This window comes from Hymenobacter sp. DG25B (assembly GCF_000801315.1).
Taxonomy (GTDB): domain Bacteria; phylum Bacteroidota; class Bacteroidia; order Cytophagales; family Hymenobacteraceae; genus Hymenobacter.
Genome location: NZ_CP010054.1, coordinates 1,091,470 through 1,205,269, shown reverse-complemented (window position 1 = coordinate 1,205,269; position 113,800 = coordinate 1,091,470). Strand labels below are relative to the sequence as shown.

Sequence of the window (113,800 nt, the reverse complement as noted above, 5' to 3'; positions counted from 1 at the left end):
AAGGAGAATCCTGACGAGTTAAGAAGTCTGGAGAAGGAAGCGTAGTGAGCCTCCGCACGGGCAGTGAAAAGACCTCCGGCTATTAGTGCCTCGTTGCGCTAATAGCCGGAGGCGCATTGCCAGGCTTAGGATAACCAGGATAACACTGCGGCATTTACCATACCATAAAGGCCGTGCCTCTTAAAAGAAGCACGGCCTTTATGGTAATGATGTATTTCTGAGTCCGGTTATGCCTCTAAGCGGCTTAAACACACTTTCAGGCTGTCGCGCCAGTGCGGGATGGCTACCTGCAGCTGGGTTTTGGCTTTGGTCTTATCCATGACGGAGTAAGCCGGGCGCGTGGCTTTAGTGGGGTACTCGGCGGTGCGGATGGGCAGTGTGCGCACCGGCGTGTTGCTGAGCTCGAAAATGGCTTTCGCAAAATCATACCACGAGGTCAGGCCCTCGTTGCTGTAGTGGTAGATGCCGTATTGCTGGTTATGGGTTTCGATGATAGTGAGGATGCAGCCGGCCAGGTCAATGGCATAAGTAGGCGTGCCTACCTGGTCCCAGATAACCTTTAGCTCTTCCCGCTCACGGCCCAGCTTCAGCATGGTTTTCACGAAGTTGCCGGCATACTCTGAGTACAGCCAGCTGGTGCGCAGAATAAAGTAACGGCCGGTTTCAGCAGCTACCCCCTGCTCGCCTTCCAGCTTAGTAAGGCCGTAAATGCTGATGGGCTCTGCTTTATCCGTTTCTACCAAGGGCTGATTACCGGTACCCGCAAACACAAAATCAGTAGAAATGTGAATAAGCGTGGCGCCAGACTGCTCGCACAGCCGGGCCAGATTAACGGCGCCATCTTTATTGACTTTGCGGGCCAGTTCTACCTCGTCTTCGGCTTTATCCACGGCCGTGTAGGCAGCGCAATTGATGCAGTAAGTGGGTTGATATTTGGCAAAAACGGCTGCCAGCGTCGCTTCATCCAGAATATTCGCTTCGGCTTCGGCCAGGAAAACCAGGTTGCTCAGGTTTCTTTCTTTTGCTACGTGCTGCAGGCATTGCCCTAACTGGCCGGCGGCCCCAAAAACGAGGATATTGCTCATAAACGATGCTGGTTTGCGCTGCAAATTAGCGCTTTTCAGCCCAGCACCAGTAGTTTTAGCCGATGGGCCGCTTATTCTTAATGGGCTCGAAACGCTGTTCCCGGGGTTGTTTTTCGCTCAGATAGCGCCAGTAGCGCAGGGGCATGTGCCGGCGGTGCAGCTTCATATTTTTACGCTCCGGGATGTTCACGTGGTCGAAGTAGGACTGCCAGAGCAGCTTGAACAGGGGCTCCCGCTCGTCCAGCACCGTGGCCGAAATATCGGTACGCCGCTGTGGGTTGGGGGCCTCAAACTCCACGACATCGGTGCGGTGCAAATCGTAATACAGGCCGTAGCGGCGGCGCTTATCAAAGATGAGCCAGCGCTGGTCGGCGTAGCGTTTGGTAAAGTGCGGGGCTATGAGCGGCAGCACGTCAAAATCGGGGTCGATGGTGGCGTGAAACAGTTCGTCGCTGGTTTTCTCGAAGCGTACGAAGGCTTCCATGCGGTGTTTTTCGCGGTACATCTGCTGGGCAATGCCGGCTATGCGGCGCACGGTATCATCGGCGTAGTTGTCGGAGATGTCGCGGCCGGCGCGCATGGCGGTGTCGGCGTAGCGGAATAGCAGCAGCTCCCGGTCGGGCTGTTCGCTCAGAAACGTATGAAAGAGCCGGGTGCGCGCCTCGGCGTCCATATACCGCAACAAGCCTTCCCACACGCGGGCCGCCTGCACTTCATCAGTAACAATAGCTATGGGCTGCGCAAAAAGCCCGCCCTGCATAGCCCCTTCTGGCTGTATGCTGTTGGGCGCCGCCTTTTGCCCGTAAATCGTGAATAGCACCGTCAGCAGCCCTTCAAAAGAGCCGTCGTAGGAATAGTCGAGTGGTGGGTTGGTGAGCAGCGGCGCCGACCGCTGCTGCTTCACCCCGCTGGCCGGGTTGGTTGGCTTCGCTGGTTTGCGCGGGTGCAGGGGCGTCAGGGAACGGCTCATGGGTATATTATCAGACAGCAGAAGCCGGTTTATCGGCCTGCATAAATTCCAACAGCAGCATATTTACCGCTGCTGGCTCCTCCTGATGCAGCCAGTGGGTAGCATCCCCGAAATAGAGTAGCTCGCCCTGCTCACAGAGCGGCAAACTCAGCTGCGCTAACTCCGGCTCCAGAAAAGCATCCTGCTTTCCCCAGAGAATGCGCACTGGGATAGATATATTTTTCATAGCCTGTTTTCCTAGTCTATGCCTTCGAAACGCGGCCCGGTACCAGTTCAGCATGCCGGTGAGGGTACCCGGCTGGGCCCAGGCCTCCGTGTAGCGGTGCAAATCCTCGGAAGTAAAAGTTCCGGGGCGGCTGGTGCCGCGCAAAGCGCCCCGGCCAAACCGGAACTGACGCCGCCGAAACAGTTTCTCGGGCAGCCAGGGCAGCTGAAAGAAGAAGATATACCAGCTTTTAAGCAGCTGTCGCGGCATCTGGCGCAGCGCCTGTCTAAGCACCGCCGGGTGCGGTACATTCAGAATGGCTACCCGCCGCAACCGCTCCGGATGATGCGCGGCCAGCCACCACGCCACGGCCGCCCCCCAGTCGTGACCAATGACCGTGGCTTTCTCACGGCCGGCAGCCTCCAGTAACCCCAGAATATCAGCTCCCAAGGTGTCAATGGTATAATCGGCTACGCGTGGGGGCTTGCTGCTGAGGTTGTAGCCGCGCTGGTCGGGGGCCCACACCCGGAAACCAGCCGCAGCCAGCGCCGGTATCTGATGGCGCCAGCCGTACCAGAACTCCGGAAAGCCGTGCAGCAGTACCACCAGCGGCCCGGCCGGAAGGCCGCACTGCACTACGTGCAGCATGATGCCGTTGGTGGGCACTTGGTGATGTTCCAGGTCGAAAGCCATAGGCCTCCTACCCTTTAGCTAGGCCGAAAGTTGCTGCGCTGCAACCGGATTATGCCGCTTCGGAGCGCCCGGCCGTTTGTGCCGCGTTACTGCGGGCGGCTTCCTGGTGCATTTGGCGCACCAGCGGCAGCAGGTCGGCTAGCTTGCAGCAGCAGGCCATACGGGCAACTTTATCGGTTTTGGCGGAGGTGGCGGCCGACGCGTCGGCGGCGCGATGAGAAACAGTCATGGCTGTAAGTTGAGAGAAGGTTTCTGGTAAGGGAGAAAGGGCACTTTAGAAAATCAGAGGAAGAAAACCGGGCTTAGGAAGCCTGGGCAAACAAATCGAGCTGCTGGGTGACGAGGGCGGAACGGACCGAGCCCGCGCCGAATAGAATCTGGCGGCGGATGGTCTGCTCATCAAACTCCCGCTTTTCCAGGGCCTGGCCGCGGCAGGTAAGAAAGAACTTGGCGCGCTTCAGCACCACCCCAAACTTGTGCAGGTGGTCCAGGGTGATGGGCGCAAACCGCCGGGCCGCCACAATGCGCTTCGCGGAGCGCGCGCCCACACCGGGAATGCGCAGAATCATTTCAAAATCAGCAGTATTCACATCTACCGGGAAAACGTGGCGGTTGCGCAGGGCCCAGGCCAGCTTGGGGTCGATTTCCAGGTCCAGGAAAGGGTGGGCGGGGTCCAGGATTTCATCGACCTGAAAGCCGTAGAAGCGCATCAGCCAATCCGTCTGGTACAGGCGGTGCTCCCGGATGAGTGGGGGCTGCGTTACCTGCGGCAGGCGGGCGTCGTCGGTCACGGGAATGTAGCCGGAGTAGTACACGCGCTTCAGCCCGTAGCCTTTGTAGAGCGAGTCGGTAAGCTGAATAATCTGATGGTCGTTTTCAGCGGAGGCGCCCACAATCAGCTGGGTGCTTTGGCCGGCCGTGGCAAACTGCGGCACTTTCTTGAACAGCGACTTTTCTTCTTTATTCAGAATGATGCCGTCCCGGATTTGCGCCATGGGCGTCAGAATTTCCTGGTAGTTCTTCTCGGGTGCCAGCTTGGTCAGGCTCATTTCCGAGGGCAGCTCAATATTCACGCTCAGGCGGTCGGCGTACAGGCCGGCTTCCTGGATCAGCTCCTCGGAAGCGCCCGGAATGGCTTTCACGTGAATGTAGCCGTTGAACTTGTGCTCGGTGCGCAGCTTTTTGATGATGCGCACCAGCCGCTCCATGGTATAGTCGGGGGAGGAAAAAATGCCGCTGCTTAAAAACAGACCTTCGATGTAGTTGCGGCGGTAGAAGTTCATGGTCAGGTCCACTACTTCATCTACGGTAAAGGCGGCGCGCTTCACGTCATTGCTGCGGCGCGATACGCAGTAGGCGCAGTCGAAAATGCAGTGGTTGGTGAGCAAAATTTTCAGCAAACTCACGCAGCGGCCATCCTCAGTATAGCTGTGGCAGATGCCCATGCCCTCGGCATTGCCCAGGCCACGGTTCTCATTTTTTCGCTTGCCGCCGCTGCTGGAGCAGGACACATCGTACTTGGCGGCATCTGCCAAAATACTTAGCTTTTCCTGAATTCGCTCGTTCATCAAATAGGCTGTTTCCGGGGTTAAAACTATTCTATTCCACTCAATACTACACTATACTACTAAGCTAATTTTTTTAGAAATAGTTCGCCGGCCAACTCTGAAAAAGCAGGCTTCGTTTACAGCCTGCTTACCTTTTGGGTCTGGGCTTTAGCGGGCAGTATTTTTCGGCATGAGGCGCTTCTTTCCCCTGGTTATTCCGGCACCTCCTCCGGAACCCGTATCTTGCCTGAGCTCGTCGCCCAACCCGACGGCTCGCTTTCGGGTGCTTTCTCCGCTATCTACCTTACGCCGGCCCGGTGCGGCCTGCTGGCTGCTGCTGGCCGGGCTGTTGCTGCTGTGCCTGCCGGCCTGGGCCCAGCAGCCCGAGCGCCCCATAACGCCCCCCGACTCTATTGGCGCAACCCGCCCCGACTCCCTGCGCCGCCGCCTGGACCAGGAACGCATTCTGAATAGCCTGAAAGCCTATACCAAGCGCAAAACCATTGCCGGAAAAGCTGCGGCCGCCCTGTTCAACTTTACCGGGCGCCGCGAGGAGCGTGCCGGCCTGGACGCCGAGCTGCTGGATCGGCAGTATGACCGGCACAGCTACAAAGTGGTGCGGCGCATCAACATCAGCACACTGGATGCCTTTGGCTACCGCCTGAACGACCCCAACCGCAAGCCACGCAACATTCTGGAGAAATCAGCCAATACGCTCCATATCAAAACCTCCCGGGCGCGGGTGCGGCAGGTGCTGCAGTTTCGGGTGGGCGAAGAGCTGGAGCCGCAGGATCTGGCCGAGTCAGAGCGTTTGCTGCGCCAGACCGCGGAAATTGCCGATGCCCGCGTGTTCGTAAATGAGCAAACCACCTCCCAGGACAGCGTGGATATTGAAGTCATCACGCGGGACGTGTTCAGCATCAGCGGCTCGGTGCAGGTGCGGGATGTGGGCGCGGGCGTTATTGGGCTGCGCGATGTAAACTTCCTGGGCCAGGGCCACCAGTTCCGTAACCGCTACGAGTATGGGCGCATCAAGCCCCAAACCTGGAGCTACGAGGGTAGCTACCAGGTGCCGTTCCGCAACTTCATAACCGGGCAGGTGCACTACCTCAACCGCTACGAAAACAAGGAAATGAACGTGGTGGCCTCGCGCGGTTTCTACTCCATCAATACCCGCTACGCCGGCGCCGTGGCCCTGAATGTGTTTGACCGGCCCATTATCCTGAATCACCGGGATGGCAGCCCCGACAGCCTGGTACCCCTGCGGTTTAACACCCAGGATGTATGGTTTGGCCGCTCCCTGCGCCTGCACAGCTACGACCTGGGCTACGAAAACCCGGGCCGCATTATCGTGTCGGGCCGCTTTATCCGCACCAACTATTTCCGCCGCCCCGATAAAACGGAGTTTCAAAACGCGGGGCTGGTGCTGGGCACGGTGGGCTACAGCGTGCGCTACTATTATAAAGACACCTACCTGTTCGGCTTTGGCCGTACCGAGGATATTCCAACCGGCACGCTCATCAGCCTTACCAGCGGGTATGAGTTCAATGAGGCCACCAACCGCCGCTACTTTGGCGTGCACGCCGCGGCTGCTTCCTATAATCCGCGCCGGGGCTATTTATATGTGAGCGGCGACTTTGGCTCCTTTGTGCGGGGGCGCAGCAACGACTGGCAGCAGGGCGTGGCCGGCGGCGAAATCCTGTTTTTTACGCGCCTTTACCACACGGGCAACTACCAGTGGCGGCACTTTTTCTGGAACCGCACCGCCATTGGCTTAAACCGCCTGCCCACCGAGCGGGTGCTCAGTATTGATGGCGACCGGGGCCTGCGGGGCTTCCGCACCGATGGCAACCTGCGCGGTACCAGCCGCTTTGTGGTCAATTACGAGGCCACCGTGTACACGCCGGTTTCCTTTCTCGGCTTTCGCATGGCCGCCGTGGGCTTTGCCGATGCGGCCTGGCTGAACACCACCAAGCTGCAAACCCTGCCTTTCAAGGAAACCCCTTTCACCGGGTTTGGGCTGGGCCTGCGCTTTCGCAATGAGTACACCGCTATCCGCACTTTCCAGATTCTGTTTGGCTTTTATCCCCGCGGGCAGTTTGACCGCAATGGCATCCGGGTATTCGAAAATGCCCGCCCGTTCTATGATTTCAGCGACTTCAGCTTTGGCCAGCCCAGCCTGGTGCGCTACGAGTAAGTATCTGGCAGGCGGCAGTAATCCCGCCGCTTCTTCGGACCTTTGCCGCTGGCTTTCGTACCATTTCTGATTTTATAGCAGATGAAATAAGCCGACAGCGGTTTTTGCTGCTGCTTACTTACTCCTGCTTTCTTACTAACTGAATACCCCATGCAGCTCGGTGATTATAACGACCTGGAAGTAGCGCGCGAAGTAGATTTTGGCGTGTACCTGTCTTCTGATGATGGCGACCTGCTGATGCCCGGCAAATACGTACCGGCCGGCACGCAGGTAGGCGACGTGCTGCGCGTATTCGTGTACCGCGACTCCGAAGACCGCCTCATTGCCACCACCCTGGACCCACTGGTGCGCGTGGGGCAGTTTGCTGCCCTCAGCGTGCGCGACGTAACCCCGCTGGGCGCGTTTCTGGACTGGGGCCTGGAAAAAGACCTGTTTCTGCCTTACCGCAACCAGCGCCGCAACCTGCGCCCCGGCGAGCGGGCCACCGTGTATGTGTTTCTGGATGAAACCTCGGACCGAATTGTGGCCTCCGCGCGCTGGGAGGGTTTCCTAAGCCACGAGCCCTTCCCTGGCCAGCCCGGCGACGCCGTGCAGCTGATGGTAGCCGAAGAAACTGACCTGGGCTATAAAGTGCTGGTGAATGGCCAGTATCAGGGCCTGCTCTACCACAACGAAGTTTTCCGCCCCCTGCGCCTGGGCGATACGCCTACCGGCTACGTGCGCCTGGTGCGGCCCGATGGCAAGCTGGACATCAGCCTGCAGAAGATTGGCTACGACGAAGCGCGGGATGCCGTGGAAACGGTCCTGAAGGCCCTGCACGCGGCCGGCGGCACGCTGCCCCTCTCGGATAAGAGCGAACCGGATGATATTTACCGCCGCCTGGGCATCAGCAAGAAAGTGTTTAAAAAAGCCCTGGGCTACCTGTATAAAAACGGGCAGGTGCAGCTGGCGCCCGACCACACGCGGCTCATTCCGGAGTCGTAGTAGGGCAGTTTCCGGCGTGGGCCGTACCATGTCGGGCTTTTTTGCGTAAGGACGCCCGAAGCGCTTTCGCACCTGCTTCCGCCCTCGCCGTTCTGCCGCATGAAACTTCAGAAAACCGCCCTTATTGCCGGTGCCAGTGGTCTGGTGGGCCAGCACCTGCTGCCCCTGCTCCTGGCCAGCGACCGGTACGCCAAAGTTATTTCCATTGGTCGCCGGGTGCTGCCGCTGGTGCACCCCAAGCTGGAGCAGCGCGTGGTAGACTTCCAGCACCTGGAAGACCAGCGCCTGGCCCTGATAGCCGATGACGTGTACTGCTGCCTGGGCACTACTATGAAGCAGGCTGGCTCTAAGGAGGCCTTTTATAAAGTAGATTACCTGTACGTAGTAAAGCTGGCGGCCCTGGCGGCTGGCAACTTCGCGGCGCAGTTTATGGTGGTTTCGGCCATGGGCGCCGATGCCGGCTCGGCCATTTACTACAACCACGTGAAGGGCGAGATGGAAGCCGCCGTGCGGCAGACGCCTTTCCGCGCCATTCATATTTTCCGGCCCTCTTTGCTGCTAGGTCAGCGGCAGGAAAAGCGCCTGGGCGAGCAGATTGGGGCCGTGCTCATGCGGCTGGTTTCACCCCTGCTGGTGGGGCCGCTGCGCAAGTACCGGCCGGTGGCGGCGGAGGCGGTAGCGCAGGCCATGCTGGGGGCCGCCGGGCAGGATGGCGGCGGCATTCGGGTGCACTTATCCGATGAAATTGCCCGGGGCGTGCGCGCCGATGGTTAGGACTTTTTCAACAACTTATTAGTTGTTTGCCTTTCGCCTTTAGAATGAAGAAAACCTCTAAAACCAGCTCCTTATATTTGCTGGTCAAGTTTTCTTTTTTCTACTTTTTGTTATGAAACAAACTGCATTTTTCACTTTTATTCTCCTGATGCTGGGCAGCACGCTTTCCTTTGCCCAGAAAAAAAGCAGCGGTAGCGGCGGAGCCGGCTACCAGACGGCCGCCGGTTTGCGGGCGGGCGGCTACTCCTCCGGCGTTACGGTTAAACACTTCCTCAGCGGCAAGAATAATGTGGCTTTCGAGGGTTTGGTAACCACGGAATACCGGGCGCGTGGGGCGCGGGTTACCCTGCTGCTGGAAAAGCATCACCCTATTAAGGAAGTAAAGGGCCTGCAGTTTTACTACGGCGCGGGCGCCCACCTGGGCTTCTATCGCGGCCGCTACTACTTCGACGACGTTCGGTACTATAAAGGACGCAAGTACGAGGTATATCGGGCTTACTATTACGATGACCATATGTACATCACGCCCGGTGCTGACCTGATTCTGGGCCTGGAGTACAAGATGGAAGACCTGCCCTTCGTGCTGGGCGTTGACTACAAGCCTTTCTTTGAGGTGTTCGATGGCTACGCTGGCTTGTACAACGATGCGGCCGTGAGCCTGCGCTTTGCGTTCTAACCAGCACTAACGGGCTTCGGGCCCATTATTTCTTAACCGGCTGCGGAGTTTCCGCAGCCGGTTTTTTTATGCCCCGGGCTGAAAGGATGAGACTAATCATTGCAATTATATTGCATAAATTTTATATTTAATTTAATAATAATTAGCACATCCTTTACTGCTTTCCGTGAAGGTGCCCGCTCCTACCAGCCCATTTCCTAACCAACCCCGCTATGAAAACGATTCTACGCTTCATTTTTCTGATTGCCTTCAGTCTTGGTAGCTTAGCCGGACAGGCGCAATCATCGGCAACGGGTATATGGCAGCGGCTGCCAGTAGAGTTTCAACAGCTGGTAAAAGGCAACAGCTCACCCAAATTAATGGGGCTGCAAAAAGCCCGCCCCAGGAAACCATTTATCTGCCCGGCCAATCAGTGGACTATGACTGGGATGGTGCCAAATGGGCTGATGCGGTTACCAACGTGTATACCTACAACGCACAGGGTATGCCCCTTCAGGTGGTATCTTCTGATTCGGTAACGCAGGTGCCGAAGGAACGCGCCACCTTTACCTATGATGCGCAGGGCCGCCCCACCCAGATACAGGGGGAAACCTGGTCGGGCACGGCCTGGGTAAATGCTTTGCAGCTCCGGCTTACCTACGATGCGCAGAACGACCTGACCTCCATCCTCATGTATATGTGGATGAATAATGCGTGGGTGCTGGCTTCCGGCAACCGCTTCACCATTACCCGCAATGGGGCGGGGGTGTGGCAGGAAATGATTACGGAAACCCTGCAGCCCAATGGCAGCTACATAAATACCAGCCGGCAGCAGTATACCATTGTTAATAACCGCCACACGGAAATCGTCAATCAAATCTGGCAGAACAACGCGTGGGTGAATACTACCCGGGAAATAAATATTGAGTGGGCCGATTTCAATGCGCAACAGTACACCTCCTATGTCATGCAGACCTGGGTGAACAACGCCTGGCAGAATACGTCCCGCTATAGCTTTACTTACCCCGGCAATGGCAGCAGCGTGGCCGTAATGGAGAATTGGTCGGGCACCGCTTGGGTAAATGCTACCCGCTCTTCCCAGCTATATGATGCTCAGCGAAGCCTTACCAACGACCGGGAAGAAACCTGGCAGGGCGCAGCCTGGGTCATCACCTCTGAGACTAAGTACCTCATCAAATATGGCGACAATAACCGGGTACTGCGCACCGTGGAACAGGAGCTGACGCCGGGCACCACTACTTTCGTAAACGTCAGCCGCACGAATAACAGCAACTTCCAGGCTTTCTCCGTAACGGCTAACCGCCTGGCTTTGCGCGCAAACCAGGGTAGCCTCTACCCCAACCCCGCCGCCGATGCGGCCACGCTGGAGCTGAGCGGCCTGCGGGAAACCACGCCCCTGCAGGCTGAAATCGTCAACAGCCTGGGGCAAGTGGTGCGCACGCAGCCGCTGCAGCCCCGGCAAGGCACCATTCGCGCCACGCTGAACCTGCAGAGCTTAGCCGGGGGCGTATATTTCATCCGGCTGCGCACCAGCGAAGGCACCGTAATGCGCCACCTGCTACACCGCTAATTAACCGGGCGCAGGCGGGTTATTGAATGGGAATAATCACTCTGGTATCCGTAGCACCCCCAAACAGGCCGTAGCCGTTGCGGATGTTGCCGGCCAGCGGCGCGGGCTCGGCAAAGGGGTTGCCCTGGCTATCCTGGTAGCGCTGCACCGACTGGTAGAAGTCGTACGCCTCGCGCGTAAGCGTACTGATGGTCACCTCAATGAAGGCGGGCTCCCGGTAGTTTTGCGGGTCGCCGGGGTTGTAATTGCTGGAGAAATAAGCCTGCACGTTTTGCGCCAGCGTGAGCGTGCGCCCGTTGGCGTTCAGGTCGGCATACACCTGGGGGCGGGGGCTGTACCCGTCGGAGAGCCGGAACCGGTCTACGGACACGTCGCTGCCGGGGTCCTCGTTCTGAAAGTCGTTCGTCATCATTCCCCAGAAGCGGCCCTGGGTGTCCAGCACCCGGGCCGTAGCCACGTAGTAATCGGTAGAGGCCACGGCATCGGGCACGCTCAAGGAGAGGCGTCCGGCCACAAAGTACTGGCTTTCATTGGGGTTGCTTTGCCGCCGTATAAAAGTAGCCGTGCCTATGGTAGCCGGCGCCGGCAGCTCCAGGGTACTTTCGGCCGTTTCCAGGCCGGGCAGCGCGGCCCGCAGGGTATAGCGCTGGCCCGGCTGCCCCGCAAACCCATACTGGGGCTCATAGAAGGCACCGGTGCTATCCTGCGTGTAAGGGTTGTAGTAGCGGTAGCGCCCCCGGAAGCGCTCCACCACCTGCCCGCTGGCGTCCAGCAGCTCTACGGTGGCATTAATGGGCTGGCGCACCTCCGCATTATTGAACACGCTCTGGCTCACGCTCACTGTCAGCAGGCGGTGCGGGTAGCTCTGCCAGTACAGCGAGTCGGGCGCCTGGTTGCTGAGCACGTAGTTCAGGGCCAGGCGGGGCGTGTGCTTGGGGGCCGGCACATCCACCACGGTTTCGCAGCTGCTCAGGCCCAGAAGCAGGCAAGAAGCCAGGATCGGGAATAGGGCTTTCATATTAGAATACACCTTAAAAACGGAAGCTTTTGCTGAAGGACGGGATGATGGGGAACAGGGAAATCTGCCGGTAGGAAGACTTTTCCACTTCGTTGCCATTCTCATCGGTGCGGCCCTGGCGCAGGTAGAGGTAATAGGGGTTTTTGCGGCTGTAGGCGTTGTAGAGCGAGAAACTGTTCACTACCTCGCCCCAGCGCTTTTTCCTGGTCTGACTCAAATCCAGATCCAGGCGGTGGTAGGCGCGCATGCGGTAGGCGTTGCGCGGGCCATAGTCGTCGTACTGGTCATACACGCCCAGGCGGTAGCGGCCTTCCGAGAGGGTTACGCCGTTGCCGGTGCCATACACCCAGGTGCCGGACAGCATCAGGTTTTCCTTCAGCTTATGAATGATAACCAGCGAGGCATCGTGGCGCCGGTCGTACTTAAAGGGAAACAGGCGGCCCTGGTTCAGCTCCGGAAATTTCCGCTCGCTCCAGGCCAATGTGTAGCCAATCCAGCCGGTGGTGCGGCCGCTTTTCTTCTGCAGAAATACCTCGCCGCCGTAGGCCCAGCCCCGGCCGCTGGTTACTTTGCTTTCCCAGTTATTGTCGGTGGTGCCCAAGAAGCTGGCGCCCTCGCGGTACTCAATGAGGTTGCGCATGGGCTTGTAGTAGCCTTCCAGGCTCAGCTCGTAATCTTCGTCGTGGTAGCGCAGGGTGCGGGCCGCGCCCACGCTGATTTGCTGGGCGCGCTGGGGCCGGATGGTTTTGGTGGCGGGCACCCACAAATCGGTGGGCAGGCCAATGCCGCTGTTGGTGAGCAGATGAATAAACTGCGTGGTGCGGGCGTAGGAGGCTTTCAGGGCCCATTCCGGCGTGAGCAGAAAGCGGGCGGCCAGGCGCGGCTCCAGCGAAGGATACAGCTTGCTTTTCACGGCAAAGGCATTCAGGCGCAGGCCGCCGTTCACCTTCAGCCGCTCGCTCACGCGGTAGTCGTCCTCAGCGTAAAGCGAGGCCTCGTGCGCCCCAACTTTAGATACGGAGTTCAGCTCGCTCAGTTCCTGCGAGCCTTTGGCCTGCAACGCGCCCGGCTTAAACGAGTGCAGAATGTACTGCCCGCCGGCCCGGATGTAGTGGTCGGGCGAGGGCAGGTAGTCCAGGTCCGATTTCAGGCTCAGGTCGCGGATGTTGGAGAAGTAGCGCAGGTTAAACTTGTCGGTCTGGCCGTTGTAGCGGCTTTCTTCCTCGGCCCCGATGTTGAACTGGTATTTGCTGTAGGTGAGGTGCGTATTCAGGAACAGCTGGTTGTTGAGCACCCGGTTCCAGCGCAGGGCCGCCGTGAGGTTGCCCCAGCCCAGTGCCGATTTAGTGCTGCTGTAATCCTCGTCCTCGTACTTATCCCGAATGCGGGCGTAGAACTTGTCGTAGCCGGTGTAGGCGCTCAGGTACACCCGGTCGCGGGGGCTGATTTTCCAGTTCAGCTTGCCGTTGAAATCGTGAAAGAAATAGCCCACAGAGCCGCTGCTGTTCTCGCTGGCCAGGCTGGCTTTGATGAGCGGTTGGGCCAGCACATCCAGGTAAGTGCGGCGCGCCGAGAAGATAAACGAGGCCGTATCCTTCTTGATGGGGCCTTCCAGCGTGAGCTTGGAGGCAATAATGCCCACCGCGCCCTCGCCGTGAAACTTCTCCATGTTGCCTTCCTTCATCGAAATATCCAGCACCGACGACAGCCGCCCGCCGTACCGCGCCGGAAAACCGCCTTTTATCAGCTCCACGTTGTTCAGCGCATCGGCATTAAACACGGAAAAGAAGCCGAACAGGTGCGAGGCGTTGTACACGGGCGTGCCATCCAGCAGAATCAGGTTCTGATCCGGGGAGCCGCCGCGCACGTACAGGCCGCTGGTGCCCTCGCCCCCGCTCTGCACGCCGGGCAGCAGCTGTAGCACCTTCAGCACGTCGGTTTCGCCCAGCAGGGCGGGCAGCATTTTTATCTGGGTGATGGGCACGTTGATGGTGCCCATGCGCGTGCTCTGCGCAATTTTTTCCTCGCGGCTGCCCACTACCTCTACCCCCGTCAGCTCGGCAGTCAGCGGTTTCAGGCGGAAATCGTGGGTATGGCTGCGACCGGCCGGCACCGTCCAACGGGCTTTTTCGTAACCCAGATAAGAAACGATGAGCCGCACGGAATCAGCCGCCGCCGGCAAAGTCAGGGAATAAAAGCCGTAGGTATTGGTAGCCGTGCCCTGACCGCCGGCCGGATGCACCACGGCCACGCCGATGAGGTTTTCGCCGGTAGCCGCGTCGCGCACGTAGCCGCTGATGGTGATTTTGGCGGGCTGCTGGGCCTGCGCCGCAACCAGCGGCAGCAGCAGGCAGAACAGCAGGGCTAGGTGCCGGAGTAGAGGTATTTGCATAAAGTAGGCTAAGAAAGCTTTTCGGGCTGACTGCAAGAGCATCGTAAAGCCGGATTGGTTGCCAGCAGGGCATAAAAAACGCCTGCTTTTCCAGGAGAAAGGCAGGCGTTTTTCTAAGCGGCCCGGGCCGCCATACTTACTTCTTTTTAGCCGTGTATTCCTTGTTCAGGTAGGCTGTTACTTCTTTGGTGATGTCCAGATCCTTGCGGCCGTAGGCAATAGTGCCGCTGGGCGCTGAAATGAGGATGAGGCGGTAGCCGTTTTCCTTGCCGTAGCGCTCCACCTGCTTGTCTACGCGGTCCAGCACCTGCTTGGTCATACGGGCTTCTTCTTCGGCAGCTTTCTGCTGCAGTTGCTGCTGCAGCTGCCCGCCTTTCTGGCGTTGCGCTTCCAGCTGCTGCTCAGTAGCGGCGCGCTGCTCCGGCGTGAGGGAAGCGGCCTGCTGCTGGTATTTCTGAATGGCACTTTGGAACTGGCGGCCAATGGCATCGTTCTGGTTGCTCCAGCCTTTTACTTTGCCCTCAAAGCTCTTGCGGGCATCTTTCATGGCCTGGTAGTCGTTCAGCAGCTGCTCAGAAACCACGAAAGCAATTTTATCGGTGTCGGCTACGGCCTCCAGCTCGGGGGTGGCGGTGCCGGTAGAGTCCGTGCGCACTACGGTGCGCACGCGGGCCGGCGCGGCGGCGGGCTTGTTGGCAAAGTGGAGGTAAAACAGCACAGCCACGGCAATAACCAGGACCGCGTCAATAATTAAGCGCAGAGGGTTGTTCATCAGTAAGAAATAGAAAAAAAGAGGGAGGCCGAACAATGGCCGGGCAAAGAAACATAAAATGCGGCAAGCCACCCGCATTCCTGCCCCGAGAATAAACAAGGAAACTTTACCTGCCCCGGGCTATTCCAGAACCGTGGTGGTTTCGTCCTCCTCCGGGTCGGTTTCGTCCGGGCCCCGACCGGGCTTTTCCTCGAAAGGTGCCATCAGGTCGGCACGGCTCGGGGCCGTATCGGTGCGGCCAATGTGCAGCAGGGCATCACCCTGGTTTACCACGGGCATATTGTTGATTCCCACCACGTAGCCATTTACCAACGACTCCAGCCGCACAGCCATTTCGCCGTAGGGGTCGGTAACGGTGCCGTATACCTGCCCTTTTTCCAGGTAGTCGCCCAGCTGCATGTTGCTGCGAAACAACCCGGCATACTTGGCCCGCAGCCAGGTATGCCGGGGGCAGATGATACCGGGCTGGGCGGGCGGCGGCACCTCCGGCGCCATGCCCAGGTGGTGCAGCACCCGGAAGGTGCCCGCAATGCCAATATCAATACCGGGCTCATCAAAGCGCAAAGACTCCCCCGTTTCGTACACAATAATGCGCCGCCCCTGCTGCATAGCAGCCTCCCGCAGGGAGCCGGCACGCAGACCCGAGTGAATGGTAAATGGGGCGCCAAAGGCAGCCGCCAGGGCATCCGTTTCGTCGTCTTCGCCCAGCAGGCAGCGCACTTGGGGGCTATTGCTGCGGGCCGCGCCACCGGTATGGAAATCAATACCGTAGTCTACCAGGGGCATGATTTCGCGCATGAAGCGGTGGGCCACACGGCTGGCCAAAGAGCCGCGCGGGTGCCCCGGAAAGCTCCGGTTCACGTCTTTGCCATCGGGCACCTCCCGAGAGAAGTTCAGAAACCCGTAGATGTTGAGCAGCGGAATGGCAATAATGCTGCCCCGCAGCGGCTGCAGCATGTTGCGCCGAATCAGCCGCCGAATGGTTTCAATGCCGTTTACCTCGTCGCCGTGCATGCCCGCCATCAACAGCACCGTGGGGCCAGGCACGGTGGAGCGGAACACATTCACCGGCACATCAATCACCGTTCCGGAAGGCAGCCGGGAAATAACCAGGCGCGTGGTTACCCGCTCGCCCGGCCGGATGGTAAGGCCGTTGAGGCAAAAATCCTGGGGCGCGGTACCGGAGTGACTGGGCAAAGGCAGATAGACTAGAGTAAGAAATGCAAGCAGCCGATCTAAGCAGCAGGCGCTAAACCTGACGACAGATGTCCGGAACCCCGGCGCCGGAGTTCCGAAAAACCTGCGGCACTACAGACAATAGTACAGAAAGATATAAAATGGGGCCAATACTCGCGCTTTTGCAGCGAACAAAATACGCTGCTCCAGGCGCTTAATTCTCCTGCACTTATCGGCTTTGCTGCGCTACTGCTGCGGCTCGTCCGATTGGCTATCGGGGGCGGAAGCCGCTGTAGACTTGCGCTTGGTGCCCTTGCTTTTGTGCTTCCGGCTCAGCTCCTCAGTATACTCAATGATTTTGCCGGCAATATCCAGGCCGGTGGCTTTTTCAATGCCTTCCAGGCCCGGCGACGAATTCACCTCCAGCACCAGCGGGCCCCGTTTGCTTTGCAGCATATCTACTCCGGCAATGCCCAAACCAAGCGACTTGGCGGCCAGCAGCGCGGCGGCTTTTTCGGCCCGGGTCAGCTTTACCAGCTTGCCGCTGCCGCCCCGGTGCAGGTTGCTGCGAAACTCGCCGGCCGCGCCCTGGCGCTTCATGGCCCCTACTACCTCGCCGTTTACCACAAAGGCGCGCAAGTCGGCACCTTTGCTTTCGGCAATGAACTCCTGCACAATAATGCGGGCCTTCAGGTTGTGAAAAGCTTCAATAACGGACTGCGCGGCTTTGGCCGATTCGGCCAGTACCACGCCCAGGCCCTGGGTGCCCTCCAGCAGCTTAATGATAACGGGGGCACCGCCTACCTGCTCAATCATCTTCGGCACTTCGTCAGAATAGTTGGTGAAGGCAGTTTTGGGCATACCTACACCGGCGCGGGACAGAATCTGCATGGAGCGCAGCTTGTCGCGGCTGCGCACAATGGCTTGACTTTCTACAGCCGTACGCACCTTCATCATCTCAAACTGACGCACCACGGCGCAGCCATAAAACGTAACGGAAGCCCCAATACGGGGAATAATGGCATCGAAATCTTCTAAACGACGGCCTTGGTAAATAATACCGGGCATGCCTTTTTCAAGTACCAGGTTGCAGTGCAGATGGTCTATTACCTCCACTTGGTGGCCCCGCAGTTGGGCGGCCTCTACCAGGCGGGCGGTGGAATAGAGTTTCGGCTCACGCGACAGAATCGCCAGTTTCATCAGAGAAGGTGCTTGAAAAGAAAGGGAAAGAGGAGGCCGAATGGGGGCACAAAGATGACGAAAACGCCGTTAGCCGGCGCGGCGTTCCGCCGCTTGCCGGGCTTTGTACGACACGTTCAGCCGGCTGACATCGACCACAAAACGGGCCTGACGAAGCAATAAACGGCCTATCAGCACCGGATACTTCATATCGGAACGGTCAGATAATGAGAACTCCGTGACAAAATCTTGTCCGAACAGCCGCAGCGAAGCCCGGATGACGTAGCGCTCCTGCACCTCGCCATTAGAGCTGCGAATATCGCGCAGAGAAAAATCCGAAAATTCCATGGGCGTGCCGTCGAAGTTGGGGTGCGAGGGGTCCAGCAGCAGCACGCGCAGCCGCTCGCGCCCATCCGGGAGCCGCTCTACGTGAATATCGGAACAATGGATGGCGCTGGTATAGGCGCCAGTGTCCACTTTGGCTTCTACTCCCCAGAGCTGAAACGCCGGAAAATCTACCAGCTCACGCCGCCCCACAACCTGCTTTGGTACCCGCGGTTTTTTCATGGTCGGCAAGATAGCAAGCAGGAGTTAGGAGATGAGGATAGGGAGACAGGAGTTGGTAGACGAAGAGCCAGGAGTTAAGAAATTAAGAAATAGAGCTAAAAGCCAGTTCCCCTCCTCAGATGAGGAGGGGTTAGGGGTGGTTGAAAAACTAGAGCTAAAACTAAACCTAGCCTATCGTTCAACGACGGTCAACCACCCCTAGCCCCTCCTCATCTGAGGAGAGGAACTGGCTTTTAGCTCTATTTCTTAACTCCGGCTTTATAGCTGATGCGATACACGGCATCGTTCTGGTCGTCGGAGACCAGCATGGAGCCATCGGGCAGCACCAGCAGGCACACGGGGCGGCCCCAGGCCTTCTGGCCCTGCAGCCAGCCGGTGGCAAAGTTCTCGTAGCTGGTGGCTTGTTTGCCCGTGGCATCCAGCTTGACCAGCGTAATGCGGTAGCCCAGCTTCTGGCTGCGGTTCCAGGAGCCGTGCTCGGGAATGAAAATCTGGTTACGGTAGGCGGCCGGAAACTGCCGGCCCGTGTAGAACTTCATACCCAGCGCAGCCACGTGCGGCCCCAGCTTGCGGGCGGGCTTCACATACGTACCCGCCGATTTTCCCTCCCCAAATTGCGGGTCCTTCACGTCGCCGGCAAAGAAATAGGGAAAGCCGAAGTGCAGACCGGGCGTGGCGGCGCGGTTCAGCTCATCGGCCGGCAGGTTGTCGCCCAGCAGGTCGCGGCCGTTGTCGGTAAACCAGAGGGATTTATCTACCGGGCTCCAGTCGAAGCCCACGGTGTTGCGCACGCCGTAGGCAAAGGTTTCCAGGCCGGTACCGTCGGGGTTCAGGCGGTTGATGGTGGCAAAGATAGGCTCCTCGGGCTCACAGGAGTTGCAGGGCGCGCCCACAGGCACGTACAGCTTACCATCGGGCCCGAAGGCAATGTATTTCCAGCCGTGCCATTCTTTATTGGGCAGCTTATCATAAACCACCACGGGCTTGGGGCGCTGCTTCAGGCGCGTGGCAATATTGTCGTAGCGCACAATGCGGTGGATTTCGCCTACATACAACGCGCCATTGCGCACGGCCACGCCGTTGGGCTGGTTCAGGCCCGAGGCTATGGTTATCACTTCATCGGCGCGGCCGTCGTGGTTGCGGTCGGGCAGGGCAAATACTTTGTCGGCGCGGGTGCCTACGTACACAGTGCCATCCGAGCCCACCGCCAACGACCGGGCCCCACTCACGTTGCGGGCAAAGTAGCTGATGGTGAAGCCCGGCGGCAGCTTAATTTTGGTCAGGTTATCGGGGGCGGCCGGGGCAGAAGTGCCCGGCGCGGCGCCGCACAAAGGCACCAGTAGTAACAGCGGAAGCAGACGGCGTATCATCATGCCTTGGCAAACTGCTACCGGTGCCCCAGGGTTTCACTGGCAAGGCAATTCGCAGTACGTATCAGCGCTGTTCGCGCTGGCGCACCAGCCGCTCATACTCCCGCTCCGACCGCTGATTTTTCCCATAGCCGCCATACGTGGCAAAGCCCTGAAAAACCAGGGATAAGCCCCAGAATACAGTGGCCCACACCGGCCACGGAATACCATGCGAGTGGCGGTCCGTCAGAAACCAGATAGTCCACAACAGCACGTTTACCCAGGCATACGTAAACAAATGGGCCTTAAAACGGGCACGGCCCTGGGCCATGCGCCAAAGTTGGGGGTCACGGTCTACAGGTTCCATGGCAAAAGAGGGGATTAGGTGAGATTGATAGACGAAACCTATTCATTTCAAATAATATACACAATTCGTAATTTACTTAAGTGAGCTATTCAGCCGCTGACCTGTAGAAAAAGAGCGACGAAAGCCAAGCCCGGGGCGTGCGGCCTACGTATGCGCCTCATCCGAATCAACTACTCCTATGGCCTCTTCCGACCCTACTGCCTCTCCCTGGCGCGCCGCCCAGTCCTTTGGGCGCATTCTGCTTTACCTGGGCGACATTACGGAGCTTGACACCGATGCCATTGTGAATGCCGCCAACTCCTCGCTACTGGGCGGGGGCGGCGTAGATGGCGCCATTCACCGGGCTGGCGGGCCGGCCATTCTGGAAGCCTGCCGGCAGGTGCGCGCCACCCAATATCCCGATGGAATGCCCACTGGCGAGGCTGTAATTACCACCGGCGGCCAGCTACCGGCCTCGTTTGTAATTCATACCGTGGGGCCAGTGTGGCAGGGCGGCCACAAGCGCGAGCCGGAGCTGCTGGCCAGCTGCTACCGCAACGCGCTGCAGCTGGCCACCGAACATCAGCTGAGCTCCATTGCTTTTCCGGGTATCAGCACGGGTATTTATAGCTACCCCAAAGAAGAAGCCGCCGAGCTGGCTGTGCGGGAAGTACGCAAGTACCTGGCACAGCATGAGTTTCCGCAAACCGTGGTTTTCGTGGCCTTTAATGAAGATAACCGCTGGCTTTACGAGCAGGAGCTGCTGAAGTAGCGGCCGGCTACCAAGTGGCTTCCGCCGGGTGCCGCCGCAGCCAGCTCGTCACGTCATACAGCAAGCCGGCATGCCCGGCATTCAGTACCACCGTGTGCGCGTGCGGCAGGCCGTTTATAAAGGGCTGCAGACCGGCGTAGGGAATTACCTGGTCGTGCTGGCCCAGGAAAAAGGTGATGGGTATCTGGTGTTCATTGAGCAGGCGCCGCAGCTGGGTCAAGTCAAAGGTCAGGTTTCGGAAGCCCGTCCAGCTACGGTACACGCGCAGGCGCTTTTCGCGGCTATCCAACTGCCACTGCGCAAAGCGTACCAGCCCCGTGCTGACCAGCCGGCGTTGCGCCAGCGTATCCAGCCAACCCAGCAGGCGCTGGGGCCGCAGCACGGCGCGGCCCAGCATACCGCGCATCACGGCCGGCGAGGTGGCCAGCTTATACCAGAACTGCCGCTGCAGGCCATCAGGCGCAATCAGCCAGATTTTCTCTACCTGCTCCGGGTGGTCTTCTAATAGCGTGAGGGCAAATTTGGCACCCATGCTGAAGGCCAGCAGCCCATAGCGGGTTAGCCCACGCTCGCGCAAAAAATCATCCAGCACCTCTCCCAGCCGCTTTTTAGTGAGCGGGGCATCGGGGCGGGCCAGGTGGCTGCGCCCGTGGTAAAACAGGTCGAAGGCATACACCGTTACGCCGGGGCCCAGCGCGGCAATCAGGTTGCGCCAGTGCCCCTGGCCCTGCCCATAGCCATGAAAGGCCAGAATAACCCGGGGCCCGGTGCCATAGCGCTGGTAGTGCAGTTGCGTTTTCAAAGGAAGCTGGTGCGGGAAAAGGCTGTCATCCTGAGCCCTGCGAAGGACCTTATCACATGTGTACGAGTCGTGGTTACGATGGTCGTTCCAGCGTGACAAGGTTCTTCATAGGGCTCAGGGTGACAGCTGTTATCTTACCCCTCCACCACCTCACCATTTCACTATCTCACCATTTATAACTTAGACACGCCCCCGGAAACAATAAACTTCATTACCTCGCTGCTGGGCAAATCCAGGTACGTCACGGATTCTTTGGGCACCAGCTGCAACTCACCGGAGAAGTTGTAGGAGTGCGGATAGTACACGGCCAGCAGATCGGGGCGGTGCATCACGCTGAGGTCGTCCTGGGTGGCAAAGCCCATGCGGTAGGACTTGGTTTCCTCGTTCACGCACACCAGCACGGGCCGGTTGAATTTCTGATTGTCGCCCACAAAGGCATCAAACAGGTCTTTCAGGCTGGAATAAATAATGCTGACCAGCGGTGTACGGTGCAGCACCCGCTCGGTGAGCACCAGAAACGGACGCACGGCAAACGAGCGGGCTATAAACCCAACCAGCGTAATGAGCACCAGCATAGTAAGCAGCCCCAGACCAGGGTAGCCGTTCAGATTGAACAGGCCATCCAGCCACATAAAAATGCCCACCAGAATATAAATTGTGATGGTGATGGGGGCTAAAATCAGCAGCCCATTCAGAAAGTAAGTACCGAGTTTGCTCATGAAGGGCGGAAAACTACACAGGAAAGCCCGGCCGCTGACGACCGGGCTTCAAAAATCAGAAAATCAACTGCAGGATGACCGGGAGCCTAGGCAGCAGCCACCGGCTCAATGCGCTCGGCCACGCGGCTCATCAGCCACATGGGCGTGCTGGTGGCCCCACAAATACCTACCGACTGTGCCCCCTGAAACCAGGCGTCGTCTATTTCCTGCTCGTTTTCCACGAAATAGCTGCGCGGGTTGGTTTGGTTCACCACCGAGAACAGGGCCTTGCCATTGGAGCTTTTGCGGCCACTCACAAAGATGACCACGTCGTGCTCCACGGCAAAGCGGCGCAGGGCGGGCTCCCGGTTGCTTACCTGCCGGCAGATGCTGTCGTTGGCATCAAAGGACTGCAGGGAGCCGCCCGCGGCCTGAATGCGCTGCTCCATCAGCTCCTTCATGTGGTAGAAGCCGGCGGTGCTTTTGGTAGTCTGGCTGAACAGGGTAACGGGGCGGCTGAAATCTATCTGGTCCAGGTCGGCCTCATGCATCACAATCAGGGCCCGGTTGCCGGTCTGGCCATTCAGGCCCGTCACTTCGGCGTGGCCGGGCTGCCCGTAGATGACAATCTGACCATCCTGCCGGGTAGTGGCATCGAAGGCGTGCTTCACGCGGTTCTGCAGCTTCAGCACCACGGGGCAGGAGGCATCAATCAGCTCCAGATTGTTCTGCAGAGCCAGTTGATAGGTTTCCGGTGGCTCGCCGTGGGCCCGGATCAGCACTTTGCAGTCGTGCAGGGTACCCAGTTGCTCCCGGTCAATGATGCGCAGGCCCAGGGCATGCAGGCGCTCCACTTCCATGCGGTTGTGCACAATGTCGCCGAGGCAATAAAGCGTGGGTTCATGTGCCAGCTCGTCTTCAGCCATCTGAATGGCGAATTCAACCCCAAAGCAATACCCGGAATTCTTATCTATCGTAACATTCATGGGTTCTGAGAACAAATAGCAGAAGGCCCGAAAGCAACTTTCGGGCCTACCTGTTTATACCACGGCCTCACTGCCATTTCGCTCATTATGAGCGGCAGCCGCCTGCGCTAATAATACGGCAGAAACCCGCTCGAGGACGAAATCCACCTGCTCATCAATGGTGATGTGCGAGGTATCGAGCAGCACGGCATCGGCGGCGCGGCGCAGGGGGCTTTCCGTGCGGGTAGAGTCTATATGGTCGCGCTTCACCAGGTTATCAATGATGCTTTCCAGCGCCACCTCTTCCCCCTTGGCCAGAAGTTCATCCTGGCGGCGCACGGCGCGGGTGCGGGTATCGGCCGTCATAAATATTTTCACTTCCGCGTCCGGAAACACGGTAGTGCCAATATCGCGCCCGTCCATTACCACGCCGCGCTTGCGGCCCATGCGCTGCTGCTGGCGCACCATGGCGTGGCGCACGGCCGGAATCACAGATACCTCGCTCACGGAGTTGGAAATGCGCATCTGGCGGATTTCGTCTTCCCTGATTTCGCCATCAATGCACACCTCGTTGCGCCCCGTGCGGCGGTTACGCTTGAAGGTGATGTGCATTTCATGCAAGGCCTGCTCAATACGGGGCAGGTCTTCCAGACTGATATTATGTTCCAGTAAGTACAACGTCACTGCCCGGTACATGGCTCCCGTATCGATGTAGGCATAGCCTAATTCGGCGGCTACGGCCTTAGCCGTGGTGCTTTTGCCGCACGAGGAGTAGCCATCGATGGCAATGACGAGTAGTTTCATGTGGAGAGGGTTCGACGCGGGGGCAAAGGTAGTGGTATCCACGTTCTCCGCCGCGCTGAATCCGGCACTACTGCCGCTTCCCGAAATACGGATACCACGGCATCCACTACCCCGTGCAGCAGGTGGCGCTCTATCGAAACAAACGGATTAATGAGGTCCCGGCCCTGCAGCCGCACGCCCACCAAGCCGTTCATTTCCCGGTGCCAGTAGCCGCCAAAGCTCCGAATAATGCACTCCCCCAGGAAGCAGCCCAGGGCATTGATCACGCCGGGTTGCTCGGCTTCGGGCATGGTAGAGCGCTGCTCCTCAATAAATTTGGCCAGCTCACGCACAGCCGGTTCGTCGAACGACGAAAAATTCAAATTCTGCCGCACAGCTTCGGCGGCCGTTCTCAGTTCTTCCACAGCACGTAAAGGACCAGTCCTGGCTTCTGGGCTGGTTAATGGACAATAGGTGTGTTGCCAGGTCGTACAGTAAGTATATCGAACTGGCGCGGAATAATGAAATTTTTATTTGAAAATTGATATTAAATCCAGCTTTTGCGCTGTACTTTCTCTTCCATCCGGTTGGGCACGCTGGCAAAGAAGGCCGCTACCGACTCCTGCAAACCGTGAGTGAGCTGTTGATCAATACGATAGAAGGGATTAAAGAAGTGCTGCCCTCCTATTCCTACCCCCGTGCTGCCATCGGGGCCAGCGGCCCATTGGCCGCCAAACGTCTGCACCATACACTCGCCCAGGAAGCAGCCCAGGGCCGTAATAACGCCCTGCCGGTCATCCGGCTTCAGGGTGGGGCGCTGGGCCTCAATAAAGTCGGCCAGGTGCTGCACGGCGGCGGCATCGAAGGCATTTACCTGCAGCTGCTGGCGGACGGCTTCGGCGGCCTGGTGCAGGGCGGCGAGGGGGTTGTTTTCGGTGGTGGACATAGAGTTGGGGCTGGTTGTAAGCCTTTACGGCAAATCAATTCAATACGGCATTAAAGCGAAAACTGTCATGCGGAGCTTGTTAAAGCATCTTTACCACTTCGTTGGGTTTACCACACGAGCGAGTTGTCTCGGTCCCTGGCTTGATGCGCCACATGCTCGACAGGACGTTCAGAAAAAGCGGGAAAGCTATTTCAGGTCCCTGGCTTGCTGCACCACATGCGCAGCATCATGTTCTGCTACGCTCAGCATGCTAGTTCTCTTATTGCTTATTAATGACTGTCGCAGGGGCAGGGCACGTGGCCGCCTTTGGCTTTCCGTTTAAAGGAAGCCGTTTTCTTCTGCTGCGGGGTGCGGGTAGCACAGGAAGTAGTGAGGCCGCCGGCCGTGGCCAGCACCCAGAAGGCCAAAAACGTGGTGATGCTCTTTCTCACGGTAACGGAGATACTGATTTTCAGGTAAAGTTAAGGTTCTTTACAGCGCAACGCCGCACGTCGGCCCTTAGTGTATCCGCTTATGCCCTCCGAATTCCAGCTGACGGCCAACGTCGTCGACCTTTTCGCTAACACCATTCTGCCCGGCACCATTTCTGTGGTGGATGGGCGCATTCAGTCCATCACGCCCACCGGTGCTACTGCACCCGATGCCACCCTACCTTATGCCCTGCCCGGCTTTGTAGATGCGCACGTGCACGTGGAAAGCTCCCTGCTGGTGCCCGCCGAGTTTGCCCGCCTGGCCGTGGTGCACGGCACCGTAGCTACCGTCTCCGATCCGCACGAAATAGGCAACGTGCTGGGCGTGGCGGGCGTGGACTATATGCTGGCCAGCGCGGGGCACGTGCCCTTTAAGTTCTGCTTTGGGGCTCCCTCCTGCGTGCCGGCCACCGTGTTTGAAACCGCCGGCGCCACCATTACCCCCCAGGATATTGAGCAGCTGTTTCAGAACCCTAAAATCGGGTACCTGGCGGAAATGATGAATTGGCCGGGCGTGCTGCACCGCGACGCGGAGGTAATGGAGAAGATCCGGCTGGCGCAGGCTTATGGCCGCCCCGTAGACGGGCACGCCCCCGGGCTGCGCGGCGAGGACGCCCGCCAATATGCGGCCGCCGGCATCAGCACCGACCATGAATGCTTTACGGCCGAAGAAGCCCTGGACAAGCTGGCCGTGGGCATGAAAATTCTGGTGCGGGAAGGCTCGGCGGCCCGCAACTTTGAGGCGCTCATTGATTTGCTGCCGGAACACCATGAGCACATGATGTTCTGCTCCGACGACAAGCACCCCGATACGCTGGTGCTGGGCCATATTAACCAGCTGGTGCAGCGGGCCGTGGCCCGCGGCCAGGACGTGCGGCAGGTACTGCGCGTGGCCTGCCGCAACCCGGTGGAGCATTATAACCTACCAGTGGGCCTGCTGCGAGTGGGGGATGCCGCCGATTTTATTGTGGTGCAAAACCTGCAGGACTTCCGGGTGCAGCAAACGTACCTGGATGGGGTGCTGGTGGCCGAAAACGGCCAGACACGCATTGCGCCGGCGCCCTGCCCCGTAGTCAATCAGTTTTATTCCCAACACCTCACGGCGGCTGATTTTGCGGTGCCTACCCCCGGCGACGTGGCCACCGTGCGCGTGATGGAGTGCTTCGACGGGCAGCTTATTACCGCCCGCCATGATATGGCCGCCACCGTGCAGGATGGCTATGTGGTAGCTGATGTGCCGCAGGATGTTCTCAAGCTCACCGTGGTAAACCGCTACCACGCCGCCCCGCCCGCGGTATCCTTCATCCAGGGTTTCGGCCTGAAACAGGGGGCACTGGCCAGCAGCGTAGGCCACGACTCGCACAACATCACGGCCGTAGGCTGCGACAATGAGAGCCTGGCCCGCGCCGTAAACCTGGTGATGGAAGCCAAAGGCGGCCTGGCGGCTGTAGGGCCCGATGGGCAGGAGATGCTCCTGCCCCTGCCCGTAGCCGGGCTGATGTCGGATAAAGACGGCTACCACGTGGCGGAGGCCTATGCCGCCGTAGATGCCCTGGCCAAGCAGCTGGGCTCCCCGCTGCAGGCTCCGTTCATGACGCTGTCTTTTATGGCTTTGCTGGTGATTCCCAGCCTTAAGCTCAGCGACAAAGGCCTGTTTGATGGCGAAGCCTTCCGGTTTGTAGACGCCGTAGTGTAGCAAGGCCGGGCACTATCAAAAACAAAAAAGCCTTCTGCTGATCAGCAGAAGGCTTTTTTTGTTTAACTCAAATAGCAACGTCTTACTTGTCCTGAAACCGCTTTGCCATGAGCTTATTCATTTTCTCTTCCGTGAGCGGCTTGGCCAGGTACTCCACATCCTTGTACTGCGCCACCCGAGCGGTGTCGGCGGAATGCATAGAGGTGGTGAGTACGGTCATGACCGTATTTTCCTTGGCCTGCTCGGGTAGAGCATCATATAGCTTCAGGAACTCGAAGCCATCCATACCGGGCATTTTCAGATCCAGAAAAATCAGGCTGGCTGCTTTTTCCGAGCTGGTGCCGGTACCGGCAGAACCATCGCCCCACAGAAAAGCATAGGCTTCTTCGGCGCGGGAAAAGGACTGCACGCTTTCAGCTACGTCCAAACGGCTAAGCAAACGGTTATTCAGAAAGCTGGTGGTTTCATTGTCATCCACCAGCACAACATTGCGCAGTTTCTTAGGCATGGCTATGGGCATTGGTACGCGTGGGCCCTGCCATCCGCAAAAACAGGGGAAGTGAAACTCTACAACCAGCCTTGCTCGCGCATCCAGTCGTCGTTGTAGATTTTTCCGAGGTAGCGGGTGCCATGGTCTGGCAGAATGATAACCATGGTGTCTGCCTCTTGTAAGTGCTCTTTGGCATACTCTAATGCCCCATGCACTGCCGAGCCACAGGACCAGCCTACAAAGAGGCCTTCTTCTTTGGCCAAGCGACGCGTCATGAGGGCGGCATCCTGGTCGGTTACTTTGATAAACTGGTCTATCAGGTCAAAGTCAACGTTCTTGGGGAGAATATCCTCCCCTATACCTTCCGTTTTGTAGGGATAAATTTCGTTCTCATCAAAGATACCGGTTTCCTTGTACTTTTTGAAAACGGAGCCATAAGTATCGAGACCAATGGAGACCACCCCGGGGTTACGCTCCTTCAGAAACTTGGCCGTGCCGCAGATGGTGCCGCCCGTACCTACGCCCGCCGCCAAATGAGTAATCTGGCCCTCGGTGCTATTCCAGATTTCGGGGCCCGTGGTTTCGTAGTGCGACGCCGCGTTGGAGAGGTTATCGTATTGGTTGGGATAGAACGAATTGGGGGTTTCCTGGCTCAGTCGACGGGCAACGGAGTAATAGGAGCGCGGGTCTTCCGGGGCCACGTCTACCGGGCAAACCACCACTTCGGCCCCTACGGCCCGCAGAATATCCTGCTTTTCTTTGCTTTGCTTGTCGCTCATTACAAAGATGCACTTGTAGCCCTTAGAAATGGCCACCAGCGCCAGGCCCATGCCGGTATTGCCGCTAGTGCCCTCAATGATGGTACCGCCGGGCTTCAGCAGGCCTGCCTTCTCGGCATCTTCCACCATCTTAATGGCCATCCGGTCTTTCACCGAGTTGCCAGGGTTAAAATATTCCACTTTGGCCAGGATGGTGCCTTTAATGCCATCAGTGACTTTATTGAGTTTCACCAGCGGAGTATTACCAACGGCCTCAATGATATGGTTCAGGTACATGGAAATGGGTGGGCAGTTTTGTGAGATGTAGCCCGCAAAGGTACGGATTTCAGATGGGAGCCAGGAAGTGCGGCGCAGTATCCCTTCTATACACGGTGGAAATGCCGTTTCGCGCTACACCTAAAAAAGCATACTTTTGCGGACCGGTAACCCACCTGGGCCGCCGGGCATTCCCACCCTCAACCCGCATTTCCGCTAACCCCACTTCTATGAGTGTTCTGGTCAACAAGGATTCTAAAGTGATTGTGCAGGGCTTTACCGGCTCCGAAGGCTCGTTCCACGCCCAGCAGATGATTGAGTACGGCACCAACGTGGTGGGCGGCGTAACGCCCGGCAAAGGTGGTACCCAGCACCTGGAGCGCCCCGTGTTCAACACCGTGGCCGAGGCCGTAGAGAAAACCGGCGCCGATACCAGCATCATTTTCGTGCCCCCGGCTTTTGCCGCTGATGCCATTATGGAAGCAGCTGATGCCGGCATTAAAGTTATCGTAACCATCACCGAAGGCATTCCAACCAAGGACATGATTGCGGTAAAGGAATACCTGAAAGGCCGCGACGGCCTGCGCATGATTGGCCCAAACTGCCCCGGCGTGATGACAGCCGGCGAGTGCAAAGTGGGTATCATGCCCGGCTTCATTTTCCAGAAAGGCCGCGTAGGCATCGTGTCCAAGTCGGGCACCCTGACCTACGAAGCCGTAGACCAGCTCACCAAAGCCGGCCTGGGCCAGACCACGGCCATCGGCATTGGCGGTGACCCCATCATTGGTACTACCACCAAAGAAGCCGTGGAAATGCTCATGAACGACCCCGAAACTGAGGGCATCGTGATGATTGGCGAAATTGGCGGCGGCATGGAAGCCGAGGCAGCCCGCTGGATCAAGGAAACCGGCAACAAAAAACCTGTGGTAGGCTTCATTGCCGGCCAAACCGCGCCTCCCGGCCGCCGCATGGGCCACGCCGGTGCTATTGTAGGCGGTGCCGACGACACGGCAGCGGCTAAAATGGCCATCATGCGCGAGTGCGGTATCCACGTAGTAGATTCGCCCGCCGAAATTGGCGAGACGATGCTGCGCGTACTGCAAGGCGAAAAAGTAGAAGCGTAAGCTTTATTGCTTTCGAGTAAATAGAAAAAGCCCCGGCGTGAGTCGGGGCTTTTTTATTATGTCTGTCTATTTTGCCTACGTATTCATCTTGCTATCCTCTTCTGTTTCGCAACTACTGTTTATAAGTAAGCTTTGAATACTAATCTTATCAGCTCATTTGTGCTGGCAGCCAGAGCATTATGTGAATTCGTTACCAATCCAAAAGAGGAAGAAGATTCTACTTCCTTTTTGAGAGCCACGCAGCATCATCTCCTTCACCTTTACCAACTATCGATTCAACTCGAGTGGATGGATTTACCATCCGATATGGAGTTTGACGAATTCATCCACAAAACCCATTTTTCTGAAACCCTTCAGACTCTTTCCCTCCGTCTAGGCACTAACCGCTACTACTGGAGCGTATTCGCGCCCACTGATCTGAGAGATGATGAGCCGGTTTGCTGCGATTTGCTGGATGACTTAGGCGACATTTATCAGGACTTGAAAAAGGCCTTAGTTATCTATGATTTACCCATAGAATACTGTAAAGAGCACGCTATCTGGCAGTTCAAGTTTGACTTTGAAACGCATTGGGGAAACCATTGCATTAATGCTTTGCGGGGCATTCACTTCTTCCTGAAAGCTGGCACTTGAAATTACCGAGCAGTTTATAGTCCTACCGCTTCCCCGGCTGCCCACCAATATTCATCAGCAGGCCGAAATTGAAGACGGAGTTAGAGGCCTTCATGTACTTGCGGTGGCGCAGGCCAAAGTTGCTGCCGCTGATGAACTGAAACTGCAAAGGGCCGGCCAGCTGCACGCGCGTCCAGGTAATGGGCTCCAGCAGAATGTTCTTTTCATTAGGGCCGGGCACTCCATTCAGCTTGAAGTCATACATGTTCATGAAGCTCACACGCAGGGCCGTGCCGTAGCTGATGGGCCATTCGCGGCCCAGCGCCCGCACCACTTTGCTGTCTTTGGAGCTGTAGTTCACCTGCACAAATACCTTTTCCAGCTTAGCATCGAGGCGCTCTGTCACCATACCATCCCCGTCGCGCTCGGTGCGGTGGCTGGTGCCGAAGCCGTAGCCGGCATAGCCTTCAATCACGCGGTGGTCGCCCAGGCGGGTGAAGTAGCCTGCCCCCAACTCGGCAAAATCATGGTCGAGGGCTTTGCGCTTTTTGTCGGTGTGCAGAAAGGATGCCGTGCCGATAACGCCCAGCCCGTCGGTAACGGCGTAGGCGCCCTGGGCTGTGAAATTCCCTTGAAAATTAACGTGGGCACCACCACTAAACTCGCCCTGCTGGGTAAGCATGGGGGCATTGGGGGTAGGCGGAAAGTACATGGAGCGGCAGCTGGCCAGCCCCAACAGGCAAACAGAAAACAGGGCGCGTAAGGAAGTATTCATAAGCTAAGCAAGGGCAATGATATGGGGCACAACGACGAAAAGCCTGTTTCGTTGTGTAGCCACAGCTGAGTTTGAGCCGTAAGGAAAGCAAGTTTTGTATTTCCTGCCTGTTCTTCCTCGCTGCTTATGGCTCTGCAACGCATTTCCTGCGACGCGCTGATTATTGGCTCCGGCCAGGCCGGCAACCCCCTGGCCGGTAGCCTGGCCGATGCCGGCAAAAAGGTAATTCTCGTAGAGCGGCACCTGCTGGGTGGTTCCTGCATCAACTTTGGCTGCTCGCCCACGAAGGCCCTGCTCACTTCTGCCGAGCGCCTGCAGCAAATTCGGGATGCGGCTGCTTATGGCATTCAGGCAGGCACGCCGGTGCTGGACCTGGCCGCCGCCATGGACCGCAAAGATGCCATCATCGAAAAAACGCGTGCCGGAGTGCAGCACAACCTCACGCCCGAGCATCCCAACATCCGGGTTTTGCACGGCCACGCTACTTTCACCGGCCCGCGCACCGTGCAGGTAATGAGCGGCGGCCGCGTTGCTCAAGAAATTACTGCCCCGCTCATTTTCATTAATACCGGCACCCGGGCCGCCATTCCAAAAATAGACGGCCTGCTAAAAACCAGTTACCTCACCCCTACCCAATTGCTGGATTTGCGCGAGCTGCCCGAGCACCTGGTTATCCTGGGCGGCGGCTACATCGGGGTAGAGTTTGGGTATATGTTTCGGCGGTTCGGGAGCCGCGTTACCATTATTGATTCCAGTAGTCAGCTGCTGGGGCACGAGGATACTGATGTCAGCGAAGCCCTGCAGCACCTGTTGGAAGAAATGGGCATTGAAGTCGTGCTGGGCGCCAGGGTTCACCGGGTTTCGCAGCCGCAGGAAGCAGCTACTATTACCGTTACCGCGCAAACCGCCTCGGGACAGCGCCGCCTGGCGGGCTCCCACCTGCTGGTAGCTACCGGCCGCCAGCCCAACACCGATGACTTGGGCCTGGAGGCTGCCGGCATTAAAACCGATGAGCACGGCTATATCCACGTAAACAGTCAGCTGCAAACCAAGGTGCGCGGCGTGTACGCGCTGGGCGACGTGCACGGCGGCCCCCAGTTCACCCACATCAGCTACGACGACTACCGCATAGTGCGGGATAAGTTGCTGCATGGCCGGCGCCGCTCGGCCAAGAATCGCCCCCTGCCCTACGTGGTTTTCACGCAGCCGCAGCTGGGGCGCATTGGCCTCTCTGAGCAGCAGGCGCGGGAGCAGGGCATTGCTTACCGCGTGGCCAAGCTGCCCGTGCGCACCATTGGCCGCGCCCGCGAAACCGGCCGGACGGCCGGCTTCTGGAAAGTGCTGGTAGATAAGCAGGACCGAATCCTGGGTGCCGCCATCTTCTGTGAGCAGGGCGGCGAAATCATGGCCATGTTTCAGCTGGCTATGGCCGGGCGGCTACGGTATCAGCAGCTGCAGGACATGGTATTTGCACACCCTACCTGGGCGGAGGGGCTGAATAATGTGTTTCGATATCTAAAGCAAAAGTAACTGCCCCGGATTTTTGGCAACCCTCTGTTTCTCCCCATTAAGGATGTACCCTACTCAGTACGCTTTGGCAAATAGTGCGGGTGAAATATTAGCCCTATGCTGTACGTGATTATATCTTCCCGTAGATTATTTCTATGCCAGTCCAGTGGATCATCAGCGTTATTTAAATTATTACCCGAATTAAAGGAGCCACCCAGAGTAACCTGTAGCTTCAGAAAAGAGGCTGTTTGGCGGGTAACGCCGGTACGCACAAAAAGCATGGGCTCATTGCGGATCATGCGGCGAAAAGGCAACGCTTCCTCGTTGTAGGTAAGCGACTTGAAATCTATCCAGGTGCGTCGGTAGGAAAGCCCCAGAGTTACTCTGCTTATATCCACAGAGGCCGCTACCTGCCCGTAAAACTTGTTGTAATGGGTTCTATACTTATCGTAACCCGGGTCCAACACCACAATATTTCTTATGCCTTTAAAGGCCCGCTGGCTTTCAGCCTGACCGTAGCCCAATTGCCCGCTGAACAACCAGGATTTAGCTACCGGCCAATAAGTACCAATCCCTACTTCGTATTGACGATTATAAAAATGAGTTGTGTCCTCAGTAGAGCCTCTTTTCTGGTAGCTTCCAGCCGTTGTTAGCAATAAATGCTGGATAGGCGAATAGGCTACATTCCCCTGTATACGGCCATTAATGTGAACTGCCGCCGCTGCTTCGGCCTGATTTTTATCCCGTAGCACGGGCGCAATAGGCAACATAGGTGCGTAAATACTGCAACCGGTTGCTAACCCTAAGAGAACTATGCTCCAAGCTGCCCGGAAATAATGAGAATTCATCAGTAGAAATAATACAACGTGAGCCCGCTAATTTGAAGCAAGATATAAGTTATTGACGCATATCAACCCACGAGCTACCAACAACAAAAAGCCTCCGCAACTAACGCTGCGGAGGCTTTTTAATGGAATACAGTTTCGCCGTTTTACTTGGCGTAAGCCACGGCGCGCATTTCCCGGATAACCGTAATCTTGATCTGGCCGGGGTACTGCATTTCCTTCTCGATTTTCTGCGAGATTTCGTAGCTCAGCTCCTGGGCCCGGTCATCGGTTACGTTGTCGGCGTTTACCATCACGCGCAGCTCGCGGCCGGCCTGAATAGCATAGCACTGCAGTACACCATCAAACGAAACGGCGGTTTCCTCCAGTTGCTTCAGGCGCTTGATGTAGCTTTCCATCATCTCGCGGCGGGCGCCGGGGCGCGAGCCGGAAATGGCGTCGCAGGCCTGCACCAGCGGCGAAATCATGGCCGTCATCTCAATTTCATCGTGGTGGGCGCCAATGGCGTTTACCACGTCGGGATGCTCTTTGTACTTCTTGGCCATCTCCATGCCCAGAATGGCGTGGGGTAGCTCGGGCTCCTCGGTGCTTACTTTACCGATGTCGTGCAGCAGACCGGCACGTTTGGCGTGCTTCACGTTCAGGCCCAGCTCGGCGGCCATGGTGGCGCAGAGGTTGGCTACTTCGCGGGAGTGCTGCAGCAGATTCTGGCCGTAAGAAGAGCGGAAACGCATGCGACCCACCATCTTAATCAGCTCGGGGTGCAGGCCGTGAATGCCGAGGTCGATGATGGTTTTTTCGCCGATTTCGACGATTTCCTCATCAATGTTCTTGCGGGTTTTGGCCACAATCTCCTCAATGCGGGCCGGGTGAATCCGGCCGTCTTTCACCAGTAAGTGCAGCGACAGACGGGCCACCTCGCGGCGCACCGGGTCAAAACCGGAAATGATGATAGCCTCGGGCGTATCATCTACAATAATCTCCACGCCGGTAGCGGCTTCCAGGGCGCGGATGTTACGGCCCTCGCGGCCGATAATCTTGCCCTTCACATCGTCAGATTCGATATTGAAGATGGACACGCAGTTTTCAATGGCGTGCTCGGCCGCGGTGCGCTGAATGGTTTCCAGCACCACTTTCTTGGCGTCTTTAGTAGCCGTGAGCTTGCTCTGGGCCACCACATCTTTAATGTAGCTGGAAGCCTGAATCTGGGCTTCGTTCTTCAGCGACTCCACCAGCTGCTCGCGGGCTTCGGCGGCCGTCAGGCCCGAAATCGTTTCCAGCTGCTGCTGTACCTGCTGTAGCTTGGCTTCGGCGTCGTGCTCTTTCTGCTGCAGCTTGGCTAGCTGGGCATCGTGAGCCTGCTGGCGGCGCTCTTCCTGGCCTTCCAGCTTTTCGCGCAGCTGCTGCGCCTGGGTTTCAATTTTTTCGCGGGTGGTATCGAGGTCTTTTTCCTTGCGCTGCAGCTGCTCCAGCTGCTTTTGCGTGGTTTCGCTCAGCTTTTTAATGCTTTGCTCCTGCTCTACTACGGCGGCGCGGCGCTCAATCAGCTCCTGGTCCAGGGCTTGTTTTTGGCGGCGGCTCTCCTGCTCAAACTCCTGTTTGAGGTTGCGGAACTTGTCTTTCGACTGTTGGATCCGCTCGTCGCGGATGCGGCTGGCCTTGGCTTCGGCCTCCTCCAGCAATTGCTGGGCGCGGGCTTTAGCGTTGGCCTCGTGGTCCTGCCGGGCTTTGCCAGCCAGCTGTCGTCCGATAAAGACGCCCAGGGCTAACGCTACTACGGCCGCCACCACGATATACAAAATGTCGGGCATGGCTATGGTTTTTGAAATAAAGAACAAAGCCACAGCAAAAGAATGCCACTACAACAGGCACAAAGGGCTTAGCGAAAGCCCGTTGCAACCGAACCGATTGTTCGGCCAAACGCCCGGCTCTTAGTCGAGCACGAGCGAGGAAAGCAGCTGGTCCAGGCGCGACAGGCGCTCGGTCAGCGCGGCGTCGGTGCCGTCCTTTTCCTTACTAACCTTCAGGCGGTCAGCCATGGTGGATAAGGCAATCATGGCCAACAAGTCCTGCTTGTCCTGGATGCCGTACTGTTCGCGAAATTCCCGGATCCGGTCGTTGAGCAGCCGGCCTGCCATACGCAGGCGCTCCTCTTCCGTGGGGGTTACCCGCATAGGATAATCCCGGTCGGCGACGCGGATTTTGATGGATAAGTCGGACATGGGTATCAGTAGGCGGTAGGTTGATGGTGTTTTACTCCCTCAAATAGGCAAGGCACTTATCTATCTCGCGGATGTATTCGTTGAGTCGCTGTTTTAGCTCTGTTGCATTGGCAGGTTCCCCTGCTATGGTATGTACAAGTTTAGTAATATTCTCCTGATTCTGGAAATCCTTCAACTGCCGCTCCCGGTCGCGCACGTCGGCACGCAGCTGCTGAATGGTGGTCTGGGCATCGGCCAGCTCCTCGCGCAACTGCTGATAGGCAGCCACTAACGTGGTTACCTGCCGCTCCAGGCGGTCGAGTTGCGCAAGCTGCTGAGTTGAGGCCATTGAAGGGGAAATATTTTGGAGCTAATGTAAGACGAAGTTACGGGCTCTAGTACTATCAGCTTAAAGTTGAGCTTTAACTTCCCTTCATTTGGCTTTCATTACTTGGAACGGTCATTCCGAGCGCAGCCGAGGAATCTCGCATGCTGACGTCTGATTCTTACTCTAACATCAGCACGCGAGATTCCTCGGCTGCGCTCGGAATGACGTTCTTTTATCCGTTTGCTTACCGGCGGATTACCGCCCCGGCCTGCTGCTCAAACTGCTGAATCAGCCGCTGCATCACGCCATCAATAGCCTGGTCGGTGAGGGTTTGGGTGGGATCCTGCAGCAGGAAGCTCACGGAGTACGACTTCTTATCGGCGCCCAGCTTGTCGCCCTCATACACGTCAAACACATTCACCTGCTGAAGGAGTTTCTTCTCCGTGCGGCGGGCAATCTGCTGCAGCTGGTCGAAGGTGACGGTTTTATCGACTACCAGGGACAGGTCGCGGCGCACTTCCGGGAACTTGGGCAGCTCGCGGGCTACCAGCGTGTTCTTGTACTTGCGCATCAGCCAGTCCCAGTCCAGCTCGGCATACCACACGGGCTGGCTCACGTCCATGCGCTTCAGCACGGCCGGCGAAACCGCTCCTGTCAGCGCTACGGGCTGGTTTTGGGCCAGCAGCGTAAGGCCGCCCGCCAGGTACGGGTGCTGCACCGGCTGTGAGGTAGGCGTAGCAAACCCCAGCGAGGCCAGCACCTGCTGCACGGCCCCGGCCAGTTGGTGGAAAGAGGATTTGTCCGACTTCTGCTGCCAGGTTTCGGCGGCCGTGTTGCCCGTGAGGTAAATCACCAGCTTGTTTTGCTCCTCGTACTGGCCACCGGCTTTCTGACGGTAGGTTTTCCCGAACTCATACAGCTTCAGGTCGCGCTGGCGGCGGTTCACGTTGTAGCGCACCACCTCCAGGCCGCTGAACAGCATGGCCGGGCGCATTACATTCAGCTCGGCGCTATTGAAGTTGAGCAGGCGCACCAGCTCTTCCACCGGCTCTCCTTCCTTCTCAAAGTAAGCCGAGTTGGTAATGGAGTTGGTAATGATTTCCGAGAAACCCTGCCCGCTGAGCAGGCGGGCCGTATTCTGGCGGATGATTTCCGGATCGGGATTCGGGAACTGCGCCAGGAAAGTAGCGGAGTTGTGCGGCCGCAGGGCCACGTGGTTGTAGCCGTAAATGCGCAGAATTTCCTCAATAATGTCGGCCTCGCGGGTTACGTCTACCTTGTGCGGCGGCACCGACAGAATCCACTCCGCGTGTCCCCCTTCGTCCTTGCCTTCTTCCGAAATCAGGATATCCAGATCGGTCAGAATCTGGCGGATGCGCTCCGGAGCAATGAACTGGCCCACCAGCTTTTCTACCCGCGGCAAACGCAGGCGTACCATGGTGTGGCCGATGTGGTGGGGGTATTCATCTACAATGGGCGCTGCTACGGTGGCGCCAGCCACTTCCTGCAGCAGCAGGGCGGCGCGCTTCAGGGCAATGGGCACCATGTGCGGATCGGTGCCGCGCTCGAAGCGGAAGGAGGCATCGGTTTTCAGCTGGTGCGTCTGGCCGGTTTTGCGCACCACGGCCGGCGCGAAGTAGGCGCTTTCCAGGAACACGCGGGTAGTACCGTCGGAAACGCCGGAGGTTTTGCCGCCGAATACGCCGGCCAGCGCCATAGGTGCGCCGTTAGCATCGGCAATAACCAGGTCTTCGCCTTTCAGGGTGCGCTCGGTCCCGTCCAGGGTCGTGAACTTCTCCCCGGCTTCGGCGCGCTTCACGCGGATTTTATTACCGGTTATCTGGTCGGCATCGAAGGCATGCAGGGGCTGGCCCAGCTCGTGCAGCACAAAGTTGGTGACGTCTACCACATTATTAATGGGCGACAAACCAATGCTGCGCAAACGGCGCTGCAGCCATTCCGGCGACGGACCTACCTGCACGTTTTCCAGCAGCAGCCCGGCATAGCGCGGGCTGGCCTCGGTGTCTTCAATAACCACAGCAATATTCTGCTCCGCCGTGGCGGGAGCGTGAAACTGGCTGATATCGGGCAGGTGGCAGGGCTGGTGCAGCAGGGCGCGCAGCTCGCGGGCCACGCCATAGTGCGAGGCAGCATCGGCGCGGTTCGGCGTCAGGCCAATTTCGAATACCGAATCCGAACCCAGACCGAAGTAGTCGGCGGCGGGGGTGCCGTTGGGCAGGTCGGTATCCAGCTCCATAATACCCTCGTGCGAGGTACCCAGGCCGATTTCGTCCTCGGCGCAGATCATGCCTTCGGAAGCCGCGCCGCGGATTTTGGACTTCTTGATTTTGAACGGCTCGCCCTGGGCCGGGTAGAGCATGGCGCCTTCCAGGGCCACTACCACTTTCAGGCCAGCGCGCACGTTGGCGGCGCCGCATACAATCTGGCGCGGGGTTTCGTCGCCTACATCTACCGTGGTCAGGCTGAGCTTGTCGGCGTCGGGGTGTTTTTCACAGGTGAGCACGGTGCCCAGCACCAGGCCACGCAGGCCGCCGGGGATGCTTTCCAGCTCTTCAATGCCTTCTACCTCCAGCCCGGAGCCCGTGAGCAGCTGCCCGATTTCCTCGGCGGGTTTGTTGGTGGGGATAAGCGTGCGGAGCCAGTCGAGGGATATTTTCATCTCAGTTGTCAGTTGTCGGTTGCCAGTTGCCAGGCGCGGAAGGAGCTGGCAGGCGCGGCAAAGGTAAGGATTTGGGGCGGCGGGAATAAAGTAGCGCAGAGTAGCGCATAGAGTAGCGTGAAGCTCTGGCTTCGCGTAGGAGCGCAGCGAGTTCCTACGAGTTGGACTATACATCAGCAGACGCCTGCTACTCGCGTTGCTCGTATGCGAAGCCGGAGCTTCGCGCTACTTTCTGCTACGCTGCCTTACTCGTGCTCGGCGTGGTCGTGGAAGTCCTGCTCGCCGGCTCTGATTTCTACGGCTAGGCGGTTATCGGCCGGGGGCACGGGGCAGGCGTAGCCATTATTATAGGCGCAGAAGGGATTGTAGGCCTGGTTGAAGTCCAGCTCGATTTCCTTTGAGTCTTTGCCGGGCAGGGCCGCATCGAGGTAACGGCCGCCGCCGTAGCTGCTGAAGCCGTTGGTTTTATCGGTGAAGGGGATGAAGAGCGTGGAGTCCTGCCCATCGGCTTTCAGAAACAGGGTGAGTTGCTGGGGCTGCTGGTTTACTTCGAAGGCGGCGCGGCCCCAACGCAGGTACTTGTCGGCTTTGCCATCGGTGAGGGGCATGAGCACGGTATCCTGTTTAGCGAATCGCTCCAGTTGGGCTTCTACGCGGTAGGCTCTGTCGGGGGCAAAGTAGCGGAGGCTGTCAAAACCGTCGCGCTGCTTCTGGTCCAGCGGGGAGTTGGCGGCACGACGGAAGCCGGCATTCTTTTCCTGGCGGGCTTTGCGCAGGCGCAGGAAATAGTCGTTGTCGTTGAAGACAATATCCTGCAGAAAATAGCCCAGTATCAGCAGCAGACCGAGGCCAATGAGAAGTTTAGAGTTAACGCGCATTTCGCAAAGGTAGGAATGGGCGCTAAGGCTTGCGCTGCCGGGCCTGCTGCGCAGCCATGCAGCGCCTGGTTTTATAGCCTCAAGTGCTTACTGGCTAATCATTCAGAGCAAGAGCGGGCTGGCGCAGGAAGCACTGAAGTTTGGTGCATCAGGTCTTTCTAAAACTTAGCCTGGCTTAGTTGCCGGCGGGCTTGCTAAACCGGAACGGGGTAATTCGCTGAAGCTTAACCGTATAAATACGGATTTAGAAAGAATAAAATCCAGGCATGAAACTTTAGGATTTTAAGGCAGTATTAAGTGATTCCCCACCGGGCGCCAGGCAGTAGGTATTCAGTTACTGTAACAGCTTCCGCCGCCCCCAGGGAATATGTGTCCCACTTATAACTTCAAGCAGGAATATTATGCTAGCAATGGAATACAGAGGCCCGAAGCGGGTCCGTGCCGTGCAAAAACCTATGCCGGAAATCAAACATCCTCAGGACGCTATTGTCCGGGTACTGCGCACCTGCATCTGCGGTTCTGACCTACACTTATACAACGGCAACGTGCCCGATACGCGCGTAGGCTCCACCTTTGGCCACGAATTTGTGGGCGAAGTGGTGGAAATTGGTACCGACGTCACGAAGCTGAAAGTAGGCGACCGGGTAATTGTGCCCTTCAATATTTCCTGCGGCGAGTGCCACTTCTGCCGGCAGGGCATGTTTGGCAACTGCCACGAGTCGAATACCGAAGCCACAGCCGTAGGTGGCATCTTTGGCTACTCGCACACCGCCGGTGGCTTCAATGGTGGCCAGGCAGAATATTGCCGCGTACCCTATGCCAATGTGGGCCCTACCATTATTCCGGAGGGCATGGATCTGGATGATGCCGTGCTGCTGACCGACGTGGTGCCCACCGGCTACCAGGCCGCCGAAATGGCCGGCATCCAGAAAAATGATACTGTGGTGGTGTTTGGCGCCGGCCCCATTGGCATTATGGCTGCCCGCTGCGCCTGGCTGTTCGGCGCCGGCCGCGTCATCATCATCGACCAGGAAGATTACCGCCTGGAGTTTGCCCGCAACTATTCCTACTGTGAGGCTTACAACTTCAATGAAATCGGCGACCCGGTGCTGTTCATCAAGAAAATTACGGACTGGTTGGGAGCCGACTGCGTGATTGATGCTGTGGGGGCCGAAGCCGCCGGCAATCTACTGCAGACCATTACGGGCCGCAAGCTGCTGCTGCAGGCGGGCTCGGCCACGGCCCTGCACTGGGCTATTAACTCCGTGAAAAAAGGCGGCGTGGTATCTATTGTAGGCGTATATGGCCCCACCGATAACCTGGTGCCCATTGGCAACATGATGAACAAGGGCCTCACTATGCGGGGCAATCAGACTTCGGTAAAGCGTTTGCTGCCGCGCCTGATTGAGCACGTGCAGAACGGCGTGCTCAACCCCAAGGGCCTGATTACGCACCGCATCCCGCTGGAGGAAGTAGCCGACGGCTACCGCATGTTCTCCGCCAAGCTGGATAACTGCATTAAAACCGTCATGATGCCCCCTACCGCCAACCAATAACACTGCCTCCCCATGGAAAACCATAATGTAATCAATACGCCCATCGACCCTAAGCAAATCAAAGGCTGGGGCATTGATGCCGACCCGAAAAACGACCCCACCTACCCCATGCGGGCCCGCATGAACATCTCGCAGGACCCCGATTTTAAGCACCGCCCAGAGGCGCTGCAGCCCGTGGAGACGGAAGTGCTGCGCTCCATTGAGCGCCCCAACGTCTCGGCGGTATTTGGTACCCCGGAGCCACCCAGCGGCCTGAGCGGCATCATCCGGCGGTTTGCCTTTCATTTCAGCGAAAACCAATATCCGCACTGGCTGCCGCTGCTGCTGGCCGACCGGGTGAACGTGGTAGAAGGTGTTGTAGACGACCTGGTACACGGCCACGTGCCCAATATTTTTGCTGAAAAAGGCTACAAAGCCGAGTGGAAGCACAGCCCCCAGACGCTGGTGCTGAAGATGGCCGCCTTCACGGCCGTCACGGCCGGCACTATTCTGTGGCTTAGCTCCGGCAATAAAAAGAAGAAGCCCGTTAAGCGAAGTCGGTTCTAATTTTCGCTTTTAAGCAAGCAAAAGCCTCCTGCTGCATGCTGGCCCGATATTCTGGCTGGCTGTGGCGGGAGGCTTTTTTATTTATATAGGATTAAGTAGTTACCATTTACTTTTCAAATACGGGTATTTATTACCTATTATTTTTTCGCTTTTACTACGCAGGAAAAACAATTTATTATTTTTATTATTTACATTTTCCAGCATAAAACTTTCTACATCTATTATATTAATAAAAAAAGTATCTGATTTAAAAATTATTTTATCATCGTAGATACTATAAACATCTTTATAAGACATATCCTGATCTATTATTTTTTCATTAACCGAATGTATCGAATCAACATTAAAAAACAATTCGGCTCTATTTTAATTTCCAATAAACAAGGTGTTAATAGGTAAATTATTTCTTTTATTTAATACTCTTTCATAATGACCATCGATACCTCTTATAGCTATTAGGTCCCAATACGACCCCTTATAATTATTGCTTAAAAATTTTTCTGCATTATGGTTATCACAACCTATTAATAGCATTGATAATATTATACACTTTACTAAAATTGAAAATTTTATCATTTTTTTCTTTTTGTCTTTAGAGCATACCTTCATCGGCGAAGCTATAGTAGCCCAGGTCGGTATATATTAGATGGTCGAGGATGGGCAGGTCCAGGAACTGGCCGGCTTCTTTCACTTTGCGGGTGAGGGCAATATCGGCGGCGGAGGGGTTGCGGTTGCCGCTGGGGTGGTTGTGCACCAGAATTATGGAGGAGGCCAGCTGCTCCAGCGCCTCTTTAAAAATTAGCTTAGGGTCGGCTACGGTGCCGGCCACGCCGCCGCTGCTGATGCTGGTTTTGCGCATCACCACGTTGGCGCGGTTCAGCAGAATCACCCAGAACTCTTCGTGGGGCAAATCCTGCAGGTTGGGGCGCACCAGGTTATAAATATCGGTGGAGCAGGTGATGGTGGTGCGCTGGGAAGCCGCCGCCTCCTTGCGGCGCCGGCCCAGCTCCAGGGCGGCCACTATGGTTATAGCTTTGGCTTCGCCGATGCCTTTATGGCGCATGAGCTCTTTTACCGACAGCCGGGCCAGGGCATTCAGGTCGTTCTGCACGGCGGCCAGAATCAGCTTGGAAACGTCCACGGCCGAGAGCTTGGCGGTGCCGGAGCCCAGCAGAATGGCCATCAGCTCGGCATCGGAGAGGGCGGCGCGGCCTTTCTGCAGCAGCTTCTCGCGGGGGCGGTCTTCCTCGGCCCAGCTTTTGATGCTGAAAGAGGTAGGCGTTTCATAGCGTATCGGGGCGGCTTCGGCGGCCCCGGCCGTTGTTAAGTCATTGTTCACTGCCATACTTGCCTAGATTAGATAGATCAGCCGGAAAATAAAGTAAAAACCCGGTTTCTTCGTCTCTACGCATACGGCCGGCCCTGAACTATTTCCGGCCGGCTCAGTTTTATACCCCACTATGTCTCGACTTCTGATTACCCTTCTCTTTCTTGCCCTTTTTGTTTTAGCCGAGTGGTATGGCTTTCAGGCTATTCGCACGGTACTGCAACACGCCTCGCCGGGCACCCGCCGGGCGGCGGCCATTGGCTACTGGGTGCTCACGGCCACGGTATGGGCCCTGGCTACCTGGGCCATGATGACCCGCCATACTTCACCTGCTCCTTTTAAAACCTATCTGGGCAGCCTGCCGGTTATTTTTCTGGCTACCAAGCTGGTGGTACTGGTTTTTCTGCTGCCCGAAGATCTGTATCGGATGGGGCTGCTGGCCGTGCGCTCCGTTATGCAACCCAGCGGTACCTCCGCCGGCCTTATCTCCCGCAGTGAGTTCCTGAGCCGGCTGGCGCTGGTGGTGGGCAGCCTGCCCTTTATTTCTCTGGTTTGGGGCATGGCTAAAGGGGCCACCGATTATCAGGTGAAGCGCGTGACGCTGCGCTTTCCCAACCTGCCGGCTTCCTTCCACGGCTTCAAAATCCTGCAGATTTCCGATCTGCACACCGGCTCCTTCCAATCAAAAGAGCCGCTACAGCGGGCCGTGCGCATGATAAATGCGCAAAACGCCGACCTTGTGTTTATGACCGGCGACCTGGTGAACAACGTGGCCACGGAGGTGGAGGAACATATTGAAGCCCTGTCGCAGATCAAGTCGGAGCTGCCCATTTTCTCCATCCTCGGCAACCACGACTACGGTGATTATGTGGAGTGGGAATCACCGGAAGCCAAGCGCGCTAATCTGCAGCGCCTGATGGACAACCACGCCAAAATTGGCTGGCGCCTGCTCCTGGATGAGCACCACCAGATAGAGCGCAACGGCGAGAAAATAGCGGTATTAGGCGTGCAGAACTGGGGCGCGCAAATGCGCTTTCCCAAGTACGGCAACCTGGCCCAGGCCCACGCCGGTTCCCACGGTGCGCCCTTCAAGATTCTGCTTTCCCACGACCCGTCCCACTGGGACGCGCAAGTGGTGAACTACCCCGACATCGACCTGACCCTTTCCGGCCACACCCACGGCATGCAGTTTGGCGTGAATCTGCCGGGCTTTAAATGGAGCCCCGTGCAGTATGCCTACAAGGAATGGGCGGGCCTGTACCAGCGCGGCAAGCAGTATTTATATGTGAACACGGGCCTGGGCTTTTTGGGCTATCCAGGCCGGGTGGGCTTCCTGCCCGAAATCACGGTATTTGAACTGCAGCGCGCCTAAATACAGGGCTTCCTGTGCAAGTTTCGTAAAGCCACCGGCCCAGCAGCCGGTGGCTTTTTGATAGCCCTATATAGCGCTTCGGCAACCGTGCAGAGAACCGGGCCGTATATGCGCCAAATTCGATTTTTGACTCTCCCTCCCCTCCCACCTAATCTTAAACTCATGAAAAAGACCTTGTTCCTGCTCTCGTGTGGCGTTGCCCTCACGATGGCCTCCTGCTCGCAGGAGAAAACCACGGAAACGGCTACCACCAACATGGATGGCGCCGCTACCACCACTACTACCACCACGACCACCACGCAGGCTTATTCCGACGACGCCATTGAGCGCCGCGCTGACCGCATTGCCGCGGACGTAGCCGCCAAAATGAAGCTGGATGATGCCACCCGCACCAAAGTGCGCACCGTGTATGTAACCCGGGGCAAGCGCCTGGGCGAGCTGCAGCAGAAGTACGCCGCCGATACCACCGGTATGGCTGCCGAAATGCGCACCGTATATGACAACTCGGACCTGGAAATGAAGCAGGTATTTGCTGATCCTACCATGTATCAGCAGTACGAAACCAACCGGGTTTCTTACTACGACAACAACTACATGGATGACACGGACATGAGCGCCTCTTCCTCGTCGATGGACAATACGATGGACGCCGATGCCAAATCGAAAACCAAGTACGACGACGGCTCGAAAATCAAAGTAAAGGCCGACGGTGACGTGAAACTGAAGGATGCCGAAGGCAACAAAACCAAAATGGACGCCGACGATGGCACCGTGAAGGACAAGCCAGTGGATGGCGACAAGAGCGTCATTAAATAACCCGCTTTTCCCAAGCTAAGTAAAAGCCCCCGCCATTTCTGGTGGGGGCTTTTTTGTGCGCTGGATGTAAATAGCCCGCCGGGTTTTCGCTCGTTCGGGGGCACCGCTCAGCTGAGCGGTGCAACTCATGCAACTACAGACCCTACTTTTGGCTCGGTAGTTGGCTACCTTGCGTTGGGTTTTTGTATGCTAATGACGGATGTTTTTGCTTTGATGCTTTCCGGGCCCGGCCGTTTGGGGCTGGTGGTGCTCTTGTTTATGGGGCTGTTGCTGGCGGTGCCCGCCACCGCTCAGATTCGGGTAACGGGCTCCGTATCGGAGGCGGATACCGGCAAGCCTATTCCCGGGGCGTCCGTGATGGTGAAGCGCACCGGCCGCGGGGTGGTGGCCAACAGTGACGGCGACTTTGGCCTGAATGCGCTGAATACTGATACGCTGGTATTCCGCTCCGTGGGCTTTAAGACCCAGCGTATGCCTTTAGGAGGCTCGGGGCTGTCGCAGCTCATTATTCATATCAGGCTGGAGCGCGACAATATTCAACTAGGAGAAGTGCGGGTACAGGAAGGCCGCCCCGACCGTGCCGCCATTAACCGGGCCCTGCGCAATGTACGGCGCCCTTCTACCGCGCCTACCAGCGCCGTGAAACGCCCCCCGGCGCCCAAACCACTGTTTAAGGTAGACTCTACCGCGCCAAAAGCGCCCACGGCTACGCTGGCCAACCCGGCCAGCCTGCTCTACGACCAGTTTTCCCGGGAGGGCAAGCAGCGCCGCAAAATGGAGGAGATTGAGCACCGCGACCGGGTAGAGAAATTCCTGCAGGAACGGCGCAAATACAACAAGAACTTTCAGGATAATACCGGCTACGAGGTAGAATAAGCGGTGAGGTGGTGAACTGGTGAGTTTTATGTTCAATAGGCGCGGTTTGCGCAAGTAGAACGTCAAACTCGCTAGTTCACCACCTCACCATTTCACCATTTCCCCGTATAGCCGGGTATGAGAATTGGGTATCCCTGCGTTAATGCCTCGCTGCCGTGCACGTCTACGTCCACGTTTCGGCTGGCATCCTACTCTGAAGAGCGGCTGGTACAGGCCGTTACCAATAACCTGGCTTGCCTGCAGCGCATTCTGGAGTATAATGTGGAACGCGGCCTGCTGTTCTTCCGCATTGGCTCCGGCGTGGTACCCTTCGGCTCGCACCCCATCAATACTTTCCCCTGGCAAACCCACTTTGCCGCCGGTTTCCGCGCCCTGGGCCAGTACATCCAGCAGCATAACATGCGCATCTCCTTCCACCCGGATCAGTTTGTGGTGCTGAACTCCCCCGACGCCGGTATTGTGGAGCGCAGCATGCAGGAGCTGGTATACCAGGGCTCTATGCTGGATCTGATGGGACTGGATTCCACGGCCAAGCTCCAGATCCATGCCGGCGGCCTGTACGGCGACAAGGAAGCTGCCCTCAGCCGCTGGATTGCCACGTACCAGCGCCTGCCGGAAGCCGTGAAGGCCCGCCTGGTGGTAGAAAACGACGACCGGCTCTATAGCCTGCGCGACTGTCTGCAGCTCTACGACGCCGTGGGCGTGCCCGTGCTCTTTGATAACCTGCACCACGAATGCCTGAATAACAGCGAGCCTATGGCGCTGGCCCTGCAGCAGGCCGCCGCTACCTGGCACCCCACCCAGGATGGCCCGCCCATGATGGACTACAGCTCCCAGGCCCTGGGCGAGCGGAAAGGCAAACACACCAACTCCATCAGCGAGGAGCAGTTCCGGGAGTTCCTCACCCACCTGCACGGCCTGCACCCCGATGTGATGCTGGAAATAAAAGACAAGGAAAGCAGCGCCCTGCGGGCCGTAGCCATTCTGCACGAGCTGGGCCTGGCCACGCTGCCTGCTACCCCTGTTATCCACTAAACCCTCTGTTTTCCACAACTTATCCACAAATGAGCCAATTCACCGACCATTATACCCCCAAAGCGGGTGCCGCGCAGCTTACGGAAACCCTACATGCCCTGCATAGCGGCCTCACGGGCCTGCCCCTCAGCACCGCCCACACCCACATCGACAACTGGCAAAACCTGCTGGAGCAAAGCGGTATTCCCGCCCTGCAGGACGTGGTGCGCGAGCTGGGCAACCTGCAGTCCTTGCTCAGCAGCGAAAACCACACCCTGAATTCGGTTGCCATTGGCCGCTCTCTAAGCATGCTGGGCGTACAAACCACCCAGGCCGCAGCCACGGCCTCCCCCGAAACCCGCCAGGACTTAACCCGCCTGGCCGATATGCTGCTGAAAGCCGGCGGCGATTTGGAAGGGATATAAGAACCCGGCTTCGTAAAGCCAAAAACAAAAAGCCCTGCGGCCACCGAAAATTCGGTAGCCGCAGGGCTTTTGCTTGAAGGATAACCGGAGTTAGCGGCTAACAGCAGCGGTTTCCAGCTCCCGGGCGTCCGCAGCCAGCACCATATCAAAGGCCTGCGTGAGGTCGGCTATCAGGTCCTGCGGATCTTCCACCCCAATGCTGAGGCGGATCATCTGGGAGGAGATGCCCATTTCGCGCTGGGTTTCCGGCATAATGTCGGAGTGCGTCATAGTGGCGGGGTGCTCGGCCAGGCTTTCGGTGCCACCCAGGCTCACGGCCAGCTTTATCAGCTTGAGGTGGTTGAGGAAACGGAAAGCTTCCGCCTCGCCGCCCCGGATATCGAAAGAAATCATGGAGCCCGGCGAGAGGCACTGCTGTTCGTAGATGGCCTGCTGGGCGGGGTCGTGCTCCAGATGCGTGAGGTAGTAGGTGCGCTCCACCTGGGGGTGCTCCCGCAGCCAGTCGGCAATAACCTGGGCGCTTTGGGCGGCGCGCTCCATGCGCAGCTTCAGGGTTTCCAGGCTGCGCATCAGCATCCAGCCGGTGTTGGGGTCGCACATGGTACCCATGAAGGTGCGCATGGCTTTTATCTCCTTCATAATTTCCCGGGAAGCCAGGGCCGCGCCGGCAATCAGGTCGGAGTGGCCGCCCAGGAACTTGGTAGCCGAGTACAGCACTACATCGGCGCCGTGGTGCAGCGGGTGCTGGAACACGGGGCCCAGGAAGGTATTGTCTACTACCAGGCGCACGGGGCACTGCTCGTCGCTGAAGCGGCGGGCTACGGCGGCGCAGGCGCGCAGATCTACCAGGTGGTTGGTGGGGTTGGCGGGCGTTTCCACGTAAATCATGGCCAGGCGGCCCTGGGTAATGGTGGCTACCTGCGCGGCCAGCTCTTCTTCGGTGGCTTTGGGTGAGAAGCCTACGGCCGTGATGCCGAAACGCAGCAGCACCTGCTTCAGGAAGAAATCGGTGCCGCCGTACACGGGCTCGGAGTGCAGAATCACGTCGCCGGGCTTCAGCAGGGCAAGCAGCGTGGTGCTGATGGCAGCCATGCCGCTGGCAAAGGAGGCGGCTTCCTCAGCCTCATCCCACAGCGTGAGGCGGTGCTCCAGAATTTCCAGGCTGGGGTTGTTGAGGCGGGAGTAAATCAGGCCCATTTCCTCGTCGGGGTCGGCCTGGCGCAGGCCGTAGGCCAGCTCGAAGAAGGCTTTGCCTTCCTCGGCATTCTTAAAAACGAAGGTAGAAGTCTGAAAAATGGGGCATTTGATGGCGCCTTCGCTCCAGGCCGGGGTGTAGCCGTAGCTCATCATCAGGCTCTCAGGCCGTAGCCGCTGGCCGTTGATTTCGGCGTGCTCGGGTAAGGGTTTCATGGGTGGGTGGAAAAGTGGATGGGTTCACGAAGGTAAAAATTTGCCAATGGCTCCGGCCCTGCCAGGCAAAATCAGCCAGTTGAAACGCTGCCTTACAGCCCCATGGAAAAATCCTATGGTGCCGAAATCGTGTATTGCGCTCAATTCTTAGCCTATTCTGCCTCTCCTCTCGTATTAGTGCAAGCATTGCTTGAATGTATCCAGATAGAGGCCTCATTCCGGCTTTTCTTAATGCAAGTGAGAGCAGCCCCAATTCTTACCCGCCGTACCGGAGCCGCCCGCTACGCAAAGCATCTTATTCATTTCTAGCGACTTAATCTTTTACTGCCTATGAGTAGATAAGCCCCCGCTGTTTGCCTCCCACCCGGGTGCAGTAGTTCCGGCCAAGCCGGAACCCGGTTTCCCCATTCTGCCGACACCCGAGCAAACCATTCTTATCTGAAGCGAACCTTCTTTTCTCCCATCCGCATGATTCCTCCTCTACAATTCCCCCGGTTGCTTCGGCAACTGACTCATCTAACATTTTTGCCGGCGCTGGGCCTGGCGCTATTTTCCGGCACCGCCCTGGCAAATGCCGCCCCTACCAGCCTGGAGAATAAAGCTCCGCTGGCCGTGGCCGCAATCGTTCCCGATGTGCCCGTAACCGGGCGCGTGGTGGATAACCAGGGCGCGGGCCTACCCGGCGTAAACGTGGTGGTGAAAGGCACTACCAACGGCGCCCAGACCGATGTCGACGGTAACTATACGCTTAATGTGCCGGAGAATGCCACGCTGGTTTTCTCCTATATTGGGTACACCACGCAGGAAATAGTTCTCAATGGGCGCACCTCAGTTAATATAACTCTGCTACAGGAAGCTACCACGCTGAATGATGTAGTGGTGGTAGGTTACGGCACCCAGCAAAAGCGCGACTTAACCGGCGCGGTAGGCCGCGTGGATGCGGAAGAAATTGTACGGCAGCCCGTTACTACCCCTACCCAGGCTATTCAGGGTAAAGTGGCCGGTGTGCAGATCATCAGCGACGGGGGGCCTAACTCTCAGCCTAAAGTGCGCATCCGGGGTACGGGCACGCTGCTGGCTGGTGCCGAGCCGCTGTACGTGGTGGACGGGGTGCAGACCACGGACATCCGTAACCTGAGCAACTCCGACATTGCTACCATTGACGTGCTGAAAGACGCTTCGGCTGCGGCCATTTATGGGGTACGCGGCGCCAATGGCGTTATCATCATCACCACCAAGCAAGGCAAAGTGGGCAAGCCGGTGCTAAGCTACAATACCACCATGGGCTTTAAGCAGGCCGCCCATTTGGTAGACATGGCCGATGCCCAGCAGTATGCCGACTATCTGAAAGACACTGCTCCTGACCTGACGCTGCCAGCCTATTCGGGCTCTACCGATTGGTACGATGAGATTCTACGGCGGGCTACTTACCAGAACCATAACTTGGCCGTATCGGGCGCCAATGAAAATGTGCGCTACTATTTCAGCGGCAACCTGCTGCAGGATGATGGCCTGGCTATCAGCAACAAGTTTTCCCGCCTCACGGTACGCTCCAACACGGCTTTTACGGTTTCCGATAAGCTGACGATAAACTCGCAGGCCTCGTTTAGCCACGCCAACACCAAGGACGTGAACTTTGCCACGGCGTATCAGAATGCGTACCGCGCGGCCCCCATTATTCCCTCTAAAGTAGACGGCCGGTACGGAAATACCTCGGCGTTCGGTAACGTGGGCAACCCGCTGCTCGATATCGAAAAAAACAACAATCGTTCCCTGGAAAACCGCCTGCAGGGCAACGTAGGGGTTGATTTCAAGCCGGTTTCGGCTCTCACCCTGCGTTCAGCCATTAACGTGGATCTGAACTTTGATAACCGGATTATCTACGATTATCAGTACAACAGCGACGAAAGCACCTTTATTACGGCTGGGGGCAACCAGCGTACGCTGCGGAGCAACCTGTCTACTATTCAGAACAACCGCAACCGCTACCTCTGGGAAAATACGGCCACGTTTCAGAAGCAGTTTGATAAGCATAACCTGACGGTGCTGGCCGGCACGGTAACGGAACAGGGCGAGTCGCGCACCTTGGAAGGCAGCCGCAAGGATGTAGGGCCTAACAAAGACCAGTGGTACCTGGGTGCCGGCGACCCAAATACGTCCACGAACAATGCCGTGGGCGCCATAGACCGGCGCCTGTCCCTGCTGGGACGTATAAACTACTCTTACGCCGACCGCTACCTGCTGACCACCAACCTGCGCTACGATGGCACCTCCCGGTTCAACAAAGACCAGCGCTGGGGCTTTTTCCCCTCCCTGGGCTTAGGCTGGGTTCTGTCGGAAGAAGATTTTATGAAGAGCCAGACGGTGCTGAGCTTCCTGAAGCTGCGCGCCAGCTACGGCCAGTTGGGCAACGACCAGATTGACCCCAACGCTTACATTGTAACGGCGGAGTCTAATGTTCCTTATGTCTTTAATGGGCAGCCCGTGCTGGGCGCCATTATCAACCAGATTAAGGACCGGAATGTGAGCTGGGAAACCACCACGGAGTATGATGCCGCCGTGGAATTTGCGCTGCTGGAGAACCGCCTCTCCGGCGAGCTGACTTACTACCAGAAGAAAACCACGGATGCCCTGATCCCGGTGAATATTCCCGGTAACCTCGGCGACCCGGACAACCAGTACATCACCAACGCCGCCGATATCAGCAACAAAGGCATTGAAGCCGCGCTGAACTGGCGCAACCAGCTGAGCACCGACTGGAGCTACAACTTTGGGGTGAATGCTACTTTCAACAAAAACCGGATTGAAAAGCTGAACGGCGGGCAGGCTCTTTTTGGGGGCTTCAACAACGTTACGCTCTCCGATAACGGCGTGGCGGCTGGCAGCTTTTATGTGCTCAAGTCCACGGGCATCTTCCAGTCGCAGGCGGAAATTGATGGCTACCCCAAGTATAACGGCCTACCCACACCCCAGCCCGGCGACCTGAAATATGCAGATGCCAACGGCGACGGCGTGATTTCACTGCTGGACCGGGTACACTCCGGCTCGTATCAGCCGCCGGTGTACTTCGGTATTAATGGCGGCATGAACTATCAGAAGTTCGATTTCTCCTTCGTGTTTTCCGGCAACCTGAACAATGAGGTGTACAACGCCAAAAAGCAGTTCCGCTACCAGACCACGGACAACGTAGAGGCCGACTTTGCCGACAACCGCTGGACGGCCACCAACGGCTCGCAGTCGGACCCGCGCACCATTTCCAACAATACGCCCAACTCCACTTACTTCATTGAGTCGGGCTCCTACCTGCGGCTGAATAACCTGGTGCTGGGCTACACCATTCCCACCAGCTTCACGCAGAAGGCCAAGATTTCCTACGTGCGGATTTTTGCCACGGGCCAGAACCTGTTCACCGTCACCAAGTACTCCGGCTTCACGCCCGAGCTACCCGGTGGCCCGCTGGATTCCGGCATCGAAGCTACTACGTATCCCACCAGCCGCACGCTTGCGCTGGGGCTGAATGTTAATTTTTAATGCTTTCGGATATGAAATCCTCTTCTATACTCAGCCGGCGCCTGGGCACGGCCGCCTGCGCGCTGCTACTCTCCATGGTTAGCGGCTGCAAAGATTTTCTGGATGTAGCGCCCCAGGGCCAGCTAACCGAAGACCAGATTAAAACGGACCCCGGCGCCGCGCAAAAACTGGTGGATGGCGTGTACAACGTTATGTATCTCGGGGGCTTTGGCACCGATGTACATGGCCTGCAATACGTTATTCTCACGGATATTGCCTCCGATGACTCGGACAAGGGCAGCACGCCCACCGACTACGGCCCCGCCGCCGACGTCGACAACTTTAACCTTACCTCCAGCAACAGCATTGTGAATAACGTTTGGAAAGGCTATTTCCAGGGCGTAACGCGGGCTAACCAGGCGCTGGAGAAAATTCCGCTGAGCCCCGCGCCCGACGAAACCAAGAACCGCCTGCTGGGCGAGGTGCGCTTCCTGCGCGGGTACTTCTACTTTAACCTGGTGCGGTTTTTTGGTGGCGTGCCCAAGCTGGATCGGGTGCCCGCCACTTCCGAAATTAATGACCCAAACCTGCAGAAACGCGCCACGGCAGATGAGATTTATCAGTTGATTATTTCTGACCTGGAGTTTGCCGCCAATAACCTGCCCATTAAAGGACAAACGGAAACGGGCCGGGCTACCAAGGCCGCGGCGCAGGGCATGCTGGCCAAGGTGTACCTGTACCAGAAAGAATACCAGAAAGCGCTGGATCTGACCAATGAAATCATTATGGGCCAATCGGGCGCGTATGGTTTGTATAGTGATTACGCCGGCATCTGGCGCGAGGTAGGCGCCAACAGCGAAGAGTCTATTTTTGAAGTGCAGACCGGCGTGAATGCCGCCTGCAACAACTCCGCGGTGAACCTGTATGTAGTCAGCCAGGGCCCCCGCCAGGGTGGCAAAGGCGGCTGGGCCGATTTGGGCTTTGGCTTTAACACACCCACGGAGCAGTTGGCCAACGCTTACGAGCCCGGCGACAAGCGCCGCGCCGGCACCATTATCTTCATCAATACCGCGCCCAGCGGAACGGTTCTGTGGGATGGTTTCCGCATTCCCAGCAAAGACTCGGTAGAGAATTTGCGCTACAGCTACAAGGCTTACCACAGCCGCACCAAGGAAAAAAACTGCGGCAACAACGATTTTCTGCCCAAGAACATCCGCATTCTGCGCTACGCGGAGGTGCTGCTGATTAACGCCGAAGCCGCTTTCCAGCTGGGGGATGTAGCCACCGCTACTACGGATGTAAACCTGGTGCGGGAACGCGCCGGCCTGGCACCGTTGGGGGCCGTAACGCTGGAGGGCATCTGGAAAGAGCGCCGCCTGGAGCTGGCCTTGGAGCACGACCGGTTCTTTGACCTGGTGCGCCAGGAAAGCGTGCAGCCCGGCCGCATTGTTCCCACTTTTGCCGCCCAGGGTAAAACCTTTGTGAAAGGCAAGAACGAGCTGTTCCCCATTCCGCAGGAACAGATTGATTTGAGCGGCGGGCAGCTGACGCAGAACCCCGGCTATTAATAGCTAAACAAGCAGGATAGCCCCGGCCCAGGTGGGCGGGCGCTATCCTGCTTTTCGGCTTTTATCCACGTTTCATTTTACGCTTATGCGGACTTCTCTCTCCTCCTTTTTCGTGCTGCTCTGGCTGGTTTTGCTCTCGGGCGGCAGTGCCTGCTCCCAAAACCCGGCGCCCACGCCCCGGCCGCAAAAACTGACGGATGAGCAGCTGTTGGACCTGGTGCAAAAACAAACGTTCCGCTATTTCTGGGACTTCGGCCACCCGGTTTCCGGCATGGCCCGCGAGCGAAGCAACCGCTCCTACGACTACGGCAACGAAGTAGTAACCACCGGCGGCACCGGCTTTGGCCTGATGGCCATTATTGTGGCCTCAGAGCGCAAGTGGATTACGCGCGAGCAGGCCGCCGAGCGGGTGCTGAAGATTGTAAATTTCCTCTGGAAGGCCGATATGTACCACGGCGTATTTCCGCACTGGATGGACGGCGCCACCGGCAAAACCATCCGCTTCAGCCTGAAAGATGATGGCGGCGACATTGTGGAAACGTCCTTTCTGTACGAAGGCCTGATCTGCGCCCGCCAGTATTTCACCGGCAACACCAAAGCCGAGCAGGACCTGCGCAACAAGATTCTGTGGATGTGGGAGAATGTGGAGTGGAACTGGCACACCCAGGGCGGCCAGAACGTGCTGTACTGGCACTGGAGCCCCAACAATGGCTGGAGCATGAACCACCAGATTCATGGCTGGAATGAGTGCCTGATTACCTACGTGCTGGCGGCCTCCTCGCCCAAATATGCCATTGATAAAAAGGTGTATGACCAGGGCTGGGCCACCGGCGACTACTTCAAAAATGGCAAGGAATTCTACAAAATCAAGCTACCCTTGGGCTTTGACTACGGCGGCCCCCTATTTTTCTCGCACTACTCTTTCCTGGGCCTGAACCCGCACGGGCTGAAAGACCAGTACGCCGACTACTGGGAGCAGAACCGCAACCACACGCTCATCAACTACGCCTACTGCGTAGACAACCCCAAGAAGTACAAGGGCTACGGCAAAAACAGCTGGGGCCTCACTGCTTCTGATAGCTACCAGGGCTACGCCGCGCACTCTCCTACGGAGGATTTGGGCGTGATTTCGCCCACGGCTGCACTATCGGCTATGCCTTACGCGCCGGAGCAATCCATGGCCGCGCTTAAGCATTTTTACTACGATTTGGGCGACAAAATCTGGGGCGAGTATGGCTTTGTGGATGGCTTTAGCGAGCAGCACAACTGGTACGCCAAGTCCTACCTGGCCATTGATCAGGGCCCCATTGTGGCCATGATTGAAAACCACCGCACCGGCCTGCTCTGGAAGCTGTTCATGAGCTCCCCCGATGTGCAGCGCGGCCTCACGAAACTGGGTTTCGAAAGCCCGGAGATTAAGAAGTAACCGCCTACTTTTCCTTGTCATCCTGAGCTTGCGAAGGACCTTATCACGCCAGAACCAGTCGTAACAACGATTTTCGTTCTTATTTATAAGGTCCTTCGCAAGCTCAGGATGACAAGATGTTTTGTTGTTCTGCTATGTCCAGAAGCCTGCTTTTCTACCTTGCTTTGCTGCTGAGTCTGTCTATCCAGGCCCAGCCCGGCCCGCCGCGCCGCACGTACTGCAACCCGCTGAATCTGGACTACGGCTACACGCCCATTCCCAACTTTTCGGAGGCCGGCCGGCACCGCGCCACCGCCGACCCGGTTATTACTCTTTTCAAGGGCAATTATTACCTGTTCTCCACCAACCAATGGGGCTACTGGTGGAGCAAGGATCTGTACGACTGGAAGTTCGTATCCCGCTCATTCCTCAAGCCCCAGCACAAGGTGTACGACGACCTGTGCGCCCCGGCCGTATGGGTGCAGGGCGATACGCTGCTGGTTTTCGGCTCTACCCACGAGAAGAATTTTCCCATCTGGATGAGTACCAACCCCCAGGCCAACGAGTGGAAAGAAGCCGTGGAGCCGTTCCAGATTGGCGCCTGGGACCCCGCTTTTTTCCTGGATGATGACGGCAAGCTCTACCTCTACTGGGGCAGCAGCAACGAATTTCCGCTCTACGGCCAGCAAATCAACCGCAAGACCTTCCAGCCCATCGGCCAGCCGAAGGTGATGTTCGGGCTCAATGATAAGCAGTTTGGCTGGCAGCGGTTCGGCGAATACCTCGACAACACCTTCCTGAACCCTTTTATGGAGGGCGCCTGGATGACCAAGCACAACGGCAAATACTACCTGCAGTATGGCGCGCCCGGCACCGAATTCAGCGGCTACGCCGATGGTGTGCAGGTGAGCGACCACCCCCTGGGCCCGTTCACGCCGCAGCCGCACAACCCGTTTGCCTACAAGCCCGGCGGCTTTGCCCGCGGCGCGGGCCACGGCAACACCTTTCAGGATGTGTGGGGCAACTGGTGGCACCTGTCCACCATGGTGGTATCCGTGAAAAACAACTTTGAGCGGCGCCTTGGTTTGTGGCCGGCTGGCTTTGATAAAGACGGCGTGCTGTACGCCAACACCACCTTCGGCGACTACCCGCACTACCTGCCCACCGGCACCGAGGACCACCTGAAAAGCCGGTTTACCGGCTGGATGCTGCTGAACTACCAGAGGCCCGTGCAGGTATCGTCCACGCTGGGCGGCTACCTGCCCAACTACGCCGTGGATGAAAATATTAAGACCTATTGGAGCGCCTCCTCAGCTAATAAAGGCGAGTTTTTGCAGACCGATTTAGGCAGCGTGTGCACCGTGCGCGCCATCCAGTTGAACTATGCTGATCAGGACGCCGAATTTCTGGGCAAGCAGCAGGGCACGTACCACCAATACCGCCTCTGGCACTCCGAAAACGGAAAAAAGTGGAAGCTGCTGGTAGATAAAAGCCGGAATAAAACCGACGTGCCGCACGACTACATTGAGCTGCCCGAAGCCGTAAAAACCCGGTTTATCAAGCTGGAAAACGTGCACATGCCCACCGGCAAATTCGCCATCAGCGGGCTGCGCGTGTTTGGGCTGGGCAGCGGCGCCGCGCCGGCGGCAGTAAAAGGCTTGGTAGTTTTACGCACCGAAACCGACAAGCGCAGCGCCTGGCTGAAGTGGATGCCGTCCACCGATGCCTACGCCTACAACATCTACACCGGCATTGCGCCCGATAAGCTCTACAGCTGCATTATGGTGCATGGCCAGAACGAGTACTATTTCAAAGGCATGGACAAAGACCGGCCGTACTACTTTAGCATCGAGGCCATTAATGAAAACGGCGTATCAACCCGCACGCCGGTGATGGAATCGAAATAATTTCCCTTTGCTCCCCTATTCGCTCATCATAATTTTCGCTTACATGAAACGAACCTTCCGTACTGCTTTGCTGCTGGCGCTGGGCCTCCAGCTAAGTCCTCTGCTGCAGGCTCAAACCCCCACGCCGGTACCTGCCGCCGCCCCCGACCCGAAGATGGATAAGTTCATCAACGACCTGATGCAGAAAATGACGCTGGACGAGAAAATCGGCCAGCTGAACCTCATTACGGTGGGCTTTGATGTAACCGGCCCGGTGGTGAGCAAGGATGTGGATGCCAACATCCGCAAGGGCAACGTGGGCGCGGTGCTGAATACTTTTACGCCCAAAGCCGCCCGCAAGCTGCAGGAAATGGCCATGAAGGAGTCGCGCCTGCACATTCCGCTCATTTTTGGGTATGATGTCATTCACGGGCACCGCACTATTTTCCCCATTGCCCTGGGCCTGGCCAGCAGTTGGGACCTTACGGCCATTGAGCGCAGCGCGCGCATCGCGGCCGAAGAAGCTTCCGCCGATGGTATCAACTGGGTGTACTCGCCCATGGTGGATATTGCCCGCGACCCACGCTGGGGCCGCATCTCCGAAGGCTCGGGCGAAGATCCCTACCTGGGCTCCCAGATTGCCCGCGTAATGGTGCGCGGCTACCAGGGCGACGACCTCACGAAGAATAACACGGTGATGGCCTGCGTGAAGCACTTTGCGCTGTACGGCGCCGCCGAAGCCGGCCGTGACTACAACACCACTGATATGAGCATGGTGCGCATGTACAACGAGTACCTGCCGCCCTACAAAGCCGCCATCGACGCCGGCGCCGGCTCCATGATGTCCTCGTTCAACGACATCAACGGCGTGCCCGCCACCGGCAATAAGTGGCTGATGACGGAGCTACTCCGCAACCAGTGGGGCTTCCAGGGCTTTGTGGCTACCGACTACACTGCCATCAACGAAATGACGGCCCACGGCATGGGCAACGATGCCCAGGTATCGGCGCTGGCCCTGAACGCGGGCATTGACCAGGATATGGTGGGCGAGATTTTCCTTAAGAATCTGGCCCAAAACCTGAAAGACGGCACCGTAACGCAGGAGCAGATTGATGTGGCCTGCCGCCGTATTCTGGAAGCCAAGTGGAAGCTGGGCTTGTTCCAGGACCCCTACCGCTACGCCAACGAGAAGCGCGCCAAGAACACCCTCATGAAAAAGGAGTTTGTGGCCGATGCCCGCGACATTGCCCGCAAGAGCATGGTGTTGCTGAAAAACAGCAACAACGCCCTGCCCCTTAAGAAAACCGGCACCATTGCCCTGATTGGCCCACTGGCCACCCGCCAGCGCGACATGATTGGCAGCTGGAGCGGTGCCGGCGACTGGAAACAGGCCGTTTCCCTGGAGCAAGGCATCAAAAACGCCGTGGGCAGCGCCGTGAAAGTGGTAACCGCCCAGGGCGCCAACTTCACCGATGACCAGCAGATGATTGACCGCCTGAACGCGCACGGCGGCGAGCTGAACGTAGACAAGCGCTCCTCCGAAGCCATGATTCAGGAAGCCGTACAGCTGGCTCAGGGAGCCGATGTCATTGTAGCGGCCGTAGGCGAGAGCCAGGGCATGACCGGCGAAGCCGCCAGCCGCGCTGATATTGGCCTGCCCGGCCAGCAGCTGGAATTGCTGAAAGCCCTGAAGAAAACCGGCAAGCCTCTGGTGATTGTGCTGATGAGCGGCCGCCCCATGACGCTGACCTGGGAAGATGAGAATGCTGATGCCATTCTGGAAACCTGGTTTGCGGGCACCCAGGCCGGCAATGCCATTGCCGATGTGCTCTTCGGTGCCTACAACCCCTCGGGCAAGCTCACGGCCACCTTCCCCCGCCACGTGGGCCAGGTACCCATCTACTACAACCACAAAAACACCGGCCGCCCCTACGTCGGCGACAAGCTGGATAAGTATAAGTCGCGGTACATGGATGTGCCTAACGACCCGCTGTACCCCTTCGGCTATGGCCTGAGCTACACCACCTTCCAGTACGGCAAGCCCGAGCTGAGCACCACCTCGCTTAGCGCCAACGGCACGCTGGACGTGAAAGTAACCGTGCAGAACACCGGCAACTACGATGGCGAGGAAGTGGCCCAGTTGTATATCCGGGATATGGTGGGCTCCATCTCCCGCCCCGTAAAAGAGCTGAAAGGCTTCCAAAAGGTGATGCTGAAGAAAGGCGAGAGCCGCACGCTCACCTTCCGCCTCACCCCGGAAGACCTCAAATTCTACAACGCCGACCTGAAATTTGCCGCCGAGCCCGGCGACTTCCAGGTATTTGTAGGCGGCAACTCCCGCGACGTGCAAACCGCTGCGTTTAAGCTCACGGAGTAAGCCTAAAAGGCGGTACCGGTGCCGGAAACCCAATTCCGGTGCCGGTACTTCCCGGTGCTGAACCAAGGTAAAAGCACGTGACCTCACTGGCCATAGCTGGTACTTTTCGAACGATTTCCGAAAACAACTGTTTATTTGCCACTATGGCAGAAGTAACCAACCTCACATTTGCAGAAGCAACCCGCACCGAACCCATGGTGCAGTATGCTTTCTGTATAGATGCATCCAACCGTCCCGCCAACCACGTGGGCGACTGGCCTGAAGAAGGCAAACTTTACCCCGTACGCACCGTGCCCAGCAAAGTGGAAGGCATGGAACTGGTGCACGTCCTCGGCTTCGAAGGCGAGGCCCCGTACTACAACGCCTTCGGCCCCCACCGATTTGAGATGCTAACGGAAGTGTTTCTGAACTAACAAAAAAAGCCCCGACCTCAGCAGGTCGGGGCTTTTTTGTTATACTCCGTCAGGTGTAGAAACTGCTTTGTAACTTGTAGCTATGACCCAAAGACAACTAGAACAAGCCGGCTTTTTCGGAAAAACGCCGCCTCTTGAACAGGCTAACTACATTAATGAGCGAGGTGAATATGTATTCATTGGCAACTCAATGAAGTTTGAGCATAATATCATTGCTCAGGATGGCAGCTTTTTATTTGCATCATATGACCAGCCTCTTGGCACCTGTCGACTTATGACCAGTGAGGAACCGACGGATAATAGCCACTACCTTGGCGACTCGATGACTGACCAGCAAGAGTTAGTAATAAGAATCGACGCATATTTTACAGCCCATGGAGGCAAAGGGAGTAAACAGTTCGCTTTTACAGACAGATAGCTGCGAAGCGTCAGCTTTTCCTTCCTAGGTTGTATTTCCTCTTATGCACAATTTGTAGGCAAAAGAATTGGCAATTCACAAAAAAAGCCCTCCCCGAAACCGGGGAGGGCTTTTTTGTGGAGCTGCAGGGATTCGAACCCTGGTCCAGACAAGGAAGGCGTCGAGCTTTCTACGTGTGTATCTATGCTTAAATTTTCGTGGGAGCCCAGGCGCACATCAGGCCCTTGGTTTCCCCTTATCTGTTTGAGTTTCGCTCTGGCGTCACAGCGCCACCAGAACTATCCTAACTACTTACGACGCCCCGAACTCACCCGTGAGAAGGAAGACGGGTGCGGGACGATGACATTACTTAGTACCTAGACTAAGCAGCCATGGCGTACGAATAGTCGCCAGTTATTGTTTGGACGGCTTTTTAGCGGGAGATTCATCCAACTCCCGACACGCTTACTCGCGACTTGCTCAAGCTGTCAATTCCAGTCAGCCCCAGAAAAGAAAGAACGATACCCGCCCCAAGAGGCGGGGTGCGAAGGTACGCACATCAGGCAATAAACGTTGCTGCGGGGTGAATTTGTTCCATTTAAAGTAGGGAACACAGTAGCGCGAAGCTCCGGCTTCGCGTACGAGCGCAGCGAGTTCCAAACGAATGCAGACGCCTGCTACTCGCGTTGCTCGTACGCGAAGCCGGAGCTTCGCGCTACTGGTGGATGGCAGCCTCCTGTCCCCTTCCAAAGCCCGGGTTTTCGCGGTATCTTTGTGGCTAGTCGTATGGAGAATTTCGTTGTATCTGCCCGCAAGTACCGCCCAGCCACGTTTCGCAGCGTGGTGGGTCAGCAGCACGTAACCACTACCCTGCAGAACGCCATTCTGAGCAACCACCTGGCGCAGGCGTTCCTGTTTTGTGGACCGCGCGGCGTGGGTAAAACCACCTGTGCGCGCATTCTGGCCAAAACCATCAACTGCACCAACCTTACAGCTGAGGCTGAAGCGTGCAACGAGTGCGAGTCGTGCCGGGCGTTCAACCAGAACGCCTCCTTCAACGTGCACGAGCTAGATGCGGCTTCCAACAACTCTGTGGAAGATATTCGCTCCCTGGTGGAGCAGGTACGCTACGCTCCCCAGGCCGGCCGCTACAAGATTTATATCATCGACGAGGTGCACATGCTCTCCAACGCGGCCTTCAATGCCTTTCTGAAGACGCTGGAAGAGCCACCGAGCTACGCCATTTTTATTCTGGCTACCACTGAGCGCCACAAGATTATCCCCACCATTCTGTCGCGCTGCCAGATCTTCGACTTCAACCGCATTAAGGTGGATGACATGCGCACGCACCTGCGCTATGTGGCCACCCAGGAAAAAGTACAGGCCGAAGACGACGCCCTGCATCTGCTGGCCCAGAAGGCCGATGGCGGCCTGCGCGACGCGCTGTCCATGTTCGACCAGATGGTGACCTTCTCGGGCCACAATCTGACCTATAAAGACGTTATCCAGAACCTGCATATTCTGGATTATGAATACTATTTCCGCTTAGTGGATGCTTTGCTGACGGAAAACCTCTCGGCCGCGCTGCTATTGCTGGAAGAGGTGATGCAGAATGGTTTCGACCTGCACAACTTTGTGGTAGGTGCCGCCGAGCACCTGCGTGGTTTGCTGGTGTGCAAAGCCCCCGTAACGGTGCAGCTGCTGGAAGTATCGGAAGGCATTCGGGCGCGCTACGTGCAGCAGGCCCAGGCCGCGCCGCTGGCGTTTCTGCTCTCCGCCCTGAACCTGGTGAGCCTCTGTGACCGGGAGTTTAAGCAGGCCAAAAACCAACGCCTGCACGTGGAGCTCACGCTCATGAAGCTGGCCTACCTCAACGGGGCCGTGCAGTTTGCCCGCGACCTGCAAGGTGGCGCGGCCGCCAGCCCGCAGCGCGCATCGTCAGATAACGGCGAGGCGAAAAAAAAAACTAGTGTAGCGCCGGCTGCGGCTCCTGTGGCCGCCGCCAGCAGTCCGGTTAAACCAGCCGTAGCGGCCGCTCCACAGCCTGCTACGGCTCCCATCAAGGCCATTCCCGCCGACCCGGAACCTCTGATTCCGGTGGATAGCGGCGTAGAGGAGCTGCACGAGACGCTCAGCATTGAGAATCCACCCGCGCCGGTGCCCACGCACCATCAGGTGCTGGACAGCACGCCGCACGTAGAAACGGGCCGCCCCAGCGTGGCCGGCCACGAACCCGGCGACATACCGGTAGTAGCCGCGCCAATTCGGCCCATGCCTTCCCTCGCCAAAAGTGGGAGCATTTCCAAGCTGCCCAGCCTAGCTGGTATCAAAGAACAAGCGGCGCGGGAAAACTCGGCCAGTCGGGCCACGGTGGTGGAGGAAGACGCGCCCACCACGCCGGGCACGCTGCCCACCATTGATGATGCCCTATTGCAGCAGGCCTGGGCCGCGCTGAAGGACATATATAAAGCCAGCAGCATGAGCGTGTACACCGTGCTGAACCGCCCCGTGCAGGCCGATGAAAAGCACGTCATCAAGCTTCTGGTGGATAACCCGGTGCAGGAAGACGTATTTAACGAGTATCGGGCCGAGCTGACGGGTGAGCTACGCCGCCGCACCGGCTACCCGCGCCTCACCCTACAGGCCGAAATAGTAGAGCAGCAAAGCACCGGCCGCAAGCTCTACACCTCCGCTGATAAGTTTGAGTATCTGGCCGAAAAATTCCCTGCCCTGGTAGAAATGCGCCAGCGCCTGGGTTTAGACACTGATTTTTAGAGAGTAGAAACTAAAAATTGGATGCTAAAACTAGCTCCCCTCCTTTTTTAAGGAGGGGTGGCCGCAGGCCGGGGTGGTGAAAGCCGTTGTTTGGTTGAACGAAGCCCGACTGTCATGCAGAGCGGGGCAAAGCATCTCGCGTGCTGCCGTTGCCGTGGTAATTGTCATGCTGAGCTTGTCGAAGCATCTTGGTAGTGTGGTATACCTTGGCAACGAAGCGGTAGAGATGCTTCGGCAGGCTCAGCATGACAATTACCACGGCAGCACGCGAGATGTCTCGACAGGCTCAGTAGGACGTTCCAGATAAACAACGATTGATCAACCACCCCTAGCCCCTCCTCATCTGAGGAGGGGAACTAGCTTTTAGCCGTAGCTTCTTCCCCGCTATTCTGGCTTTGTTCTTTTCTATCAAGCCAGAATCCAAATCGGCTTTTAATTCCAAGGCGGGCGGCCTATCTTTGATTTCTTGTTTCCTGCCTGAAATTCTGCGTCTGCTCTCGTGAAAAAACCCTTTCTGCTTTTATTCCCGGCGGTAGTTGCGCTGGGCCTCACTACTCAGTGCCAGTCTAGTAAGCCCGCCGCTTCGGCCACAGCCCCGGTTTCCCAAACCAAGGAATATAAGTACACCACCGTAGAAGGCGACCCACTGAAGGCCCGCATCTACACCCTCGACAACGGCCTGACGGTGTACCTCTCCGACTACGAGGATGCCCCGCGCATTCAGACCTACGTAGCGGTGCGCGCCGGCTCTAAAAACGACCCCAGCACCGCCACCGGCCTGGCGCACTACCTGGAGCACATGGTGTTCAAAGGCACTTCTCGCCTGGGCACGCAGAACTGGGCCGCCGAGAAAACCGAGCTGGACAAGATTGAGGCCCTCTACGAGGTATACCGCTCCAAAACCGACCAGACCGAGCGCAAGCATCTCTACCACCAGATTGACTCGATTTCCAGCGTGGCGGCCAAGTACGCCGTGGCCAATGAGTACGATAAGGTGATGGGCGCCATTGGGGCGAAAGGCTCCAACGCCTACACTTCCAACGAGCAGACCGTGTACCAGGAGGATATTCCCTCCAACCAGATTGAGAAGTGGGCCGCCATTCAGGCCGAGCGTTTTGGCGAGCTGGTGCCGCGCCTGTTCCACACAGAGCTGGAGGCCGTGTACGAGGAGAAAAACCGCGGCCTCGATAACGACTTCAACAAGGAGTTTGAGGCCCTGAATGCCAGCCTGTACCGCAAGCACCAGTACGGCACCCAAACCACCATTGGGACCATTCAGCACCTGCAAAACCCCTCTATCACGGAAATCAAGAAGTATTTCGACCAGTATTATGTGCCGAACAACTTCGCGGTAGCCCTGAGCGGTGACCTGGACTACGACCAGGCCATCCGGGTGATTGACAAGTATTTTGGGCAGCTGAAGAGCAAGCCGGTGCCCACGTTTACCGTGGCGCAGGAAGACCCCATTACGGCGCCTATTGTTAAGGAAGTGAAAGGCCCCGACGCGGAAAACGTCATGCTGGGCTTCCGCTTTCCCGGCACCACTACGCCCGATGCGCTGGTGCTGCGCATGATTGACAAGATTCTGAGCAACGGCCAGGCCGGTCTGATTGACCTGGACCTGAACCAGCAGCAGAAAGTGCTGCAGGCCGCTTCGTTCACCGATATCAACGACGACTACGCCTCGCACATTCTCTACGCTACCCCACGCCAGGGCCAGAGCCTGACGCAAGTACGCGACCTGCTCCTGGGCGAGCTGAACAAGGTGAAAAAGGGTGACTTCCCCGACTGGCTGATTCCAGCCATCATCAACAACGAGAAGCTGCAGCGCACCAAAAGCTATGAGAGCAATGAGGCCCGTGCCGGTGCCTTTGTATCAGCCTTCATAGCCCGCCAGGATTGGAAAGACTACCTCAAGCAGATTGACGACTTTGGTAAGATTACCAAGGCCGATGTGATGCGCGTGGCCAACCAGTACTATCAGAACAACTACGTGGCCGTGTACAAGCGCACCGGCCAGGACCCCAACAAAGTAAAAGTGGTGAAGCCGGCCATTACGCCGGTACCCGTAAACCGCGAAGTAGCGTCCAGCTTCTACAAGCAGGTAACGGAGATGTCCTCACCCGAACTACAGCCGGTGTTCCTGGACTACAAGAAGGATATTCAGGAGCTGAAACTGGCCTCGGGTGTGCCGGTGTTCTACACCCGCAACACCGAGAATAACCTCTTCGATTTGTACTACGTGCTCGATATGGGCACCAACAACGACCCGCGTCTGGGTCTGGCCGCCGACTATCTGCAGTACCTCGGCACCGATAAATACTCGGCCGCGCAGCTGCAGCAGGAGTTCTACAAGCTGGGCTGCTCGTTTGGCGTGCAGAGCGGGCAGGACCGCGTGTACGTGAGCCTCTCCGGCCTCGACGATAACTTTGAGCCGGCCCTGCAGCTGTTTGAAAGCCTGCTGGCTAACCCCAAGCCCGATGTCGCCGCCCTGAAAAACATGGTGGATGGTGTGCTGAAAGCCCGTCAGGATGCCAAGCTGAACAAGCAGGTAATTCTGAGCCAGGCCATGGTAAACTTCGCCAAATACGGCCCCAAAAACCCCTTCACCTCGCAGCTCACGGAAAAGCAGCTGCGTGCCCTGAAGCCAGAGCAGCTAACGGCGCTCATCAAGAGGATTCCGACCTATCAGCACCGGGTGCTGTACTATGGCCCGCGTGTGGTTATTGATGCTGACGAACTTCCTGTAAAGGTTAAAGATCCAATAACAGGAAAGGATACTAACGTAGTTAAGCAGCCTATTACAGCTAGTGGGCCAAGCAGAGGACTATCTACGGTTCTGAACCAACTGCACAAAACACCTGCCACCCTCACCCCTGTGCCAGCCAATAATGACTTCGCGGAGCAACCTATGAAGGACCGCAAAGTCTATTGGGTCGATTATAACATGGTGCAGGCGGAAATTCTGTTTTTGACGAAGGGCGACGCGTATGACAAGAACATTGTGCCTACGGTGAGCCTGTACAACGAATATTTTGGCGGCTCTATGGGCAGCATCGTGTTTCAGGAGCTGCGCGAGAGCAAGGCGCTGGCGTACTCGGCTTCGTCGCGGTATGCCAATGCCGATAAGCTGGGGCGCTCCAACTACATTCTCTCCTACATCGGGACGCAGAGCGACAAGCTGCCCGAGGCCATGGCCGGCATGCAGACCCTTCTGAACGATATGCCCGTGGCCGAAGCCAACCTGCAGATTGCCAAAAACGCTATCCGCAACAGCATTGCCACGGAGCGCATCACCAAGTCCGACATCCTGTTCAGCTACGAGCGCGCCAAGCGCCTGGGCCTGGACTACGACCTGCGCCGCGATGTGTATGAGAAAACCTACAACATGAGCTTTGATGACCTGAAGAAGTTTCAGGAAGCCAAAGTGAAGGGCCAGAACCAAAGCATTCTGGTCATTGGCTCCAAGGAGCGGCTCAACTTCCCGGAATTAGCCAAATACGGAAAAGTGCAGCAGCTCACCCTAAAAGAAATTTTCGGGTATTAAGGCAGAGCTTAGGAATTAGGGGGCCGCTCTTAGTTTCTTTGCACCGCCTTTTGGGCACCCCATTGTTTTTGCAGTACCCGCGGCCTGCGCCTTCCGTCCCTCCTACCCGGCCCGGCATACATCCTTTCACCTTAAACCGAAGACCGAAGACCTACGTCCCCAAGTCCTTACATACCAATGGCAGAGCAAAAAATCACCATCAAGAACGGCAAGCTGAACGTACCCGACCAACCTACCATTCCCTTTATTGAGGGCGACGGTACGGGTCCGGACATTTGGGCGGCTTCCGTTAAAGTGTTTGACGCGGCAGTGGAAAAAGCCTACGGCGGCAAGCGCAAGCTGATGTGGAAGGAAGTGCTGGCGGGAGAAAAGGCTTTCAAGCAACTCAATAACTGGCTGCCCAACGAAACGCTGGATGCCTTCCGCGAATACCTGGTGGGTATTAAAGGTCCCCTCACCACGCCCGTAGGCGGCGGCATTCGCTCCCTGAACGTAGCTCTGCGCCAAGAGCTGGACCTGTATGCCTGCGTGCGCCCCGTACGCTGGTTCCAGGGCGTGCCTTCACCCGTGAAGCACCCCGAGCTGACGGACATGGTTATCTTCCGCGAAAACACGGAGGATATCTACGCCGGCATTGAGTATATGAACGGCACGCCTCAAGCCCAGAAAATGCTGGAATTCCTGCAGGATGAGATGGGCGTGAAGAAAATCCGCTTCCCCGAGACTTCCTCCTTCGGCATCAAGCCCGTTTCCAAGGAAGGCACGGAGCGCCTGGTGCGCGCCGCCATTCAGTACGCCATTGATAACAAGAAGCCTTCCGTGACCATTGTGCACAAAGGCAATATCATGAAGTTCACCGAGGGTGCCTTCAAAACCTGGGGTTACGAGCTGGCCGAGCGGGAGTTTGGCGACAAAGTGTACACCTGGAGCCAGTACGACAAAGCCGCGGCCAAGCAGGGCCAGGACGTAGCCGATGCCCAGCAGAAGGCAGCCCTGGAAAGCGGCAAAATCCTTATCAAGGACAGCATTGCCGATGCCTTCCTGCAGCAGATTCTGCTCCGCCCCTCCGAGTACTCGGTAGTGGCTACCCTGAACCTGAACGGCGACTATATCTCCGATGCCCTGGCCGCCATTGTGGGCGGTATCGGCATTGCGCCCGGTGCTAACATTAACTACGTAACCGGCCACGCCATTTTTGAGGCCACCCACGGCACGGCGCCCAAGTACGCCAACCAGGACAAAGTGAACCCCGGCTCAGTTATCCTCTCAGGGGCACTAATGCTGGAGTACATGGGCTGGCAGGAAGCCGCCGACCTCATCTACAAAGGCATCGAAGCCGCCATTGCCTCCAAGCGCGTCACCTACGACTTCGAGCGTTTGATGGAAGGCGCTACCCTGCTAAAGTGCTCGGAGTTTGGCGACGAGATTATCAAGGATATGTAATTTAATTTTGTTAAGAAACTAATAAAGGCAGAGTCACGAAAATGGCTCTGCCTTTTTTCATATGAAAATCTACGAACTAATCAACGCAGTTGAAATACCGACTAAGTTATCTGGCCATATTTTTGACCATAACAAATCAGAGATAAAATTAATGCATCCTCTTTCGAGAGTAAATACATTAATTGGCACTAACAACTCTGGAAAGAGTTTGTTAACAAGGGAAATATTAAAATCTGTAATTAACAAGTCATTTGTAAGCCAGGGAGCTGTAGCAGCAATAAATATTGATTTAAATAATATTACCAAAAAATTAGAAACTTTATTTGAAGAAATTTTAACATACAAAGGCAATAACAATGCAGAATTTACAAAATCAGATATAAGTAAAAATTTATACATTTATCAACAAACAGAATCAATACAGGCACTAATAGCAAGAGCCGAGGTAATACATTCTTTATTATTAGTTGATTATTATCATGTTATCCGTGTTGGCGGGGGAACTTATCACAATAGCAGCAGTAGACATGTTGCAAATTTTGGAATACCCCTATTAAATGAGCTACTAAATAATTTGGGTAAATATAATATAATAGAAAAATACTACAAAATATATATACCAACGATTAGAAGTTTACGTGTTTATTCAAATCCTTTCGAGTTTGAGGAAAAAACTAGACAAGAATATGATATAAAAAAGCTGGAAGACCAAACTGATCAAAATAAATCAAGTAATATAATTATTCAAAATGGGCAAAATTTTTATCAGCAAATTTTTAAGTTAAGAAACTCAGACCACGAGCAAATCGAAAAATTACACAAATTTGAGAAATTTCTATCAATCAATTTTTTTGACTCAGATAACATTTCTTTTATAACTGATGATGAAAAAAAAATAATAAAAATAAAAATTGGAGGGGAAAAAGCACAACCAATCCATCATTTAGGGGATGGTTTACAGATGATTATTATTCTAACATTTCCATTTTTCAATTATGAACGAGGAATAATTTTAATAGAAGAACCAGAATTATTTATTCATCCGTCTTTACAAAGAAAACTCATGGATTTATTATCCAATGCAGAACAAACAAGCAATTTTATGATCTTTACAGTAACACATTCAAACCATATCATTAATTATTCCTCTCACAATGAAAACACATCCATTTTCAGCATAAATAAACAAAAGACGCATACACGTGATTATTTACCTAACTTTCAATTGCAAAATATAAGTTATGGAGATACTTCTGTACTAGACTTAATTGGAGCAAATAAATCATCAGTTTTTTTATCAAATTGCTCGATTTGGGTAGAAGGCGTTACAGATAAATTATATTTACAAAAAATGATTGATACATATTTAAAAAGCAATAAAAGCAAAAATAAATACAGAAGCTTAAACAACAAAATCAAAGAAGGGCAGCACTATATATTCGTTTATAGCACTGGAGACAATATTGTTCACTTGGATTTCGAAAATAATAATTTACTTGATAATATTTCCAGCAAAGTACCAGTAAAGTTTTTATGCGGCAAAGCAATGGTAATCATTGATGACGATAATAATAAAAATACAGATCGAAAAAAGGCATTAAAAGAAAAATTAAAATTCAATCTACTTGTTTTAAATGTTACTGAAGTAGAAAACCTATTATCTCCTGATGTAATAATAAAAACTATTAAAGACTACCCAAGCATAAAAAAACACCAAATGATTTCAATACCAGAATTTAAACAGGAAGACTATAAATATATTAAACTAGGAACATATATAGACGATAATCTTTTACCTAAATTAAAAAAGATTAATAAAAAGGAAACTATAAAAACCAAGAGCTTTAAGAAAGATAAAACAAGCACCAACTCTACCATTAACAACAAAGTAGAGTTTTGTGAATATGCTACCATGCATATTAATGAATCAAATTTATCTACCGAATCAATACGAGTTATTGAATCAATATTAGATTTTATAATAAAAAACAATCCAAATATTTAATTTTCATCTTATCCTAATGCTCTCTTTGTAACCCTTAAAGCACCTCCCAACTGGCCTGCACTTTTATTCCTTTTATTTACTCTATGCCATGCTTTCCGCCTCTATCCATTCCACTCGCAGCCGTATCCGTGGGCAAGCCCCAGCAATTAGGCTCGCCTGATGCACCAAACCCACTGGCGCGGAAATGGGTAACGGCCATCCGCAAAACAGCCGTTACGGAACCGCTGTGGCTGGATGCCCTCAACCTAACCGGCGACGGGCAAGCCAACCTGAAAGCCCACGGCGGCCCCGATCAGGCGTTGTGCGTGTATCCCGGCACACATTATAGCTACTGGTCGGAGCGGATGGGCCAGCCCCTGCTGCCCGGGAGCTTTGGCGAAAACCTCACGCTGGCCGGCTCTTGCACCGAGCAGGATGTCAGCCTCGGCGACGTATTTCAATGGGGCGAGGCGCGGATTCAGATTTCGCAGCCCCGCTCGCCTTGCTTCCAGCTAGGTTTGCGCTGGCAGCTGCCTTTGCTGCCCAAATGGCTGCAGGATTCCGGCTTCACGGGCTGGTACATGCGCGTGCTGCAGCCCGGCCGCGTGTCGGCGCAGGATACGCTGGAGCTGATAGAGCGCCCCTACCCCGAGTGGACGGTGGCCCGCGCCAACAGCGTGAAATATGAACTGCGCGAAGACCTGGCCCTATCGGCCGCGCTGGCGGCTTTGCCAACGTTGGGCCACCACTGGCGGCAAAAAATGCTGGGGCGCACCTCCGGCACCCTTCCCCTCTACGACGACGCCAACCGGCTGGAAGGCACATCGGCCGGGTAGTTTGACCAAGCCACTGGCTTCTCAGGAACGTCATGCTGAGCTTGCCGAAGCATCTCTACCGCTTCGCTTGTCATCCTGAGCTTTGCGAAGGACCTTCTCACGCTAGCACAAGTCATTGATACGCAAGTCGTGCAGCCGTGAGAAGGTCCTTCGCAAAGCTCAGGATGACAGGTGGTTTGGCAACGTCAGCACACGAAATGCTTCGACAAGCTCTGTATGAAGGTTGAATTAAGCCACTCCCCGCTTAATTTACCCGCTTCAGATACTCCGCTGCGGCCTGGTTTTTAGGATTGAGGGCCAGGGAGCGTTGGTAGTTTTTGGTGGCCAGCGCCTTGTTGCCCAGCGACGCGTAGGTTTCGGCCAGACTATCATAGGTGTTGGCGCTTTGGGGGTACAGGCTCACGTTCAGCTTAAAGATTTCCAGCGCATCCTGGGGCTTGTCCTGCTTCATAAGGGAGTAACCCCAGTCGTTTATCTCCGCTTCGGGCAGCTGCAGCTGGGCGTTCTTCTTTTTCGCCTGCTTCACTACCTGTTGGGCGTGGATAAATCCGCGCTGGCGTAGCTCTTGGTGCAGGGCGCGCAGGCCCGGCGACATGCCAAAGCCCGTGGCCACCTGCATATCGGGAATATAATACCCGGCCAGCTCGTCGATGAAGGTATCGGGGTTGGCACCCGTCAGGTTGGTTAGCACCACAATGGCCAGGTCGTCTTGTGGGTACACGAATACGGCGGAGCGGCCGCCGCCCACCGGCGCCACGGCCGGGTGCGTAGGGCGCGAGACGGTGGGCCAGCCCAGGGCATAGCCGTTCAGCAGGCGGCTGAAGCCCGCGTGCCTGCCGTTGTTGAGCTGGCCCGGGGTCCAGAGGGTAGCCAGGCTGGCGGGCTTCAGCAGCTGGCCCTGTTGCAAAGCCAGAACCCAATGGGCCATTTCCTCGGCCGTAGAGCTCATGCCCGCCGCCGTGCGCAGCATGGGCGAAAACACCTCAAACATATTGCGCAGCTCACGGCCCCGGCGCATCTGCCCGTTAATGTTCTGATAATAGGTATAGCCCCGAGCGCTGTGCGGCAGCACATCGTGGGCGTCGCCGGAAGTGGTCTGGGGCATGCCCACCACGTTGAGCTGCCGCTCCTGAATAAACTGCGCAAAAGGCTGCCCGCTGAGCTGGTCGATGATTTTGCCCAGCAGCAGGTAGTTGGTTTGATTGTAGGCGAACTTCTCGCCGATGGGGGAATCCAGGGGCTGAGTTTGCACCTTGGCCCAGGCGGCGGTTTCGTTTTCTTCCGTCACAATGGCGCCTTCGGGCAGGATATCGGGCAGGCCGGAGGTGTGCGTGAGCAGCTGCCGCACCGTTACGGGCTGCCAGGCCACGGGCAGGCCCGGGAGGTAGCGCGACACCGGCGCACCCAGATCCAGCTTGCCGGCTTCCACCAGCTGCATTACGGCCACCCCCACAAAGGCTTTGGTGATGGAGTTAATCACAAAGCGGGTGTGCTTGGTAACGGGCACGGAGTCTTGCACATTGGCCAGCCCATACTGCGCCACTTTCACCAGCTTGCCGTGCCGGACAACTGCCAGCTGCAAACCCGGGATGCGCTTTTGCTGCATGATGGTCGTCAGAAACGTGTCCACGCTGTCGGCGGGGGCAGCAGGGTGGGCTTCTGCCTGAAAGCAGCAGCTCATCAGGAGCAAAAGCAGGAAGGCGGGCAGGAAGCCTCGGAAGCGGGTAAGGGTTGTTTTCATGTAGCGTACGAACAGGGAAGGGAGATATAGAAGGCAGATGCACTGAGCGGGGTAAAGGTTGTCTCTATTTATTAATTATTCGATATATATTATAAAATACATGCAACACTGTACCTGAAGCGGGTTTAGCCATGACGCCGTAACTTGCGGCCTCATTCAGTTTGGGTATGATGCTGGTTTCTTTGTTGCGGACTTCGCTGGGGCGTCTACGGACGGTTGGTTTTCTGGAGGGAGTCTCCTTTCTGGTTTTATTGGGCATTGCTATGCCGCTGAAGTACCTGGCCGGGCAGCCGGAAGCCGTGCGCCTGGTGGGCATGGCCCACGGAGTGCTGTTTGTGCTGTATGTGCTGCTGGTGATTCAGGCAGCTATAGAGCACAGCTGGACGTGGCAGAAAACGCTGCTGGCGCTGGTGGTATCGGTGTTGCCCTTCGGCACCTTCTGGGCTGATAAAAAGCTGTTCCGGGAGTAGCCACTCCCCTGCCGCTGAGCGGACTACAGCAAGAAAAAGGCACCCTGGTTGGGGTGCCTTTTTGCTTTATTTCGATGCAGAAACCACTTACAAGGCACTGGCCGCATTGGACTGAAACTCTATGCTTTTCAGCCGCTGGTAGGTGTCCTGCGACTGGCCGTACTGGCGCACTAGCTCCTGCCGTATTTCCCCGGACAGGCCCGGGGCCTGCAGGGCTTCGCGGTAGGCTTTCAGGGCCCATTCTTCGCCGTAGATATTGGAGCCCAGGATGGCGTTTTCATCAAAGCCGGTGAAGGTGGCTTTGGCATCCATCCAGCCGCGGTAGAGCTTGCCTTTCAGCGTGGTGCCTTGTTCCGGGCTTGCGCCCTGCTGCTGTAGGTAGCCATTGAGCTTATTGGCAAACTGCTGGCTCTGGCTCACCAGCTGGCTGTAGTAGCCTCGCAACTCCGGGTCTTTGCTTTCGTCGGCGGCGCGCTGGTAGCCTTCCACCCGGTCGTTCACAAACTGGAGCAGCTCCTGCAGCGTGTCGGTCTGGCTGCGGGTGGAGGAGCCGCCCGCGTTGCCGCTTTTCAGCAAGGAAGTAACGCCCAGCAGCAGCAGCGCGCCGCCCAGAATTTTCTGGGTGGTGCTCATGCTCCCAATCATGCCGCCCACGGTGCCTTTGCCGAATAGCGAAGCGCCTTTGCGGGAGGAGTACATATCGTGCTCGTCGTACTCCGGGCTATAAGAAGCGTAGCGGGCGGAGTTGGTGCGGCCGGCTGAGCGGCTGCCCCAATTGGTTTGCTTTGCATAATCCATAACTGACAGAAAAATGGGTTAGAAATTGAAAACGGATTCAGTAATTACAGTGGTAACAGGTAGCGAAATGCTAGTTAGGCATCAGGTATTCAGTACTTCGCCACCGTTGGGGTGCGGCGCCTGCCCCGTGATGTAAGTAGGTAAACACCTTTTCCAACGCACACAAAATGGATAGGTTAATGGGGGAGCCGCAGTTTCCGGCAAAAGATTTTGGCTTGGCAACATAGGCAGTCTTAGCATGACGAATGTCATTTTAGGCGGGCTCTGGGCGGGGTAGCTTTGGCTTTCACTAGTTTCTTACCGCATATGTCTACTACCTCCACCATTTTCCATACGGGCAGTTTGCTGGCCGGCTCCCATCCTGCCATCGGCGAAACCAAGGGTCAGGTTTTGCTGGATAAAAACGGCTCGAAAGTCATTTTTAAAACCTTCCAGGCCGGGGAGGTTATGCCCACGCACGATGCCCCCATGGACGTGCTGGTAACCGTGCTGGCCGGCCGCCTCATTATCACCGTAGCCGACACGCCCACGGAAGTGGAAGCCGGCGACTTTCTCATTATTCCCGCCAAAGAGCGCCACTCCCTGGCCTGCCTGGAGCCCGCCCGCATCCTGATTTACCGCTAGCCGCCTTTCGGCCTTATTTGCGCAGGAGCCTCCCCACCGGAGGCTCTTTTTGCGTTTGGGCTGTTTAAGAAAATAGCAGGACGAGCAAAAGCTAGAAAACTAGTTCCCCTCCTCAGATGAGGAGGGGCTAGGGGTGGTTGATGAACGCCAGAACGAGTTTTAGAACTACAGGCTAGATGATGTTCAACGATTGGTCAACCACCCCTAGCCCCTCCTCATCTGAGGTGGGGAACTAGTTTTCTAGCTCTAACACTAGCTGCACTCGACATGACGCTCTGGCTACGTTTTCCGTAATGCCGATAACTTGACTGCCGCAACCGCTCCCCTATTCTTTCCAACCGACCTTTTTTCTTCGATGTCTAAAATTATTTCGCCCCAGGTAGAATATGCCGGCCTGCTGGCCCAGGTAAAGCAACTCACGCCGGAAATCTTTGATCAGGACGGCCGCTTTCTGAACCTGCTGGAAGGCCGCTGGCAGGAGCCCGGTAAGCCCCGCGAGTTTATCTCGCCGGTAGATGGCACGGCCCTGGGCGGGCTGCCCATGCTGGACCACAGCACCGGCCTGCGCGCCGTGCAGGCGGCTAAAAAGGAAGCCGCCGCCTGGGCCGCCACCGATTTGGATGAGCGCAAACGCCGCGTGCAGGACTGCCTGCACCAGCTGCGCCCGCAGGTAGACCTCATTGGCAAACTCCTTATCTGGGAAATCGGCAAAACCTACAAGCTGGGCTTTACCGATATCGACCGCGCCATTGAGGGCGTGCAATGGTACGTGGATAATATTGAAGGTATGCTGGGCCAGCGCAAGCCGCTGGGCTTGGTGAGTAACATTGCCAGTTGGAACTACCCCATGTCGGTGCTGCTGCACGCGGTGCTGGTGCAGGCGCTGTGCGGTAACGCCGTTATTGCCAAAACGCCTACCGATGGCGGCTTTATTTCCCTGAGCGTGACGTTTGCCATTGCCCGCCGTTGCGGCCTGCCCGTGACACTGGTGAGCGGCCCCGGCGGCGAGCTGAGCGACGTGCTGGTGAAAAACAAGGCCATCGACTGCCTTAGCTTCGTGGGTGGGCGCTACAACGGCCGCAACATTGCCGATGCCCTCAGTGAGCACAACAAGCGCTACATGCTGGAAATGGAAGGCGTGAACACCTACGGCATCTGGGATTACAGCGACTGGGACACTCTGGCCGACCAGCTCAAAAAAGGCTACGACTACGGCAAGCAGCGCTGCACCGCCTACGTGCGCTTTGTGGTGGAGCGCCGCCTGTTCCCGCAGTTCCTGGAAACCTACTGGAACACCATCCGCAGCCTGAAAGTGGGCAACCCCACTTTGGTAGATACTCCAGACGATAAGCTGCCCGATCTGGCCTTCGGCCCCGTCATCAACAAAGCCCAGGCTGAGGACCTAGACCGCCTCTACGCCGACGCGCTGAAAACCGGCGCCACGCCCATTTATGAAGGCAAGCTGGACGATGCGCTTTTCCTGCCCGGCCAGGACCGCTCCGCCTACCGGGCCCCGCGGGCCCTGGTAAACCTGCCCCGCCAGAGCGAGCTGTACTTCAAAGAGCCCTTTGGTCCCATCGACAGTATTGTGCTGGTAGACCGGGTAGAAGAGCTGGTAGGCGAAATGAACATCAGCAATGGCGCGCTGGTAGCCGCCGTGGCCTCCGACGACCAGAAATGGGCCGAGCGTACCGCTAAAGAAGTGCGCGCCTTCAAGGTGGGCATCAACAAGCTCCGCTCCCGCGGCGACCGGGAAGAGGTTTTCGGCGGCCTGGGCGAGTCCTGGAAAGGTGCTTTTGTGGGCGGTAAGCTCCTGGTAGAAGCCGTAACGCAGGGTAAAGCACCAGTGCTGGGCAACTACGAGGACGCTACGCTGCTGCCGGAGAAGATTTAGTCTAGCCTTACTTCAGGTTGCGGATTATTAGTCTAGGAAGCTAGAAAAGCTAGTTCCCCTCCTCAGATGAGGAGGGGAACTAGCTTTTAATTCAAGCTCTAACTTTTAACTCTGCCGGGGTTCCCGCCTTCTTCCCACCGTACTTGTCGAAGCAACACAACTCCTAATTAGGCGGTGAAGGTGCCGCAAATTTGCGCGCCCGGTCGTAATTTTGGAGATGCTGACAATCTCCGAACGTGGCCAGGCCATGCCTTTGTCGCCTTACCGGCGGCTGGCGCCGTATGCTGAGGCCGCCAAAGCCCGCGGCCTCACCGTGTATCACCTCAACATCGGCCAGCCTGATATTGAAACGCCTCCGGCTATGCTGGAAGCAGTGCGCAACGCGGATATCCAGGTGCTGGAATACAGCCACGGCGCGGGCCACCCCAGCTACCGCCGCAAGCTGGCCACTTACTACCAGCGCGCCGGCATCAACGTCAACGAAGACGAGATTATCGTAACAACCGGGGGCTCGGAGGCCATTCTGTTTGCCCTGCTGAGCTGCCTGAATCCCGGCGACGAAGTGCTGGTGCCCGAGCCCTTTTATGGAGCTTACACGGCCTTTGCCATTGCGGCCGGCGTACAGATGGTGCCCGTGCGCTCTTATGTGGAAACCGGCTTTGCACTGCCCCCCGTGCCGGAGCTGGAGGCACATATTTCGCCGCGCACCCGGGCCATCCTTATCTGCAACCCCAATAACCCCACCGGCTACGTGTACAGCCGCCCGGAGTTGGAGCAGGTGCTGGCCCTTTGTGAAAAGCACAGCCTGTATCTGCTGGCCGATGAGGCGTACCGCGAGTTCTGCTACGAAAAGCCCTTTGTAAGCGCCCTGCACCTAGGCCCGGCCGCGGCCGAGCACGTGGTGCTGCTGGATACCATTTCCAAGCGTTACAGCGCCTGCGGAGCCCGCCTGGGAGCCTTTGTTACCAAAAACAAGGCGGTGCACGATGCCGCCTTTCGCTTTGCCCAAATGCGCATTTCGCCGCCCGGCCTGGCCCAGCTCTTGGGCGAAGCCGCCGCCGACCTGCCCGACTCTTACTTCGACCACACCAAAGCCGAATACCAGGCCCGCCGCGACCTGCTGGTGCAGCGCCTGCAGGCTATGCCGGGCGTGCGCTGCCCCGTGCCCGGCGGCGCGTTCTACGTGCTCTGCCGCCTGCCCGTAGACGATGCCGCCCGCTTTTCCCAGTGGCTGCTGGAGGATTTCGACTACCTGGGTCAGACGCTGATGATTTCGCCGGCGGTGGGTTTTTACGCCACGCCCGGCGCCGGCCTGGATGAGGTGCGGCTGGCCTACGTGCTCAACCTCACGGCCCTGGGGGCGGCTATGGATTGCCTCGCCCACGCCCTACAAGTGTACCCCGGTCGGCGGGAGTAAGCCGTTGGTCGAGGGAATGTTGGCGGTAATTAATGGATGCTCTATCTTCCGCCTTCGCTTTTTTCTGCTTTCACCTCCTGATTATGGCTTCTTCTACCTCCACTATGGCGCCTGCGCCGGTTACTATAAAGAAATATTCGGCCGGGTTGCGCCTCTGGCATTGGGCTAACTGGGCCGTTATTTCCGGTTTGCTCAGCACCATTCTGTTTCTGAAGGTCATCATTAACATAAAGGGGCTGTTTCCGAAGATGCAGGAGACCCTGGCAAAAAACGGAGTAGAGGCCACCCAACAGCAGCTGCGCGGCATTGGCGGGCTGGTGAGCCACCGCATCTGGGACTGGCACATTTACCTGGGCGTAACGCTGGCTGGGCTGCTGCTGTGGCGCATTGTGGTAGAGTTTGTGCAGCCGGCTTCGCAGAAATTCAGTGCCCGCCTGCAACAGGCCAAACAATCAACCCACGATGCTCCCAATCAGCCGTTCCACATGCGGCACTCGGTGCTGGTAAAGTACTCCTACCTGCTGTTTTATGTGCTGCTGCTGGTGATGGTAGTAACCGGGCTGGCCCTCACCTACGCCGATGACGTGGAGGCGCTGCACAAGCTGGAGCACACCATTAAGGAAGTGCATAACGTGAATATGTACCTCATTCTGGCCTTCTTTGCTGTGCACCTGCTGGGCGTAGTATGGGCTGAGCTGACCAAGGACCGGGGAATTGTTTCCGAGATGATTCACGGCGGCGGACCCAACCCCACGGATAAGCAGGCCTGATCCTTGCAGGCAGGGATTTTTCCTCAGGAAAAACGCCCGGCGCTGTGTAACTTCCATCCGCCCTGGCGGCCACTATGCTGGCTTCCGGGGCGGATTTTTAGTTTCTTTTGACTGTTTTGTATGCGTAGCTGTTTGTTACTGTTGGGAGTATTAGGTTCGGGGTGGCTGATCAGCAGTACGCCCCCAAAGCCGGCCGCGGCGCACTCCCTTATCCTGCGCCGTAATGGCGAGGCCGTCGTCACCGATTCCCTCAGCTCCCGCTTTGATGTAACCCCCAACGGCGGGCAGGTGCTCACCCTGACCATAGTGCCCGCCGCCACCCCCGACGACCCCGGCCTGACCATTATGGTGGATGAATTTAAGCCTGTGCCGGCCGTATACCGCTTTAAGGAAATCCTGACCGGCCACATCCGGGAGGCCTATTATCAGGTAGGCGACGTATCCGCCGAATCAAAAGCCTGCCAGCTCAACGACGGTGAAGTACGCATTACAGCCGTGGACTCCGAGCACCACCTGCTCACAGGCACGTACCGCGCAGTGGTCTGCCAGACCAATGTAGCCCGCAGCGCAGCTAAACGCCTGGTGCTGGAGGGCAGCTTCACGTATCCGTACGAGGTGCGGTAGTTTTTTGCTGTTGGCTGATAGCTACTGGCTGATGGCTATTAGCTGATAGCTGCCCCAAAAAAAAAGGCCTGTCTGATTTCAGACAGGCCTTTTTGTTCTTATCGAGCGGGCTTCCTTTGAAACCAATAGCTAACAGCCATCAGCCAGTAGCCAAAAGCTCATTACAGCGTGGCCATATCAATTACGAAGCGGTATTTCACGTCGGCTTTCAGCATCCGCTCGTAGGCTTCGTTGATGTAGTTCATGGGAATGACTTCTACATCGGAAACGATATTGTGGCGGGCGCAGAAGTCCAGCATTTCCTGAGTTTCATCAATGCCGCCGATGAGCGAGCCGGCAATGCGGCGGCGCTTGGCAATGAGGTTGAAGGCGTGCAGCTGCGGTGCTTCCGGGGGCACGCCCAGCAGAATCATGGTGCCGTCGCGGCGCAGCAGGTTCACGTAAAGGCTCATATCCAGGGGCGCTGACACCGTGTTGATGATGAAATCAAAGTAGTTGGTGACGCTTTTCAGCGCCTCAGCGTCCTTCGTTACCACAAATTTGTGGGCGCCCAGTGCTTTGGCATCGGCCTCTTTATTGGGGGAGGTGCTGAGCACGGTTACTTCCGCGCCCATAGCAGCGGCCAGCTTTACGGCCATGTGGCCCAGGCCCCCCAGGCCCATTACGCCCACGCGGTGCCCCTCGCCTACTTTCCACTGCCGCAGCGGCGAGTAAGTAGTGATGCCGGCGCACAGCAGCGGGGCCACCCCGGCCAGCGGCAGGGTTTCGGGCACGCGCAGCGTGAAGGCCTCATTTACCACAATGTGGTTGGAGTAGCCGCCGTAGGTGGGCGCGCCCGATTTCAGCTCGCGGCCGTTGTAGGTACCCACAAAGCCTACCTCGCAGTACTGTTCCAGGCCTTCGCGGCAGCTGGGGCAGGTACGGCAGGAGTCTACCATGCAGCCCACGCCGGCCAGGTCGCCGGGCTTAAACAGGCGTACCTGGTTGCCTACCTGGGTCACGCGGCCTACAATTTCGTGGCCCGGCACCATAGGGAAGATGGAGCCGCCCCACTCGTCGCGCACCTGGTGCAGGTCGGAGTGGCACACCCCACAGAACAGAATTTCAATTTGCACATCGTGCGGGCCCACGTCGCGGCGCTCAAACTGGAAAGGCTCCAGCGGAATATTCACCGCGGGCGCGGCATAGGCTTTGGTTGGTAGCATGGTTGTGTTGGTAAAGCGGGTTGATATAGAAACGTTAACTGATCCGGCGAAGGAAAGTTGGTGCGGGCGCAGCGTATATTGGGTTTTTCCTATTTTTGAGCGATTCTACGGCTCCTCTATGTCTGCACTTTACGCGCCTTCCCGCCGGCTTTATGGTGGCTGGCTTGTGGCTTTTTTCCTCCTTAAGATACTAGGTCAGTACCTGCTCATTCATCCGGCCTATCAGCTGCACCGCGACGAATACCTGCACCTCGACCAGGGCAACCACCTGGCCTGGGGCTATATCTCGCTGCCGCCGCTTACCTCCTGGGTAGCGTGGCTGGTGCAGGCGCTGGGCAACGGGGCGTTCTGGGTGCATTTTTTTCCGGCTTTGTTCGGGGCCCTCACGCTGGCGCTGGTGTGGGCGCTGGTACATGAGCTGGGCGGCGGCTTATACGCCAAGCTGCTGGCCGCCACGGCGGTGCTGCTCTCGGCGCTGCTGCGGCTCAACCTGCTGTTTCAGCCCAACTCCTTTGATATTCTGGCTTGGACGGCTGCCTATTACTGCCTCATTCGGTACCTGAATACCCAGCGTATAATCTGGATGCTGGCGCTGGGCGTAGTGCTGGGCCTGGGCATGCTGAATAAGTATAATGTAGTGTTCTGGGCAGCGGGCATGGCGCCCGCTCTGCTGCTTTCAGAACACCGAAACCGGATATTTGGCCACCGGGCTACGTATCTGGCGCTGGGCCTGGCACTGCTTATTTTTCTACCCAACATCATCTGGCAGATACAGCACGGCTTTCCGGTGGTGTGGCACATGCAGGAGCTGCAAAAAACCCAGCTGATACACGTAGAGCGCGCCGGTTTTCTGAAGGAGCAGCTGCTGTTTTTCCTGAACAGCCTGTTTGTGCTGGTGGCTGCTTTTGTGGGCCTGTGGCGCTATGCACCTTTAAAGCCCTACCGGTTTGTGGGCTGGAGCGTGGTGTTTACGCTGGTGCTGTTTACGTACCTGCGGGCTAAAGGCTATTATGCCGTGGGGCTGTACCCGGTATTGCTGGCTATTGGGGCCGTGTATCTGGAGCAGGTGCTGCACGCCGGGCGCTGGCGCTTTGTGCGGCCGGTTTTGGTGGCGGTTATAGCCGCCTTATTTATACCCATGCTGCTGATTGCCTTTCCCAACCGTCCGCCCCAGGCAATTCAGCAAAAAGGCGAGCGGTACCGGGCCATGGGCCTGCTACGCTGGGAAGATGGCCGCGACCATTCCCTGCCGCAGGATTTTGCCGATATGCTGGGCTGGCGCGAAATGGCCAGCAAAGCTGAACAGGCCTATCAGCTCCTCCCCGATTCTCTGCGGCAGCACACGCTGGTGCTCTGCGACAACTACGGCCAAACCGGCGCCCTAAACTTCTACGCCCGTCACCGCCTGCCCCCGGCCGTCTCCGTCAATGCCGATTACGTGTACTGGTTTCCCGACCTGCGCCACATCAAGGCCATCATATTGGTTTCCAATGATGCGCTGTCGGCGGAAGATGCCAGCCATTTTGCCCGCGTGCAGCAAACCGGCACCGTAACCGAGCCGCTGGCTCGGGAATACGGCGCCCGCATTTACCTGCTTACCGGCCCCGATTCTGCGATTATACAGCAGCTAAAGCAGGAAATAACGGATGGGCAGCAGCTAAAATAGCCGGCGGCTCACTACTGGGCTTTCTTTAATTGCTCCTTCGCCCCTTTGCTGGTTTCTGCTACTTCTACGGGCGGGGCAGCCGCGGCGGGTGGTGCCGTGTGGCCGGTGCGCAGCATTTCCTCCACCTGCGCGTGCAGCCGTTTTAGCGACTGATGCGCGAAACGGCGCTGCAGCATGCGCCCAAACAGCTTAAAGCCCAGCCAGTAAAACGGGTTGCTGATTTTGCCCACCTGCGAGAAGGCATGAATGCGGAATACCACGCGGCCCGTAGCCAGGAACTTGTGCACGGTAAAATCAATCTGGCCGCGCTCAAAATGGCCTTCCAGCGTGCGGTAGTTGTAGCCCCACACCTGCTCCTCGCCTTCGGGAGAAGCCCGTTTTTCATCGGTTACGCCCCCAATGCGCACGCCAAACCAGAAGGTAAAGAACAGGAAACGGCCGCGTAGCACCATCAGGCGCTTTTCCAGGGGCTGGTCAGGCACAAAAATGCCGGTAATCAGGCCGGGGGGTGGGAAGGAGTAGCGGCGCAGCACTTCGCAGGCGGCGGCCCAGCTGCCGTGCTCCAGGGGTGGGCCAGGCGTTTCGGGCGGCAGCTCTATTTCGTAGTCATCCACGCGCCAGCCGTTTTCGGCAGTGTACTCGTTGGTGGCAGTCAGGTCGAAGTTGACTTTTGCCTGCTCGTAGGCTTCCAGCCGGGGCCGATACTGTTTCCAGAGCGGCGGCGTCTCAGCCCTGTTTAACGTCGTGCTTGGCATGGTCGTGGTCTATGGTTTCAATGATAACCGGCCCCAGCGCCTGGCCGCCGCTGGCCTCGGCTACCCGTTCACAGAATATGCGCCAGGTGTTTTCCTGCACGCGCTTGCCCACCCCCAGCGTATCGTAGGCAAAAGACACGAGGCCGTCGCGGGAGCGGGCCCAGGAGTGAATTTCAAAGCGCAGCTTCCCGCCCGCCCGGCGGCGCACCGAAAAGCGGATGCGGCCCGCCTCCGGGTGGCCTTCCAGCGTGACAAACTCAAAATAGGTCTTTTCAATGCGCGTCACGCGCACGGTGCCGTTCCAGGGGCCCAGAATTTTGATGGAGAATTCGTCGCCCTTCTGCAGACAGTCCGAAGTGCCTTTGCGCTTTTCAAACTCGGCCAGTAAATCGGGGGAGAAATAGGGCACATCGCACTGCACGCGGCGCAGCAGCTCGTCGGCCGTCAGCGTGGCGCCTTCCATATCTATATAATAGCGGCGTTCCAGCAAGGGGCCGCTGCCCACGGATGCAGGCTGTTCTGATTCGTTCATGGTGGGCCAGATATATCGTAGGGTATAAGTAGCTATACCCTAACGCAACCTACGCAAGTGGGGTTGGTCTGCGCCCGGACCATACTGCTGGTATAGATGTGGCTGTACCGGTGGTGTAACCACGGCACGCGGCCCGTGGCATTCTATCTGTCTCATCCAGAGCAATAATGCCAATGCTGCCACGAGCCTGGGGCTCGTTTCATGCCGTGCAGGATGATCAGGTATTCCTAAAGCGGGGCAACGGCTTTCGATAGACAGGGAGCATCTAGTTTATATTAGTTATATTAAAATTAATTACGGAATTATTCAATATTATTGATACTTTCCGTAAAGACTTCTCCCCTCCTGATAGGCTAGCAATTATTGGTACATACACTTATGGAGACTAAAAAATATGCGTATATCGATGCGCTACGTGGGGTAGCCGTGCTGGCGGTGCTGGCGGTACATTGTGCTGAATTCGGCACTTCTCTGCCAGCCCATAGCTCGCTGGCAGGGGCAGCCGCTTTAGGCGCACGTGGGGTACAATTATTCTATATAATGAGCGCCCTCACGCTCTTTTTATCTATGAGCGGCCGCAGTAAGGCCGAGCGGTTTGCTACCCTTAACTTTTTTCTAAGACGTTTTTTTCGCATTGCGCCGCTGTTTTACTGCGCTATCCTCTATTATCTGTGGCAGGATGGCTGGGGGCCCCGCTATTGGCTGGGCGATGCCCCGGGTATTACCCTGGCAGGCATTATAGCCACCATTACCTTCACCAACGGTATAAATCCTTATTGGATTAACAGTATTGTGCCCGGGGGCTGGTCTATTGCAGTAGAAATGCTGTTTTACCTGTTGGTGCCCGTACTATTTCGGGTGGTTACTACTGGGAAAAGAGCCTTATGGCTGCTGGGGGTTACGCTGGCGGGTGCCGTGGCCTTCAATGTAGTGCTGGCAAACAGGCCCCTGATTACGAATGCCGAATTATGGTCAAACTTCCTGTTTATGGCCTTCCCTACGCAGCTACCGATATTTGCTATGGGCATTGTGCTGTTTTTTCTGCTGCGCCCACCTGTAGCAGGCAGCGCGCTGGCCTTTCGGCCAGCGGCGCTGCTCATTGGTACCGCCCTGCTGCTCGCCAGCCTGCTACTGGGTAATCTGGTTCCCTCCTACCTGATTTTTGGGGTAGCGTTTGTGATGCTGGCTTATGCACTGGCGCACATGCCCACCCGCTGGCTGGTAAACGGCGCCACCGAATACATTGGCCGCATCAGCTACAGCCTGTATCTCACACACTTTGCCGTGCTGCATGCCATGCAGTATTGGGGCATTATGGATCTGACAGCGGTAGCAGGCGAGCGAGGGGCAATACTTAACTACGCACTTCGCTACCTGCTGCTGCTGCTGTTGGCAACAGTAGTAGCTACTCTCACTTATTACCTGATTGAAAAGCCTGGCATGCAGGCCGGCAAATGGCTTATCGGACGCCTGGAACAGGCAGGCAAACGCCAGCAGATTCTCCAGACGGCCAGCCTACCTACTACTGCTTAGCGGGTATGCTTTCAGCCCAAACGGGCCGGTGGTTGCGCAACCACCGGCCCGTTCGTCGTATAACAGGGCAACTACTCTCTATCCTTATGGCCTATTACCGTCCCGCCCATCCGCCCGTCGACCCTCTCCTTGTCCGGGACCTGACCCAGCTGCAGGAAACTATGCGCGCCCAGGTGCGCCTGGAGCCGCTGGCCCGGGAGCCGCAGTTCATTGCCGGCTGCGACTCTTCCTTTCCCACGACGAGCACCATTCTCTCGGTGTTTGTGCTCCTGCAATACCCGTCGCTGGAAGTGGTGGAAAAGGTCTGGAATACGGAGGTGGTGGAAATGCCTTACGTGCCCGGTTTCCTTTCCTTTCGCGAAGCGCCCAACCTGCTGAAAGCCTACGCCAAGCTGCACCAGAAGCCCGATGTAATTATGGTAGATGGCCATGGCATTGCGCACCCGCGCCGCATGGGTATTGCCGCCCATCTGGGCGTGTTGCTCAATAAACCCACCTTCGGGGTGGCTAAACAAAAGCTCACCGGCACCTACACCGAGCCCGATATTACAAAGGGCAGTATTTCTCCGCTCACCGATAAAAGCGGGGAGCTACTGGGCGAAGTCATCCGTAGCAAGGACAAGGTAAATCCGCTGTTTGTGAGCCCCGGCCACCGCTGCGACCAGGCCACGGCCACGCGCCTCACGCTGGCCTGCCTGCGCGGCTACAAGCTCCCGGAGCCTACCCGCCTGGCCGACTACTGGGCCGAGGAATTTAAAAAGGAACTACGCTAACAGGGTTTGCTATGGGCCGCTTTTCTTGCATTTGTCTGCCACTTTTGAGTATAGCGCTTGGGTTGGCCAGTTGCCAATCTAACCCAAACGAAAGCGCCAACACGCCGCCAGCCGCCACTGCTCAAGCACCCAAAGCAGAAATCACCCCGTCAACGGCCCCCTCCCCTGATACCACGCTGCTGGCCGCCTGGCAGCAGTTTGACCACGCCATTCGGGCGCACGATACGCTGGCCCTGCAGCGCCTCCTGGACCCTGCCGTGGGGCTTTGGGTGCTGGAGCAGCCGGGCGCCATGCCCCGCGTAACGCACGTAGCCCACGTGCGCAACTTCCGCCGCGACTACCAAAGCTTACCGATTTTCTCCCTGGCTGATCAGCTCATGTCTTGCACGGCGCCCGTTGCGGTAAAGCAGCTGCCCAAATTCGACTGTGGCCAGCAGACCGATTCTACTTCGGGTTTCACGCGGGAGGGGTGCTTTGTGAGTGCGGCCACCGATTTTCACCGCCTGGATGTATGGCCGTATGCTACCGTGGTGGGCGGTACGGCCGCCGCGGGAAAGGCGGCGCAGGCCCGCGCCACGCGCACTATCCTGCAAACCCGCTTCAGCTTCAAATTCCACTTTGCCAGGTCAGCCGATGGCACCTGGCGGCTGGTATTCCTGGATTTGCGCATTCCCTGCAGCGCCTGACAGCGGCAGCAGGCCCGACGCCTCAAACGCCTCCCGCAACGCTTCTAACGACTGGCCTGCCGCTTCCGGCAGCCCCAGCAGCCGCGCTACGGCCGCATACACCGGCCGCGGACTAGTGGCCTCCCCCATAATACCCCGGTCCAGCGCCTGCTGCTGCGACTTAGACAGTTTCTGCCCATCGGCGGCCGGCAGCAGCGGATGATGGACAAACTGCGTGGTCAGAAAAACACGCGTAGCGGGCACCTGCGTCGCCAACCACAGCTGAGCAGCCGTACTGGGCAGTAAATCCAGGCCGCGCACAATGAGGGTGGTACCCAGTCGTACATCATCTGCCAGCGAGGCCACCTGGTAAGCGGCGGCACCGTCTTTTTTGCGCACTACAAAATCACCCAAGTCCTGGGCCAGCGGAACTGACAGCGGGCCTTGCCAAAGGTCTGGAAAAGTGATGCGCAGTTGGGCGGGAATGTGGGCGCGCCAGGCAGTTTCCGGGGTATCAAAAGGCACTTGCTGCGGGCGGCAGGTGCCGGCGTACAGGCCGTTGGCGGAAGTACGCAGAATATCGGTACGGGAACAGCGGCAGGCATACAGCAGCCCAGGCACGGCGCGCAGCTGGTTGAGCAGCTCCTGGTATTCAGCTAACCGGTGCTGCTGGGAGTAATGCCGCTCAAAGTCCTCGGGGCCGCTGGGGCCGTGGTCGTAATCAATGCCCAGCCAGGCAATGGTGCGGAAGATATTTTCCAGGTAGGCCGGGCGCAGGCGGGCGCGGTCCAGGTCGTCGATGCGCAGGTGCAGCGTGCCGTGGGCGCGGCGCACCAACAGCCACGTCAGCACAAAGTTGACGGCATTGCCCAGGTGCAGGTAGCCGCTGGGCGTGGGCGCCAGGCGCGATACAACGGGAGAAGTACTCTGGCTCATTCAGAAGCGAAAATTACGCTTCTTGGGGCATTTTCAGGTTACTGGACGCTGAGGTTTAGAAAAGATAAAAGAGCCGTCATGGTGAGCTTCTAAAGAACAAGTCATGTCGAGCATTCTGCACATCAAGCAGAGGATCGAAGCATCTCGCCTGCTGATTTTGTTGGAAAACGAACGTATTCCCAATAGCCCGTCCTGTCGAGCGCAGTCGAGCCATCTCGCGTGCTGATGCTGTTGGAAAATGTCCGTCATGCTGAGCGAAGCCGAAGCATCTCTACCGCTTCATAGGACCTCACCCCCAACCCCTCTCCATGAGGAGAGGGGCTTCAGTTACCGTGGCAACGACCCCACGCGATATGGCTCGATCCTCTGCTTGATGTGCAGAATGCTCGACATGACGTTCTTTTTTAATTGTTCGTTTCGCAACAATGTCAGCCCGCGAGTTGGTTAGCTACGCTGACCTTCGTTTCGGCTACGCTGCGCTCAGCAGGACATTCGCCCAGTCAGTGGAAACATTTTTACCCCAATTGATGTATGTACATATATCAGTCGGATATAGCATATCTTTGAGCTGATTTTTAACCTGCATCATCATGAAAACGGTGTTCCACGCGGCTTCCAGCCGCGGCCACGCCAGCCACGGCTGGCTTAACTCTTACCATACCTTCAGCTTCGGTGGCTACCAGAACCCGGACCGGGTGCATTTTGGGGCCCTGCGCGTACTGAACGATGATACCGTGGCGGCTGGCATGGGCTTTGGCCGCCACCCCCACGATAACATGGAAATCATCAGCATTCCTCTTTCCGGCGACCTGGAGCACCAGGATAGCACCGGCCGGCAGGCCGTAATCCGGAACGGGGATGTGCAGGTGATGAGCGCCGGTACGGGCATTGCGCACAGCGAGAAAAACCACAGCACCAGCCAGGAGGTAAAGTTTCTGCAGATCTGGGTATTTCCCAATAAGCGCAACGTAACGCCGCGCTACGATCAGCAGACCTTCCGCCCCGAAGACCGCCGCAACCAGTTTCAGCAGGTGGTTTCGCCCTCGGCAGACGATGCCGGCGTATGGATTCACCAGGATGCCTGGTTTCAGCTGGGTGATTTTGATGCCGGCCAGGCTACGGAATACACTATAAAGCGCCCCGAAAATGGCGTGTATGTTTTTGTGCTGGAAGGCAGCGCTACCGTGAACGGCCAGCCCCTGCACCGCCGCGACGGACTGGGCATATGGGAAACCGACAAGCTGCAGATTACGGCCGACAGCAACACCCAACTGTTGTTGATGGACGTACCCATGGCTTTCTAACAGCACCTTCCGGCTTTACTTTCTTCCTGGCGGGCTGCCGCCGCATTTTTCCGTTTTGGGCCGCTGCCTGAGACATTTTTCCCTCTCGATATGAAACTTGCCACCACCACGTATCCGGTTCATGAGCTGATTCGCAAGCGCTGGAGCCCCCGCTCCTTTGCCAGCTACCCCGTGGCTCCGGAAACTATGGGCCAGCTGTTTGAAGCCGCCTCCTGGGCCGCCAGCGCCATGAACGCGCAGCCCTGGCGCTACATCTACGCCCACCACGCCGACCAGGCAACCTTCCAGAAAATGGTAGACTGCCTGCTGCCCGGCAACCAGCCCTGGGCCAAAAACGCCCCGGTCCTGATTCTGGCTCTGGCCGAGACGCAGTATGAAAACGGCAGCCCCAACACCGTGGCCCTGCACGATTTGGGCGCCGCCAATGCCAACCTGCTGCTGGAAGCCACTGCCCTGGGCCTGCACGGCCATATGATGGGTGGTTTCGATGCCGCCAAAACCAGGGAGACTTTCAACCTGCCTGCTACGCTGCAGCCGGTGGTGTTTATTGCGCTGGGCTACCTGGGCGAGGCCGAACTGCTGGACGAACCCTTCCTGAGCCGCGAAAAGGCCGGCCGTCAGCGCAAGGCCGTCAATGAAATTGCCTTCCACGAGCATTTATAAGGTTCTTCCCTCTCAGCCCAGCTGAAGAAAAAGCGTCCTGTGCCGACTTCGTTTGCCAGGGCGCTCTGCTTTACTTCTACCACTGCCTACTATGAACTACCACATCATTCGCGCCGCTGACCGGGGCCTGAAGGACATTGGCTGGTTGCAGAGCAACTTCTCGCTCTCCTTCAGCAACTACTACAACCCCGAACGCAGCGGCTTTGGCCTGCTGCGGGTGTTTAATGATGACTTTGTGCAGCGCGGGGGTGGCTTTGGCCTGCACGCGCACAGTAACATGGAAATTATATCGGTGCTGCTGAGCGGGCGCATGAACCACAAGGACTCCCTGGGGTATACGGAGGTGATTGAGCCGGGCGGCGTGCAGATTATGAGTGCCGGCAGTGGCCTGCGCCACGAGGAGCATAACGTGGGCGACGAGGAGGTGAACTTCCTGCAGATATGGATTGAGCCCAAGCTGCAGAACATCACACCCCGCTACCAGCGCCGGCAGTTTCCGGAGGAAAAGCGCCGCAACCAGCTGGTAACTATTGTCAGCCAGGAGGAAGGCACCGCGCATTGCTGGATTAACCAGAACGCGCGGCTTTCCTTGGGCTATTTTGAGGCCGGCCACACTATAGAGTACCCCCTAAAGCCGCTGAATAAAGCCGTTTTTGTGTTTGTGATGGATGGCCGCCTGACGGTGAACGGACAATCCATTGAAAAGCGGGATAGTATCGGGCTGTGGGATACGGATCTGGTGTCCATAGCCTGCCCTACTGAAAGCCGGTTTATTGTCATTGAAGCGCCCATTAACCATTAATCCCGGCCGCAATACCTTGCCCGTAAAAGCCTCCCCTTTAGGAGGCTTTTTGGTTTTTCGTGGCATTACCAAACACCTCATACACAACCTCCCCCTGCGTATTTACGTTTTAGCAAACACAGGATCAGTCGTTTATACTATTTCCCTAACCGCGACTCCGCCATGAAATCCTTCAAATTCATTTTCACCCTGTTGCTGGCTTTTTTCCTGCTGGGCAGCACAGTAACAAGTGCCGTGGCTCAAACCAAGCCCAAAAAGCACTGGAGTAAAAAAGCTAAAGGGGCCGTTATTGGCGCCGGCGCCGGCGCCGTGACGGGCGCTGTGGTGGGTGGTAAAAAAGGTGCGGTAGTAGGTACCGTTGCCGGAGCCGCCGCCGGGGGCCTTATCGGCAAGAAAAAGGACCGGAAGAAAGACCCGGTGCGCTACAAGCACTACACCCGCAAAGACTAAGTATTGTACCATTTACCCGAACACTCCAGATGCTCCCGCTGGGGTGTTCGTTGTTTTTACCAGTACCGGATATGGGTACAGGAGGTGGCTGCCCGAGGCCCGCTTCCGGCAAAAATTGGCCTTCCGCTGTATAGAAGAAAAACTATTTCTTACCTTCTGGCACCTATTTGCTGCTTTCCACCCACCTGCTGCAAGTTCCAGATTGCCCCCACCCCTTGGTTACACCTAATGAAGCCTACTTCATTTTTAGAATCTGAACAAAAGCATCTGGCGCTGGCGCAATACTACCGCTGGTACCAGTTATATGAGCGGCCGCTCACGGAGGAGCGCCGACGCCATATTCTGACCCTACTAGCGCCTGATGTAGAGGTACAATCCGAGAACGGCTCTTTTAAAGGACACACCGCTTTTCAGGAACGGCTGGCGTTGTATGATGGCTGGAAAACGGCGCACCACGTACAGTTTGCCGCTGTTAAGCCCGTTAACGGCGGTACGCTGGAGCTGGTAGGCCATGTGCTGTTCCAGAGCATTCGGCCCGATGGCAGTCAGCACAGCTATAATGTGCAGTACGATGCCCACTTGGCCCTGGTGCCGGATGAATTGCCGGTATTTACTGACTTAAAGCTTACCCCCACCGGCAATGTAGGGCCACAAGAGTTTGAGGATGCTTATCCCTATAATCGGGTAGCTTCCCTTATGCACTACTGGCTGTATTGCATGGAAACACACAAGGGAGACGCCTCTAAGCTGCGGGAGCTGTTTGCGCCCCAGTTTGAGCTGTACGCGGTTACTGCCGGCCACCTTTCCAGCTGGGAGCAGGTGGAGGCATGGATTGGCTCCCTGCCTCTGCGGTTTCAGTATAGCACCCAACACCCCCGCCACCTGACGGTGCAGCCCAATGCCGATGGCACGTTCTCGGCCTCATTTATGCTGGACTGGCATGGCATCTCCGTTGAGGGGGAACCGATAATGGCCGAGATGCACCACGAGTGGCTGCTGGAAGATAACCCGGACAACCGCTTTGCTATGCTCAAAGATGTACGCATCCTCACCACGGAGCCTTTTCAGGTAAGCTATGCGCTTTAAAGCGAATGGTTAGCCTCCGGAACTGGCTTATGCCACATCATAGCTGATAGCAGCTACCTCCACTACTTCTTCCCTGGGCCCCAGGCGTAATGTTACGGCCTGCCCAAGCCGGGTGCCTACTATGGCCCGGGCAATGGGCGCTACAAAAGCTACTTTGCCTTCCGCAATGGAGGCTTCGTCTACGCCCACAATGGTAAAACGGCGCTCGGTACCGGGCTTGCCGCCACTGCGGGTGCGCAGCGTTACGGTAGCGCCAAAGCGTACTTCTTTGGCGGGCTGGGTGCGGGGGTCTACCACTTTGGCGCTGGCCATACGCTCCTGCAGGGCGCCTAAACGGCCATTGAGGACGGTGAGAAGGCGGGTGCGGTCGGCCTCATTTTCGCGGTTGGCTTCGGCCTGGGTGCGCTCCGTCTCCAGGGTTTGCAGCTCCTGGCGAAGCTGCTCCAAACCCTGCGGCGTTACGTAATTGGGCGTGCCGGCGGGCAGCGCCGGCCGGGGCGGAATAATGGGCGCCTCCAGCGAATCATCTTCTTTGGTAAATGCACGGCTCATGCTGCGTGCTAACGCAGGCCCCGGGCCCGGGTTACCACCCACCAGCCGGCACCAGGCCATATAAAGCCCTGGTACAGCGCTACAGCTACACCCAATCCTAGCTTAAATACCGGAAAAGCCACTACTCCCCTATTGGCCCGAAATAACTCCCATAAAGTGGAGCACCCAGCCAAGCAGGTAAACGCCGGGAATCAGCAGCATGTACACCCACCATGGAATGTGGCTGATCCGCTCCCGCAGGCCAATTCTTCTTCTTGTAATAGCCATAGCAATGCCCAACGTTACTGTGTTGTTAATTCAAGATAAACAAGTTATAGCACATTCTATCTATTCATATTTCTATTTTCTCATGCCGCTTTTAAGCGTGGTATCAGTCACTCCCGGAGCCGGAGAAATGCGGGCCGGTTGGCAGTTTATCAAGTGGATATGGCAGGGGCCGCGGTTGGCCTGAAAGCCGTTTGCCAATAATTCTATTCAACCAGATGATAAAAAACCCGTAAGCCCTAGCACATTTTTGTTACTGTTTTTTACCCATTTATCACATTCTAGTCATGAATCAACCACAGCAACCTAACCAGCCAGGCTCCGCCGGCTCTGCTTCTTCTTCAAATACCGGCAGCCGTACCTCTACCAGTGGCAGCAACGGTGCCAATGATAACACGCTGCTTAACCAGGCCAGCCAGTGGCTGGGCCAGGGCAATGTATCGGATTTAATCGGGCGCCTGCCGGAGTCGGTGCAGGGCCTGGGCAACAAGGCCGTGGGCCGCTTCAACCAGCTTACTACCACCCAAAAACTGGTAGGCGGCGCGCTGCTGGCGCTGGGCGTGGGCTACTTGGCCCGCAGCAGCTCTAAAACGGGTAACGGTGCCCAGGGCGACTACCATGGCCACGCCTCTACGGACACTTCTGACACGCTGCACGAGCTGCTGCTGTTTGTAAACGACCGGATAGAAGGCTACCAGCGGGCTGCCTCGGAAAGCAAAGACACGCAGCGCACCGGCTACTACAAGCAGCTGGTAAGCCAGAGCCAGCGGTTTGCCAACGAGCTGAACGACTACCTGCGCCGCCAGGGCGACGACCGGGAAACCGGTACTACCATAAAAGGCAAGCTTTATCGGGGCTGGATGGACACCAAAGCGGCCCTCACCGGCTTCGACGAGGAGTCTATTCTGGGCTCCAACATCTATGGCGAAGAGTGGGCTATTAAAGCCTACAAAGATGCCCTGAACAGCGGCTCCCTTTCCGGCAGCGTGCGTCAGGCAGTAGAGCGTCAGTATGCTCAGTCGCAGAAAACGTATCAGGAGCTGAAGCGCATGGAAGGCAAAAAGTAAACAGCTTTTCCACGCAGCCAAAAACCCACGGGGTGCCGCACTGACTTGTGCGGCACCCCGTGGGTTTTTACTTTCTGATATAGCCGTGGGGGATGTTATTTCCCGGTTTCAGGGCCTTCCAGCTTATAGCGGTTCATGAGTTTCAGCAGCACGCCGTTGGTCCAGCCAAAGCCGTCCTGCAGGGGGTATTCGCCGCCACCGGCTTTGAGCTGGGTATCCAGCACGTTGTATTTCTCCATCAGCTTGCCGGTTTGCTGAAATACGCTCACGTTTAAATGCACCCAGCGGGTGGCTATGGTGCGGGCCAGCGCTGAGTGGTGGTAGCGCTCCAGGCCATCAATGGCCAGCCACTGCAGCGGGGCCCAGGCGTTGGGCGCATCCCACTGCTGGCCGCTTTGGTTGAGCGTGGTCACCAGGCCGCCATCTTTCAGAAACTGCTCCTTTAGCATGGCAGCTACTTTTTTTGCCTGGCTGGAGGAGGCCAGACCAAATGCCAGCGGATAAACACCCGCCAGCGTGGGCACTGTAGCGCGCTGCTTCAGGCGAAGATTATAGTCCTGAAACCAACCCGCTTTTTTATCCCAGCAATAAGCCAGCAGTGCCTTTTTGCGGTGCCGGGCTTTGGTGGTAAAAGCCCGGGCCTGCGCGGCATTTTTCTGCAGCTCATAAGTGCGGGCCAGCGTGGTTTCCAGGTAATACAGCAGGCAATTTAAATCTACGGGCACCATGTCCAGGGTCTGGATGGAGCCCAGCTGCCCATCGGGGCCAAACCAGCGGGTGCTGAAGTCCCAGCCGGAAGCGGCCGCCGCCCGTACATTCTGGTAGAATATGGCCGGGGGTTGAGGACTGAGCTTGGCCGCAGCCACGTCCTCGGCGTAGGATTCTTCCCGGGGCTGCTGGCTGCTGTCCCAGTAGCGGTTGAGCACCTCGCCGCCAGGCATTTTCACCGCCATGCGGTGGGTGCTGCCGGGCTGCTGCAGGGAGTCGGCGCCACCCATCCAGAAAGCATATTCCCGCAGCAGCTGGGGTTGATAGCGCACCAGCATGGCCGGGCTCTCTTCCTCGGCCAGCAGGTTCACCATCAAGGCAAAAAACGGGGGCTGCGAGCGGGTGAGGTAGTAGGTGCGGTTGCCGTTGGGAATGAAGCCGTAGTGGTCAATCAGGTAAGCAAAGTTGTCCACCATATCCCGGATAACCGGCGTGCGGTGGCTTTGCTGCAGACCCAGCATGGTGAAATACGAATCCCAGTAATACACCTCCCGGAAGCGCCCGCCCGGCACAATGTAAGGGCGCGGCAAAGGCAGCAAAGAGGAGCCGCTGCTAGCCGCCGCATCCGGCTGCCGCTGCAGCACCGTCCAGAGCGTATCGATGTGGTGGCGGATGCCGGCTGCTATCTGGCTCTGGTAGTGCCCGCCCGCCTCGGCCGGGGCTATGAAATGGGCCGCTACAAACGCCTTTAGATTAAAGCCGGGCTGGTCTTTCTGCTGCTGATAGGCGCGCAGTACGGCTTCCGGCTGCTCCCGGGCCACGGCATCTACAAAGGTTTTATTGTCGGGAAACACATGGCCCAGCTGCACGGCTTCAAACAGCCCGGGGTATAGCTGCCGGGGCGAAGCCGGCTGGGCCAGCCCGCTTAGGCTGAGCAGCAGGCAGCCCAGCAGCAGCAGCCGGTTAATGGAATACGGAAGGCAGCGGTTTCTGCGCATGCGTTAGCCTTTGAGGATACCTACTTCAGCAGCTCCAGCACCAGCGCGGTTTTGGCGGGCAGCTGCAGGGTAGAAATATTATTAATGGTTTCGTTGGTCAGCACGTTGCGGGCTTTGGTGAAGCCTTTGGTGCGCTCGGTAAAGCGGGCAGTGGGCAGCGCTGCCAGTTTATCCGTGGTGTTGGAGGCCACCATAACGGTGCCGGTAGCATCGTAGCGGAAGTAAACGTACACACCGTTTTCGGGCAGGTACTGCATCAGCTTGCCCGAGCTAAGCGCGGGGTGGGTTTTGCGGTAGGTGGCCAGGGTACGCACAAAATTGAAGGCTTCGTTTTCCTTGGCTGTGCGGCCGGCGGCTGTGAATTTATCTTCCTTATCACCAGGCCAGCCGCCGGGGAAATCCTTACGCACCTCGGCATCGGTGGGGTCCTTGAAGTTCTTCATCAGAATCTCGGTGCCGTAGTACATAGAGGGAATACCGCGGGTAGTGAGCAGCCACGTGAGGCCCATCTTATATCTATCGAAATCCTCCCCTATTTCGGAGAGGTAGCGGTTGTGGTCGTGGTTATCCAGGAACGTGACCAGCTTGGTAGGGTCCTGATATACGGCATCCTGGGCCAGGGCCTGGTACACGCGCTGGGCGCCATTGTCCCAGCCGGTGGCTGCCGGCGTGCCTACTTCCTTCAACCCACCCACCATGGCACCTTCCAGCACAAAATCAAGCCCGCCGGGCTGGTTGGATTTGAAGGGGAAGTTGATGTTGTTCTTCACGTAGTACGCCTGATCCACCACGTTATTCACCGACGACTCGCCGAAGATGTGGATGCGCGGATATTCCGTGAGCAGGGCCGCGTTGCAGCGGTTCATAAAGGGCTGGTCGTTGTACATGTAGGTATCAATGCGCCAGGCATCCACCCCAAAGTTCTCCACCGACCACACCGCGTGCTGAATCAGGTAGTTGGCCACGTAGGGATTCTCCTGGTTCAGATCGGGCAGGAAGGGAACAAACCAGCCGTTCAGGGTTACTTTTTTATCAACCTGGGCGGCGTGCGGGTCGGTAATGGGCTGCTGGCGGTAGGAGGTGTTGGTGTAGGTGGGCCACTGGTGCAGCCAGCTTTTCATGGGCAGGTCCTGCAGAATCCAGTGGGTGTTGCCCACGTGGTTGTACACGGCATCCTGCACCACTTTCAGGCCGGCGGCGTGGGCCTTTTGCACGAAGGCTTTATAGGCCTCATTGCCGCCCAGGCGCCGGTCTATGTTGTATTGGTCGGTGAAGCCGTAGCCGTGGTAGGAGGCGCGCATGGTGCCGCCCTCATTGGTGAGGGGCTGGTTGTTCTCGATAACGGGCGTGAACCAGATGGCCGTTACGCCCAGGTCTTTCAGGTAGGGAATGCGCTGGGCGGCACCCTGCAGGTCGCCGCCGTGGCGGAAGAAGGGGTTGTTGCGGTCGAGGTTGGGGTCGCGCAGGTCCGAGAATTTATCATTGCTGGGGTCGCCGTTGGCAAACCGGTCGGGCATGGCCAGGTAGATAAAATCGGCCTGGGTAACGCCTTGGCCTTTGGGGGCGTTGTCCCGCGCTTTCAACTCCCAGTTCTTGGTGACTGTCTGGCTGCCTTTTTTGCCCACAATCCGCACAGTACCGGGCTTAGCGGAGGCGGCAATGGTCAGGTCCAGAAAGGCGTAGTTGGGGTTTTCCACGGTGTTGGTTTTCAGCAGCTTCACGCCCGGGTACGCAATAGTATAGGTGAGCGTGCCGGCTCCGGGGCCGTACACCAACAGCTGCAGATTGGGCCGCTTCATGCCTACCCACCAGTTAGTGGGGTTTATCTTTTGAATAGCCGGGGCCTGAGCCAGAGCCAGCTCCGGAATTAGCAGGAGCATCAGCAACAGGTGTAGAAGAGCTTTTCTCATGTAGTGTAAGGGAGAAAATGAAGTATAAAACCGAGCAACCGTAGCAGGTGGAAAAGTAGCGCTTATTGCCACCCGTTTTCCGTCCCGCCGGGAAATCGAAAACCAAGATACCGTACCGGCGCTAACCCAGCAGCAGCTGCATCTGGCGGGCATTGGCCACGGCCGCGCCACCCATGCCGTTGTTGAAATATAGATACACCTGCTTTAGCTGTTTGGCGGCTTGCACTTCCCGGGCAATACGCTGCAGAAAAGCCTCGTCATAGGGCGTTTTATACAGCTCGGGCACGCCGTGGAAGCGGTAGTACAGCACGTCGGTATTGGCTACTACATCATCGGGCAGGGGCATGGGGTGGCTCTGGCCCACAAAGGCAATGCGGTGGCGGGCCAGCTCGCGGTACACCTCCCCTTCCCACCAGCTCAGGTGGCGGAACTCTACTACGTTGGTAAAGGCAGGGTCCAGGCAATGCAGCAGGCGCGCCATCAGCTCCTCGGTATACGCCGCTTTGGGTGGCAGCTGGAACAGCACGGGGCCCAGCTTATCGCGCAGGCCTTCCTGAATGGTGCCGTAGAAATCCTGCAGCACCGGCTCGGCCTCGGCGTTAAACTTTTTGTAGTGCGTAACCAGGCGCGGGGCTTTCACCGAGAACTGAAACCCCTTCGGGCTTTGCGCATAGAGCTTTTCCAGGAAGCCCAGCTCCGGCATTTTATAAAACGTCACATTCAGCTCTACGGTATTAAACTGGGTGCAGTAGTATTCAAACCACTTGCGCGGGGGCACTTCCGGTGGGTAGAAAACGCCTTTCCAGTCGCGGTAAGAAAACCCGGAGCAGCCAATGTGGTACGTGGGCATGAGAGGGGATAATTGGTAGGAGCATCCTTCTACGCGGTTTTGGGCCGGAGTTGTGGCCTTCTCTACGGATAAAGACGGCAGCAAACCGCAGGCTTTTTCTCTTGGCTGATGCGTATAAGCGCAATGGCGCGCCCGCTGCCGCTATTTAAACACCCCTGCATGACGCTGATTGACAAAATTGCCTGGCTGCATTTGCACGAAGGCCGGCTGCTGAGCACCCGCAGCCGCGGCAAAGACCGCTACTATATTCCCGGCGGCAAGCGCGAAGCCGGCGAAACCGACGAGCAAACCCTGCTGCGCGAAATCCGGGAGGAGCTTACCGTGCACCTGTACCCGCCCAGTATTCGCTACCAAGGCACTTTTGAAGCGCCCGCCCACGGCCACCCCAGCGGCATTCGGGTACAGATGACCTGCTACAGCGCCGACTACAGCGGCGAGCTGCAGCCCGCCGCCGAGATTTAAGAAGTGGTGTGGCTCACCTATCAGCACCGGCCGCTGGTATCGGCCGTAGATCAGCTGATTTTTGACTGGCTGCGGGAGCGGCAGGAGCTGGTCGATTAACGCCGTCTGTATGGAAGAAACCCCGGAGCGCGCAAGGCAGTATTAGGCATACCCCCTATTCTCCTCCTCCTTACGCCTCCCAACGCCATGAACAACGTCCATACCTTTTCCGCCGAAACCGAAGAAACCCTGTGGCAACAGGTGGCCGCTGATATCCGGCAGGAAGAAGGCTTGCTGGCATACAATGCGGAGCTGATTCAGAACGGCTATCATATGCAGCTGGACGTGGATATTGACCTGGGCGGCGGCTTTGAGGGGGGCTATGAAAGTACCACCCTTACGGCCCAGGTGCCCAACCATACGCCTCTGCGCTTTGCCCTGCACGAGCAGGACTGGGTGCATGAGATAGGCAAACTTCTGGGCCTGACGGATGTAGAACTGGGTGACCCGGAGCTGGATGCGGCTTTCATCATCACCACCAACGACGCTGACGCTCTGCGCCGCCTGCTGCTTACGGACCCCGCCGTGCGCCAGACGCTGCTGCGCTACCAGGAATTGCGCCTCACGCTGGCTCCTGCCTCCCACGACGCTGACGCCGAAGCGAACCTGACGTTTTTCAAAGAAACCGCCCTGGTAGAGCCCGAGCAGCTGCGCGAAGTATACCACCTGCTGTATACCCTGCTGCGGCAGCTTTCGCCTTCCGCTACACTCTAACCCCCTTTCCCGCTATCTGCAGCCCGGCTCGGCGCCTTCTATTATGGGTTTAGGCCCTGCTGCTGTCGGGCGCGAAGCTCGTGCCGGAGCTGCCGAAGTTCTTCGTGCAGGGCAGCCACCTGGGCCGCACCCGCCACTTCACTTTCCTCACTCTCAGCTTCCTGCCCCATAAAAAAGGTAGCCAGTGTGGCCGTAAAGTAGCCGAAAACGGCAAACCCATAAAGCGCCAGCAGCAGGCACAGGGTTTGGCCCTCGGCGGTGCGGGGCCAATAGTCGCTGCCCATGCTGGTGAGCAGCATGGCCGTCCACCAGAGCGCCTGCGGGTAGCTTTGCAGGCCGCCCGGCTCCCGGTTTTCAAACGCAAACATACCGGCCGCGCCTACCAGCAGCACTACGCCCGTGAGGCCCAGCACATAGCCCAGGCCCCGCCGCCCAAAGCTGGCCGCCAGCGACTTCATGCCCCGGTTCAGGGAGCCGACCACCTTCACCAGCCGCAGTCCGCGGGCGGCCCGCGCCAGGCGCAGAATGCGGGCCAGCCGCAGCACCCGCACAGCGGGCACCAGCAGAGAAATCATGGTTATGATGTTGGCTTTCAGGAAGGGAAGCTTGGCGGGCGCCAGCAGCAGCTTCACCAGAAAATCCAGGATAAAGATTATCCAGATACCTGTGCTCAGCAGCTCCAGCTCTGCCGATAAGCCCCAGACCAGCTCCACGCCCAGCAGCACCAGCCAGCCAAACCCCAGCACCACCATGGGTGTCTCCAGCCAATCCGTAAGCTGCTGGAGCAACTCGTAGCGGTCCTGCCGCAGCTGTTTGTTTTCGTGAAAGGAAGCGCGCTTTTGCTGGAAATTAGAAGCCATGGCAGGAGGGTAATCAGGTAGAAAAAAGCACTAACTGCCCCTTTACCTACGCCCCAGGCGCCGTCGGGTTAAGGCTGCGCCCTGTTTTGGCGCTGTCAGCAGCGTGTGGGGTTGTATCCGGTAAATCAGTTTCGCATGGCAGCTGTCTCTGCGACTATACTGTTGAGCTGCTGCACTTTGCTCTCGACCCCATGCCACCTTCCCGGAATTAATTTGTCTATATATCAGTAACTTAATAGAGGAAAGTATTCACCTTAACCTTTACCGCCATGAACGACCAAACCGCCTTAATAACCGGTGCCTCCAGTGGCATTGGTTTTGAGCTGGCCCGCTGCTTTGCGCGCGACGATTACCGCGTTGTGCTGGTGGCCCGTCACCTCGATGAGCTCCAGGAAGCAGCCCGCCTGCTGCACCAGGAATTTGGGGGCGTAGATATTGTGCTGCTGCCCTACGACCTGAGCCTACCCGAAAGCTCAGAGCAGATTTATACCGAAACCACCCGGCGCGGCCTGCGCATTGACGCCCTGGTGAATGATGCCGGATTTGGCGAAACCGGCTATTTCACGGTTACCGACCTGCAGACCGAGCTCAACATTATTCAGGTAAACGCGGCCTCCCTGGTGCACCTCACCAAGCTTTACCTGCGCGAGATGGTGGCCCGCAACGAAGGCCGCATTCTGCAGGTGGGCTCGGTGGCATCCTTCTCCCCCAGCCCCTGCCAGGCCGTGTATGCCGCCACCAAAGCCTTTGTACTAAGCTTCTCGGAAGCCGTGCAGCATGAGCTGAAGCAGCAGAAATCGGCCGTAACGATGACCATTCTCTGCCCACCCCCTACGGATACCAACTTCTTCCGCACGGCCCACGCCGAGCATACCCGCGCCGCCCACCACACCGCCGACGCCCGCCGGGTGGCCGAGGATGGCTACGATGCCCTGATGGAGGGTGAGTCCCGCTCGCTGCCCACGCTCGGGGCCAAAGTCAATTTCTTCTCCAGCCTGGTTCTGCCAGATTCTATGCTGGCCACTATCATGAACAGCCAGCTGCACGAAGAGCATCATCGGTAAACCTGCTTTTACCGTGCGCCTACGCCCTCCGGATAGCCCTATCTGGAGGGCGCAAGCGGTTTTTTGGTAAGAGTTTCAGATCGAAATTCTACCGCGGTCCAACACTTGCGCACCGGGACAGTACACGCTATAAACCTGGCGCCCTGGCGCTATTGCCCTGCCCGCACTTATGGCCCGTATCGTTACGCTCACGCTAAACCCCGCCGTGGATAAAAGCACCACGGCCGACCAGATTATTCCCGACCAGAAGCTACAATGCGCCCCGCCCCGGTTTGAGCCGGGTGGAGGAGGCATCAACGTATCCCGGGCCCTAAAGCGTCTGGCAACCGATTCGTTGGCTATTTTCCCGGCCGGCGGGCCTACGGGCACGCTCCTGCAGGAGCTGCTTACCCAAGAGCAGATCCTGCAACAGCCGGTAAGCATTGCGGGCCGCACCCGCGAAAATTTTATTGTGGTAGATGCCTCCAATGGCCAGCAGTACCGATTTGGGATGCCCGGCACCCCGCTGCTGCCCCAGGAACAGCAACAGGTGCTGAATACCCTGCAGCAGCTGCCCGAGCCGCCCGAGTTTCTCGTCATCAGCGGGAGCCTGCCGCCGGGCGTAGAGCCGGAGCTGCTGGCCCAGGTAGTGCGAGCGGCCAGGCAGCGCGGCAGCAAGGTGCTATTGGATACCTCCGGCCCGGCCCTGCACGCGGCGCTGGCCGAAGGCGTATACCTGGCCAAACCCAACCTGGGCGAGCTGAGCAAGCTGGCGGGCGTGCCCGAGCTGGACAGCCATACCGCGGCCGAAGCCGCCCAAACCCTGGTGCGAGACGGCCGCTGCCAGATAGTCGTCATCTCCCTCGGCCCCCAGGGCGCCTGCCTCGTGACCCGGGATACGGTGGATTATGTGCCGGCCCCCGCCGTGAAGAAGCGCAGCACCGTAGGGGCCGGCGACAGTATGGTAGCAGGGCTGGTATATGGGCTGGCTACCGGCCTCTCCCTGCAGGAAACCGTGCGCCTGGGCGTGGCCTGTGGAACTGCCGCCACCATGAACCCCGGCACCGAGCTATTCCACAAACCGGATGTAGACCGGCTGTATCAATGGCTGCTGCACACCCTGCCCGCCGCTCCGGGTACGGGCGCAGCGTAAGCAGTACCAGCAGACTTAACTTCTCCCTTATGACAGGGGTTGAGGCGGTGGCGAGCCGGCCGGGCGGGATTTATCCTCCGGCAGCGGCACAAACTCCTCATTATCATTGGGCGGCAGGGCTATGCGGCCGGCTTTCCAGTCGGCTTTGGCCTGCTCTATCCGTTCCCGGCTTGAGGAAACGAAATTCCACCAGATAAACCGCTCCCCCAGCGGCTCACCGCCCAGCAGCATGAGCGTGCTGGCCTCGTGGGCCACCAGCACCGGGTCTATGCCACGGGTAAATACCAGCAGCTGGCCGGCGGTGTAGCGCTGGCCGTTCACTTCCACGCTGCCTTTGGCCACGTAGGCGCCCCGCTCGGGGTAGCCGCGCGGCAGGCCGAAGCGGGCACCGGGTTGCAGCACCACATGCAGATAAAATAGCGGAGAGTGGGTTTTTACGTCGTTGTGCAGGCCGAAAGCATCACCGGCAATCAGGCGCATCCACACGCCAGGCTCGGTGAAGACGGGCAGTTCGTGCGGCTGGTAGTTGGTGAAGGCGGGGGCCGATTCTTCGGCGGCTTCGGGCAGGGCCACCCAGGTCTGCACCATTTCCAGGGCGCCACCGGCCAGCGCGGCGGGGTCCTCAAACCGCTCAGAGTGGGCAATACCGTGGCCGGCCGTCATCCAGTTTACTTCGCCGGGCCGGATGATTTGCTCCACGCCCAGACTGTCGCGGTGCGTGACCTGGCCGCCAAACAGGTAGCTCACGGTGCTGAGGCCGATGTGCGGGTGGGGCAGCACATCCAGGTTGTGCATGGTCTGCGGCGCTACGTGCACGGGCCCGGCGTGGTCCATAAAAATAAACGGGCCCAACATGCGCCGCAGCCGGTAGGGCAGAATCCGGCGCACGTTAAAACCGGCGCTGATGGCTGCCGGACGGGCATCAATAACAAGGTCGAGCATGGGAGTAAGACGATGAGCCGGAAACGCCAGTTGCGCCTCCTTGGTGACAACCCGGCCGCCGTCGAAAAGTATGCTTTCCGCCGCCTGCCTGTTGGGCAAGGTAATGCGCTGCGGTAGAGCAGCACAAAACCGGTACGCTTTTCTGGCAGCAGCACCCGGCCGTTGGGAGAAGCAATAAAAAGGCCGTTATGCCGCGCACCGCGCAGCATAACGGCCTTAGTTAGACCGCAGACCCGGAAACGGCACCAGCGGGAGGCTACGGTATAGCCTGAATGACGGTGGCTGAATTGCCATTGCCCACCTGCGTGATAGTGCTGCTATTGTGGCTGGCCTGCTGCGTTACGGCGGTATTATCGTTACCTATTTGCCGCTGCCAGGCTTCATTATCATTACCCTGCCCAATGCGGGCTTCGTTGTTGTTGCCCTCCTGGGTCTGGGTGGCCTCATTATCATAGCCCTGCGTTATCTCTGCCTGGTTTCGGTTGCCGCGCTGTCGTTGGGTGGCTGTGTTGTTGAATGCGGCGTCCTGGTCTATTGTGGCCACATTATAGTTTCCCTGCTGTACCTGCAGGGCTTTGTTAACACCGCTATACAACTGCGTTACGGTAGCCTCATTGTAATTTCCGTATTGGTACTGCTCGGATACATTATTGTCATAATACTGATTCACGCTGGCCTTATTGTGGTTCCCATTCTGGAGTTGCAGCGCATACTGATCAAACCTCCCCTGCGTTATGGAAGCCTCATTGTAGTCACCGTATTGATACTGTTTCGAGATTTGCTCATTACCAGGAAGAACAGCCTGATCGGAAGAAGCAGTATTGTGGTTGCCTATCTGCTCCTGATAGGCTGTAGCCAGCCCATATTGCTGATGTACCGTTGCCATATTGGAATTACCGGTCTGCCGCTGCTCCGAAATACCAATGGTCATATCATGATCCGCAGTAGCCAGATTGTTGTTTCCTTTCTGGGTTTGGAGCGCCGTAGCCCCATTTGATAAGTCCATTACAATACTGGCAGTATTACTCACACCTTGTTGCTGCTGCCGGGCAGTGTTAGACATGCCAGATTCCAAAATAGAGGCCTGGTTAAGGTTGCCCTTTTGGTTTTGCGACGCGGTATTCTGTTCGCCTACTTGCTCTACATAGGCCTCATTATTATGGCCAGCCTGCACCACGGTGCTGCTATTAGACTGAGCCGATACCCTGCTTGCCAGGAGTGCAAAGGCAATTAACAAATGGGACTTTTTCATAGTTGAGGTTAGATTAAGGATATAACAGCACGAAAACCACTTCTTTAACAATATAAAAATAGTCAATACTTAAATATAAATTGTCCTAAAAAATCACAACTTTATGTTGTTCCTGCGCCTTATACTTTCTGCTGGTGGTATATAGGCATTATACTGCCGTACTATATGTGTTCCTGGTTGAGCGGAGCTAAGGCGCCGGGCAGCAGAGGCGGCCTTAAGTCAGAATGCTTAATTTAGCTTCCTCAAGCAGTAAATACTGGTTTATGTAATAGCTGATTTCTTTCAAAACACGAGTAGTCACCCCAGCGTGGGTAGCTATAGCCATTCGCTTTTTTGAGAAAGAAATTATGCTGGTTCTACAAAACCTGGGGTATACCCACCCCAATAAAGACGTGTTGTTCAACGGCCTGCATCTGGCGGTTAATAACCACCAGAAGATTGCGCTAATCGGCCATAACGGGGTAGGAAAATCTACTCTGCTGCAAATTATTGCCGGGGTTTTGCCCCCTGCCAATGGGCTCGTAAATGCCAGCACCAAGCCGTACTATATACCGCAGCATTTCGGGCAGTTTGGTGACCTGACCGTTGCCCAGGCGCTCGGCGTTGCCGGTAAACTAGCTGCCTTGCAGGAAATCCTTGCCGGCAATGTGACGGACGCCAATCTGGCCACGCTGGACGACGACTGGACCATTGAGGAGCGCAGCCAGGAAGCCTTGCTTCACTGGGGCCTGCCCGAGGTAAGCCTGGCCCAACGACTGGCCGGCCTGAGCGGCGGCCAGAAAACCAAGGTATTCCTGGCGGGTATTGCCATTCATCACCCCGAAATAGTCTTGCTGGATGAGCCCAGCAACCACCTGGACACCGCCGGCCGGCAGATGCTGTATGCCTTCATTAAAACCAGCCCGTGTACCCTGCTGGTGGTGAGCCACGACCGGAAGCTGCTGAACCTGCTACCTACTGTTTGCGAGCTAAGCAAGCGGGGCCTAACGCTGTATGGCGGAAACTATGAATTTTATGTCGAGCAGAAGCAGGTAGCAAGCCAGGCGCTGCACCAGGATGTGAAGAGCCAGGAGAAAGCCCTGCGCAAAGCCAAAGAAACCGAACGGGAGTCTCTGGAAAGAAAGCAAAAGCTGGATGCCCGGGGCAAGAAGAAGCAGGAGAAGGCCGGCCTGCCCACCATTGTGCTGGGCATGATGCGCAATAACGCGGAGAATAGCTCCTCCCGCCTCAAAGGCATTCATGCGGAGAGAGTGGGCGCCATTTCCCAGGAGCTGAGCGAGCTGCGCAAGGAGCTACCCGACATCGACAGAATGAAGTTTGGCTTTGATAATTCCACCCTTCATAAAGGCAGAATATTACTTCACGCCCAAGGCGTTAACTATGGCTACAGCCAGCGCTTACTTTGGCAGCAGGCCTTGAGTTTCCAGATCCGGAGTGGCGAACGGGTAGCCCTGAAAGGGCTGAACGGGTCCGGTAAAACCACGTTAATTAAATTACTACTCGGCCACTTGCAGCCTACGCTTGGGGCAATGGTGCGCGCCGGGGATAAAGCCGTTTTTATTGACCAGGATTACTCCTTAATCAAGGGCCAGCTTAGCGTGTATGAGCAAGCCCAACAATTCAATGCCACGGCACTGCAGGAACACGAAGTAAAGATTCGGCTGAACCGCTTCCTGTTTACCAAGGAGCATTGGGATAAACCTTGCAGTACCCTCAGCGGCGGCGAGAAAATGCGGCTGCTCCTGTGCTGCCTCATGATCAGCCACCAGGCCCCGGACCTCATTATTCTGGATGAGCCCACCAACAACCTCGACCTGCAGAACCTGGAAATCCTCACGGCCGCCCTCCAGGACTACCACGGCACCCTGCTGGTAGTATCGCACGACGAAATTTTCCTGGAGCAGCTGCACGTGGAACGCACCATCCTATTGGATTAGCACCTCACCCCGGCCATCTAAAGCACTTTCCATTAATATTTTACCTCCCGCAAAAATTAATTTGCCTACACTTACTTTGAAATACAAAGTTCTTTTATTTGCTTTGCTTTCATCATACTTATCCCGGTCGGCGCCCGCCTGCCCGGGCCCCGCACCGCCCCTGGTACCGGCCCCTACTCTCCCCTTTTTTGATCCGTCATCTTTCATCATTGAACCCAACAAACCTCACGGCCATGCCTTTCCCCAAAAGCCTTCTTCGTCTTGCGCTGGTTACGGCGTTTCTGCTGCTTATCCCGCTGGTGGCTATGCAGTTCACCCGGGAAGTAAACTGGACGTTTTCTGATTTTGTATTCGCCGGCGTCTTGCTGTTTGGGGCGGGCCTCACGTTCCTGCTGATAGCCCGCATGGGCAACACCTCTACCTACCGGCTGGCGGCCGGAGTGGGCGTGCTGGCCGGGCTGCTGCTGGTGTGGGCCAATGCCGCCGTAGGCCTGGTGGGGAGCGAGGACAACCCGGCCAATCTCCTGTTTGGCGGTGTGCTGCTAGTGGCGCTGGCAGGAGCCCTGGTGGCGCGCTTCCGGCCCATGGGCACCTCCAATGCCATGTTCGCCGCCTCGCTCACTTACGTGGTGGTGACCATTATTGCACTGTTTATCTGGAAGCCCGCCGCTGACGTGGCCGAACCCTCCGTGTACCTGGTGAATGTGGTGGTGGCCAATGCCCTTTTCGCGGGGCTGTGGGCTGTTTCCGGGTGGCTGTTTCGCCGCGCCGCCCACGCTACCGGCTCCCAGCCGGGCCGGCGGCTGGCATAGTAAAGTCGCGCACTAAACTTCATTAAGCTGGCCCTCTACCTTTCCTATCATGACGCTTAACAAAAGCATTCTTCGTCTCACGCTGGTGGTAGCCTTTCTGCTGCTTATTCCTTTTGTAGCTATGCAGTTCACCCGGGAAATGGCCTGGAGTATCTCCGATTTCGTGCTGGCCGGTGTTCTGCTCCTGGGCACGGGGCTCCTTTATTTGCTGGTAGCCAGCCGGGGCCGCAACAGCGCCTATAAATGGGCGGTGGGTATAGCGGTGGCAGCGACGCTGCTGCTCGTGTGGGGCAACCTGGCCGTGGGCTTCATCGGCAGCGAGGACAACCCGGCCAACCTGCTGTATGGCGGGGTGCTGGCTGTTGGCTTTATTGGGGCCATAGTGGCGCAGCTCCGGCCGCGCGGCATGGCTACTGCCCTGTTTGCCACGGCGCTTACGCAGTTTGCCGTTCCGTTTGTGGCCATGCTGATCTGGCGGCCGGAACTAAACATGGGTGTATTGTGGGTCGTGGTACTGAATTCCGTGTTTGCGGGGCTGTGGGTGGCTTCGGGGTGGCTGTTTCGGCGGGCTGGGGCTGCTGAGGCGGGTTTAACGCAGGCTAACGCGTGACGCTGGCCGCCGGGTTGGCTTTCATGTAGTTTGCCGCCCCGCACCAGAAAATATAGCCCTATTGTATGCCCAGCCGCACGCTACCAGTTCGTGCGAGTGAGAAAATCACGATATCTTTCCGCCGAGCTGGGCTATGCGAAATGCATGAGTGCCTGAAAAATAGAATTAAGGAACAGGCACATACCGTATGGCTTCAGGCTTTTTTGCGCTACTGGATGATATTTCCGCGTTGGTAAAAGTGAGTGCAGCCAGTCTGGATGACGTGCCCGCCCAGGTAGCCAAAACCACCGGCAAAGTTTCGGGCATCGTCATCGATGATACGGCGGTTACGCCCAAATATGTGGTGGGCCTCGACCCCTCCCGGGAGCTTTCTATTATTTATCAGATAGCCAAAAAGTCCCTGATCAATAAGTTATTGATTCTGAGCCCGGCGGCTTTGGTACTGGGGTATTTTGCTCCCTGGGCCATTACGCCCATTCTAATGCTGGGCGGGGCTTATTTATGCTTCGAAGGGTATGAAAAGGTGCACTCCATGTTCAGCAAGCACCACGAGGTGGACGTGGAAAGCGAGCAGGTAGAGAGAATTACGCCGGAGGAGCTGGAAAAGGAACGGGTGGCGGGGGCCGTGCGCACCGATATTATCCTGTCGGCCGAAATTATGGCCATTGCTTACAGCCAGGTAACTGAGCAGCCGATAGTAAACCAGATTGTGGTTATGGCGGCCGTGGCCGTTTTTATTACCGTGGCCGTGTATGGCTTTGTGGGCCTGATTGTGAAAGCCGACGATGTGGGGGTACACATGGCCCAGGATAAATACCACCCCGCTACGCAAAAACTGGGGCGCGGCATCGTAAAATTCATGCCGCACTTCCTGAACATCTTAAGCTATGTGGGTACGGCCGCCATGCTCTGGGTGGGCGCCGAAATCATAGCCCACGGCATTCCCTTTACCGCTCATTTACTGCACGAGCTGGAAGTGGCTTTAGCCCACCTACCGGCGGTGGCCTGGCTGGCCAAAGCGCTGTCCTGTGCTATTGGCGGCTTACTGATTGGTTTCGTGGTTGAGAAAATAGTGCTGCTGGGGAAGAAGGTATTTCGGAAGGGAGAATAAGCTGCGCGGTTTTTCCGGCTTTTATGCCCTGTTTATCCAATCCTGCAGTGCTGGCGCTAGTTTAGCGTACCGTTCGTGAGGCTACACCTTCCATTGTCTCTTCTCTTGCCTGGCTGCCCCGACGTAGTTTGTCGCTTTACTCCAGTGCAGGTACAACCTCCACCATATGGCTGGTCACGAGCTATAAGCTCGCACCACTTTGAGCTTAAAACGGGCCAACTATTTCTTATTAACTTGCCAAAACTAGCCCACTTAAAATGGAGCCAATAAACTTGTTTTGTCACTTTCTCTAAAATTATAATGAGCAAACCCACAAAATCTCTTGCAGACCGTCTGTTCCCAGTTGAAGATGATGATATAAGCTCAGAAATCCTTGATATAAAGCCTGAGCAACGTCGATTAAATACCGAAACTTATGATTTTACAATATCAACTATTCATAATTATTTAAAAAACAAAAGCATGGTGATACCTGAGTTCCAAAGGGCTTTTGTATGGAACAGAGCACAAGCTTCAAGACTTATTGAATCCCTGATTATACAATGCCCCATTCCTGTAATATACCTAAGCCAAGGATCCGATGAAACACTAAGTGTTATAGATGGAAACCAACGCTTAACTAGTATAAAGCTTTATTTAGAAGATGAGTTTGCCCTACAAGGGCTAACTGCATATCCCGAACTTGAAGGAAATAAGTTCAGTGATTTAGATTCTAGATTTCAAAAACATATATTAAACAGAACATTAAGATGTATTGTTATATTAAAAACTACGCATCCTCAAATTAAATTTGATGTATTTGAACGACTAAACACGGGGTCAGTAAAGTTAAATCCTCAAGAATTAAGACACGGCATTTACTATGGCCCACTAATAGAAGCAATTGAAAAATTAGCTCAAGACAGAGTTTGGATTGACCTAACATCAATGCATAAAGACAAACGCATGAGAAGCGAAGAACTTATCTTGAGGTTTTTCGCTCTGTATGAAAATTTTCAAGAGTACAAGAAACCGTTTGTAACATACTTAAATCAATTTTGTGAAACCCACCGCAATACAAGCAAAGAGCAATTATCCAATTGGAAGGGAGTATTTGAGCAAAGCATAGATTCTATTAATAAAATCTACGGAGACATTGCTTTCAAAGTATATGATGCTGATATAAAAGCTAAAAAAACCTTTAATGCCGCTCTCTTTGATGCACAAATGGTTTCATTTGCTCGATTGACAAATAAAGAGCGACTAGCTTTAGTCACTAAAAAAGAGCAAGTTATTACCGCAACCACTAAACTTTTATCTGACGAAAAATTTATTTCTAGCGTTATTGCCCATACAAGTGATGAGGGATTTGTAAAATATAGAATTAATAGATTTTCTGACACTATAAAATCTTTATTAAAATAAATGGCATATTCCAAAAGCATTGCCCTCATTCAATTTGAATCAACTATTGAAGATTTATTAATAAGATGCAATGAATTCAGAGCCAGCAGTTTAAGTTACAAATCAAAAACATTAGCTTTTCAAGGCTCTATACTATTAACTTGCTCATCCTTGGAAAATTATCTTAAATCATTAATAGATGACTGGATATCTAAACTCAGATTACAACATGCAACAATGGATAAATTACCACAAAAAACTAGAAAAATAATATATATTCGTCATCAAAGTAGCCTATTTAAAAACTTTACTTTCAATGGGAATGAGCACGCAGCTTCATTAAAGGTTAACTTTACCGATTTTTCATTTATGATATCTAATAACAACTCTACATTGCCTTCTTTTATAAGAGGTGTACATATTTATGGAAATAAGAAGTACCCCTCTATTGACAACATAAAAAAAATGTTTTCTACACTCGAAATAGAAGATATTTTTAAATCAATAAATATAAAATACAAAAAAAATTATACATTATATCTTGAATCATTTCTAGGCGTACGAGAATCTTTAGCGCATGAATTTCCCCCTAATGTCACTTATGCAGATGCTACGCGCCATCTGCGGAATATTCGCACATTATCAAGGAAAATAGATTCAATTGCTTATAGCAACTTATCTATATCTTCAGGCAGCCAGTTCTGGCCGGCATAATTTATCATGACATTACTTCACAAAAATTAATAAAACAGAATTCAAAACCAGCCAAAAAGTCAGCAAAAACTCTTCTGCACCCGGTTTGCTAGGGCACTCGTAGAACTTCTTAACCGAAGCATCTACTTAAGCCCTAGTAGCCATGAACTTTAACAACTATACCATTAAGGCACAGGAGGCCGTGCAGAAGGCCACTGAAATTGCCGGCGCCAACCAGCAGCAGGCCATTGAAACTGGCCATTTGCTGAAGGGCCTTTTCCAGAGCGACGAGAATGTGCTGTCGTTTCTGGCCAAGAAACTGGGCGTCAACCTCAATATTCTTACCCCGCGCCTGGACGCCATTGTAGCTGCCTACCCCAAGGTGAGCGGCGGCTCGCCGTACCTGTCCAACGATGCCAACTCGGCGCTGCAGCGCGCCTCGGGCTTCCTCAAGGAGTTTGGGGATGAGTACGTATCCGTGGAGCACCTGCTGCTGGGTTTGCTGGGCGGCAAAGACAGCGTAGCCACGCTGATGAAGGACGCGGGATTCAACGAAAAAGACCTGAAAGCCGGCATTAAGGAGCTGCGCGGGGGCCGCACAGTAACCAGCCAAACCGCCGAGGACCAGTACCAGAGCCTGAACCGCTACTCGCGCAACCTGAACGAGCAGGTGCGCTCCGGCAAAATGGACCCCGTGATTGGCCGCGACGAGGAAATTCGCCGCGTGCTGCAGATTCTCTCCCGCCGCACCAAGAACAACCCCGTGCTGCTGGGCGAGCCCGGCGTGGGTAAAACCGCCATTGTGGAGGGCCTGGCCCAGCGCATTGTAGCCGGCGACGTGCCCGAAAACCTCAAGGACAAAATCATCATGAGCCTGGATATGGGCTTGCTGGTGGCCGGCGCCAAGTACAAGGGCGAGTTTGAGGAGCGCCTCAAGTCCGTTATCAAGGAAGTAACCGACTCCGAAGGGCAGATTATTCTGTTCATTGATGAGATGCACACCCTCATTGGGGCCGGTGGCGGTGGCGAGGGTGCCATGGATGCCGCCAACCTGCTGAAGCCTGCCCTGGCCCGCGGCGAGCTGCACTCCATTGGCGCTACCACGCTCAAGGAATACCAGAAGTACATTGAGAAGGACAAGGCCCTGGAGCGCCGCTTCCAGGCCGTAATGGTGGACGAGCCTTCGCAGGAAGACGCCATCAGCATTCTGCGCGGTATCAAGGAGAAGTACGAGCTGCACCACGGCGTACGCATCACCGACGACGCCGTAATTGCCGCCGTGGAGCTGAGTAGCCGCTACATCACCGACCGTTTCCTGCCCGACAAGGCTATTGACCTGATGGACGAGGCGGCCGCCAAGCTGCGCATTGAGCTGAACTCCATGCCCGCTGAGCTGGACGAGGTACAGCGCCGCATTATGCAGCTGGAAATTGAGCGCGAAGCCATCCGTCGCGAAAACAACAAGGACCGGGAGGCCGTGCTGAGCAAGGAGCTAAGCGAGCTGAGCGAGAAGCGCGACGACCTGAAAGCCCAGTGGGAAAACGAGAAATCGGTGCTCACCAACATTCAGGAGCAGAAAGAAGCCATTGAGCGCTACAAGCTGGAAGCCGACCAGGCCGAGCGCCAGGGCGACTACGGCCGCGTGGCCGAGCTGCGCTACGGCAAGATTCAGGAAGCCGAAGCCAAGCTGAAAGAGGCCCAGGACATTGCCAACGCCAGCAAAGAAGGCGGCTCCATGCTGCAGGAAGTGGTAACTCAGGAGGACATTGCCGAGGTGGTAGCCAAATGGACGGGCATTCCGGTGAGTAAAATGCTGCAGTCGGACCGCGAGAAGCTGCTGCACCTGGAAGAAGAGCTGGGCAAGCGTGTGGCCGGCCAGAGCGAAGCCATTGCGGCCATTTCCGATGCCGTGCGCCGCTCCCGCGCCGGCCTGCAGGACCCCAAGCGGCCCATTGGCTCGTTCATTTTCCTGGGCACTACCGGCGTGGGTAAAACCGAGCTGGCCAAGGCCCTGGCCGAGTACCTGTTCAACGATGAGAACAACATGGTGCGCATTGATATGAGCGAGTACCAGGAGCGCCATGCCGTATCGCGCCTGATTGGGGCGCCTCCCGGCTACGTGGGCTACGATGAGGGCGGCCAGCTGACGGAGGCCGTGCGCCGCAAGCCGTACTCCGTGATTTTGCTCGACGAAATTGAGAAGGCCCACCCCGATGTGTTCAACATTCTGCTGCAGGTGCTGGATGATGGCCGCCTCACCGACAACAAAGGCCGGGTGGCGAACTTCAAGAATACCATCATCATCATGACCTCCAACACGGGGGCGGATATCATTCAGAAGAACTTCAAAGAGCTGAATGAATACAACCACGACGAAGTGGTGGACCGCACCCGCGAGGAAGTAGTAGAGCGCCTGAAGCAGCACATGCGCCCCGAGTTCCTGAACCGCATCGACGAGATTGTGATGTTCCAGCCCCTCAAGCGCAAGGAAATCCGCAAAATTGTGGACATCCAGTTCAAGCAGATTCAGCACCGCCTGGAAGAAGCCGGCATCCGGCTGGAAGCCACCGACGAGGTGCTGGACTACCTCGGCGAACAGGGCTTTGACCCGCAGTTTGGGGCCCGGCCGCTGAAGCGCGTGATTCAGCGCCTGGTGCTGAATGAGCTGTCGAAGGACATTCTCTCCGGCCGCGTGAGCAAGGATGCCGTGGTGGAAGCCGTACTGGAAGATGGCCACCAGATCCGCTTCAACAACGTGGAAATTCCGGCCGTTGGGTAATCCTTGAAAACGTTAAAGCCCCGCTGGCAATATGCTGGCGGGGCTTTTATCTTTCAGATTAATAGCTCTGCCAGCGCCAGCCTACCGTAGCACCCCCGTAGTAGTTGCGGCCCGGCGCCGGCTGGTAGAAGCGGTTACCGAAGGCATTCAGGTCGTTGCCTAGGCTGTATTTTCTATCGGTCGCGTTTTCAATACCCGCAAAAACATCCAGCTCCAGGTGTTCCTGTATCACCTGCCGCCAGCCACCCCGGGCGGCGAAAGTCCAGTAGCCGGGGGCAAACACGGTGTTGGCATCGTTGAGGGGCAGGCGGGCCTGGTGGCTGAGGCTGGGCGTGAGGTAAAACCCTTGCCGGAGGCTGGCA

At 56.7% G+C, this 113,800-nt stretch carries 102 protein-coding genes, 1 other RNA gene and 1 pseudogene (2 of these 104 running past the window's edge); 57 read left to right on the top strand and 47 right to left on the bottom strand.

What is annotated here, in order from left to right; all coding sequences use genetic code 11:
* Positions 1–45, top strand: the final stretch of a protein-coding gene (locus tag PK28_RS05215; protein WP_044512116.1) for a hypothetical protein. Its footprint begins 633 nt before the window's first position; the window shows 45 of its 678 coding nt (coding positions 634–678); its start codon lies beyond the left edge, outside the window; its stop codon occupies positions 43–45.
* 182 nt (positions 46–227) lie between these two features.
* Here the strand turns inward: PK28_RS05215 and rfbD are convergent, their stop codons facing one another.
* The 5 genes from rfbD to PK28_RS05190 all read right to left on the bottom strand — a co-directional run bounded on the left by rfbD (position 228) and on the right by PK28_RS05190 (position 4,521).
* Positions 228–1,085 carry a dTDP-4-dehydrorhamnose reductase gene (gene rfbD, locus PK28_RS05210; RefSeq protein ID WP_044512113.1) on the bottom strand — a complete coding sequence of 286 codons (858 nt, stop codon included), beginning with the start codon at positions 1,083–1,085 and terminating at the stop codon, positions 228–230.
* 55 nt (positions 1,086–1,140) lie between these two features.
* Positions 1,141–2,055 carry a TIGR03915 family putative DNA repair protein gene (locus PK28_RS05205; RefSeq protein ID WP_048825622.1) on the bottom strand — a complete coding sequence of 305 codons (915 nt, stop codon included), beginning with the start codon at positions 2,053–2,055 and terminating at the stop codon, positions 1,141–1,143.
* A 10-nt stretch (positions 2,056–2,065) separates the two neighbouring features.
* Complete coding sequence (locus PK28_RS05200; protein ID WP_044512110.1) at positions 2,066–2,953, bottom strand: alpha/beta fold hydrolase; 888 nt, start codon at positions 2,951–2,953, stop codon at positions 2,066–2,068.
* A 49-nt stretch (positions 2,954–3,002) separates the two neighbouring features.
* Positions 3,003–3,182, bottom strand: coding sequence for a hypothetical protein (locus PK28_RS05195; RefSeq protein WP_044512107.1), 180 nt, complete (start codon positions 3,180–3,182; stop codon positions 3,003–3,005).
* Between the two features lie 73 nt (positions 3,183–3,255).
* A complete protein-coding gene (locus PK28_RS05190; protein ID WP_044512105.1) occupies positions 3,256–4,521 on the bottom strand; it encodes a putative DNA modification/repair radical SAM protein in 1,266 nt (421 codons plus the stop codon).
* 169 nt (positions 4,522–4,690) lie between these two features.
* Here PK28_RS05190 and PK28_RS05185 point away from each other — a divergent pair, with 169 nt between their 5' ends.
* The 5 genes from PK28_RS05185 (at position 4,691) to PK28_RS05165 (ending at position 10,701) form a co-directional block, all read left to right on the top strand.
* The gene (locus tag PK28_RS05185) at positions 4,691–6,697 is read left to right on the top strand and encodes a BamA/TamA family outer membrane protein (RefSeq protein ID WP_156126247.1); all 2,007 of its coding nucleotides are present in this window, start codon (positions 4,691–4,693) and stop codon (positions 6,695–6,697) included.
* A 150-nt stretch (positions 6,698–6,847) separates the two neighbouring features.
* Positions 6,848–7,681 carry a CvfB family protein gene (locus tag PK28_RS05180; RefSeq protein WP_044512102.1) on the top strand — a complete coding sequence of 278 codons (834 nt, stop codon included), beginning with the start codon at positions 6,848–6,850 and terminating at the stop codon, positions 7,679–7,681.
* Between the two features lie 99 nt (positions 7,682–7,780).
* The gene (locus PK28_RS05175) at positions 7,781–8,455 is read left to right on the top strand and encodes a Rossmann-fold NAD(P)-binding domain-containing protein (protein WP_044512100.1); all 675 of its coding nucleotides are present in this window, start codon (positions 7,781–7,783) and stop codon (positions 8,453–8,455) included.
* 112 nt (positions 8,456–8,567) lie between these two features.
* Positions 8,568–9,131 carry a hypothetical protein gene (locus tag PK28_RS05170; protein ID WP_044512097.1) on the top strand — a complete coding sequence of 188 codons (564 nt, stop codon included), beginning with the start codon at positions 8,568–8,570 and terminating at the stop codon, positions 9,129–9,131.
* A 412-nt stretch (positions 9,132–9,543) separates the two neighbouring features.
* Complete coding sequence (locus tag PK28_RS05165; protein ID WP_044512095.1) at positions 9,544–10,701, top strand: T9SS type A sorting domain-containing protein; 1,158 nt, start codon at positions 9,544–9,546, stop codon at positions 10,699–10,701.
* 19 nt (positions 10,702–10,720) lie between these two features.
* Here the strand turns inward: PK28_RS05165 and PK28_RS05160 are convergent, their stop codons facing one another.
* The 8 genes from PK28_RS05160 to PK28_RS05125 all read right to left on the bottom strand — a co-directional run bounded on the left by PK28_RS05160 (position 10,721) and on the right by PK28_RS05125 (position 19,521).
* A complete protein-coding gene (locus tag PK28_RS05160; protein WP_044512092.1) occupies positions 10,721–11,719 on the bottom strand; it encodes a DUF4249 domain-containing protein in 999 nt (332 codons plus the stop codon).
* Positions 11,720–11,732: 13 nt separating this feature from the next.
* The gene (locus PK28_RS05155; protein WP_044516321.1) at positions 11,733–14,111 is read right to left on the bottom strand and encodes a TonB-dependent receptor; all 2,379 of its coding nucleotides are present in this window, start codon (positions 14,109–14,111) and stop codon (positions 11,733–11,735) included.
* Between the two features lie 136 nt (positions 14,112–14,247).
* Positions 14,248–14,883 (bottom strand): OmpH/Skp family outer membrane protein, encoded by a 636-nt coding sequence (locus PK28_RS05150; protein WP_197070479.1) that lies wholly within the window; start codon positions 14,881–14,883, stop codon positions 14,248–14,250.
* A gap of 120 nt (positions 14,884–15,003) precedes the next feature.
* Positions 15,004–16,080 (bottom strand): succinylglutamate desuccinylase/aspartoacylase family protein, encoded by a 1,077-nt coding sequence (locus PK28_RS05145; protein WP_044512089.1) that lies wholly within the window; start codon positions 16,078–16,080, stop codon positions 15,004–15,006.
* A gap of 225 nt (positions 16,081–16,305) precedes the next feature.
* Positions 16,306–17,259, bottom strand: coding sequence for a 30S ribosomal protein S6--L-glutamate ligase (gene rimK, locus PK28_RS05140; RefSeq protein WP_044512086.1), 954 nt, complete (start codon positions 17,257–17,259; stop codon positions 16,306–16,308).
* A 69-nt stretch (positions 17,260–17,328) separates the two neighbouring features.
* Positions 17,329–17,805, bottom strand: coding sequence for an ATP-dependent zinc protease family protein (locus tag PK28_RS05135; protein WP_044512084.1), 477 nt, complete (start codon positions 17,803–17,805; stop codon positions 17,329–17,331).
* 239 nt (positions 17,806–18,044) lie between these two features.
* Positions 18,045–19,178 (bottom strand): PQQ-dependent sugar dehydrogenase, encoded by a 1,134-nt coding sequence (locus tag PK28_RS05130; RefSeq protein WP_052430522.1) that lies wholly within the window; start codon positions 19,176–19,178, stop codon positions 18,045–18,047.
* A 61-nt stretch (positions 19,179–19,239) separates the two neighbouring features.
* On the bottom strand, positions 19,240–19,521 hold the full coding sequence (locus tag PK28_RS05125) for a 2TM domain-containing protein (protein WP_044512082.1): 282 nt from the start codon (positions 19,519–19,521) through the stop codon (positions 19,240–19,242).
* Between the two features lie 178 nt (positions 19,522–19,699).
* Between PK28_RS05125 and PK28_RS05120 the strand changes: the two genes are divergently transcribed.
* Positions 19,700–20,272 carry an O-acetyl-ADP-ribose deacetylase gene (locus PK28_RS05120; RefSeq protein WP_044512079.1) on the top strand — a complete coding sequence of 191 codons (573 nt, stop codon included), beginning with the start codon at positions 19,700–19,702 and terminating at the stop codon, positions 20,270–20,272.
* Positions 20,273–20,279: 7 nt separating this feature from the next.
* Here the strand turns inward: PK28_RS05120 and PK28_RS05115 are convergent, their stop codons facing one another.
* The 7 genes from PK28_RS05115 to PK28_RS20330 form a co-directional block, all read right to left on the bottom strand.
* The gene (locus tag PK28_RS05115; RefSeq protein ID WP_044512076.1) at positions 20,280–21,074 is read right to left on the bottom strand and encodes an alpha/beta fold hydrolase; all 795 of its coding nucleotides are present in this window, start codon (positions 21,072–21,074) and stop codon (positions 20,280–20,282) included.
* A gap of 173 nt (positions 21,075–21,247) precedes the next feature.
* Positions 21,248–21,793 (bottom strand): DUF502 domain-containing protein, encoded by a 546-nt coding sequence (locus PK28_RS05110; protein ID WP_044512073.1) that lies wholly within the window; start codon positions 21,791–21,793, stop codon positions 21,248–21,250.
* An 86-nt stretch (positions 21,794–21,879) separates the two neighbouring features.
* Positions 21,880–22,758 (bottom strand): 4-hydroxy-3-methylbut-2-enyl diphosphate reductase, encoded by an 879-nt coding sequence (locus PK28_RS05105; protein ID WP_044512071.1) that lies wholly within the window; start codon positions 22,756–22,758, stop codon positions 21,880–21,882.
* 54 nt (positions 22,759–22,812) lie between these two features.
* Positions 22,813–23,541: a (d)CMP kinase gene (gene cmk / locus PK28_RS05100; RefSeq protein ID WP_044512068.1), complete on the bottom strand. Its 729-nt coding sequence runs from the start codon at positions 23,539–23,541 to the stop codon at positions 22,813–22,815.
* Complete coding sequence (locus tag PK28_RS05095) at positions 23,538–23,945, bottom strand: hypothetical protein (protein ID WP_044512065.1); 408 nt, start codon at positions 23,943–23,945, stop codon at positions 23,538–23,540. Before PK28_RS05095 ends, cmk begins: the two co-directional genes overlap by 4 nt.
* Positions 23,946–24,067: 122 nt before the next feature.
* Positions 24,068–24,466 carry a hypothetical protein gene (locus PK28_RS05090; protein WP_044512062.1) on the bottom strand — a complete coding sequence of 133 codons (399 nt, stop codon included), beginning with the start codon at positions 24,464–24,466 and terminating at the stop codon, positions 24,068–24,070.
* A gap of 269 nt (positions 24,467–24,735) precedes the next feature.
* A complete protein-coding gene (locus tag PK28_RS20330; protein WP_156126246.1) occupies positions 24,736–24,897 on the bottom strand; it encodes a hypothetical protein in 162 nt (53 codons plus the stop codon).
* 82 nt (positions 24,898–24,979) lie between these two features.
* Between PK28_RS20330 and ade the strand changes: the two genes are divergently transcribed.
* The gene (ade, locus tag PK28_RS05085; RefSeq protein WP_044512061.1) at positions 24,980–26,632 is read left to right on the top strand and encodes an adenine deaminase; all 1,653 of its coding nucleotides are present in this window, start codon (positions 24,980–24,982) and stop codon (positions 26,630–26,632) included.
* 82 nt (positions 26,633–26,714) lie between these two features.
* On the opposite strand, the gene PK28_RS05080 is transcribed toward ade, so the two are convergent.
* Both PK28_RS05080 and PK28_RS05075 read right to left on the bottom strand, forming a co-directional pair.
* Positions 26,715–27,140, bottom strand: a complete 426-nt coding sequence (locus PK28_RS05080; RefSeq protein WP_044516314.1) for a response regulator — start codon at positions 27,138–27,140, stop codon at positions 26,715–26,717.
* 62 nt (positions 27,141–27,202) lie between these two features.
* Positions 27,203–28,177, bottom strand: a pseudogene (locus PK28_RS05075) (PLP-dependent cysteine synthase family protein); the annotation flags it as partial.
* A gap of 209 nt (positions 28,178–28,386) precedes the next feature.
* On the opposite strand from PK28_RS05075, the gene sucD reads away from it, so the two are divergent.
* Together sucD and PK28_RS19510 are read left to right on the top strand one after the other, a co-directional pair.
* Positions 28,387–29,280: a succinate--CoA ligase subunit alpha gene (gene sucD / locus PK28_RS05070; protein ID WP_044512055.1), complete on the top strand. Its 894-nt coding sequence runs from the start codon at positions 28,387–28,389 to the stop codon at positions 29,278–29,280.
* A 132-nt stretch (positions 29,281–29,412) separates the two neighbouring features.
* Positions 29,413–29,913 (top strand): DUF5063 domain-containing protein, encoded by a 501-nt coding sequence (locus PK28_RS19510; protein WP_156126245.1) that lies wholly within the window; start codon positions 29,413–29,415, stop codon positions 29,911–29,913.
* A 22-nt stretch (positions 29,914–29,935) separates the two neighbouring features.
* On the opposite strand, the gene PK28_RS05060 is transcribed toward PK28_RS19510, so the two are convergent.
* Complete coding sequence (locus PK28_RS05060; RefSeq protein WP_044512053.1) at positions 29,936–30,667, bottom strand: hypothetical protein; 732 nt, start codon at positions 30,665–30,667, stop codon at positions 29,936–29,938.
* A 126-nt stretch (positions 30,668–30,793) separates the two neighbouring features.
* On the opposite strand from PK28_RS05060, the gene PK28_RS05055 reads away from it, so the two are divergent.
* Positions 30,794–32,197, top strand: coding sequence for a mercuric reductase (locus tag PK28_RS05055; protein ID WP_044512050.1), 1,404 nt, complete (start codon positions 30,794–30,796; stop codon positions 32,195–32,197).
* Positions 32,198–32,247: 50 nt separating this feature from the next.
* Here PK28_RS05055 and PK28_RS05050 read toward each other — a convergent pair whose 3' ends face one another.
* From PK28_RS05050 to PK28_RS05025, 6 genes are all read right to left on the bottom strand, one after another.
* On the bottom strand, positions 32,248–32,946 hold the full coding sequence (locus PK28_RS05050) for a hypothetical protein (RefSeq protein WP_044512048.1): 699 nt from the start codon (positions 32,944–32,946) through the stop codon (positions 32,248–32,250).
* 221 nt (positions 32,947–33,167) lie between these two features.
* Positions 33,168–34,832: a ribonuclease Y gene (rny, locus tag PK28_RS05045; protein WP_044516310.1), complete on the bottom strand. Its 1,665-nt coding sequence runs from the start codon at positions 34,830–34,832 to the stop codon at positions 33,168–33,170.
* Positions 34,833–34,952: 120 nt separating this feature from the next.
* A complete protein-coding gene (locus tag PK28_RS05040; RefSeq protein ID WP_044512045.1) occupies positions 34,953–35,243 on the bottom strand; it encodes a cell division protein ZapA in 291 nt (96 codons plus the stop codon).
* Between the two features lie 31 nt (positions 35,244–35,274).
* Positions 35,275–35,571, bottom strand: a complete 297-nt coding sequence (locus PK28_RS05035; protein WP_044512044.1) for a hypothetical protein — start codon at positions 35,569–35,571, stop codon at positions 35,275–35,277.
* Between the two features lie 223 nt (positions 35,572–35,794).
* On the bottom strand, positions 35,795–38,230 hold the full coding sequence (gene pheT, locus PK28_RS05030; RefSeq protein ID WP_044512042.1) for a phenylalanine--tRNA ligase subunit beta: 2,436 nt from the start codon (positions 38,228–38,230) through the stop codon (positions 35,795–35,797).
* 245 nt (positions 38,231–38,475) lie between these two features.
* Complete coding sequence (locus PK28_RS05025) at positions 38,476–39,108, bottom strand: DUF1684 domain-containing protein (RefSeq protein ID WP_044512040.1); 633 nt, start codon at positions 39,106–39,108, stop codon at positions 38,476–38,478.
* 401 nt (positions 39,109–39,509) lie between these two features.
* Here PK28_RS05025 and PK28_RS05020 point away from each other — a divergent pair, with 401 nt between their 5' ends.
* On the top strand, positions 39,510–40,664 hold the full coding sequence (locus PK28_RS05020; RefSeq protein ID WP_044512038.1) for a zinc-dependent alcohol dehydrogenase: 1,155 nt from the start codon (positions 39,510–39,512) through the stop codon (positions 40,662–40,664).
* A gap of 12 nt (positions 40,665–40,676) precedes the next feature.
* Entirely contained in the window at positions 40,677–41,210 is a 534-nt protein-coding gene (locus tag PK28_RS05015) for a hypothetical protein (protein ID WP_044512036.1), read from the top strand.
* Between the two features lie 592 nt (positions 41,211–41,802).
* Here PK28_RS05015 and radC read toward each other — a convergent pair.
* Positions 41,803–42,555, bottom strand: coding sequence for a RadC family protein (gene radC / locus PK28_RS05005; RefSeq protein ID WP_082016964.1), 753 nt, complete (start codon positions 42,553–42,555; stop codon positions 41,803–41,805).
* Between the two features lie 115 nt (positions 42,556–42,670).
* Here radC and PK28_RS05000 point away from each other — a divergent pair, with 115 nt between their 5' ends.
* The 5 genes from PK28_RS05000 (at position 42,671) to PK28_RS04980 (ending at position 47,040) form a co-directional block, all read left to right on the top strand.
* Positions 42,671–43,909, top strand: coding sequence for a metallophosphoesterase (locus PK28_RS05000; protein ID WP_044512032.1), 1,239 nt, complete (start codon positions 42,671–42,673; stop codon positions 43,907–43,909).
* A 162-nt stretch (positions 43,910–44,071) separates the two neighbouring features.
* Positions 44,072–44,725 (top strand): hypothetical protein, encoded by a 654-nt coding sequence (locus PK28_RS04995; RefSeq protein WP_156126244.1) that lies wholly within the window; start codon positions 44,072–44,074, stop codon positions 44,723–44,725.
* Between the two features lie 192 nt (positions 44,726–44,917).
* Positions 44,918–45,601 carry a carboxypeptidase-like regulatory domain-containing protein gene (locus tag PK28_RS04990; RefSeq protein WP_044512028.1) on the top strand — a complete coding sequence of 228 codons (684 nt, stop codon included), beginning with the start codon at positions 44,918–44,920 and terminating at the stop codon, positions 45,599–45,601.
* 117 nt (positions 45,602–45,718) lie between these two features.
* A complete protein-coding gene (gene uvsE, locus PK28_RS04985) occupies positions 45,719–46,636 on the top strand; it encodes a UV DNA damage repair endonuclease UvsE (protein ID WP_044512026.1) in 918 nt (305 codons plus the stop codon).
* Positions 46,637–46,665: 29 nt separating this feature from the next.
* Positions 46,666–47,040: a hypothetical protein gene (locus PK28_RS04980; RefSeq protein WP_044512025.1), complete on the top strand. Its 375-nt coding sequence runs from the start codon at positions 46,666–46,668 to the stop codon at positions 47,038–47,040.
* 90 nt (positions 47,041–47,130) lie between these two features.
* Here the strand turns inward: PK28_RS04980 and PK28_RS04975 are convergent, their stop codons facing one another.
* Positions 47,131–48,450: a cystathionine gamma-synthase family protein gene (locus PK28_RS04975; RefSeq protein WP_044512023.1), complete on the bottom strand. Its 1,320-nt coding sequence runs from the start codon at positions 48,448–48,450 to the stop codon at positions 47,131–47,133.
* 468 nt (positions 48,451–48,918) lie between these two features.
* Here PK28_RS04975 and PK28_RS04970 point away from each other — a divergent pair, with 468 nt between their 5' ends.
* The 7 genes from PK28_RS04970 to PK28_RS04940 all read left to right on the top strand — a co-directional run bounded on the left by PK28_RS04970 (position 48,919) and on the right by PK28_RS04940 (position 60,027).
* Positions 48,919–51,981: a SusC/RagA family TonB-linked outer membrane protein gene (locus PK28_RS04970; protein WP_082016962.1), complete on the top strand. Its 3,063-nt coding sequence runs from the start codon at positions 48,919–48,921 to the stop codon at positions 51,979–51,981.
* 11 nt (positions 51,982–51,992) lie between these two features.
* The gene (locus PK28_RS04965; RefSeq protein ID WP_044516302.1) at positions 51,993–53,528 is read left to right on the top strand and encodes a RagB/SusD family nutrient uptake outer membrane protein; all 1,536 of its coding nucleotides are present in this window, start codon (positions 51,993–51,995) and stop codon (positions 53,526–53,528) included.
* Positions 53,529–53,613: 85 nt separating this feature from the next.
* Positions 53,614–54,954: a glucoamylase family protein gene (locus tag PK28_RS04960; RefSeq protein ID WP_044512021.1), complete on the top strand. Its 1,341-nt coding sequence runs from the start codon at positions 53,614–53,616 to the stop codon at positions 54,952–54,954.
* Positions 54,955–55,088: 134 nt separating this feature from the next.
* On the top strand, positions 55,089–56,840 hold the full coding sequence (locus tag PK28_RS04955) for a family 43 glycosylhydrolase (protein ID WP_044512018.1): 1,752 nt from the start codon (positions 55,089–55,091) through the stop codon (positions 56,838–56,840).
* Positions 56,841–56,883: 43 nt separating this feature from the next.
* Entirely contained in the window at positions 56,884–59,196 is a 2,313-nt protein-coding gene (gene bglX / locus PK28_RS04950) for a beta-glucosidase BglX (protein ID WP_052430595.1), read from the top strand.
* A gap of 143 nt (positions 59,197–59,339) precedes the next feature.
* Positions 59,340–59,609 (top strand): hypothetical protein, encoded by a 270-nt coding sequence (locus PK28_RS04945; RefSeq protein WP_044512015.1) that lies wholly within the window; start codon positions 59,340–59,342, stop codon positions 59,607–59,609.
* Between the two features lie 82 nt (positions 59,610–59,691).
* Complete coding sequence (locus tag PK28_RS04940) at positions 59,692–60,027, top strand: hypothetical protein (protein WP_044512013.1); 336 nt, start codon at positions 59,692–59,694, stop codon at positions 60,025–60,027.
* Positions 60,028–60,141: 114 nt separating this feature from the next.
* Here PK28_RS04940 and ssrA read toward each other — a convergent pair.
* Positions 60,142–60,512: a transfer-messenger RNA gene (ssrA, locus tag PK28_RS19685) on the bottom strand.
* Positions 60,513–60,792: 280 nt separating this feature from the next.
* Here ssrA and PK28_RS04935 point away from each other — a divergent pair.
* The 5 genes from PK28_RS04935 (at position 60,793) to PK28_RS04915 (ending at position 70,591) form a co-directional block, all read left to right on the top strand.
* On the top strand, positions 60,793–62,781 hold the full coding sequence (locus PK28_RS04935; RefSeq protein WP_044512010.1) for a DNA polymerase III subunit gamma/tau: 1,989 nt from the start codon (positions 60,793–60,795) through the stop codon (positions 62,779–62,781).
* 499 nt (positions 62,782–63,280) lie between these two features.
* The gene (locus PK28_RS04930) at positions 63,281–66,328 is read left to right on the top strand and encodes a M16 family metallopeptidase (protein WP_231576221.1); all 3,048 of its coding nucleotides are present in this window, start codon (positions 63,281–63,283) and stop codon (positions 66,326–66,328) included.
* Positions 66,329–66,505: 177 nt separating this feature from the next.
* Positions 66,506–67,771: an NADP-dependent isocitrate dehydrogenase gene (gene icd / locus PK28_RS04925; protein ID WP_044512007.1), complete on the top strand. Its 1,266-nt coding sequence runs from the start codon at positions 66,506–66,508 to the stop codon at positions 67,769–67,771.
* A gap of 61 nt (positions 67,772–67,832) precedes the next feature.
* A complete protein-coding gene (locus tag PK28_RS19845) occupies positions 67,833–69,776 on the top strand; it encodes an AAA family ATPase (RefSeq protein WP_071885044.1) in 1,944 nt (647 codons plus the stop codon).
* An 83-nt stretch (positions 69,777–69,859) separates the two neighbouring features.
* On the top strand, positions 69,860–70,591 hold the full coding sequence (locus tag PK28_RS04915; protein WP_044512003.1) for an MOSC domain-containing protein: 732 nt from the start codon (positions 69,860–69,862) through the stop codon (positions 70,589–70,591).
* Positions 70,592–70,835: 244 nt separating this feature from the next.
* Here PK28_RS04915 and PK28_RS04910 read toward each other — a convergent pair whose 3' ends face one another.
* Entirely contained in the window at positions 70,836–72,332 is a 1,497-nt protein-coding gene (locus PK28_RS04910; RefSeq protein ID WP_231576220.1) for a serine hydrolase domain-containing protein, read from the bottom strand.
* Positions 72,333–72,499: 167 nt separating this feature from the next.
* Here PK28_RS04910 and PK28_RS04905 point away from each other — a divergent pair, with 167 nt between their 5' ends.
* Positions 72,500–72,802: a DUF3817 domain-containing protein gene (locus tag PK28_RS04905; RefSeq protein ID WP_316931971.1), complete on the top strand. Its 303-nt coding sequence runs from the start codon at positions 72,500–72,502 to the stop codon at positions 72,800–72,802.
* An 87-nt stretch (positions 72,803–72,889) separates the two neighbouring features.
* Here the strand turns inward: PK28_RS04905 and PK28_RS04900 are convergent, their stop codons facing one another.
* Positions 72,890–73,600: a ferritin-like domain-containing protein gene (locus PK28_RS04900; protein WP_048825605.1), complete on the bottom strand. Its 711-nt coding sequence runs from the start codon at positions 73,598–73,600 to the stop codon at positions 72,890–72,892.
* A 306-nt stretch (positions 73,601–73,906) separates the two neighbouring features.
* Here PK28_RS04900 and PK28_RS18855 point away from each other — a divergent pair, with 306 nt between their 5' ends.
* The 5 genes from PK28_RS18855 (at position 73,907) to PK28_RS04875 (ending at position 78,929) form a co-directional block, all read left to right on the top strand.
* A complete protein-coding gene (locus PK28_RS18855; protein WP_048825603.1) occupies positions 73,907–74,224 on the top strand; it encodes a cupin domain-containing protein in 318 nt (105 codons plus the stop codon).
* 355 nt (positions 74,225–74,579) lie between these two features.
* Positions 74,580–76,118 (top strand): aldehyde dehydrogenase family protein, encoded by a 1,539-nt coding sequence (locus PK28_RS04890; RefSeq protein ID WP_044512000.1) that lies wholly within the window; start codon positions 74,580–74,582, stop codon positions 76,116–76,118.
* Positions 76,119–76,335: 217 nt separating this feature from the next.
* Positions 76,336–77,535, top strand: coding sequence for a pyridoxal phosphate-dependent aminotransferase (locus PK28_RS04885; protein WP_044511998.1), 1,200 nt, complete (start codon positions 76,336–76,338; stop codon positions 77,533–77,535).
* An 83-nt stretch (positions 77,536–77,618) separates the two neighbouring features.
* On the top strand, positions 77,619–78,305 hold the full coding sequence (locus PK28_RS04880) for a cytochrome b/b6 domain-containing protein (protein ID WP_044516285.1): 687 nt from the start codon (positions 77,619–77,621) through the stop codon (positions 78,303–78,305).
* Between the two features lie 120 nt (positions 78,306–78,425).
* Positions 78,426–78,929 carry a hypothetical protein gene (locus PK28_RS04875; protein WP_156126243.1) on the top strand — a complete coding sequence of 168 codons (504 nt, stop codon included), beginning with the start codon at positions 78,426–78,428 and terminating at the stop codon, positions 78,927–78,929.
* A 161-nt stretch (positions 78,930–79,090) separates the two neighbouring features.
* Here PK28_RS04875 and PK28_RS04870 read toward each other — a convergent pair whose 3' ends face one another.
* Positions 79,091–80,134: an NAD(P)-dependent alcohol dehydrogenase gene (locus PK28_RS04870; protein ID WP_044511992.1), complete on the bottom strand. Its 1,044-nt coding sequence runs from the start codon at positions 80,132–80,134 to the stop codon at positions 79,091–79,093.
* A gap of 118 nt (positions 80,135–80,252) precedes the next feature.
* Between PK28_RS04870 and PK28_RS04865 the strand changes: the two genes are divergently transcribed.
* A complete protein-coding gene (locus tag PK28_RS04865) occupies positions 80,253–81,800 on the top strand; it encodes a glycosyltransferase family 39 protein (RefSeq protein WP_044511989.1) in 1,548 nt (515 codons plus the stop codon).
* An 11-nt stretch (positions 81,801–81,811) separates the two neighbouring features.
* On the opposite strand, the gene PK28_RS04860 is transcribed toward PK28_RS04865, so the two are convergent.
* Together PK28_RS04860 and PK28_RS04855 are read right to left on the bottom strand one after the other, a co-directional pair.
* On the bottom strand, positions 81,812–82,555 hold the full coding sequence (locus PK28_RS04860; protein ID WP_044511987.1) for a DUF1990 domain-containing protein: 744 nt from the start codon (positions 82,553–82,555) through the stop codon (positions 81,812–81,814).
* Entirely contained in the window at positions 82,527–83,087 is a 561-nt protein-coding gene (locus tag PK28_RS04855) for a DUF1990 family protein (protein ID WP_044511984.1), read from the bottom strand. The genes PK28_RS04860 and PK28_RS04855 overlap by 29 nt, the downstream gene beginning before the upstream one ends.
* Positions 83,088–83,465: 378 nt before the next feature.
* On the opposite strand from PK28_RS04855, the gene PK28_RS04850 reads away from it, so the two are divergent.
* From PK28_RS04850 to PK28_RS04840, 3 genes are all read left to right on the top strand, one after another.
* Positions 83,466–84,620, top strand: coding sequence for an acyltransferase family protein (locus tag PK28_RS04850; protein ID WP_044511981.1), 1,155 nt, complete (start codon positions 83,466–83,468; stop codon positions 84,618–84,620).
* An 86-nt stretch (positions 84,621–84,706) separates the two neighbouring features.
* The gene (gene nfi, locus PK28_RS04845) at positions 84,707–85,393 is read left to right on the top strand and encodes a deoxyribonuclease V (RefSeq protein ID WP_044511978.1); all 687 of its coding nucleotides are present in this window, start codon (positions 84,707–84,709) and stop codon (positions 85,391–85,393) included.
* A gap of 44 nt (positions 85,394–85,437) precedes the next feature.
* A complete protein-coding gene (locus tag PK28_RS04840) occupies positions 85,438–86,079 on the top strand; it encodes a hypothetical protein (RefSeq protein WP_156126242.1) in 642 nt (213 codons plus the stop codon).
* Here PK28_RS04840 and PK28_RS04835 read toward each other — a convergent pair.
* Positions 86,020–86,994: a glutamate--tRNA ligase family protein gene (locus PK28_RS04835; protein ID WP_065814129.1), complete on the bottom strand. Its 975-nt coding sequence runs from the start codon at positions 86,992–86,994 to the stop codon at positions 86,020–86,022. The two genes, PK28_RS04840 and PK28_RS04835, sit on opposite strands and share 60 nt — an antisense overlap.
* A gap of 590 nt (positions 86,995–87,584) precedes the next feature.
* Between PK28_RS04835 and PK28_RS04830 the strand changes: the two genes are divergently transcribed.
* The 5 genes from PK28_RS04830 to PK28_RS04810 all read left to right on the top strand — a co-directional run bounded on the left by PK28_RS04830 (position 87,585) and on the right by PK28_RS04810 (position 91,299).
* Complete coding sequence (locus PK28_RS04830; RefSeq protein WP_044511974.1) at positions 87,585–88,298, top strand: pirin family protein; 714 nt, start codon at positions 87,585–87,587, stop codon at positions 88,296–88,298.
* A 90-nt stretch (positions 88,299–88,388) separates the two neighbouring features.
* A complete protein-coding gene (locus tag PK28_RS04825; RefSeq protein ID WP_044511971.1) occupies positions 88,389–88,961 on the top strand; it encodes a nitroreductase family protein in 573 nt (190 codons plus the stop codon).
* A 91-nt stretch (positions 88,962–89,052) separates the two neighbouring features.
* Complete coding sequence (locus PK28_RS04820) at positions 89,053–89,763, top strand: pirin family protein (protein WP_044511969.1); 711 nt, start codon at positions 89,053–89,055, stop codon at positions 89,761–89,763.
* Positions 89,764–89,925: 162 nt separating this feature from the next.
* A complete protein-coding gene (locus tag PK28_RS04815) occupies positions 89,926–90,213 on the top strand; it encodes a YMGG-like glycine zipper-containing protein (protein WP_052430520.1) in 288 nt (95 codons plus the stop codon).
* A 228-nt stretch (positions 90,214–90,441) separates the two neighbouring features.
* The gene (locus PK28_RS04810) at positions 90,442–91,299 is read left to right on the top strand and encodes a hypothetical protein (RefSeq protein ID WP_044511967.1); all 858 of its coding nucleotides are present in this window, start codon (positions 90,442–90,444) and stop codon (positions 91,297–91,299) included.
* Between the two features lie 27 nt (positions 91,300–91,326).
* Here the strand turns inward: PK28_RS04810 and PK28_RS04805 are convergent, their stop codons facing one another.
* The gene (locus tag PK28_RS04805) at positions 91,327–91,851 is read right to left on the bottom strand and encodes a GreA/GreB family elongation factor (RefSeq protein WP_044511964.1); all 525 of its coding nucleotides are present in this window, start codon (positions 91,849–91,851) and stop codon (positions 91,327–91,329) included.
* Between the two features lie 129 nt (positions 91,852–91,980).
* Entirely contained in the window at positions 91,981–92,118 is a 138-nt protein-coding gene (locus PK28_RS20325) for a hypothetical protein (RefSeq protein WP_156126241.1), read from the bottom strand.
* 284 nt (positions 92,119–92,402) lie between these two features.
* Between PK28_RS20325 and PK28_RS20080 the strand changes: the two genes are divergently transcribed.
* On the top strand, positions 92,403–93,182 hold the full coding sequence (locus PK28_RS20080; protein WP_048825598.1) for a ferritin-like domain-containing protein: 780 nt from the start codon (positions 92,403–92,405) through the stop codon (positions 93,180–93,182).
* A 95-nt stretch (positions 93,183–93,277) separates the two neighbouring features.
* Here PK28_RS20080 and treF read toward each other — a convergent pair whose 3' ends face one another.
* From treF to PK28_RS04780, 3 genes are all read right to left on the bottom strand, one after another.
* Complete coding sequence (gene treF / locus PK28_RS04790; protein WP_052430519.1) at positions 93,278–94,888, bottom strand: alpha,alpha-trehalase TreF; 1,611 nt, start codon at positions 94,886–94,888, stop codon at positions 93,278–93,280.
* Positions 94,889–94,908: 20 nt separating this feature from the next.
* Positions 94,909–96,798 (bottom strand): glycoside hydrolase family 13 protein, encoded by a 1,890-nt coding sequence (locus tag PK28_RS04785; protein ID WP_044511959.1) that lies wholly within the window; start codon positions 96,796–96,798, stop codon positions 94,909–94,911.
* Positions 96,799–96,919: 121 nt separating this feature from the next.
* The gene (locus PK28_RS04780) at positions 96,920–97,648 is read right to left on the bottom strand and encodes a DUF72 domain-containing protein (protein WP_044511957.1); all 729 of its coding nucleotides are present in this window, start codon (positions 97,646–97,648) and stop codon (positions 96,920–96,922) included.
* 159 nt (positions 97,649–97,807) lie between these two features.
* On the opposite strand from PK28_RS04780, the gene PK28_RS04775 reads away from it, so the two are divergent.
* Positions 97,808–98,110: an NUDIX hydrolase gene (locus PK28_RS04775; RefSeq protein ID WP_231576219.1), complete on the top strand. Its 303-nt coding sequence runs from the start codon at positions 97,808–97,810 to the stop codon at positions 98,108–98,110.
* 186 nt (positions 98,111–98,296) lie between these two features.
* Positions 98,297–98,863 (top strand): hypothetical protein, encoded by a 567-nt coding sequence (locus PK28_RS04770; protein WP_044511954.1) that lies wholly within the window; start codon positions 98,297–98,299, stop codon positions 98,861–98,863.
* Between the two features lie 41 nt (positions 98,864–98,904).
* Here the strand turns inward: PK28_RS04770 and PK28_RS04765 are convergent, their stop codons facing one another.
* Positions 98,905–99,723: an ion transporter gene (locus PK28_RS04765; RefSeq protein WP_044511952.1), complete on the bottom strand. Its 819-nt coding sequence runs from the start codon at positions 99,721–99,723 to the stop codon at positions 98,905–98,907.
* A 269-nt stretch (positions 99,724–99,992) separates the two neighbouring features.
* On the opposite strand from PK28_RS04765, the gene PK28_RS04760 reads away from it, so the two are divergent.
* On the top strand, positions 99,993–100,787 hold the full coding sequence (locus PK28_RS04760; protein ID WP_044511950.1) for an SDR family NAD(P)-dependent oxidoreductase: 795 nt from the start codon (positions 99,993–99,995) through the stop codon (positions 100,785–100,787).
* Positions 100,788–100,956: 169 nt separating this feature from the next.
* On the top strand, positions 100,957–101,919 hold the full coding sequence (locus tag PK28_RS04755; RefSeq protein WP_044511948.1) for a 1-phosphofructokinase family hexose kinase: 963 nt from the start codon (positions 100,957–100,959) through the stop codon (positions 101,917–101,919).
* Between the two features lie 27 nt (positions 101,920–101,946).
* Here the strand turns inward: PK28_RS04755 and PK28_RS04750 are convergent, their stop codons facing one another.
* Both PK28_RS04750 and PK28_RS04745 read right to left on the bottom strand, forming a co-directional pair.
* A complete protein-coding gene (locus PK28_RS04750) occupies positions 101,947–102,861 on the bottom strand; it encodes a pirin family protein (protein WP_044511946.1) in 915 nt (304 codons plus the stop codon).
* 256 nt (positions 102,862–103,117) lie between these two features.
* Positions 103,118–104,113 carry a hypothetical protein gene (locus PK28_RS04745; protein WP_044511944.1) on the bottom strand — a complete coding sequence of 332 codons (996 nt, stop codon included), beginning with the start codon at positions 104,111–104,113 and terminating at the stop codon, positions 103,118–103,120.
* Between the two features lie 347 nt (positions 104,114–104,460).
* Between PK28_RS04745 and PK28_RS04740 the strand changes: the two genes are divergently transcribed.
* The 7 genes from PK28_RS04740 to clpB all read left to right on the top strand — a co-directional run bounded on the left by PK28_RS04740 (position 104,461) and on the right by clpB (position 113,438).
* Positions 104,461–106,050: an ABC-F family ATP-binding cassette domain-containing protein gene (locus tag PK28_RS04740; protein WP_044511942.1), complete on the top strand. Its 1,590-nt coding sequence runs from the start codon at positions 104,461–104,463 to the stop codon at positions 106,048–106,050.
* 233 nt (positions 106,051–106,283) lie between these two features.
* The gene (locus tag PK28_RS04730) at positions 106,284–106,862 is read left to right on the top strand and encodes a hypothetical protein (protein ID WP_044516271.1); all 579 of its coding nucleotides are present in this window, start codon (positions 106,284–106,286) and stop codon (positions 106,860–106,862) included.
* 49 nt (positions 106,863–106,911) lie between these two features.
* Positions 106,912–107,472 (top strand): hypothetical protein, encoded by a 561-nt coding sequence (locus tag PK28_RS04725; protein ID WP_044511938.1) that lies wholly within the window; start codon positions 106,912–106,914, stop codon positions 107,470–107,472.
* Between the two features lie 187 nt (positions 107,473–107,659).
* A complete protein-coding gene (locus PK28_RS04720; protein ID WP_044511935.1) occupies positions 107,660–108,583 on the top strand; it encodes a DUF808 domain-containing protein in 924 nt (307 codons plus the stop codon).
* A 300-nt stretch (positions 108,584–108,883) separates the two neighbouring features.
* Positions 108,884–109,987 (top strand): DUF262 domain-containing protein, encoded by a 1,104-nt coding sequence (locus tag PK28_RS04715; RefSeq protein WP_044511932.1) that lies wholly within the window; start codon positions 108,884–108,886, stop codon positions 109,985–109,987.
* Positions 109,988–110,680, top strand: coding sequence for a HEPN domain-containing protein (locus PK28_RS20320; RefSeq protein ID WP_156126240.1), 693 nt, complete (start codon positions 109,988–109,990; stop codon positions 110,678–110,680).
* 142 nt (positions 110,681–110,822) lie between these two features.
* Positions 110,823–113,438, top strand: a complete 2,616-nt coding sequence (gene clpB, locus PK28_RS04710) for an ATP-dependent chaperone ClpB (protein ID WP_044511930.1) — start codon at positions 110,823–110,825, stop codon at positions 113,436–113,438.
* Positions 113,439–113,496: 58 nt separating this feature from the next.
* On the opposite strand, the gene PK28_RS04705 is transcribed toward clpB, so the two are convergent.
* Positions 113,497–113,800 carry the end of a TonB-dependent receptor family protein gene (locus PK28_RS04705; RefSeq protein ID WP_044511928.1) on the bottom strand. It continues 1,823 nt past the right edge of the window, so the window shows 304 of its 2,127 coding nt (coding positions 1,824–2,127); its start codon lies off the right edge, out of view; it ends in the stop codon at positions 113,497–113,499.

What these genes read in the sequence shown, in the direction of transcription:
- PK28_RS19845 (WP_071885044.1), top strand. Translation starts at nt 67,833, where the DNA reads ATGAAAATCTACGAACTAATCAACGCAGTTGAAATACCGACTAAGTTA.
- PK28_RS05200 (WP_044512110.1), bottom strand. Translation starts at nt 2,953, where the DNA reads ATGGCTTTCGACCTGGAACATCACCAAGTGCCCACCAACGGCATCATG.
- PK28_RS05035 (WP_044512044.1), bottom strand. Translation starts at nt 35,571, where the DNA reads ATGGCCTCAACTCAGCAGCTTGCGCAACTCGACCGCCTGGAGCGGCAG.
- rfbD (WP_044512113.1), bottom strand. Translation starts at nt 1,085, where the DNA reads ATGAGCAATATCCTCGTTTTTGGGGCCGCCGGCCAGTTAGGGCAATGC.
- icd (WP_044512007.1), top strand. Translation starts at nt 66,506, where the DNA reads ATGGCAGAGCAAAAAATCACCATCAAGAACGGCAAGCTGAACGTACCC.
- ade (WP_044512061.1), top strand. Translation starts at nt 24,980, where the DNA reads ATGCCCTCCGAATTCCAGCTGACGGCCAACGTCGTCGACCTTTTCGCT.
- PK28_RS04780 (WP_044511957.1), bottom strand. Translation starts at nt 97,648, where the DNA reads ATGCCCACGTACCACATTGGCTGCTCCGGGTTTTCTTACCGCGACTGG.
- rimK (WP_044512086.1), bottom strand. Translation starts at nt 17,259, where the DNA reads ATGAAACTGGCGATTCTGTCGCGTGAGCCGAAACTCTATTCCACCGCC.
- PK28_RS04765 (WP_044511952.1), bottom strand. Translation starts at nt 99,723, where the DNA reads ATGGCTTCTAATTTCCAGCAAAAGCGCGCTTCCTTTCACGAAAACAAA.
- PK28_RS04720 (WP_044511935.1), top strand. Translation starts at nt 107,660, where the DNA reads ATGGCTTCAGGCTTTTTTGCGCTACTGGATGATATTTCCGCGTTGGTA.
- PK28_RS04935 (WP_044512010.1), top strand. Translation starts at nt 60,793, where the DNA reads ATGGAGAATTTCGTTGTATCTGCCCGCAAGTACCGCCCAGCCACGTTT.
- PK28_RS04715 (WP_044511932.1), top strand. Translation starts at nt 108,884, where the DNA reads ATGAGCAAACCCACAAAATCTCTTGCAGACCGTCTGTTCCCAGTTGAA.
- PK28_RS04850 (WP_044511981.1), top strand. Translation starts at nt 83,466, where the DNA reads ATGGAGACTAAAAAATATGCGTATATCGATGCGCTACGTGGGGTAGCC.
- PK28_RS05090 (WP_044512062.1), bottom strand. Translation starts at nt 24,466, where the DNA reads ATGTCCACCACCGAAAACAACCCCCTCGCCGCCCTGCACCAGGCCGCC.
- nfi (WP_044511978.1), top strand. Translation starts at nt 84,707, where the DNA reads ATGGCCTATTACCGTCCCGCCCATCCGCCCGTCGACCCTCTCCTTGTC.
- treF (WP_052430519.1), bottom strand. Translation starts at nt 94,888, where the DNA reads ATGCGCAGAAACCGCTGCCTTCCGTATTCCATTAACCGGCTGCTGCTG.
- PK28_RS04880 (WP_044516285.1), top strand. Translation starts at nt 77,619, where the DNA reads ATGGCTTCTTCTACCTCCACTATGGCGCCTGCGCCGGTTACTATAAAG.
- PK28_RS05170 (WP_044512097.1), top strand. Translation starts at nt 8,568, where the DNA reads ATGAAACAAACTGCATTTTTCACTTTTATTCTCCTGATGCTGGGCAGC.
- PK28_RS04740 (WP_044511942.1), top strand. Translation starts at nt 104,461, where the DNA reads ATGCTGGTTCTACAAAACCTGGGGTATACCCACCCCAATAAAGACGTG.
- PK28_RS04860 (WP_044511987.1), bottom strand. Translation starts at nt 82,555, where the DNA reads ATGCCAAGCACGACGTTAAACAGGGCTGAGACGCCGCCGCTCTGGAAA.
- PK28_RS05015 (WP_044512036.1), top strand. Translation starts at nt 40,677, where the DNA reads ATGGAAAACCATAATGTAATCAATACGCCCATCGACCCTAAGCAAATC.
- pheT (WP_044512042.1), bottom strand. Translation starts at nt 38,230, where the DNA reads ATGAAAATATCCCTCGACTGGCTCCGCACGCTTATCCCCACCAACAAA.
- PK28_RS05190 (WP_044512105.1), bottom strand. Translation starts at nt 4,521, where the DNA reads ATGAACGAGCGAATTCAGGAAAAGCTAAGTATTTTGGCAGATGCCGCC.
- PK28_RS04775 (WP_231576219.1), top strand. Translation starts at nt 97,808, where the DNA reads ATGACGCTGATTGACAAAATTGCCTGGCTGCATTTGCACGAAGGCCGG.
- PK28_RS04900 (WP_048825605.1), bottom strand. Translation starts at nt 73,600, where the DNA reads ATGGATTATGCAAAGCAAACCAATTGGGGCAGCCGCTCAGCCGGCCGC.
- PK28_RS05055 (WP_044512050.1), top strand. Translation starts at nt 30,794, where the DNA reads ATGGCTCTGCAACGCATTTCCTGCGACGCGCTGATTATTGGCTCCGGC.
- PK28_RS05155 (WP_044516321.1), bottom strand. Translation starts at nt 14,111, where the DNA reads ATGCAAATACCTCTACTCCGGCACCTAGCCCTGCTGTTCTGCCTGCTG.
- radC (WP_082016964.1), bottom strand. Translation starts at nt 42,555, where the DNA reads ATGGCAGTGAACAATGACTTAACAACGGCCGGGGCCGCCGAAGCCGCC.
- PK28_RS04890 (WP_044512000.1), top strand. Translation starts at nt 74,580, where the DNA reads ATGTCTAAAATTATTTCGCCCCAGGTAGAATATGCCGGCCTGCTGGCC.
- PK28_RS04885 (WP_044511998.1), top strand. Translation starts at nt 76,336, where the DNA reads ATGCTGACAATCTCCGAACGTGGCCAGGCCATGCCTTTGTCGCCTTAC.
- PK28_RS20320 (WP_156126240.1), top strand. Translation starts at nt 109,988, where the DNA reads ATGGCATATTCCAAAAGCATTGCCCTCATTCAATTTGAATCAACTATT.
- PK28_RS04995 (WP_156126244.1), top strand. Translation starts at nt 44,072, where the DNA reads ATGAAAAAGACCTTGTTCCTGCTCTCGTGTGGCGTTGCCCTCACGATG.
- PK28_RS04825 (WP_044511971.1), top strand. Translation starts at nt 88,389, where the DNA reads ATGAAACTTGCCACCACCACGTATCCGGTTCATGAGCTGATTCGCAAG.
- PK28_RS04725 (WP_044511938.1), top strand. Translation starts at nt 106,912, where the DNA reads ATGACGCTTAACAAAAGCATTCTTCGTCTCACGCTGGTGGTAGCCTTT.
- uvsE (WP_044512026.1), top strand. Translation starts at nt 45,719, where the DNA reads ATGAGAATTGGGTATCCCTGCGTTAATGCCTCGCTGCCGTGCACGTCT.
- PK28_RS04855 (WP_044511984.1), bottom strand. Translation starts at nt 83,087, where the DNA reads ATGAACGAATCAGAACAGCCTGCATCCGTGGGCAGCGGCCCCTTGCTG.
- PK28_RS04785 (WP_044511959.1), bottom strand. Translation starts at nt 96,798, where the DNA reads ATGAGAAAAGCTCTTCTACACCTGTTGCTGATGCTCCTGCTAATTCCG.
- PK28_RS04830 (WP_044511974.1), top strand. Translation starts at nt 87,585, where the DNA reads ATGAAAACGGTGTTCCACGCGGCTTCCAGCCGCGGCCACGCCAGCCAC.
- sucD (WP_044512055.1), top strand. Translation starts at nt 28,387, where the DNA reads ATGAGTGTTCTGGTCAACAAGGATTCTAAAGTGATTGTGCAGGGCTTT.
- PK28_RS04940 (WP_044512013.1), top strand. Translation starts at nt 59,692, where the DNA reads ATGACCCAAAGACAACTAGAACAAGCCGGCTTTTTCGGAAAAACGCCG.
- PK28_RS18855 (WP_048825603.1), top strand. Translation starts at nt 73,907, where the DNA reads ATGTCTACTACCTCCACCATTTTCCATACGGGCAGTTTGCTGGCCGGC.
- PK28_RS05040 (WP_044512045.1), bottom strand. Translation starts at nt 35,243, where the DNA reads ATGTCCGACTTATCCATCAAAATCCGCGTCGCCGACCGGGATTATCCT.
- PK28_RS05105 (WP_044512071.1), bottom strand. Translation starts at nt 22,758, where the DNA reads ATGAATGTTACGATAGATAAGAATTCCGGGTATTGCTTTGGGGTTGAA.
- PK28_RS05195 (WP_044512107.1), bottom strand. Translation starts at nt 3,182, where the DNA reads ATGACTGTTTCTCATCGCGCCGCCGACGCGTCGGCCGCCACCTCCGCC.
- PK28_RS04805 (WP_044511964.1), bottom strand. Translation starts at nt 91,851, where the DNA reads ATGAGCCGTGCATTTACCAAAGAAGATGATTCGCTGGAGGCGCCCATT.
- PK28_RS05175 (WP_044512100.1), top strand. Translation starts at nt 7,781, where the DNA reads ATGAAACTTCAGAAAACCGCCCTTATTGCCGGTGCCAGTGGTCTGGTG.
- PK28_RS04990 (WP_044512028.1), top strand. Translation starts at nt 44,918, where the DNA reads ATGACGGATGTTTTTGCTTTGATGCTTTCCGGGCCCGGCCGTTTGGGG.
- bglX (WP_052430595.1), top strand. Translation starts at nt 56,884, where the DNA reads ATGAAACGAACCTTCCGTACTGCTTTGCTGCTGGCGCTGGGCCTCCAG.
- PK28_RS05185 (WP_156126247.1), top strand. Translation starts at nt 4,691, where the DNA reads ATGAGGCGCTTCTTTCCCCTGGTTATTCCGGCACCTCCTCCGGAACCC.
- PK28_RS05205 (WP_048825622.1), bottom strand. Translation starts at nt 2,055, where the DNA reads ATGAGCCGTTCCCTGACGCCCCTGCACCCGCGCAAACCAGCGAAGCCA.
- PK28_RS04975 (WP_044512023.1), bottom strand. Translation starts at nt 48,450, where the DNA reads ATGAAACCCTTACCCGAGCACGCCGAAATCAACGGCCAGCGGCTACGG.
- PK28_RS04730 (WP_044516271.1), top strand. Translation starts at nt 106,284, where the DNA reads ATGCCTTTCCCCAAAAGCCTTCTTCGTCTTGCGCTGGTTACGGCGTTT.
- PK28_RS04960 (WP_044512021.1), top strand. Translation starts at nt 53,614, where the DNA reads ATGCGGACTTCTCTCTCCTCCTTTTTCGTGCTGCTCTGGCTGGTTTTG.
- PK28_RS05050 (WP_044512048.1), bottom strand. Translation starts at nt 32,946, where the DNA reads ATGTTGCCTATTGCGCCCGTGCTACGGGATAAAAATCAGGCCGAAGCA.
- PK28_RS04875 (WP_156126243.1), top strand. Translation starts at nt 78,426, where the DNA reads ATGCGTAGCTGTTTGTTACTGTTGGGAGTATTAGGTTCGGGGTGGCTG.
- PK28_RS04905 (WP_316931971.1), top strand. Translation starts at nt 72,500, where the DNA reads ATGATGCTGGTTTCTTTGTTGCGGACTTCGCTGGGGCGTCTACGGACG.
- PK28_RS05080 (WP_044516314.1), bottom strand. Translation starts at nt 27,140, where the DNA reads ATGCCTAAGAAACTGCGCAATGTTGTGCTGGTGGATGACAATGAAACC.
- rny (WP_044516310.1), bottom strand. Translation starts at nt 34,832, where the DNA reads ATGCCCGACATTTTGTATATCGTGGTGGCGGCCGTAGTAGCGTTAGCC.
- PK28_RS05160 (WP_044512092.1), bottom strand. Translation starts at nt 11,719, where the DNA reads ATGAAAGCCCTATTCCCGATCCTGGCTTCTTGCCTGCTTCTGGGCCTG.
- clpB (WP_044511930.1), top strand. Translation starts at nt 110,823, where the DNA reads ATGAACTTTAACAACTATACCATTAAGGCACAGGAGGCCGTGCAGAAG.
- PK28_RS05025 (WP_044512040.1), bottom strand. Translation starts at nt 39,108, where the DNA reads ATGCGCGTTAACTCTAAACTTCTCATTGGCCTCGGTCTGCTGCTGATA.
- PK28_RS04820 (WP_044511969.1), top strand. Translation starts at nt 89,053, where the DNA reads ATGAACTACCACATCATTCGCGCCGCTGACCGGGGCCTGAAGGACATT.
- PK28_RS05060 (WP_044512053.1), bottom strand. Translation starts at nt 30,667, where the DNA reads ATGAATACTTCCTTACGCGCCCTGTTTTCTGTTTGCCTGTTGGGGCTG.
- PK28_RS05020 (WP_044512038.1), top strand. Translation starts at nt 39,510, where the DNA reads ATGCTAGCAATGGAATACAGAGGCCCGAAGCGGGTCCGTGCCGTGCAA.
- PK28_RS04770 (WP_044511954.1), top strand. Translation starts at nt 98,297, where the DNA reads ATGAACAACGTCCATACCTTTTCCGCCGAAACCGAAGAAACCCTGTGG.
- PK28_RS04955 (WP_044512018.1), top strand. Translation starts at nt 55,089, where the DNA reads ATGTCCAGAAGCCTGCTTTTCTACCTTGCTTTGCTGCTGAGTCTGTCT.
- PK28_RS04965 (WP_044516302.1), top strand. Translation starts at nt 51,993, where the DNA reads ATGAAATCCTCTTCTATACTCAGCCGGCGCCTGGGCACGGCCGCCTGC.
- PK28_RS05135 (WP_044512084.1), bottom strand. Translation starts at nt 17,805, where the DNA reads ATGAAAAAACCGCGGGTACCAAAGCAGGTTGTGGGGCGGCGTGAGCTG.
- PK28_RS04835 (WP_065814129.1), bottom strand. Translation starts at nt 86,994, where the DNA reads ATGAGCCAGAGTACTTCTCCCGTTGTATCGCGCCTGGCGCCCACGCCC.
- PK28_RS05180 (WP_044512102.1), top strand. Translation starts at nt 6,848, where the DNA reads ATGCAGCTCGGTGATTATAACGACCTGGAAGTAGCGCGCGAAGTAGAT.
- PK28_RS05000 (WP_044512032.1), top strand. Translation starts at nt 42,671, where the DNA reads ATGTCTCGACTTCTGATTACCCTTCTCTTTCTTGCCCTTTTTGTTTTA.
- PK28_RS04760 (WP_044511950.1), top strand. Translation starts at nt 99,993, where the DNA reads ATGAACGACCAAACCGCCTTAATAACCGGTGCCTCCAGTGGCATTGGT.
- PK28_RS20325 (WP_156126241.1), bottom strand. Translation starts at nt 92,118, where the DNA reads ATGGCTATTACAAGAAGAAGAATTGGCCTGCGGGAGCGGATCAGCCAC.
- PK28_RS04945 (WP_044512015.1), top strand. Translation starts at nt 59,340, where the DNA reads ATGGCAGAAGTAACCAACCTCACATTTGCAGAAGCAACCCGCACCGAA.
- PK28_RS04755 (WP_044511948.1), top strand. Translation starts at nt 100,957, where the DNA reads ATGGCCCGTATCGTTACGCTCACGCTAAACCCCGCCGTGGATAAAAGC.
- PK28_RS04915 (WP_044512003.1), top strand. Translation starts at nt 69,860, where the DNA reads ATGCCATGCTTTCCGCCTCTATCCATTCCACTCGCAGCCGTATCCGTG.
- PK28_RS04750 (WP_044511946.1), bottom strand. Translation starts at nt 102,861, where the DNA reads ATGCTCGACCTTGTTATTGATGCCCGTCCGGCAGCCATCAGCGCCGGT.
- PK28_RS20080 (WP_048825598.1), top strand. Translation starts at nt 92,403, where the DNA reads ATGAATCAACCACAGCAACCTAACCAGCCAGGCTCCGCCGGCTCTGCT.
- PK28_RS04910 (WP_231576220.1), bottom strand. Translation starts at nt 72,332, where the DNA reads ATGAAAACAACCCTTACCCGCTTCCGAGGCTTCCTGCCCGCCTTCCTG.
- PK28_RS05150 (WP_197070479.1), bottom strand. Translation starts at nt 14,883, where the DNA reads ATGAACAACCCTCTGCGCTTAATTATTGACGCGGTCCTGGTTATTGCC.
- cmk (WP_044512068.1), bottom strand. Translation starts at nt 23,541, where the DNA reads ATGAAACTACTCGTCATTGCCATCGATGGCTACTCCTCGTGCGGCAAA.
- PK28_RS04815 (WP_052430520.1), top strand. Translation starts at nt 89,926, where the DNA reads ATGAAATCCTTCAAATTCATTTTCACCCTGTTGCTGGCTTTTTTCCTG.
- PK28_RS04810 (WP_044511967.1), top strand. Translation starts at nt 90,442, where the DNA reads ATGAAGCCTACTTCATTTTTAGAATCTGAACAAAAGCATCTGGCGCTG.
- PK28_RS05120 (WP_044512079.1), top strand. Translation starts at nt 19,700, where the DNA reads ATGGCCTCTTCCGACCCTACTGCCTCTCCCTGGCGCGCCGCCCAGTCC.
- PK28_RS05125 (WP_044512082.1), bottom strand. Translation starts at nt 19,521, where the DNA reads ATGGAACCTGTAGACCGTGACCCCCAACTTTGGCGCATGGCCCAGGGC.
- PK28_RS05110 (WP_044512073.1), bottom strand. Translation starts at nt 21,793, where the DNA reads ATGAGCAAACTCGGTACTTACTTTCTGAATGGGCTGCTGATTTTAGCC.
- PK28_RS04865 (WP_044511989.1), top strand. Translation starts at nt 80,253, where the DNA reads ATGTCTGCACTTTACGCGCCTTCCCGCCGGCTTTATGGTGGCTGGCTT.
- PK28_RS04980 (WP_044512025.1), top strand. Translation starts at nt 46,666, where the DNA reads ATGAGCCAATTCACCGACCATTATACCCCCAAAGCGGGTGCCGCGCAG.
- PK28_RS04745 (WP_044511944.1), bottom strand. Translation starts at nt 104,113, where the DNA reads ATGAAAAAGTCCCATTTGTTAATTGCCTTTGCACTCCTGGCAAGCAGG.
- PK28_RS05130 (WP_052430522.1), bottom strand. Translation starts at nt 19,178, where the DNA reads ATGATGATACGCCGTCTGCTTCCGCTGTTACTACTGGTGCCTTTGTGC.
- PK28_RS04870 (WP_044511992.1), bottom strand. Translation starts at nt 80,134, where the DNA reads ATGCTACCAACCAAAGCCTATGCCGCGCCCGCGGTGAATATTCCGCTG.
- PK28_RS04970 (WP_082016962.1), top strand. Translation starts at nt 48,919, where the DNA reads ATGATTCCTCCTCTACAATTCCCCCGGTTGCTTCGGCAACTGACTCAT.